The 115,343-nt window shown below is 35.9% G+C and carries 111 protein-coding genes, 6 tRNA genes, 1 pseudogene and 1 riboswitch (2 of these 119 running past the window's edge); of the genes and pseudogenes, 95 read left to right on the top strand and 23 right to left on the bottom strand.

Features of this window, described 5'->3' with window-relative positions:
- From spoIIP to B2C77_RS10300, 37 genes are all read left to right on the top strand, one after another.
- A protein-coding gene (gene spoIIP / locus B2C77_RS10120) for a stage II sporulation protein P (RefSeq protein WP_077703498.1) crosses the window boundary here: on the top strand, positions 1–1,107 show its 3' portion. It extends 57 nt beyond the left edge of the window; 1,107 of the gene's 1,164 nt are visible here — the last part of the coding sequence; its start codon lies off the left edge, out of view; it ends in the stop codon at positions 1,105–1,107.
- Between the two features lie 13 nt (positions 1,108–1,120).
- Positions 1,121–1,432, top strand: coding sequence for a hypothetical protein (locus B2C77_RS10125; protein ID WP_077703499.1), 312 nt, complete (start codon positions 1,121–1,123; stop codon positions 1,430–1,432).
- Between the two features lie 451 nt (positions 1,433–1,883).
- Positions 1,884–3,692, top strand: a complete 1,809-nt coding sequence (gene lepA, locus B2C77_RS10130; RefSeq protein WP_077703500.1) for a translation elongation factor 4 — start codon at positions 1,884–1,886, stop codon at positions 3,690–3,692.
- A gap of 187 nt (positions 3,693–3,879) precedes the next feature.
- Entirely contained in the window at positions 3,880–5,031 is a 1,152-nt protein-coding gene (hemW, locus tag B2C77_RS10135; protein WP_077703501.1) for a radical SAM family heme chaperone HemW, read from the top strand.
- A gap of 293 nt (positions 5,032–5,324) precedes the next feature.
- Positions 5,325–6,356, top strand: a complete 1,032-nt coding sequence (hrcA, locus tag B2C77_RS10140; RefSeq protein ID WP_077703502.1) for a heat-inducible transcriptional repressor HrcA — start codon at positions 5,325–5,327, stop codon at positions 6,354–6,356.
- 178 nt (positions 6,357–6,534) lie between these two features.
- Complete coding sequence (grpE, locus tag B2C77_RS10145; protein ID WP_077703503.1) at positions 6,535–7,146, top strand: nucleotide exchange factor GrpE; 612 nt, start codon at positions 6,535–6,537, stop codon at positions 7,144–7,146.
- A gap of 29 nt (positions 7,147–7,175) precedes the next feature.
- Positions 7,176–9,017, top strand: a complete 1,842-nt coding sequence (gene dnaK, locus B2C77_RS10150; RefSeq protein ID WP_077703504.1) for a molecular chaperone DnaK — start codon at positions 7,176–7,178, stop codon at positions 9,015–9,017.
- A gap of 192 nt (positions 9,018–9,209) precedes the next feature.
- Positions 9,210–10,337 carry a molecular chaperone DnaJ gene (gene dnaJ, locus B2C77_RS10155; protein WP_077703505.1) on the top strand — a complete coding sequence of 376 codons (1,128 nt, stop codon included), beginning with the start codon at positions 9,210–9,212 and terminating at the stop codon, positions 10,335–10,337.
- 294 nt (positions 10,338–10,631) lie between these two features.
- Positions 10,632–11,579 (top strand): 50S ribosomal protein L11 methyltransferase, encoded by a 948-nt coding sequence (gene prmA / locus B2C77_RS10160; protein ID WP_077703506.1) that lies wholly within the window; start codon positions 10,632–10,634, stop codon positions 11,577–11,579.
- Between the two features lie 15 nt (positions 11,580–11,594).
- A complete protein-coding gene (locus tag B2C77_RS10165; RefSeq protein WP_077703507.1) occupies positions 11,595–12,353 on the top strand; it encodes a 16S rRNA (uracil(1498)-N(3))-methyltransferase in 759 nt (252 codons plus the stop codon).
- Positions 12,353–13,705 carry a tRNA (N(6)-L-threonylcarbamoyladenosine(37)-C(2))-methylthiotransferase MtaB gene (gene mtaB / locus B2C77_RS10170; RefSeq protein WP_077703508.1) on the top strand — a complete coding sequence of 451 codons (1,353 nt, stop codon included), beginning with the start codon at positions 12,353–12,355 and terminating at the stop codon, positions 13,703–13,705. Before B2C77_RS10165 ends, mtaB begins: the two co-directional genes overlap by 1 nt.
- Positions 13,706–13,944: 239 nt before the next feature.
- Entirely contained in the window at positions 13,945–14,613 is a 669-nt protein-coding gene (gene deoC, locus B2C77_RS10175) for a deoxyribose-phosphate aldolase (protein ID WP_077703509.1), read from the top strand.
- A 136-nt stretch (positions 14,614–14,749) separates the two neighbouring features.
- Positions 14,750–14,926, top strand: coding sequence for a 30S ribosomal protein S21 (gene rpsU, locus B2C77_RS10180; RefSeq protein WP_019377991.1), 177 nt, complete (start codon positions 14,750–14,752; stop codon positions 14,924–14,926).
- A gap of 14 nt (positions 14,927–14,940) precedes the next feature.
- Positions 14,941–15,390: a GatB/YqeY domain-containing protein gene (locus B2C77_RS10185; protein WP_077703510.1), complete on the top strand. Its 450-nt coding sequence runs from the start codon at positions 14,941–14,943 to the stop codon at positions 15,388–15,390.
- Positions 15,391–15,800: 410 nt separating this feature from the next.
- Positions 15,801–17,135: an NfeD family protein gene (locus tag B2C77_RS10190; protein ID WP_077703511.1), complete on the top strand. Its 1,335-nt coding sequence runs from the start codon at positions 15,801–15,803 to the stop codon at positions 17,133–17,135.
- An 83-nt stretch (positions 17,136–17,218) separates the two neighbouring features.
- Entirely contained in the window at positions 17,219–18,214 is a 996-nt protein-coding gene (floA, locus tag B2C77_RS10195) for a flotillin-like protein FloA (protein WP_073004480.1), read from the top strand.
- A 28-nt stretch (positions 18,215–18,242) separates the two neighbouring features.
- Entirely contained in the window at positions 18,243–18,776 is a 534-nt protein-coding gene (locus B2C77_RS10200) for a YqfB family membrane protein (protein WP_077703512.1), read from the top strand.
- A 510-nt stretch (positions 18,777–19,286) separates the two neighbouring features.
- Complete coding sequence (gene yqfC, locus B2C77_RS10205; RefSeq protein WP_176087314.1) at positions 19,287–19,595, top strand: sporulation protein YqfC; 309 nt, start codon at positions 19,287–19,289, stop codon at positions 19,593–19,595.
- Entirely contained in the window at positions 19,579–20,790 is a 1,212-nt protein-coding gene (gene yqfD, locus B2C77_RS10210) for a sporulation protein YqfD (RefSeq protein WP_077703513.1), read from the top strand. Before yqfC ends, yqfD begins: the two co-directional genes overlap by 17 nt.
- 2 nt (positions 20,791–20,792) lie before the next feature.
- Positions 20,793–21,767 carry a PhoH family protein gene (locus B2C77_RS10215; RefSeq protein ID WP_077703514.1) on the top strand — a complete coding sequence of 325 codons (975 nt, stop codon included), beginning with the start codon at positions 20,793–20,795 and terminating at the stop codon, positions 21,765–21,767.
- Positions 21,768–22,039: 272 nt separating this feature from the next.
- On the top strand, positions 22,040–24,187 hold the full coding sequence (locus B2C77_RS10220) for an HD family phosphohydrolase (RefSeq protein WP_331805301.1): 2,148 nt from the start codon (positions 22,040–22,042) through the stop codon (positions 24,185–24,187).
- Positions 24,188–24,658: an rRNA maturation RNase YbeY gene (gene ybeY, locus B2C77_RS10225; RefSeq protein WP_077703515.1), complete on the top strand. Its 471-nt coding sequence runs from the start codon at positions 24,188–24,190 to the stop codon at positions 24,656–24,658.
- Entirely contained in the window at positions 24,648–25,010 is a 363-nt protein-coding gene (locus tag B2C77_RS10230) for a diacylglycerol kinase family protein (RefSeq protein WP_217697385.1), read from the top strand. Before ybeY ends, B2C77_RS10230 begins: the two co-directional genes overlap by 11 nt.
- A gap of 377 nt (positions 25,011–25,387) precedes the next feature.
- Entirely contained in the window at positions 25,388–26,290 is a 903-nt protein-coding gene (era, locus tag B2C77_RS10235; RefSeq protein ID WP_077703517.1) for a GTPase Era, read from the top strand.
- Between the two features lie 167 nt (positions 26,291–26,457).
- A complete protein-coding gene (locus tag B2C77_RS10240) occupies positions 26,458–26,601 on the top strand; it encodes a YqzL family protein (protein ID WP_077703518.1) in 144 nt (47 codons plus the stop codon).
- A gap of 39 nt (positions 26,602–26,640) precedes the next feature.
- On the top strand, positions 26,641–27,384 hold the full coding sequence (gene recO / locus B2C77_RS10245) for a DNA repair protein RecO (RefSeq protein WP_077703519.1): 744 nt from the start codon (positions 26,641–26,643) through the stop codon (positions 27,382–27,384).
- Between the two features lie 286 nt (positions 27,385–27,670).
- A complete protein-coding gene (gene glyQ, locus B2C77_RS10250; protein ID WP_077703520.1) occupies positions 27,671–28,549 on the top strand; it encodes a glycine--tRNA ligase subunit alpha in 879 nt (292 codons plus the stop codon).
- A 1-nt stretch (position 28,550) separates the two neighbouring features.
- Positions 28,551–30,632, top strand: a complete 2,082-nt coding sequence (gene glyS, locus B2C77_RS10255; protein ID WP_077703521.1) for a glycine--tRNA ligase subunit beta — start codon at positions 28,551–28,553, stop codon at positions 30,630–30,632.
- Between the two features lie 150 nt (positions 30,633–30,782).
- Positions 30,783–31,412 (top strand): transcriptional regulator CcpN, encoded by a 630-nt coding sequence (ccpN, locus tag B2C77_RS10260; protein WP_077703522.1) that lies wholly within the window; start codon positions 30,783–30,785, stop codon positions 31,410–31,412.
- Between the two features lie 23 nt (positions 31,413–31,435).
- Entirely contained in the window at positions 31,436–32,236 is an 801-nt protein-coding gene (locus B2C77_RS10265) for a pyruvate, water dikinase regulatory protein (protein WP_077703523.1), read from the top strand.
- 1,006 nt (positions 32,237–33,242) lie between these two features.
- Positions 33,243–35,060, top strand: coding sequence for a DNA primase (dnaG, locus tag B2C77_RS10270; RefSeq protein ID WP_077703524.1), 1,818 nt, complete (start codon positions 33,243–33,245; stop codon positions 35,058–35,060).
- Between the two features lie 31 nt (positions 35,061–35,091).
- Complete coding sequence (gene rpoD / locus B2C77_RS10275; protein WP_077703525.1) at positions 35,092–36,216, top strand: RNA polymerase sigma factor RpoD; 1,125 nt, start codon at positions 35,092–35,094, stop codon at positions 36,214–36,216.
- 581 nt (positions 36,217–36,797) lie between these two features.
- Positions 36,798–37,175 (top strand): cytochrome c550, encoded by a 378-nt coding sequence (cccA, locus tag B2C77_RS10280; protein ID WP_077703526.1) that lies wholly within the window; start codon positions 36,798–36,800, stop codon positions 37,173–37,175.
- A 230-nt stretch (positions 37,176–37,405) separates the two neighbouring features.
- Positions 37,406–38,125, top strand: coding sequence for a tRNA (adenine(22)-N(1))-methyltransferase (locus tag B2C77_RS10285; protein WP_077703527.1), 720 nt, complete (start codon positions 37,406–37,408; stop codon positions 38,123–38,125).
- Positions 38,100–39,215, top strand: coding sequence for a Nif3-like dinuclear metal center hexameric protein (locus tag B2C77_RS10290; RefSeq protein ID WP_077703528.1), 1,116 nt, complete (start codon positions 38,100–38,102; stop codon positions 39,213–39,215). The genes B2C77_RS10285 and B2C77_RS10290 overlap by 26 nt, the downstream gene beginning before the upstream one ends.
- A gap of 32 nt (positions 39,216–39,247) precedes the next feature.
- The gene (locus tag B2C77_RS10295) at positions 39,248–40,558 is read left to right on the top strand and encodes a DEAD/DEAH box helicase (protein ID WP_077703529.1); all 1,311 of its coding nucleotides are present in this window, start codon (positions 39,248–39,250) and stop codon (positions 40,556–40,558) included.
- Between the two features lie 25 nt (positions 40,559–40,583).
- Positions 40,584–41,477, top strand: a complete 894-nt coding sequence (locus B2C77_RS10300; RefSeq protein WP_077703530.1) for a deoxyribonuclease IV — start codon at positions 40,584–40,586, stop codon at positions 41,475–41,477.
- 411 nt (positions 41,478–41,888) lie between these two features.
- On the opposite strand, the gene B2C77_RS10305 is transcribed toward B2C77_RS10300, so the two are convergent.
- Positions 41,889–42,173 carry a DUF2624 domain-containing protein gene (locus B2C77_RS10305; RefSeq protein WP_077703531.1) on the bottom strand — a complete coding sequence of 95 codons (285 nt, stop codon included), beginning with the start codon at positions 42,171–42,173 and terminating at the stop codon, positions 41,889–41,891.
- Positions 42,174–42,350: 177 nt separating this feature from the next.
- On the opposite strand from B2C77_RS10305, the gene B2C77_RS10310 reads away from it, so the two are divergent.
- Complete coding sequence (locus tag B2C77_RS10310; protein WP_077703532.1) at positions 42,351–42,731, top strand: hypothetical protein; 381 nt, start codon at positions 42,351–42,353, stop codon at positions 42,729–42,731.
- A gap of 42 nt (positions 42,732–42,773) precedes the next feature.
- On the opposite strand, the gene yqfZ is transcribed toward B2C77_RS10310, so the two are convergent.
- On the bottom strand, positions 42,774–43,121 hold the full coding sequence (gene yqfZ, locus B2C77_RS10315) for a protein YqfZ (protein WP_077703533.1): 348 nt from the start codon (positions 43,119–43,121) through the stop codon (positions 42,774–42,776).
- Positions 43,122–43,200: 79 nt separating this feature from the next.
- On the opposite strand from yqfZ, the gene B2C77_RS10320 reads away from it, so the two are divergent.
- On the top strand, positions 43,201–43,830 hold the full coding sequence (locus tag B2C77_RS10320) for an NfeD family protein (protein WP_077703534.1): 630 nt from the start codon (positions 43,201–43,203) through the stop codon (positions 43,828–43,830).
- Between the two features lie 516 nt (positions 43,831–44,346).
- Here B2C77_RS10320 and B2C77_RS10325 read toward each other — a convergent pair.
- Positions 44,347–45,630, bottom strand: a complete 1,284-nt coding sequence (locus B2C77_RS10325; RefSeq protein WP_077703535.1) for an IS110 family RNA-guided transposase — start codon at positions 45,628–45,630, stop codon at positions 44,347–44,349.
- 486 nt (positions 45,631–46,116) lie between these two features.
- Here B2C77_RS10325 and B2C77_RS10330 point away from each other — a divergent pair, with 486 nt between their 5' ends.
- From B2C77_RS10330 to B2C77_RS10385, 12 genes are all read left to right on the top strand, one after another.
- Positions 46,117–47,742, top strand: a complete 1,626-nt coding sequence (locus B2C77_RS10330; RefSeq protein WP_077703536.1) for a Na/Pi cotransporter family protein — start codon at positions 46,117–46,119, stop codon at positions 47,740–47,742.
- Positions 47,743–48,184: 442 nt separating this feature from the next.
- Positions 48,185–48,259, top strand: a tRNA-Asn gene (locus B2C77_RS10335).
- A 4-nt stretch (positions 48,260–48,263) separates the two neighbouring features.
- A tRNA-Met gene (locus B2C77_RS10340) sits at positions 48,264–48,337 on the top strand.
- A 20-nt stretch (positions 48,338–48,357) separates the two neighbouring features.
- A tRNA-His gene (locus B2C77_RS10345) sits at positions 48,358–48,433 on the top strand.
- A 13-nt stretch (positions 48,434–48,446) separates the two neighbouring features.
- Positions 48,447–48,523 (top strand) — tRNA-Ile (locus B2C77_RS10350).
- A 14-nt stretch (positions 48,524–48,537) separates the two neighbouring features.
- Positions 48,538–48,630: transfer RNA gene (locus B2C77_RS10355), tRNA-Ser, on the top strand.
- A gap of 37 nt (positions 48,631–48,667) precedes the next feature.
- Positions 48,668–48,743: transfer RNA gene (locus B2C77_RS10360), tRNA-Phe, on the top strand.
- A 237-nt stretch (positions 48,744–48,980) separates the two neighbouring features.
- The gene (locus B2C77_RS10365; RefSeq protein WP_077703537.1) at positions 48,981–49,592 is read left to right on the top strand and encodes a superoxide dismutase; all 612 of its coding nucleotides are present in this window, start codon (positions 48,981–48,983) and stop codon (positions 49,590–49,592) included.
- 557 nt (positions 49,593–50,149) lie between these two features.
- The gene (locus B2C77_RS10370) at positions 50,150–51,421 is read left to right on the top strand and encodes an MFS transporter (RefSeq protein WP_077703538.1); all 1,272 of its coding nucleotides are present in this window, start codon (positions 50,150–50,152) and stop codon (positions 51,419–51,421) included.
- A 176-nt stretch (positions 51,422–51,597) separates the two neighbouring features.
- Positions 51,598–53,664 (top strand): peptidoglycan D,D-transpeptidase FtsI family protein, encoded by a 2,067-nt coding sequence (locus tag B2C77_RS10375; protein ID WP_077703539.1) that lies wholly within the window; start codon positions 51,598–51,600, stop codon positions 53,662–53,664.
- 405 nt (positions 53,665–54,069) lie between these two features.
- On the top strand, positions 54,070–54,726 hold the full coding sequence (gene phoU, locus B2C77_RS10380) for a phosphate signaling complex protein PhoU (RefSeq protein ID WP_077703540.1): 657 nt from the start codon (positions 54,070–54,072) through the stop codon (positions 54,724–54,726).
- 441 nt (positions 54,727–55,167) lie between these two features.
- Positions 55,168–56,528 (top strand): IS3 family transposase gene (locus B2C77_RS10385; protein ID WP_101933566.1). Its coding sequence is split into 2 segments (ribosomal slippage): positions 55,168–55,624 and positions 55,624–56,528, totalling 1,362 coding nucleotides; the frame shifts between segments, so codons are not numbered across the junction.
- Between the two features lie 150 nt (positions 56,529–56,678).
- On the opposite strand, the pseudogene tnpA reads toward B2C77_RS10385, so the two are convergent.
- From tnpA to B2C77_RS10400, 3 genes and pseudogenes are all read right to left on the bottom strand, one after another.
- A pseudogene (tnpA, locus tag B2C77_RS10390) lies at positions 56,679–57,148 on the bottom strand (IS200/IS605 family transposase).
- Positions 57,149–57,323: 175 nt separating this feature from the next.
- Positions 57,324–57,905: an endolytic transglycosylase MltG gene (locus B2C77_RS10395; RefSeq protein ID WP_077703541.1), complete on the bottom strand. Its 582-nt coding sequence runs from the start codon at positions 57,903–57,905 to the stop codon at positions 57,324–57,326.
- 15 nt (positions 57,906–57,920) lie between these two features.
- A complete protein-coding gene (locus tag B2C77_RS10400; RefSeq protein WP_077703542.1) occupies positions 57,921–58,139 on the bottom strand; it encodes a hypothetical protein in 219 nt (72 codons plus the stop codon).
- A gap of 269 nt (positions 58,140–58,408) precedes the next feature.
- Between B2C77_RS10400 and rpmG the strand changes: the two genes are divergently transcribed.
- The 4 genes from rpmG to B2C77_RS10420 all read left to right on the top strand — a co-directional run bounded on the left by rpmG (position 58,409) and on the right by B2C77_RS10420 (position 61,408).
- Positions 58,409–58,558 carry a 50S ribosomal protein L33 gene (gene rpmG, locus B2C77_RS10405; protein ID WP_010530995.1) on the top strand — a complete coding sequence of 50 codons (150 nt, stop codon included), beginning with the start codon at positions 58,409–58,411 and terminating at the stop codon, positions 58,556–58,558.
- A gap of 74 nt (positions 58,559–58,632) precedes the next feature.
- Positions 58,633–59,190, top strand: coding sequence for a 5-formyltetrahydrofolate cyclo-ligase (locus tag B2C77_RS10410; RefSeq protein WP_077703543.1), 558 nt, complete (start codon positions 58,633–58,635; stop codon positions 59,188–59,190).
- Positions 59,191–59,426: 236 nt separating this feature from the next.
- A complete protein-coding gene (yqgO, locus tag B2C77_RS10415) occupies positions 59,427–59,606 on the top strand; it encodes a protein YqgO (protein ID WP_077703544.1) in 180 nt (59 codons plus the stop codon).
- 242 nt (positions 59,607–59,848) lie between these two features.
- Positions 59,849–61,408: a rhomboid family intramembrane serine protease gene (locus tag B2C77_RS10420; protein ID WP_077703545.1), complete on the top strand. Its 1,560-nt coding sequence runs from the start codon at positions 59,849–59,851 to the stop codon at positions 61,406–61,408.
- Positions 61,409–61,530: 122 nt separating this feature from the next.
- On the opposite strand, the gene B2C77_RS10425 is transcribed toward B2C77_RS10420, so the two are convergent.
- Positions 61,531–62,391 carry a hypothetical protein gene (locus tag B2C77_RS10425; RefSeq protein ID WP_077703546.1) on the bottom strand — a complete coding sequence of 287 codons (861 nt, stop codon included), beginning with the start codon at positions 62,389–62,391 and terminating at the stop codon, positions 61,531–61,533.
- A 141-nt stretch (positions 62,392–62,532) separates the two neighbouring features.
- Between B2C77_RS10425 and B2C77_RS10430 the strand changes: the two genes are divergently transcribed.
- The 5 genes from B2C77_RS10430 (at position 62,533) to B2C77_RS10450 (ending at position 69,189) form a co-directional block, all read left to right on the top strand.
- On the top strand, positions 62,533–63,990 hold the full coding sequence (locus B2C77_RS10430) for a spore germination protein (protein WP_077703547.1): 1,458 nt from the start codon (positions 62,533–62,535) through the stop codon (positions 63,988–63,990).
- Positions 63,991–64,140: 150 nt separating this feature from the next.
- A complete protein-coding gene (locus B2C77_RS10435) occupies positions 64,141–64,353 on the top strand; it encodes a YqgQ family protein (protein WP_077703548.1) in 213 nt (70 codons plus the stop codon).
- A 2-nt stretch (positions 64,354–64,355) separates the two neighbouring features.
- Positions 64,356–65,339: an ROK family glucokinase gene (locus tag B2C77_RS10440; RefSeq protein WP_077703549.1), complete on the top strand. Its 984-nt coding sequence runs from the start codon at positions 64,356–64,358 to the stop codon at positions 65,337–65,339.
- Positions 65,340–65,884: 545 nt separating this feature from the next.
- Entirely contained in the window at positions 65,885–67,786 is a 1,902-nt protein-coding gene (locus tag B2C77_RS10445; RefSeq protein WP_077703550.1) for an LTA synthase family protein, read from the top strand.
- A gap of 191 nt (positions 67,787–67,977) precedes the next feature.
- On the top strand, positions 67,978–69,189 hold the full coding sequence (locus B2C77_RS10450; RefSeq protein WP_497012657.1) for an IS1182 family transposase: 1,212 nt from the start codon (positions 67,978–67,980) through the stop codon (positions 69,187–69,189).
- Between the two features lie 410 nt (positions 69,190–69,599).
- Here B2C77_RS10450 and B2C77_RS10455 read toward each other — a convergent pair whose 3' ends face one another.
- On the bottom strand, positions 69,600–69,770 hold the full coding sequence (locus tag B2C77_RS10455) for a DUF2759 family protein (protein ID WP_077703552.1): 171 nt from the start codon (positions 69,768–69,770) through the stop codon (positions 69,600–69,602).
- Between the two features lie 390 nt (positions 69,771–70,160).
- Here B2C77_RS10455 and B2C77_RS10460 point away from each other — a divergent pair, with 390 nt between their 5' ends.
- The gene (locus B2C77_RS10460; protein WP_077703553.1) at positions 70,161–70,784 is read left to right on the top strand and encodes an MBL fold metallo-hydrolase; all 624 of its coding nucleotides are present in this window, start codon (positions 70,161–70,163) and stop codon (positions 70,782–70,784) included.
- A gap of 126 nt (positions 70,785–70,910) precedes the next feature.
- Here B2C77_RS10460 and B2C77_RS10465 read toward each other — a convergent pair whose 3' ends face one another.
- The 9 genes from B2C77_RS10465 to B2C77_RS10505 all read right to left on the bottom strand — a co-directional run bounded on the left by B2C77_RS10465 (position 70,911) and on the right by B2C77_RS10505 (position 76,326).
- Complete coding sequence (locus tag B2C77_RS10465) at positions 70,911–71,153, bottom strand: DUF2626 domain-containing protein (protein ID WP_073004399.1); 243 nt, start codon at positions 71,151–71,153, stop codon at positions 70,911–70,913.
- Between the two features lie 226 nt (positions 71,154–71,379).
- Positions 71,380–71,751: a competence type IV pilus minor pilin ComGG gene (locus tag B2C77_RS10470; RefSeq protein ID WP_077703554.1), complete on the bottom strand. Its 372-nt coding sequence runs from the start codon at positions 71,749–71,751 to the stop codon at positions 71,380–71,382.
- On the bottom strand, positions 71,723–72,169 hold the full coding sequence (locus tag B2C77_RS10475) for a competence type IV pilus minor pilin ComGF (RefSeq protein WP_077703555.1): 447 nt from the start codon (positions 72,167–72,169) through the stop codon (positions 71,723–71,725). Before B2C77_RS10475 ends, B2C77_RS10470 begins: the two co-directional genes overlap by 29 nt.
- Positions 72,120–72,455, bottom strand: coding sequence for a prepilin-type N-terminal cleavage/methylation domain-containing protein (locus tag B2C77_RS10480; RefSeq protein WP_077703556.1), 336 nt, complete (start codon positions 72,453–72,455; stop codon positions 72,120–72,122). Before B2C77_RS10480 ends, B2C77_RS10475 begins: the two co-directional genes overlap by 50 nt.
- Positions 72,442–72,900: a competence type IV pilus minor pilin ComGD gene (comGD, locus tag B2C77_RS10485; RefSeq protein ID WP_077703557.1), complete on the bottom strand. Its 459-nt coding sequence runs from the start codon at positions 72,898–72,900 to the stop codon at positions 72,442–72,444. Before comGD ends, B2C77_RS10480 begins: the two co-directional genes overlap by 14 nt.
- Complete coding sequence (comGC, locus tag B2C77_RS10490; protein ID WP_077703558.1) at positions 72,869–73,168, bottom strand: competence type IV pilus major pilin ComGC; 300 nt, start codon at positions 73,166–73,168, stop codon at positions 72,869–72,871. Before comGC ends, comGD begins: the two co-directional genes overlap by 32 nt.
- Positions 73,169–73,212: 44 nt before the next feature.
- Positions 73,213–74,262, bottom strand: coding sequence for a competence type IV pilus assembly protein ComGB (gene comGB / locus B2C77_RS10495; protein WP_176087315.1), 1,050 nt, complete (start codon positions 74,260–74,262; stop codon positions 73,213–73,215).
- On the bottom strand, positions 74,222–75,235 hold the full coding sequence (gene comGA / locus B2C77_RS10500; protein WP_077703560.1) for a competence type IV pilus ATPase ComGA: 1,014 nt from the start codon (positions 75,233–75,235) through the stop codon (positions 74,222–74,224). Before comGA ends, comGB begins: the two co-directional genes overlap by 41 nt.
- A gap of 119 nt (positions 75,236–75,354) precedes the next feature.
- The gene (locus B2C77_RS10505; RefSeq protein WP_077702006.1) at positions 75,355–76,326 is read right to left on the bottom strand and encodes an IS30 family transposase; all 972 of its coding nucleotides are present in this window, start codon (positions 76,324–76,326) and stop codon (positions 75,355–75,357) included.
- Between the two features lie 406 nt (positions 76,327–76,732).
- On the opposite strand from B2C77_RS10505, the gene B2C77_RS10510 reads away from it, so the two are divergent.
- Positions 76,733–76,924, top strand: coding sequence for a YqzE family protein (locus B2C77_RS10510; RefSeq protein ID WP_077703561.1), 192 nt, complete (start codon positions 76,733–76,735; stop codon positions 76,922–76,924).
- A 32-nt stretch (positions 76,925–76,956) separates the two neighbouring features.
- On the opposite strand, the gene B2C77_RS10515 is transcribed toward B2C77_RS10510, so the two are convergent.
- Positions 76,957–77,736, bottom strand: coding sequence for a YqhG family protein (locus B2C77_RS10515; RefSeq protein WP_077703562.1), 780 nt, complete (start codon positions 77,734–77,736; stop codon positions 76,957–76,959).
- Entirely contained in the window at positions 77,723–79,381 is a 1,659-nt protein-coding gene (locus tag B2C77_RS10520; protein ID WP_077703563.1) for a DEAD/DEAH box helicase, read from the bottom strand. Before B2C77_RS10520 ends, B2C77_RS10515 begins: the two co-directional genes overlap by 14 nt.
- Positions 79,382–79,521: 140 nt before the next feature.
- A riboswitch (glycine riboswitch) is annotated at positions 79,522–79,635 on the top strand.
- A gap of 167 nt (positions 79,636–79,802) precedes the next feature.
- Between B2C77_RS10520 and gcvT the strand changes: the two genes are divergently transcribed.
- The 4 genes from gcvT (at position 79,803) to B2C77_RS10540 (ending at position 85,454) form a co-directional block, all read left to right on the top strand.
- Positions 79,803–80,918, top strand: coding sequence for a glycine cleavage system aminomethyltransferase GcvT (gene gcvT / locus B2C77_RS10525; protein WP_077703564.1), 1,116 nt, complete (start codon positions 79,803–79,805; stop codon positions 80,916–80,918).
- 12 nt (positions 80,919–80,930) lie between these two features.
- A complete protein-coding gene (gcvPA, locus tag B2C77_RS10530) occupies positions 80,931–82,280 on the top strand; it encodes an aminomethyl-transferring glycine dehydrogenase subunit GcvPA (RefSeq protein WP_077703565.1) in 1,350 nt (449 codons plus the stop codon).
- Complete coding sequence (gcvPB, locus tag B2C77_RS10535; protein WP_077703566.1) at positions 82,273–83,730, top strand: aminomethyl-transferring glycine dehydrogenase subunit GcvPB; 1,458 nt, start codon at positions 82,273–82,275, stop codon at positions 83,728–83,730. Before gcvPA ends, gcvPB begins: the two co-directional genes overlap by 8 nt.
- Positions 83,731–84,224: 494 nt before the next feature.
- Positions 84,225–85,454: an IS4 family transposase gene (locus B2C77_RS10540; RefSeq protein ID WP_077703567.1), complete on the top strand. Its 1,230-nt coding sequence runs from the start codon at positions 84,225–84,227 to the stop codon at positions 85,452–85,454.
- 576 nt (positions 85,455–86,030) lie between these two features.
- On the opposite strand, the gene B2C77_RS10545 is transcribed toward B2C77_RS10540, so the two are convergent.
- Positions 86,031–86,402, bottom strand: coding sequence for a rhodanese-like domain-containing protein (locus B2C77_RS10545; RefSeq protein WP_077703568.1), 372 nt, complete (start codon positions 86,400–86,402; stop codon positions 86,031–86,033).
- 228 nt (positions 86,403–86,630) lie between these two features.
- Between B2C77_RS10545 and mntR the strand changes: the two genes are divergently transcribed.
- Positions 86,631–87,062: a transcriptional regulator MntR gene (gene mntR / locus B2C77_RS10550; RefSeq protein ID WP_077703569.1), complete on the top strand. Its 432-nt coding sequence runs from the start codon at positions 86,631–86,633 to the stop codon at positions 87,060–87,062.
- Between the two features lie 366 nt (positions 87,063–87,428).
- Entirely contained in the window at positions 87,429–88,322 is an 894-nt protein-coding gene (locus B2C77_RS10555) for a patatin-like phospholipase family protein (RefSeq protein WP_077703570.1), read from the top strand.
- Positions 88,323–88,400: 78 nt separating this feature from the next.
- Here B2C77_RS10555 and B2C77_RS10560 read toward each other — a convergent pair whose 3' ends face one another.
- Complete coding sequence (locus tag B2C77_RS10560; RefSeq protein ID WP_077703571.1) at positions 88,401–88,781, bottom strand: SA1362 family protein; 381 nt, start codon at positions 88,779–88,781, stop codon at positions 88,401–88,403.
- Between the two features lie 438 nt (positions 88,782–89,219).
- On the opposite strand from B2C77_RS10560, the gene B2C77_RS10565 reads away from it, so the two are divergent.
- From B2C77_RS10565 to spo0A, 25 genes are all read left to right on the top strand, one after another.
- Positions 89,220–89,747, top strand: coding sequence for a YqhR family membrane protein (locus B2C77_RS10565; protein WP_077703572.1), 528 nt, complete (start codon positions 89,220–89,222; stop codon positions 89,745–89,747).
- 103 nt (positions 89,748–89,850) lie between these two features.
- Positions 89,851–90,912, top strand: a complete 1,062-nt coding sequence (locus tag B2C77_RS10570) for a M24 family metallopeptidase (protein WP_077703573.1) — start codon at positions 89,851–89,853, stop codon at positions 90,910–90,912.
- A gap of 13 nt (positions 90,913–90,925) precedes the next feature.
- Entirely contained in the window at positions 90,926–91,483 is a 558-nt protein-coding gene (gene efp / locus B2C77_RS10575) for an elongation factor P (RefSeq protein WP_073004364.1), read from the top strand.
- 514 nt (positions 91,484–91,997) lie between these two features.
- A complete protein-coding gene (gene spoIIIAA / locus B2C77_RS10580) occupies positions 91,998–92,927 on the top strand; it encodes a stage III sporulation protein AA (RefSeq protein WP_101933876.1) in 930 nt (309 codons plus the stop codon).
- Complete coding sequence (gene spoIIIAB / locus B2C77_RS10585; RefSeq protein ID WP_077703574.1) at positions 92,924–93,436, top strand: stage III sporulation protein SpoIIIAB; 513 nt, start codon at positions 92,924–92,926, stop codon at positions 93,434–93,436. Before spoIIIAA ends, spoIIIAB begins: the two co-directional genes overlap by 4 nt.
- Before the next feature lie 20 nt (positions 93,437–93,456).
- A complete protein-coding gene (spoIIIAC, locus tag B2C77_RS10590) occupies positions 93,457–93,663 on the top strand; it encodes a stage III sporulation protein AC (RefSeq protein WP_021291150.1) in 207 nt (68 codons plus the stop codon).
- A gap of 6 nt (positions 93,664–93,669) precedes the next feature.
- Positions 93,670–94,062, top strand: a complete 393-nt coding sequence (gene spoIIIAD, locus B2C77_RS10595; protein WP_077703575.1) for a stage III sporulation protein AD — start codon at positions 93,670–93,672, stop codon at positions 94,060–94,062.
- A gap of 49 nt (positions 94,063–94,111) precedes the next feature.
- The gene (gene spoIIIAE / locus B2C77_RS10600; RefSeq protein ID WP_077703576.1) at positions 94,112–95,296 is read left to right on the top strand and encodes a stage III sporulation protein AE; all 1,185 of its coding nucleotides are present in this window, start codon (positions 94,112–94,114) and stop codon (positions 95,294–95,296) included.
- A gap of 16 nt (positions 95,297–95,312) precedes the next feature.
- Positions 95,313–95,933 carry a stage III sporulation protein AF gene (gene spoIIIAF / locus B2C77_RS10605; RefSeq protein WP_077703577.1) on the top strand — a complete coding sequence of 207 codons (621 nt, stop codon included), beginning with the start codon at positions 95,313–95,315 and terminating at the stop codon, positions 95,931–95,933.
- Positions 95,930–96,559 carry a stage III sporulation protein AG gene (spoIIIAG, locus tag B2C77_RS10610; protein WP_077703578.1) on the top strand — a complete coding sequence of 210 codons (630 nt, stop codon included), beginning with the start codon at positions 95,930–95,932 and terminating at the stop codon, positions 96,557–96,559. Before spoIIIAF ends, spoIIIAG begins: the two co-directional genes overlap by 4 nt.
- Before the next feature lie 13 nt (positions 96,560–96,572).
- Positions 96,573–97,154, top strand: coding sequence for a SpoIIIAH-like family protein (locus tag B2C77_RS10615; RefSeq protein ID WP_077703579.1), 582 nt, complete (start codon positions 96,573–96,575; stop codon positions 97,152–97,154).
- A 381-nt stretch (positions 97,155–97,535) separates the two neighbouring features.
- Positions 97,536–98,021, top strand: coding sequence for an acetyl-CoA carboxylase biotin carboxyl carrier protein (gene accB / locus B2C77_RS10620; protein ID WP_077703580.1), 486 nt, complete (start codon positions 97,536–97,538; stop codon positions 98,019–98,021).
- 13 nt (positions 98,022–98,034) lie between these two features.
- Positions 98,035–99,396, top strand: coding sequence for an acetyl-CoA carboxylase biotin carboxylase subunit (gene accC, locus B2C77_RS10625; RefSeq protein ID WP_077703581.1), 1,362 nt, complete (start codon positions 98,035–98,037; stop codon positions 99,394–99,396).
- 13 nt (positions 99,397–99,409) lie between these two features.
- On the top strand, positions 99,410–99,808 hold the full coding sequence (locus B2C77_RS10630) for an Asp23/Gls24 family envelope stress response protein (protein ID WP_077703582.1): 399 nt from the start codon (positions 99,410–99,412) through the stop codon (positions 99,806–99,808).
- 413 nt (positions 99,809–100,221) lie between these two features.
- Positions 100,222–100,602, top strand: coding sequence for a transcription antitermination factor NusB (gene nusB / locus B2C77_RS10635; protein ID WP_077703583.1), 381 nt, complete (start codon positions 100,222–100,224; stop codon positions 100,600–100,602).
- Between the two features lie 144 nt (positions 100,603–100,746).
- Entirely contained in the window at positions 100,747–101,607 is an 861-nt protein-coding gene (gene folD, locus B2C77_RS10640) for a bifunctional methylenetetrahydrofolate dehydrogenase/methenyltetrahydrofolate cyclohydrolase FolD (protein WP_077703584.1), read from the top strand.
- Positions 101,597–102,949 (top strand): exodeoxyribonuclease VII large subunit, encoded by a 1,353-nt coding sequence (xseA, locus tag B2C77_RS10645; protein WP_077703585.1) that lies wholly within the window; start codon positions 101,597–101,599, stop codon positions 102,947–102,949. Before folD ends, xseA begins: the two co-directional genes overlap by 11 nt.
- Positions 102,942–103,172, top strand: a complete 231-nt coding sequence (locus B2C77_RS10650) for an exodeoxyribonuclease VII small subunit (RefSeq protein ID WP_073004335.1) — start codon at positions 102,942–102,944, stop codon at positions 103,170–103,172. The genes xseA and B2C77_RS10650 overlap by 8 nt, the downstream gene beginning before the upstream one ends.
- A gap of 2 nt (positions 103,173–103,174) precedes the next feature.
- A complete protein-coding gene (locus tag B2C77_RS10655) occupies positions 103,175–104,059 on the top strand; it encodes a polyprenyl synthetase family protein (RefSeq protein WP_414930306.1) in 885 nt (294 codons plus the stop codon).
- Positions 104,060–104,756: 697 nt separating this feature from the next.
- Positions 104,757–105,332, top strand: a complete 576-nt coding sequence (locus B2C77_RS10660; protein ID WP_077703586.1) for a hypothetical protein — start codon at positions 104,757–104,759, stop codon at positions 105,330–105,332.
- 19 nt (positions 105,333–105,351) lie between these two features.
- The gene (locus B2C77_RS10665) at positions 105,352–106,188 is read left to right on the top strand and encodes a TlyA family RNA methyltransferase (protein ID WP_077703587.1); all 837 of its coding nucleotides are present in this window, start codon (positions 105,352–105,354) and stop codon (positions 106,186–106,188) included.
- Between the two features lie 96 nt (positions 106,189–106,284).
- The gene (ahrC, locus tag B2C77_RS10670) at positions 106,285–106,734 is read left to right on the top strand and encodes a transcriptional regulator AhrC/ArgR (protein ID WP_073004330.1); all 450 of its coding nucleotides are present in this window, start codon (positions 106,285–106,287) and stop codon (positions 106,732–106,734) included.
- Positions 106,735–106,756: 22 nt separating this feature from the next.
- Positions 106,757–108,478 carry a DNA repair protein RecN gene (gene recN / locus B2C77_RS10675; protein ID WP_077703588.1) on the top strand — a complete coding sequence of 574 codons (1,722 nt, stop codon included), beginning with the start codon at positions 106,757–106,759 and terminating at the stop codon, positions 108,476–108,478.
- Positions 108,479–108,758: 280 nt separating this feature from the next.
- Entirely contained in the window at positions 108,759–109,955 is a 1,197-nt protein-coding gene (spoIVB, locus tag B2C77_RS10680) for a SpoIVB peptidase (protein ID WP_077703589.1), read from the top strand.
- 393 nt (positions 109,956–110,348) lie between these two features.
- Positions 110,349–111,125, top strand: coding sequence for a sporulation transcription factor Spo0A (gene spo0A / locus B2C77_RS10685; RefSeq protein WP_077703590.1), 777 nt, complete (start codon positions 110,349–110,351; stop codon positions 111,123–111,125).
- 71 nt (positions 111,126–111,196) lie between these two features.
- On the opposite strand, the gene B2C77_RS10690 is transcribed toward spo0A, so the two are convergent.
- A complete protein-coding gene (locus B2C77_RS10690) occupies positions 111,197–112,546 on the bottom strand; it encodes an aspartate kinase (protein ID WP_077703591.1) in 1,350 nt (449 codons plus the stop codon).
- Positions 112,547–112,700: 154 nt separating this feature from the next.
- Entirely contained in the window at positions 112,701–112,952 is a 252-nt protein-coding gene (locus B2C77_RS10695; protein WP_077703592.1) for a DUF2627 domain-containing protein, read from the bottom strand.
- A 174-nt stretch (positions 112,953–113,126) separates the two neighbouring features.
- On the opposite strand from B2C77_RS10695, the gene B2C77_RS10700 reads away from it, so the two are divergent.
- Together B2C77_RS10700 and yqiS are read left to right on the top strand one after the other, a co-directional pair.
- On the top strand, positions 113,127–115,193 hold the full coding sequence (locus tag B2C77_RS10700; protein ID WP_077703593.1) for a sigma 54-interacting transcriptional regulator: 2,067 nt from the start codon (positions 113,127–113,129) through the stop codon (positions 115,191–115,193).
- Between the two features lie 118 nt (positions 115,194–115,311).
- Positions 115,312–115,343, top strand: partial view of a phosphate butyryltransferase gene (yqiS, locus tag B2C77_RS10705; protein WP_077703594.1) — the 5' end (the start) only. 895 nt of this gene lie beyond the right edge of the window; the window shows 32 of its 927 coding nt (coding positions 1–32); the start codon lies at positions 115,312–115,314; its stop codon lies off the right edge, out of view.

A 115,343-nucleotide genomic window follows, 5' to 3' on the forward strand; every position in this document is an offset into this window, starting at 1 on the left:
TTTATATTTCTATTTTTATTTATTGCAGCGATGACAGCGATAAAACCCGCTTACAGGTTATCATCAGAAATGATAACAGAATGGACAAGTGATTTAGATAGCTCTTTCTTTTATTATTTACTGAGCAAAGAAAATCGTGCATTTGATGAAGGTTTTCCTGCTGGGAAAGGGGAGCCTGATGTAATCAATACCTTATTTCAAATGGTGACTAGTTTAAAGCCGAATGATCCGAGAAGTCTATTAAGAAATGAAGTACCGGGTTTTTCTCATTTTGATAATCGAATGGTTGTAGCTGGTCAAGGGACTGACTTTACAAATTTCCCTATAGAATCATCGCCTCCTTTGAAAGAAGTTTTAAAAGAAAGGCAAGCCATAATAGAGGGTAGTGAAGAAGAGGAAAAGGAAGAAGCGAAAAAAAATCAAGAGCGTAGTGAAGCTACACCGTCAACTGGGGATAGACAAGTGGTTTACGTATACAATTCACATAACAGGGAATCGTTTTTACCGCATTTACCTGGTGTGGAAGATCCAAATGAAGCACACCATAAAGAAGTAAATATAACAAAAGTGAGCAATTACCTAGCAAAATCACTAGAAGAAAACGGCATTGGGACGATAGTCGAAAACAAGGACATTATGAATGAATTAAACGAAAAAGGGTGGGGTTACGGAAAATCGTATCAAGCCTCTAGACAAGTTGTAGAGGAAGCAATAGCAAATAATAAGGACATTCAATATGCATTTGATTTACATCGGGATTCCATTGGTAGAGATAAAACGACTGCAAAAATAAATGGAAAACCTTATGCCCGTCTTATGATAGTAATTGGCGCAGAACATGCTGATTATGAAAAAAATCAGAAGCTAGCAACAAAGTTACACTATTTATTAGAAGAACGTTACCCAGGGTTAAGCAGAGGAGTGTATACCAAGAAGGGTGCAGGTACAAATGGGGTTTTCAATCAGGATTTATCGAATAATGCACTATTATTTGAATTTGGTGGCGTTGAGAATAACTTGGGCGAGCTTTATCGTTCAGCTGATGCACTCGCCGATGTATTTAGTGAAATGTTTTGGGACGCAGAGAAGGTAGATACTTCATCCTAGGAGGTGTGAAAAAATGGCTCGTGCTATTATTGTACTACTTTTATTAGCAGTTTGCTTTTTAGCAGGTGTTGTTTACGGGAATAATGGGGTTGATCAGGAAAAAGCAGATTCTATTTTTCAGGCGCAGGATGTAATAGGTTCAGATGAACTAGATAATGAAAAAGATATAAAGTCAGTTGCGGAAAGAAATCCTGAGCAACAAGTCCAACCTGATGTGCCAGCGCCATCTACCGAAAAAACGGCTTCTGTTTTAGAAGCTAGTATTACTGGCTTTTTTGAAGCAGTAGTAACAATATTGTATCAAATAGCAGAGTTGTTTTTTTAGCACTACTAGGAAAGTATGTTGCTATTATAACTACTACAATTAAATGGGGGACGCAATCAGTTGTTACATTTTTTGTAGAATTTTACGGTTTATTGTAAAACAAAACGGAGACTTTTGCCATAAAGACTTGGCGATAAGCTTCGTTTTGAATACAAATACTTCGGAAAAGGGAATATCCTGGCATTTTTTACTCGAAGTGAAATAGAAATAAGGTGTTCCTTTTTGAACTAGTAAAAAGCTATGTTTATTATTACATCTAAAAAATATGGTTTATTTTGTAAGAGTTGCAAAATTGGGAGGACCTTTGGTAATTAGTTAATAGCTTAAGCACATCATTGTTCTTGAATATCATTGTTTCTATTGCTATAATCTAACCTAGTCATTCTCGTCGATAATTAAGGTTTTCTACAAGTAAAGAGGCTGGTAGAAAAAGTAGGAGTGAACATCATTAATGGCAGAAATTCAAAGAAATGTGCGTAATTTTTCAATTATCGCTCATATTGACCATGGAAAGTCAACGTTAGCTGACCGTATTTTAGAGCGTACAAAAGCTATTACGCAACGAGAAATGAAAGATCAGCTTTTAGATGCAATGGATTTAGAGAGAGAACGTGGTATTACCATTAAATTAAATGCTGTACAACTGAATTATCAAAGTAATGCTGGAGAAGAATACCTTTTTCATTTAATTGACACACCTGGTCATGTTGATTTTACATATGAAGTATCCAGAAGTCTTGCTGCTTGTGAAGGTGCTATTCTAGTTGTGGATGCAGCGCAAGGAATTGAAGCACAAACACTAGCTAACGTATATTTGGCGTTGGATAACGATTTGGAAATCATACCCGTAATTAATAAAATTGATTTACCAAGCGCAGATCCAGAAAGGGTGAAACAAGAGCTTGAAGATGTTATAGGTATTGATAAAGATGATGTTATTTTAGCTTCTGCGAAAGCGAATATAGGAATTGATGAAATTTTAGAACGTGTTATTGAGGCAATCCCTGCACCTGAAGGCGATCCAGAAGAACCACTTAAAGCATTGATTTTTGATTCTATGTATGACCCGTATCGGGGAGTTATAGCGTATGTTTGTATTAAAGAAGGCTCTTTGAAGGTTGGCGATAAAATCAAGATGATGGCCACTGGAAAGGAATTCGAAGTGAATGAATTAGGTGTTTTTAGACCAAAACCAGTAAATAAAGACGAATTGATTGTTGGAGATGTAGGATACTTAACTGCTTCCATAAAAAATGTAGGGGATTCACGAGTTGGTGATACGGTTACATTAGTAGATCGCCCAGCTAAAGAACCATTGCCTGGATATAAACGCTTAAATCCAATGGTCTTTTGTGGATTGTACCCTGTAGATTCCAAGAACTATAATGACTTACGAGAAGCGTTAGAACGTTTAGAATTAAACGACTCGTCCCTGCAATATGAAGCTGAAACATCGCAAGCACTAGGTTTTGGTTTTCGTTGCGGATTTTTAGGGCTATTGCATATGGAAATCATTCAAGAGCGCATTGAAAGAGAATTTAACATTAGTCTAATTACTACGGCTCCAAGTGTTATTTATGAAGTGGAGCAAACGGATGGGACAACAATTAACGTTGATAATCCAGCGTTTATGCCGGACCCACAACAAATTAAAGAAGTAAGAGAGCCATATGTGAAAGCAACGATAATGGTTCCAAACGAATATGTCGGTTCTGTTATGGAAATTGCTCAAAAAAAGCGCGGTCAATTTATGGATATGGAATATTTAGATGATATTCGTGTTAATGTTATTTACCATATTCCGTTATCAGAGATTGTGTATGATTTCTTTGACCAATTAAAATCGCAAACGAAAGGCTATGCTTCATTTGATTATGACTTAATTGGTTATCAGGCATCCAAGCTAGTTAAAATGGATATTTTATTAAATGGGGATACGATTGATGCACTATCGTTTATTGTTCACAGGGACTTTGCTTATGAACGCGGTAAGCATATTGTAGACAAATTAAAAGATCTTATCCCTAGACAGCAATTTGAAGTCCCGGTACAAGCGGCAATTGGTAACAAAATCATTGCTAGATCTACCATTAAAGCAATGCGGAAAAATGTCTTATCCAAGTGTTATGGCGGGGATATTTCCAGAAAGAGGAAACTATTGGAGAAACAAAAAGAAGGAAAAAGACGGATGAAGATGGTTGGTTCTGTTGAAGTACCTCAAGAAGCATTTATGGCTGTTTTGGAAATGGATGATAATTAAATAAATTTACGTTCTACTGCTGTATTGTAATTATTGTGAAGCGTTGGCGGTAGAACGTTTTTTATCGTTTTTATTGCTAGTTCGATTGAAGAATTCGCACTATGTTAGAAATAAAATCATAGTAACGCATATTTAGCTCAATTTTCATGTAAGCAATGCTATTTTGATTTTAAAGAAGGAGCATTTTATGATACCGATACATTCTGTCTATATCCATATCCCATTTTGCCAACAAATATGTCATTACTGTGATTTTACGAAGTTTTTTTATAATGAACAATTGGCAAATGATTATGTTGATGCGTTAAAAAAAGAAATGTCTACCTACGTTCCTGAAAAAGAAAAGAAAGTAAAGACGATTTTTATCGGAGGTGGAACTCCTACTGCTTTAACCGTTCCACAGTTAGAGGCTGTTCTCCGTCATATTGCAGAAACATTCGATCTTCATGAATGTGAAGAGTTTACCATTGAAGCAAACCCTGGAGATTTCAGCAAGGAGAAGGTTGCTTTGCTAAGTACCTATGGGGTGAATCGAGTTTCACTTGGTGTCCAAGTGTTTGATAATGAGATGTTAAAGACACTTGGAAGAATTCACACTGTAAAAGATGTGTACGATACCGTCTCATTATTACAAGATTATGGAATTCATAACATCAGTACTGACTTGATATATGCACTTCCGAATCAAACAGTTGCCCATTTTAAAGACTCATTAACAAAGGCCATGAACTTAGATTTGCCACATCTTTCAACATATGCTTTGCAAATTGAACCTAAAACGGTTTTTTATCAGCGTTATAAAAAAGGCAATCTCCCTCGACCACCTCAAGAAGACGAGGTAAAAATGTATGATATTTTAAAAACAACTGCGGCGAAAAACGGCTTATACCAGTATGAAATTAGTAATTTTGCTAAACAAGGTTTTGAAAGCAAACATAATTTGACATATTGGAATAATAACTTTTATTATGGGTTTGGGGCAGGAGCATACGGTTATCTACCTGGCAAGCGATATGGTAATATTCGACCTTTACCGGCTTACATTAAACAAGTTAACAATGATGGGAAACCTGTTTTACATGTAGATAAAATTGGGAAAAAAGAGCAAATAGAAGAAGAAATGTTTCTCGGTCTACGTAGAATGGAAGGGGTAAGCAAACGTCAGTTTACAGATAAATTTGGTGTATCTATGGATAAAATATATCGTCCATCTATTGAAGAACTTGTACAACGTGGATGGTTACTAGAGCGAGAAGACCAAATAGCATTATCAGAAGAAGGTAAAATAGTAGCTAATGAAGTATTTGAAAGATTTTTGTTAGACGATCTGGTTATTTGAATAGATACAAAATAGCCTGTGTAGTAAATGTATATACACAGGCTATTTATGATGAAAATGATAAGATGAAGCAAAGTTGAAGATATGTTATAGCTAAAATAATGCGTTGTATATTGGCACTGTTGTTTGTATGAGTAGTAGAAAGAGAATAATTTCCTATCTAAACATGGTTGCTTCATTAAAAAGATTTCTAATTCCTTTCATGCCATTTTATTGACAAAAAAATGTGGATTTGATAATTTATTATTAGCATTAGCACTCGAAAGCAATGAGTGCTAACAGAGGTGATCATCATGTTAACAGAAAGGCAGTTATTAATTTTACAAGTCATAATTGATGATTTCATCGAGTCGGCACATCCAGTTGGCTCACGTGCTATTGCCAAGAAAGAAGTGATTCCATATAGTGCTGCGACCATTCGTAATGAAATGGCAGATTTAGAAGATCTGGGATTTCTTGAGAAAACTCATTCTTCATCAGGACGCATTCCTTCTGAAAAAGGATATCGTTATTATGTGGACCATCTCATTTCACCAAATATCCTACATCAAGAAGGCAATGTAATTAAACACATGATTCAGGATGGTTTTTTTGAATTTGAACAAATTGTACAAATGTCTGCAGAAGTATTATCAAAGTTGACCAACTATACTTCCATCATACTGGGGCCTGAAATCTTTGAAACAAAACTGAAACAAATTCAAATTATTTCTTTGTCAGTCAATACCGCCGTAGCGATACTCGTTACAAATACAGGTCATGTAGAACATCGTGCATTTTCAATTCCAGAAGAAATAGATAGTTCAGATCTAGAGAAAATGGTAAATATTTTAAATGATCAGTTGCATGGTGTTCCAATTTTGCAGTTGGCTGAAAAATTTAATGCGGAAATTGCTGCGATGATGCAGAAGTATGTTTCCGATTTAAATAACTCCTATCAACATTTAAAGGGAGCATTCTTACAAGATCATCCTGTCAAATTATATATAGGCGGAAAATCTAATATGTTAATGCAGCCAGAGTTTAATGATGTTGATAAGATACGAGCTTTTTACTCCATGATTGAAAATGAAGATGAGATAGTGAATTTATTAAAGCAATCTAGCGAAGGCATTAAAGTATCTATCGGAAAAGAAAATGATGTTGCAGCGATAAAAGATTTAAGTTTAATTACGGCCGCTTATCATTTAGGAGAAGGGCAAATGGGGACAATCGCATTACTTGGGCCAACGAGAATGGAATATCGCAAAGTAATTTCATTATTAAGTATCCTTTCGAATGAAATGACAGACGTATTGTATACGAGGTATAAAGATGAAGATTAACTTACACGTTAGGAAGCTGTGATGGCTCTGCGTCCTTTGTATCAGTTTTTTCGCCATCAATCATTGGTGATAAGCTAAGTTGTACTAATAAAGCGTCGTCAGGAAAGAAAAAATAATGAGCCCCTATTGTTTCGTTCTAAGTCTAGAACGTGTTATAGTGTATGATGGTTAGTTTAAAATGGAGGTGTCAGGCGTGGAGGAACAGGAAAAAAATACAAATACCGCTACTGAAAATGATGATAAACAGGAAGAAGTAGTGGAAGAAGAAGCAGTGGAATCTGTAGAAGTATTAGATAAAGATGATACAGACGAAGCGAATGACAGTGACGCAGATGCAGAACTACAATCAAAATTAAAAGCACTTCAAGCAGAAAAAGAGGAACTTTATCAAAAGTTACTTCGTGTTCAAGCTGAATATGATAATTTCAAAAAGCGCACGGTCAAAGAGCGTGAAGCAGCTCGTAAATATCAATCACAGGATTTAATTCAAGAATTACTACCTGCTTTAGATAACTTCGAGCGTGCCTTACAAGTTGAAAAAACAGAAGACACTGCAAGTATAATTGATGGTATATCGATGGTTTATAAGCAAATAAAAGATGCACTAGCTTCACAAGGCGCTGAAGAAATTACAGCTGTTGGGGAAGAATTTGATCCAAATGTACATCATGCTGTTATGCAAATAGAAGCTGAAGATAAGCCATCAAATATCGTTGTAGAAGAATTGCAAAAAGGCTATAAATTAAAAGATCGTGTTATTCGACCAGCAATGGTAAAAGTAAATAAATAATCGTCTTGCTAGCTAAGGAGGAAATGACAATGAGTAAAATAATTGGTATTGACTTAGGTACAACAAACTCTTGTGTCGCAGTAATGGAAGGTGGCGAATCTGTTGTTATCCCAAACCCTGAAGGGAACCGGACAACGCCTTCTGTTGTAGCGTTTAAAAATGGGGAGAGACAAGTTGGGGAAGTTGCAAAGCGTCAGGCAATTACCAACCCAAATACTATCCAATCTATTAAACGTCATATGGGCACAGATTACAAGGTAAAAATTGAAGATAAAGAATATACACCACAAGAAGTTTCAGCTATTGTACTTCAACACCTTAAGTCTTATGCAGAAGATTATATTGGAGAAAAAGTAGAAAAGGCTGTTATTACAGTTCCAGCATACTTTAATGATGCAGAACGTCAAGCTACTAAAGATGCCGGTAAGATTGCAGGTTTGGAAGTTGAGCGGATTATTAACGAACCTACAGCAGCAGCTTTAGCATATGGAATTGATAAAGAAAATGAAGATCAAACAATTTTAGTATATGATCTAGGTGGAGGAACATTTGACGTTTCTATTTTAGATATTGGTGACGGTACATTTGAAGTTGTTTCTACAGCTGGAGATAATCGTCTAGGTGGTGACGATTTTGACCAAGTTATCATTGACCATATGGTACAAGAATTTAAGAAAGAAAATGGCATTGATTTATCCAAGGATAAAATGGCTACACAACGTTTGAAAGATGCCGCTGAAAAAGCGAAAAAAGAACTATCTGGAGTATCACAAACACAAATCTCTTTACCGTTTATTACAGCGGGTGAGGCTGGACCTCTACACTTAGAAATGACTTTAACAAGAGCGAAATTTGAAGAACTCTCTTCTGATCTTGTTGAGCGTACGATGGTTCCTACTCGCAAAGCTTTATCAGATGCAGATTACACAGCTAATGATATTGACAAAGTTATTTTAGTTGGTGGTTCTACAAGAATTCCAGCTGTTCAAGAAGCTATTAAACGTGTCATTGGTAAAGAACCATCTAAAGGGGTAAACCCAGATGAAGTTGTTGCGCTTGGTGCAGCTATTCAAGGTGGCGTTCTGCAAGGTGATGTAAAAGATGTTGTATTATTAGACGTAACGCCACTTTCTTTAGGTATTGAAACAATGGGTGGTGTAACAACTAAACTTATTGAACGAAATACAACCATTCCGACAAGTCACTCACAAGTTTTTTCAACAGCAGCTGATAACCAAACAGCCGTTGATATTCATGTATTGCAAGGTGAACGTGAGATGGCAGCTGATAACAAGACGTTGGGTCGTTTCCAATTAACTGACATTCCACCAGCACCACGTGGAGTTCCACAAATAGAAGTAACTTTTGATATTGATGCAAATGGTATTGTTAACGTCCGCGCTAAAGATTTAGGTACAAATAAAGAACAGTCTATTACCATTAAATCTTCTTCTGGTCTTTCTGATGAAGAAGTAGATAAAATGGTAAAAGAAGCGGAAGAAAATGCAGAAGAAGATAAGAAACGTCGTGAAGAAATTGAATTGCGTAATGAAGCTGATCAACTAATCTTTACAACGGATAAAACAATTAAAGATCTTGGTGATAAAGTCTCTGAGGAAGAAAAACAAAAAGCAGAAGCTGCTAAAGAAGAGTTGAAATCTGCACTTGAAGCTGATGATATGGATAAGATCAAAGAAAAGAAAGAAGCTTTACAAGAACAAGTGCAACAGCTTTCTGTTAAATTGTATGAGCAAATGGCACAAGAACAACAAGCTCAACAAGGTTCACAAGAGTCAAATAGTGGCGATGATGATGTTGTGGATGCAGAATACCAAGAAGTAGACGATGAAGAAGACAAAGATAAAAAATAAGTACGAAGAACGGAAAAATGAATGAGAGAGTAGATGTTAGCTCTACATCTATTTGGTACTATAAAAGTCAAAGTCAGGATTCTCTTGGCTTTGACTTTTTACACGTTTATCTATATGCGTATATTTGCACACGCATATAGATGATGGTAAGATAAAAGTTATGCAAAAGTGTGTAACGGGGAGAGTGATCAAGTGAGTAAACGAGACTATTATGAAATCCTTGGAGTTGAAAAAGGAGCGTCTAAGGATGAGATAAAAAAAGCGTATCGTAAATTAGCAAGAAAATACCATCCAGATGTAAATAAAGAAGCAGACGCTGCGGATAAATTTAAAGAAGCAAAAGAAGCTTATGAAGTATTAAGTGATGACCAAAAAAGATCTCAATATGATCAATTTGGTCATGCCGGACCACAAAGCCAAGGTTTTGGTGGTTTTGGCGGTGCGCAAGATTTCGGTGGTGGTTTTGGTGATATATTTGATATGTTTTTCGGTGGTGGAGGTCGAAGAAGAGACCCAAATGCCCCTCAACAAGGCGCCGATTTGCAATATACGATGCAATTAGATTTTGAAGAAGCTATTTTTGGAAAAGAAGCAGATATCACCATTCCAAAAGAGGAAACATGCGATACTTGTACAGGTACAGGAGCTAAGCCTGGAACAAAGGCAAAAACTTGTTCACATTGTAATGGATCAGGTCAATTGAATATGGAACAGAATACGCCGTTCGGTAAGGTAGTTAATCGTAGAGTGTGTCATCATTGCAATGGATCAGGTAAAATTATTCCAGACAAGTGTACTACATGTGGCGGTGCTGGAAGAGTCAAGAAACGTCGTACCATTCATATTTCAATACCAGCTGGAATAGATGAGGGGCAACAAATTCGCGTGTCAGGAAAAGGAGAAGCGGGAGTTAATGGTGGCCCTCCAGGCGATTTATTTGTTGTTGTACAAATTAAACCACATGATTTCTTCAGCAGAGAAGGCGACGATATATATTGCGAGCTACCTTTAACTTTTGCACAAGCTGCTCTTGGTGATGAAGTAGAAGTGCCAACTGTGCATGGAAAAGTGAAGCTTAAGATACCTGCTGGAACCCAATCGGGCAAAATTTTTCGTTTAAAAGGCAAAGGTGCACCAAATGTGAGGGGTTACGGTCATGGAGATCAGCATATTAAAGTGAAAATAATAACACCTACGAAATTGACAGATCGTCAAAAGGAATTATTGCGTGAATTTAATCAAATCGGTGGTAATGAAGCGGCAGATGAACAAGATAGTTCTTTATTTGAACGTTTTAAAAAGGCATTTAAAAGTGAATAGCTGTTTGCTTCCACACACTATATGTAATATAGATATGTTACATTGTAGCAGTGAAATAGTTCAAATGATGCCCAATTTATAATCAAGAAAAATACTATCATAAATGGGTAGCAAAAGGGTTAGGCAATACTGTTATTTTCAATAGGAAACGAGGCAAAAGCCTAGTTTCCTTTTAACACTATAGAAAAGTATAAATTTTTCAGGGGTATAGTATAAGCAAAACGACGGCAGTTTATCGACATAAAGACTTGATGACGAGCCTTCGTTTTTCTAATAAGAAAAGGGTGTATCCATATGAAGTGGTCAGAGCTTTGTATCCATACTACAAATGAAGCAATTGAACCAATATCGAACATTTTACATGAAAACGGAGCTAGTGGTCTGGTGATTGAAGATGCGATGGATTTAGTAAGGGAGCACACCTCCACATTTGGAGAAGTATATGAATTAGACCCAGAACAATATCCTGATGAAGGGGTTTATATAAAAGCTTATCTTCCTATGAATAGTTTTCTCGGTGAGACGGTAGAAGAAATTAAACAGGCCATAAATAATTTAATGTTATACGATATTGATTTAGGCAGAAATCAAATCACATTAAGTGAAGTTCATGAAGAAGAATGGGCAACTGCTTGGAAAAAGTATTATAAGCCTGTGAAAATATCAAAACGAATTACGATAAAACCAACGTGGGAAGCATATCAACCTGTAGATACAGATGAAATGATTATTGAATTGGATCCAGGTATGGCTTTTGGTACAGGAACCCATCCGACAACAGTACTAAGTATTCAAGCGTTGGAACAGTTCCTAAAGGAAAATGATACAGTAATAGATGTCGGTTCAGGGTCAGGTGTCTTAAGTATTACAGCTGCTTTATTAGGTGCTAACCATGTCTATGCGTATGATCTAGATGATGTTGCCGTAAATAGTACGATGTTAAACGCTAAATTAAACAATTTAGCAATGAAAATTACTGCTAAACAAAAAAATTTATTAGACCATGTTACAGTAGAAGCAGATCTGATCGTTTCTAATATCTTAGCGGAAGTAATAGTACGATTTGTTGAAAAAGCATGGAGCCAACTAAAACCTGGAGGTCATTTCATTACCTCGGGTATTACGCAGGCTAAAAAACAATTCGTCAAGGATCATTTGGAGCAGCAAGGGTTTGAAATAATTCAAACCAATGAATTAGAAGATTGGGTTTCGCTTGTTGCACGTAAACCTAGTTATGAGTAGAAGAAGGTGAAACTATTGCAGCGATATTTTGTACCTGCACATACATGGGCTGATAAAACCATTAAGATTACTGGGGATGATGCGCATCATATTATGCGTGTTATGCGATTTCAAACAGGAGATGAAATTATTTGCAATCATCCTGATGGACAAGCTGCTATTTGTAAGATTACAATCTTAGATAATCAGGTAGTATATGCTGACATTGTCAGTTGGTTAAATGATCATACGGAATTACCAGTAAATGTCGCAATTGCTCAAGCATTGCCAAAAAGTGATAAATTGGAATGGGTTTTGCAAAAAGGGACGGAACTAGGGGCAAATTGTTTTTTGCCTTTTCAAGCAGCTCGTTCCATTGTAAAATGGGATGAGAAGCGGAAAGATAAGAAATTAAAGCGATGGCATAAAATTGTTAAAGAGGCAAGTGAACAAAGTCACCGGAACAAGATCCCTGGTGTGGAACCTTGTAAGGGACTTAACGAAGTAATTGAAGTTGGAAAGAAGTTTGATGTCATGTTATTTGCTTATGAAGAAGAGGCTAAGTCTGATCGCTATCAATCCTTAGGGTCTGTGTTGCAAAGAATTCAAAATAGGCAAAGTATACTTATTTGCATTGGTCCTGAAGGTGGTTTTTCAAATGAAGAAGCGGATATACTAAAAGAAAATAAATTTAAACCAGTACGACTTGGACCAAGAATTTTAAGAGCAGAAACTGCTGCTTTATATACATTAGCGAGTATTTCGTACCACTTTGAAGAAATGAGGTGTTCATGATGCCAACCGTAGCTTTTCATACATTGGGTTGCAAAGTAAACCATTATGAAACAGAAGGTATATGGAACATGTTTAAGGAACAGGGTTATGAGAGAGTTGATTTTGATCGTAATTCTGATGTATATGTGATTAATACATGCACGGTTACAAATACAGGGGATAAGAAAAGTAGACAGATTATACGTAGAGCTATTCGAAAAAACCCAGACGCTGTTGTTTGTGTTACTGGTTGTTATGCACAAACTTCTCCAGGAGAAATAATGGAAATTCCCGGGGTAGATGTAGTTGTGGGTACACAGGATCGGAAACATATGATCCATTATATTGAACAACATAAAAAGTCAAAAGAACCAGTAAATGGCGTTTCTAATATAATGAAGAATAGAGTCTTTGAAGAAATGGATGTACCTGACTTTTCCGATCGTACTAGAGCTTCCTTGAAAATACAAGAAGGATGTAATAACTTCTGTACTTTCTGTATTATTCCCTGGTCACGTGGGCTCTTACGCTCAAGGGATCCACAAAATGTCCTTGAACAAGCGCAAAAGCTTGTAAATGCAGGATATAAAGAAATTGTATTAACTGGTATTCATACGGCAGGATATGGAGAAGATATGAAAGACTATAATTTTGCCATGCTCCTACGTGATTTAGAAACAAAAGTTAATGGATTAAAACGAATTCGTATTTCATCCATTGAAGCTAGTCAAATCACGGATGAAGTGATAGAAGTGTTGGATAAATCTGAGAAAGTCGTTAGCCATTTGCATATCCCATTACAATCAGGCTCGGACTCTGTTTTAGAAAGAATGCGTAGAAAATATTCAAGTTCTTACTATAAAGAAAAAGTCATGAATTTGAAGAAGGCGCTGCCTGGTTTAGCGATAACGTCGGATGTTATTGTCGGCTTTCCAGGGGAAACAAATGAAGAATTTCAAGAAACATATGATTTTATTAAAGAAATTGGTTTTTCCGAATTGCATGTTTTTCCTTACTCTCGAAGAACAGGGACACCAGCTGCAAGAATGGAAAATCAAGTTGATGATGAAGTAAAAAACAACCGCGTTCATCAATTAATCGAATTATCGGAGCAGTTAGCTAAAGCATATGCGGAAAATTATGAAAATGAAGTGCTAGAAGTAATACCGGAAGAACATTCACATGATGAGGAACATCCAAATCAATTAATCGGCTATACAGATAACTATTTAAAAGTCGCTTTTTCTGGTACACCAGATATGATTGGAAAACTTGTGCGTGTGAAAATTACAAAAGCAGGTTACCCGCTCAATCAGGCAACATTTGTCAAAGTGTTAGATGAAACTGCATATGATGAAGTAGTCTCACATTAATTGCAACATTCCAGCAACAAGAACAAAACCTTGAAAGTTTTTGCTCTTGTTGCTGATTTTTGTTTTACTCATAAACTTTTCTATTTAATAAATGCTTAGGAATAAAGTATGTAACATATTAAATATAACAAAAATATGAAAAGAGAAAGCAGTTTCAAGTCATTAATAGATTTCTTGCACAAATAATGCTATATTAGTGAAGAGGTACGTACAACTAAGAAAAGAAGGGAAGAATATAATTGAAAAATTTAGCAAAGTACATTGATCATACGCAATTAAAGCCTGAGACTACAAAAGAAAAAATAGCTCAAATTGTAAAAGAAGCGAAGGAGCATCATTTTGCATCTGTCTGTGTAAATCCATATTGGGTTGCTTACTGTTATAATGAGTTAAAAGCAACTCAAGTAAAAGTTTGCACCGTTATTGGCTTCCCATTAGGAGCAACTACAACATCTTGTAAAGTGGCAGAGACAAATAAAGCCATTGAAGATGGAGCTACAGAAGTAGACATGGTTATTAATATTGGTGCTTTAAAATCGGGAGACAAGCAAACAGTTTTAAATGACATTGAAGCAGTTGTACAAGCAGCAAATGGCAAAGCCCTTACGAAGGTTATTATTGAATCATCTTTGTTAAAAGATGACGAAAAGGTAATTGCTTGTCAACTAGCAAAACAAGCAAAGGCTGACTTTGTTAAAACATCGACAGGTTTTTCCGGTGGCGGAGCAACTGTGGAAGATATTCGATTAATGCGAGAAACTGTAGGCCCAGATATGGGAGTAAAGGCTTCTGGTGGAGTTCGCGATTTAGCAACAACGAAAGCAATGATAGAAGCAGGTGCAACAAGAATTGGTGCAAGCGCTGGTGTAGCTATTTTAAACGATGAACAAGGAGATAGCACATATTAATATGTATAAATTAATGGTTATTTGGAAACAATCAGTTGACCAAAATAAAGGATTATATTATACTTTAAAAAGCATGTGAATTGAAAGTCATATGCTAGTACAATCTGTTTTGTGCTTCGGAGGGGGGGAAATTAGCATGTCAAATACAACTCGCGTTCGTAAAAACGAGTCTCTTGAAGATGCTCTTCGTCGCTTTAAGCGTAGTGTATCCAAAAGTGGTACATTGCAAGAATATCGTAAGCGTGAACACTACGAAAAACCAAGTGTGCGTCGCAAAAAGAAATCTGAAGCTGCTAGAAAGCGTAAATTCTAAAGAGGGTGTAATCAGTGACATTACTCGAAACATTAAACCAAGATATGAAGCAGGCGATGAAGAACAAAGATAAACAAACCCTGAGTGTGATTCGCATGGTAAAAGCTTCTATTCAAAATGAAACCATTAAACTTGGAAAAGACTCATTATCAGAAGACGAAGAAATTTCGATCTTGTCGAGAGAAGTAAAGCAAAGAAAAGATTCCCTCCAAGAATTCAAATCAGCGAGTCGCGATGATCTTGTTCAACAAGTTGAATTAGAATTAGATATTCTGCAAACATATATGCCAAAACAGTTTACGGATGAAGAGCTGGAGGCAATAGTTAAATTAACGATTGAAGAAGTGAACGCAACTTCCAAAAAAGATATGGGAAAAGTAATGAGTGCAATTATGCCAAAGGTTAAAGGTAAAGCAGATGGTTCACAAATTAACAAACTTGTACAAAAACAGTTAAGTAACTAAAAAAGAGACCCTAGTCAAAAGTTTGATTAGGGTCTTTTCTTACTACAACAGCCTATTTTAATTGAAAACGTAATGAAATAGCGATGTGCTTTTAGCTCATGACCTACCTCTCACCTTCCTTTTGTAATAATTTAGAAAAAGACTTCTTTTCATCATATAAGTATTGGTTTATACTTGTGCAAATTTAACGCTTATTCCTGTTATTATCCACTAGCTTTGTAATATGATTTTTCAATTTTTGCGCGCATTGTCTCCTTTATAGACAATTCGTTTGGAATAGTAATGGAGTTTCACTTACATAATAGATAGTGTAAATTGTTTATTTATGATATATTTTAATAAATTTAGGTGAATTGAAACCTTTGCACTTAAAATTCCGTATAGCATGACATTGAAGGAGGTGAACGCACATGACTGCTAAAAAAGTGTATACATATATTTTTGTTTTATGCGTGTTTTTAGTCACTATATTCAATGTTGGTGCTGGCGTAGATGCTAATAGCACCAGTCATAAAACAGTCCATATTATTCCAATAGAAAAAGAAGTAGAAAGAGGACTGCAAGCATTTTTAGATAGAGCGACCGAAGAAGCAATAGAAGAAGGCACTGATCATATTATTTTTGAAATTAATACACCAGGAGGAAGAGTAGACTCGGCTGGAGAAATTGCCACAATTTTACAGGACCTAGATGTTCCCACTACTTCATTTATTGTGAATCGTGCTTTATCAGCGGGCTCTTACATTGCTTTAAATACAGATACAATATATATGCGCCCCCAAGCAACTATGGGAGCTAGTGGTGTCATCACGTCAGATGGTAATGCAGCAAATAAAAAAGCCCAATCTGCTTGGATAGCTTCCATGAAGAGTGCGGCTGAATCAAAAGGAAGGGATCCGCAATATGCCATGGCGATGGCTGATGAGTCTATTGATCTTCCAGAACTAGATGCAGGGGAGGGTAAGTTTCTAACTTTAGGTCCATCACAGGCATTAGAAGTGGGGTATTCAGAAGGTACTGTTGAAAATAGGGAAGAGTTATTGCAACAATTGAGTTTAGAAAACGCAACAGTTATGGAAAAAGAACCAACATTAGCAGAAGAAGTAGCTAGATTTTTAACAAATCCCGTAGTTATCCCAATTTTACTATCTATTGCTAGTTTAGGGCTTGTTGTAGAACTGTATTCACCCGGATTCGGTGTAGCAGGAATTATGGGACTTATTTCGCTTGTATTATTTTTCTATGGACATATTGTGGCTGGTTTAGCTGGTATGGAGGCAGTTATCTTACTTATATTAGGCATCGGGCTCATTATTGCAGAGTTTTTTGTGCCTGGTGGCGTATTAGGTTTAATTGGTGCAGGTGCGATTATTGGCTCGTTGTTTATGTCAGGATATGATATAGGTCATATGTCGTTAAGCATAGGAATTGCATTCTTATTATCATTAATTGTTTCTATTATTCTTTTCAGAAGAATGGGTATGGATAAAGGGATTTTCAGACATATTATACTTAAAGATCAAACAACAACGGAGCAAGGATACGTATCTTCAGTAAATCGCTTAGAATTAATCGGTTTAGAAGGCATTACCGTTACTCCACTTCGTCCTGCTGGTACAGCTGTATTTGATCAAGAACGCTTGGATGTAATTTCAGAAGGTCGGTTTATTGATGAAAATAAAAAGGTTAAAGTTGTAAAAGTAGAAGGTGTACGTATAGTAGTACGCGAAATAAAGGAGGTTTAACTTCTATTCGTGTGGAAAGAAAGATTCAGGCGAATGGTTAGTTTAACTATATAATTTAATTATAGTAATGAGGAGGAAAATACATGGATTTAGAGAGCTTAATGCCGTTAATAATTATCGCGGTTATTTTAATTGCAGTAGCTATTTTATTTACTTTTATTCCAGTTATGCTATGGATTAGTGCTTTAGCAGCAGGAGTGAAAGTAGGTATCTTTCAATTAGTTGGAATGAGACTTCGTCGCGTAGTTCCAAATCGAGTGATTAATCCACTTATTAAAGCACATAAGGCCGGGTTAAATGTTAAAACAAATCAACTGGAGAGCCATTATTTAGCTGGTGGTAATGTCGATAGAGTGGTAAATGCATTGATCGCAGCGCATCGTGCGAACATTGAACTGCCATTTGAACGAGGAGCAGCGATTGATTTAGCGGGACGTGATGTATTAGAAGCAGTTCAAATGAGTGTTAATCCAAAGGTAATTGAAACCCCGTTTATTGCTGGTATTGCTATGGATGGGATTGAAGTGAAAGCAAAAGCTAGAATAACCGTTCGTGCTAATATAGATCGCTTAGTAGGTGGTGCTGGTGAGGAAACGGTAATAGCTCGTGTAGGAGAAGGTGTTGTAAGCACCATTGGTAGCTCACATGCTCATACCGAAGTATTAGAAAACCCAGATTCCATTTCACATAATGTACTAAATCGAGGCTTAGATGCTGGTACGGCTTTTGAAATACTATCCATTGATATTGCAGATGTTGATATTGGTAAGAACATCGGTGCAATTTTACAAACGGATCAAGCTGAAGCGGATAAAAACATTGCCCAAGCAAAAGCCGAAGAGCGTCGAGCAATGGCAGTTGCTCAAGAACAAGAAATGCTTGCTCGAGTGCAAGAGATGCGTGCAAAAGTAGTTGAAGCAGAAGCAGATGTACCACTTGCTTTAGCTGAAGCTTTACGTTCAGGTAACCTTGGTGTGATGGATTATATGAACTATAAGAACATTGATGCTGACACAGATATGCGTGATTCTATTGGCAAGTTATCTGAAAATGGAAACGATGATCATGAGCAAAATTAATTGCAAGCAGTAAAGGAGGAGTTACTATATGGAAGGGCTCTTCGAAGCTATTTTTAGCAATGGATTTATCATTTTGGCAGCAATCGCTGGGATCATTGGTTTTTTTAAAGATTCCTTTAGTAAAGATACAGATACGGAAAATGAACGAAGAAAGAAACCGAATAAGCCTGCTCCTCCTTTCGGTGGAGGAGCTACAAAGCCAGCTAGTCAACCTACTAAACGTCCTGAACGAGTAGGAGGGTCTATATCAACAGCATCAGCTTCTGAGCAAAAACAGCAACAAATGGAGCAATTAGCTGAGCAAATGGGAGCTGATTTGCAAGAGCCGCTAGAAGACCTTGCCCAACAAGTACAATCTGTTCAAAGCCAGAGACAAGCGACAGAAGGACATTTGCAGAAGCAAAAAATGAAGCGGCAAGTTGCAAATAACTTTACACGAGAAGGCTTAATTAATGGCATTATTATGTCCGAAGTACTAGGGAAACCTAGAGGAAAAAAACCATATCGTAGTGCTGTTTCGGAGCAAATAAAAATGAAGCAGATAAATGAATTAAAACGATAAATGAATGTAGTAAGTCCAAATACATCATAACAAGATAAAAATGTAGACGTAACATTACGTTTTGCAATGATAAGAGCCAATTGTACTTTTAAATAAGTGCAATTGGTTTTTCTATTATAGGAAAGTATAAAAGTTTAAAGGTTTATAGTATAAGAAAAATTACAGCTTTCGCCATAAGACTTGGCGACAGGCCAAGTTTTTCTAACACTTACTTTAAAATAGAGGTACACGATGGCTTTTTACATAAATTAACCTAAATAGAACTTAAATACATTGAAAATGAAGCATCTATTCTCAATCAGATGTATGTTTGTTGTCGCTTTCCCCTTTCCCTATCTATTCCATTCTCAAGCTCATTTTGATGTTCACGGAGATGAGTTTTGAGTAGCTAGGTTGTGTATGCTACTGACTCTTGCGTAAGTGAGACCATCTTGTTTTTAAAAGGTTTCCTTTCCATGTTCTTAAACAAACGCAAGAAACATAAATATATAGGTGAGAGGGGGCTGCATTGTGAAAAAATGGCAACAACAAATTAGACCATGGTTAACGAAGTATTTTGCACTTCCTTCAGATGTGTTATTGGAACTACCAAGAATTACAGTAGTTGGACAATTGCATGTTTATATTGAGAATCATAAAGGTTTGGAAACCTATTCGGATACAGAGTTAAAACTAAAGTCGAATAAAGGATATGTTCGCATTTCGGGTTCAGATTTTGTTTTAAAAAGAATGCTACCCGAAGAAATTTTGCTAGAAGGTATGATTAGAGATATAACCTTTATTCCAGATGGAGGTACAGGATATGACGCAAAAGAATAAATTACATATAGCTGGTGCTGTTAGTATCATTGTAACAGGCGATAGACCGGAATTGTTTTTTCAGCATTGTACTAGTTATGGCATTCAGGTATGGGACGTAGTAAAATTAAATCATCAGTCATGCAAGGGTATGATAGGTCTTAAGGACGTTAATTATATAAAAAAATTACGGAAGGATACGAATTATAAAATTAAATTTATCGACCGTAAAGGATTTCCATTTTTCATTCGCCGCTATTTAAGGAAAAAAGAATTAATACTTGCATTTATTCTAAGTGTCTTGTTTCTCTTTACACTGTCTAATATTATATGGGATGTGGAAATAACTGGTGTACCTAAAGATATTGAAGAAAAGATAGATGGACAATTAGAACAATATGGTATCCACCCAGGATCATGGATATTTTCTATTGACTCTCCAAAACATATACAACAACAATTATTGCATGATGTACCTGAATTACTATGGGTTGGTATAGATCAAAAGGGGACAACCTTTCACTTAGAAGGTGTAGAAAAAATAGTTGTGAAAGAAGAAGAAAATCCAGAACCAAGAAACTTAATTGCTGCTAAAAAAGGAATTATTAAGAAAATGTATGTTTCCAAAGGGGTTCCAAAAGTAGATGTTCATGATTATGTGGAGAAAGGCGACCTATTAGTATCGGGGAAAATGGATGACGGAGAAGAAGCAGAGGAAGAAGAAGGGAAAAAAGAAGTAAAACATGTAGCAGCGGATGGAGAGATCACCGCGTTAACTTGGTATGAGGTTAAAGTAAGTGTGCCATTAAAGGCAAATACAGAACAATTAACAGGAGAACAAGATAATAAATACCATCTAAGTTTTGGGGATTTCAAACTGCCAATTTGGGGCTTTGGATCATCGGACTTTGAAAATACGCAACAGGAACAGGAAGAATCAAAACTTCGCTTTTTAAAGTGGGAATTGCCTATAAAAATAATTGAAACCAATATCCATGAAAAAACGTATAAAACAGTGGAGAGAACAAAAAAAGAAGCAATTGAGGTAGGTATTAAACAAGCGAAAGAACAATTAAAACTAGAACTAGGAGAAGCGGAGATCTTATCTGAAAAAATTTTGCAACAATCTACAGAGAATGGTAAAGTTAAACTAAACTTATATATGAGTGTTGAAGAAAATATTATTGATACACAACCTTTACGTCAAGGAGATTGAATATGCCGGATAATTTAACAGCAGTCGATTTACAATTAAATAGTCCAAAAGAAGCTTTAGCACTATTTGGTAATAACGATAAATACTTGCATCAATTAGAAGAAATGCTTCAAGTTTCTATTATAACGAGAGGAGAGCAGATTCATGTATCTGGTGATCCAGATACGCTTAACCTCGTTCAGGATGTCTTACAAGCTCTGCTCTCCATTATTCGTAAAGGGTTGACCATTACAGAAAGAGATGTCGTTTATGCGGTTGAACTTGGAAAGAAAGGAAAAATAAACCAATTTGAAACTTTATTTGAAGATGAAATTACGAAAAATGTAAAAGGAAAGTCCATTCGTGTTAAAACATTAGGGCAAAAAAAATATATCTCTGCAATTAAAGCAAATGATCTCGTCTTCGGGATCGGCCCAGCAGGTACGGGAAAAACGTATTTAGCTGTCGTAATGGCTGTTCATGCACTTAAGAATGGCTATGTGAAAAGGATTATATTAACTAGACCAGCTGTAGAAGCGGGAGAAAGTTTGGGTTTTCTTCCTGGTGATTTAAAAGAAAAGGTAGATCCTTATTTGCGACCGCTATATGATGCTTTGCATGATGTTTTAGGGGCAGAGCATACGATGCGCCTGATTGAAAGGGAAACGATTGAAATAGCCCCGTTGGCCTATATGCGAGGGAGAACGCTCGATGATGCCTTTGTTATTTTGGACGAAGCACAAAATACGACCCCTGAGCAAATGAAAATGTTTTTAACGAGACTTGGTTTTGGATCAAAAATGGTGATTACTGGGGACATAACGCAGATTGACTTACCAAAAGGTGTACAGTCAGGTTTAAGGGTTGCAAGTCATTTATTAAATGGGATAAAAGGAATGGATTTTGTTTATTTAGAGCAAACAGACGTCGTTCGACATCCGCTTGTGCAACGAATCATTGATGCGTATGATAAAAATAGCCAGCATCGTAGTGAATAAGAAAATGCTAATATCTTCACTTAGGAAATTACAAAGTGAATCTTCAATTAGTTAGGGGTTATCTCATACTGATTGTTTAGTAACCCGAGGTATGATCTAAAGGATCTCTTAAGAAAGCTGTGACCTCCCACTTCCAATTCTTGAAGTGGGAGTCTTACAGCACCTTTTATCTTGTATAAAAAGTCAAATTTTTAATGGCTACGATAAATTTGGTAGATAGCAAAGCATATAGGCGTTTTTAAATTTTGTCCTTTAGAAAGGAAGAGAGAGCAGTGGATAAGAACAAATTCAATCCGCGTACTTGGTTTTCATTTACAAAACGTTTCAATAAATGGGGCATGATGATAGCTGCTTCTCTTTTACTAAGTGTGTTTTTCTTTCTAATCATGATTGACAATATACAGACGGAAACCTATGAGATAGAGAGATTTAGTAGAGCTAAAGAAACGATCCGTTCTCCAGTTACGATAGAAAATGAGCAAGAAACAGAGCGTAAAATACGAGAAACGGTTCAAGCTGTAGAGGATAGATACAATATTGACCAAGAAATTACGGATGAGCGTATGGCGTATACGAAAGAAATTTTTGACGCAATCACTAAATTGGAAGAAGAACTTAAAGACACGCAACAAAATAAGGGAGGCTCCGATACGGCTCCTATCTCTGAGCAAGAAAAAGTGCAACAATTAAAGCAAATTCTGTCTGAAGAAATACAAAAAGGAGTCAGTGATGACTCGCTGTCTCAGCTTATTCAAGTACCTAAAGAGGAACGGGAAAAAGGTGAGAAATTTTTCTTGGGAATTTTGTCTAAAACGTTGAATAATGGTGTGCGAACAGAAAATACACAAAGCGCTATTTCAAATATCCAACAAGAGATTAAGTATTCAGATTTAGATGCTGACATGAAAGAAGTTCTGACCCGGTTAAGTGAGTTTGCGGTGGTCGAAAATTCATTTTTTGATGTGGATAAAACATCTGCTGCTCGAAAGGAAGCAGCTAGCAATGTTGAACCTGTTGTAATTAGAGCGGGAGAAATCATCGTTCGCGAAGGACAAACGATTACGAATGAAGTATATAAAAAACTAGAATTGGTTGGAGTTCTTGATAAAGAGCGAAATTTCTTTCCAGGAATTGGATTGGCTATACTTGTCTTGCTACTAGGAAGTGCAATAGCTCATGAAATGAATTGGCTTGCCAGAAAAGAGCGTTTAAATAATGCTAAAGTTACTGCAATTGTTGTTATTAGTATCATGACAGTTGCTTTAATGAAAATAGTAAGTATTTATACAACGCAAATAAACCAACTCTTTTACGTAATGCCTATAGCTACGGGGGCTTTGCTACTAAAACAATTAACACATGAACGTTCTGCGATCATTTTCAGTACGCTGTTCGCGATTTTAGGAAGTGTTATCTTCAATCATCAAATTCCTGGTTCTTTAAATGTGGAAGCAGGTATATACTTTTTGCTCTCCCAGTTGGCAGCCGTTTTCTTCCTGAGAAATGTCAAAGATAGACTTGCAGTTATGAAGGCTGGATTAGGAATTGCGGTTATTAATATCATGGTTGTATTATTATTTATATTTCTCTCTTTTGAGAAATATGCATGGGGAGATATGTTACTACAATCATCTTTTGCAACAGCATCTGCATTCCTGTCAGCTGTACTTACAATTGGACTGTTACCATATTTTGAGGCTGCTTTAGGGATTTTATCAGATATTAAGTTACTACAGTTATCAAGCCCAAATCATCCATTACTAAAGAAATTATTAACGGAAGCTCCTGGTACATATCACCACTCTGTGATGGTGGCTAACTTAAGTGAAGCTGCTTGCGAAGCAGTTGGAGCAAATGGGTTACTGGCAAGGGTTGGTGCTTATTATCATGACTTAGGTAAGACGGTACAACCTCATTTTTTTATTGAAAATCAATTGGCAATTAAAAACCCTCATGACTTTATTGAGCCAAATGAAAGTGCTAGAATAATAATTAGTCATCCTTATGATGGAGCTGAGATGTTGAAAAAACATCGACTACCACAAGAAATTATTGATATTGCTAAACAGCATCATGGCACTTCTTTACTGAAGTATTTTTATTACAAAGATAAAGAACAAAATAAGGAAGTGGAAGAGGCAATTTATCGTTATCCTGGGCCTAAGCCACAAATGAAAGAAGCGGCTATTGTTAGTATATGTGATTCAGTAGAAGCCGCAGTCCGTTCACTACAAGAACCTACAGAACAAAAAATAGAAGAAATTGTTACATCTATTATTCAAGATAAGTTAGTAGACGGACAGTTCGATGAATGTCCGATTACTTTACAAGAGCTAAATAAGATTCAACAAACAACTTGTAGCACATTGAAAGGGATATTCCATTCGCGTATTCAATATCCCGTGGAGGAGGCAAAATAAGTGTATATTGACTTTCATGATGAAACAAATTCAGTGGAAAGTGATTATATTGATTTAATTCAACGGTTAATTGCATTTGCTGCTAAAGAAGAAGGTGTAACGCCACAAGGTGAAGTATCCATTAATTTCGTTACGAATAAAGAAATTCAAGAACTAAATCGAAACTATAGGCAAAAGAATAGTCCTACAGATGTCCTGTCGTTTCCTATGCAAGAACTTGGAGAAGGGGAAGAAGAAATAAATATATTAGACGAAAATCTCCCCGTGCTGTTAGGCGACATTGTGATATCTGTGGATAGAGCAAAAGAACAGGCAAAAGAGTACGACCATTCTTTGGAGAGAGAATTAGCCTTTCTAGCGTTACATGGCTTCCTTCACTTATTGGGATATGATCATGTAGCGAAAGTAGATGAAAAGGAAATGTTTGCGAAACAAGAAAAAATCTTAGGTGCGTTTGGAATTGAAAGATAAAAAACGACTGGTTGGTTTTTCTTTTGCATGGCAAGGTATACAGTTTGTTGTCAAAAATGAACGTAATTTTCGAGTGCATTTATGTGCTGCAATTGTAGTGATATTGGCTGGTATTATCTTAAACATAAACATCACGGAGTGGAGTATTATCTTACTTTTGATTGGGAATGTGTTTATAACAGAAATGCTAAATACTGTCGCAGAAAGAATAATTGATTACGTAAAACCAGATGTTCATCCTGCTGCAAAACAAATAAAAGATGTGGCTGCTGGAGCGGTTCTTATAGCAGCCACCATTGCTGTAATAATAGGTTGTTTTATTTTCATTCCAAAAGTAGCCGGACTTATGTGAAATATTTTGGAGTTTACAAAGGAGAAAAGTTTGCGTCGGCTTTTTGATTGTCACATTCTATTCTTGTCGGGATAGTAGACGAATATAATGTTCATGCTTGTTGCCACAGTTTAGCTGTGGCTCTTCTTGTTTTAGCAAGTTTATAGATGTTTTAATAAATGAATGTTTATTTTATTTCCTACATGCTATAGGATACCCTCGTTTTTTTGATGATTAACCTAAAAATCCTTCCACTTTTACATAACGGTTTTAAAAAGATTGTCAAAAACAAAAAAATGACATAAAAAAAATTAAAGCTTTTGTCGAATACCATGAAACTAAAGTTGTTTTATAGTATGATATGAATAAAATATGTATGATTTTTCGGAGGCAACCAGATGGAAAAACAATTTAAATCAGGTTTTATAGCTATTATCGGTAGACCAAATGTTGGAAAATCCACGTTTATGAATCAGGTGATCGGGCAAAAAATAGCTATTATGAGTGATAAACCACAAACAACGAGAAACAAAATTCAAGGTGTACTGACATTGCCAGACGCGCAAATGATATTTATAGACACACCAGGCATCCATAAACCGAAACATCAGCTCGGCGATTTTATGGTGAAAACCGCTATAAATACATTAAATGAGGTCGATGCCATTTTATTTATGATTAATGCAGAGGAAGGGTATGGAAAAGGAGATCAATACATTTTAGATAGACTGCAAAAGGTAGATAAGCCTGTTTATTTAATTGTAAATAAAATTGATCTTGTACACCCTGATAAACTACTCCCATTAATTGATCAATATAAAGATAAACATGATTTTACAGAAATTATTCCTATTTCCGCTTTGCAGGGGAATAATGTAAAACATCTGTTAGAAGTGCTAAAAGATCAATTGGCAGAGGGCCCGCAGTATTATCCAGAGGATCAAATTACAGATCACCCTGAACGTTTTATTATCAGTGAGTTAATTCGTGAAAAAGTACTACAATTTACGAAAGAAGAAGTTCCTCATTCGATAGCAGTTGTTATTGAGAATATGGAACAACGCAATCATGGTAAAGTTCTTATTCAAGCAACTATTGTAACAGAAAGAAAAACACAAAAAGGCATTCTTATTGGGAAACAGGGAACGATGCTTAAAAACATTGGGAAAGCAGCCCGTAAAGATATTGAAAATCTGCTTGGTACAAGCGTGTACCTAGAACTATGGGTAAAAGTTAAAAAAGATTGGAGAAACAAGCAAAGCCAACTGCAAGAATATGGTTTCAGCAGAGATGATTATTAAAAAAATTTGTTTCAGTACTCTTTTGCTGTAATTTTGCTAAAAGATAATTTGGAGTTATTTATAACTCCTCATACATGGTAAATATTTATACTCATTTGTTTTGCTCTTGTGGTCATTCTAAGTAGTAAGTTACATTTTCAACATTTAAAAGAAAGGTGGGGTTTCTTGTGATCGATCTATCCTGGAAATTATTTAGTCAAACGGGAAACATTGAAACCTATTTAATCATGAAAGAGTTAGAAAATGAACAAAACCTTCAAGAATTAGGACAACAAGATGAGAAAAATGAAACTCCGATAGAAACGAAATGATAAGTGAATGCAGTTCTTTAGAGAAAGGTGACGCTCTAATTGTTAGAAAAAATACAAGGTGTCGTATTGAAAACACGTGACTATGGAGAGAGTCATAAAATCGTTACAATATTTAGTGGAAAATTAGGGAAGCTCTCTGCGATTGCTAAAGGAGCAAAAAAACCAAAAAGTAGAATGGCTGCTGTAACGCAGCCGTTCATCTATGCGGAATTTCTTATGTATGTGAATAAAGGGTTAAGTACAATACAACAAGCAGAAATTATTGACTCTTTTCGCCCCATACGTGAAGACATTGTAAAAACAACTTACGCAGCATATCTTGCTGAACTTACAGATAAATTAGTCGAGGATAAACAGCCAGATGGATTTATTTATGAACAGTTTTTTCAAACAATGGAGTGGATTAATAGCAAAGAAGAGGCTGATATCCCCTTAATGATGTATGAATTGAAATTATATAAAAAAGGGGGATTTGCACCCACGGTAGATTGTTGTAGTAGCTGTCATAGTGTAACGCCTCCGTTTGTGTTTTCTATTCAAGAAGCTGGTTTACTGTGTACATCATGTAGAAGTATGGACGAGCGAGCTATTGAATTACCAAAAGGAGTAGTTAAATTATTATTCATCTTTGCAACGGTCGATTTACAACGCGTGTCAAACATTTCAGTAAAGGAACAAAATAAACAGTTGCTTAGGGAATTGTTAGACCATTATTATGATTATTATGGTGGGTATCTTCTTAAATCAAGAAAGCTATTAAAACAAATGGATCTATTGAAATGAGTTGACAGCAATGAATGTTTCGCTTATTATTCATACATAGATGATTATATATGGAATAAATACAAGGATGAAGAAGAGTACTTTTGCACGCTTTCCATAGCGAGCTCAGGATGGTGAAAGCTGAGCGATAGGGGTAAGAGGAAAGGAACTTCGGAGTATTTGTAATAAAGGTGGCTTTCATAAGCAAATAGGGTGGAACCGCGGCTTAACACCCCGTCCCTATGTCTTGACTATAGACATAGGGACGGGGATTTTATATTGTACTACTGTATATGGAGGAAAGATGATGAATATTCAAGAGATGATCTTAACTTTGCAAAATTATTGGTCACAGCAAAATTGCATTCTTATGCAAGCCTATGACGTGGAAAAAGGAGCGGGTACTATGTCACCAATGACATTGCTACGTAGTCTTGGACCTGAACCATGGAACGTTGCTTATGTAGAACCATCAAGACGCCCTGCGGATGGCCGTTATGGTGATAATCCAAACAGGTTATACCAACATCACCAATTTCAAGTCATTATGAAACCTTCTCCAGATAATATCCAGGAGTTATACTTAGGTTCTCTAAGAAAATTAGGGATTAATCCGCTTGTTCATGATATACGATTTGTAGAAGACAACTGGGAAAACCCAACCTTAGGTGCAGCTGGTCTTGGCTGGGAAGTTTGGCTTGACGGGATGGAAATTACACAATTTACGTACTTTCAGCAAATCGGAGGATTAGAAGCAAATCCTGTTGCTGTAGAACTAACGTATGGAATTGAGCGTCTCGCTTCGTATATTCAAGATAAAGATAATGTATTTGATTTAGAATGGACAAATGGCGTGACAGTCAAAGACATCTTTTTTCAACCAGAATATGAACATTCCATGTATACATTTGAAACATCTAATACGGAAATGTTATTTGAGCTTTTTACCAAATATGAGCAAGAAGCTAAAGATACGATGGAAAAAGGGTTAGTATTTCCTGCTTATGATTACGTTCTTAAATGTTCTCATACATTTAATTTGTTGGATGCCAAAGGTGTCATCTCTGTAACAGAACGTACCGGTTATATTACAAGAATTCGTAACTTAGCAAGAGGTATTGCTAAAGCGTATGTTGCTGAAAGAGAACGACTTGGCTTTCCGATGTTAAAAAAGGAGGAACAATAATATGGTGACAGATGCTCTATTTGAAATTGGACTGGAAGAAATGCCGGCTCGTTTCATTGATGATGCAGAAAAACAATTAAATGACAAAACAGTAGCATGGCTAAAAAGCTTGCGCATTCCTTATAAAAATTTAGCGACCTTTTCCACACCAAGACGTTTGGCAGTTTTTATTGAAGGGCTTAGTGAACAACAAACAACGATTAAAGAAGAAGTGAAAGGCCCGGCAGAAAAAATTGCTAAAGATGAATCTGGTAATTGGACAAAAGCAGCGATTGGCTTTACAAAAGGGCAAGGCAAGACAACAAATGATATTTATACAAAACCTGTCAATGGCACTACATATATTTTTGTGCAAAAGCATATTGAAGGAAACAATACATTCGACCTCCTGCCAGGTTTTAAAGACATCATTCTGTCCATTAACTTTGGCAAGAATATGCGCTGGGGAGCACAAACAATGCGTTATGCTAGGCCGATACGTTGGCTGGTCGGCTTATGCGGTTCAACGGTGGTTCCTTTTGAAGTTGCTCATGTAAAAAGCAGTAATATGACATATGGCCATCGTTTTTTAGGAACGAAAATAGCCATTAATAACCCAAAGCAATATGAAGAAAAATTACTACAGCAATTTGTAATAGCAGATGCAAAAAAGCGCGAAGCAGCTATATTACAAGGAATTCATCAATTAGAGCAAGAGCATTCGGTGCATATTCCTATTGATCATGAACTATTGCATGAAGTTCGTAATTTAGTGGAATATCCTCAAGCTTTTTTAGGCTCATTTGAACATGCATTTTTATCCATACCTGAGGAAGTATTAATTATCTCCATGAAAGAGCATCAACGCTATTTCCCTGTTCGTACGAATACTGGAGGGGAGTTATTACCTCATTTCGTTGGCATACGTAACGGAGACGACACTTCATTAGAGACAGTAATAAAAGGAAATGAAAAAGTATTACATGCTCGCTTATCTGATGCTGCTTTTTTCTACGAGGAAGATCGTAAGCGTTCTTTGAGCGATTTTTTAACAAAGCTAGAACGAGTTGTATTTCAAGAAGATTTAGGGACCATTTATGAAAAAGTAGAACGTGTCATTATATTAACTCGTTTAATTAGTCAGCATCTTGAACTACCTGAGTCAGATATTAATCGTGCTGTTCGTGCTGCTGAATTAAGTAAATTTGATTTAACCACTAGTATGGTAAATGAATTTACTGAATTGCAAGGGGTTATGGGAGAAAAATATGCTGTTTTTTATGGCGAAGACGCAATTGTTGCTCAAGCAATTAGAGAACATTACTTACCAAAATCCGCCAACGGCGTTTTGCCTGAAACTATCACAGGAACAATTGTTAGTATGGCAGATAAATTAGATACGATAGCAGGTTGTATTTCTGTAGGATTATTACCGACAGGATCTCATGATCCTTATGGGTTACGTCGTCAAGCAATTGGTGTATTACGGATGTTACTTACAAATAAATGGAACATAACCGTAGAAAAGCTTATTGAGCTTACCTTGCAAGTATATGCTACATCCAAAGTAAAGCTAGAAAATCAAAGTGAAGCTGCTACTATCATTAACGACTTCTTTTTACATCGTGCTACTTATATCTTTAAAGAAGCGGGAATTGAGCCAGATATCATTCACGCTGTATTACATCAGGATATTGGCAACTTTACGCACAGTTTAGCAAAAGCAGAATTATTATCAGTCAAACGAAATGATGATAAATTCAAATTATCACAGGAAGCTTTTGTGCGTGTATTAAATTTAGCTCAAAAAGCATCATCTAAATTAATTGATCCAGATGTATTGCACACAGAATCTGAAAAAGCGTTATACGATAAATATTGTCATATCCAGGAAGGGTTTCGGAATTCAAGTGGAGAAGCTGGAGAAGAATTAAAACTTTTGGAGCAATTGACGGATCCGATTCACCAATTTTTTGAACAAAATATGGTAATGGTAGATGATGAAGAAATCCGTAATAATCGGTTGGCGCTTTTGTACCAAATCGGTCAGCTTATTTATAACTATGCTGATGTAACAAAAATTGAATGGAAACAAAGCTTTTAATAAAAGGATACAGTGAATTTCTTCTCTGGTGTTGTTTTTGGGCGCAGTATTGTAATTCCTTTCGCTTGATAAGTATCGGATTTATTTCTCATTCTGTATCGATTCAACTATAATGGACATAGGTTTACATCGTCTTTAGGTGGTGAAGTCATGGAATTATCAAGTAGACAAGAAGAAATAATTGAAATTGTAAAAGAAAACGGCCCGATAACGGGGGAGAATATCGCTGAGCGTCTTCACTTAACAAGGGCTACATTACGTCCAGACTTGGCAATTTTAACAATGGCAGGTTTTTTAGATGCAAGACCCCGTGTGGGGTATTTTTATACTGGTAAAACAGGAAATGAATTATTAACAGAGCAGATTAAAAAAATTAGAGTATATGAATATCAACATGTCCCTATTGTTGTAAAAGAGAGCGTTTCGGTATACGATGCGATCTCAACGATGTTCTTAGAAGATGTAGGGACCCTTTTCGTAGTTGATGATCAGTCGTGTTTAACAGGCGTACTATCGCGAAAAGATTTACTTCGCGCAAGCATTGGAAAACAAGATTTAAATGCTTTACCTGTACATATCATTATGACACGAATGCCTAATATAACAGTATGTCAAAAAGATGATTTGTTGGTAGAAGTTGCTCAAAACTTGATTAGTAAACAAATTGATGGTATACCTGTCGTGAAAAAAACAAAGTCTGGATTGGAAGTTGTTGGAAGAGTTACAAAAACAACAATTACAAAAGCTTTTGTTGAATTGGTTATGGAAGACCACATTTAAAAGGGTGAGAGAGGAGTATTTTGATGTTTATGCAACCTGTATATGTTTTATCCGATTCTGTAGGGGAGACAGCTGAGTTAGTCATTAAGGCAGGCTTAAGTCAGTTTAATCACGGAACATATAAAATTCAACGTATACCCTATGTAGAAGACAAAAAAACAATCGATGAAGCTTTACAACTCGCTGTAGAAAGTAAAGGGCTCATTGGTTTTACACTTGTTGATCCTATTCTAAGGAACTATGTAAATGAACGTGCCAAACAAATGAACCTTGAAGCTATTGACATCATGGGCCCGGTGTTAAAATCCATGGAACGTGTTTTTGAACATGCACCGCGAATGGAAGCAGGGCTAGTCCATAAGCTTGATGAAGACTATTTTAAGCGGGTAGAGGCAATTGAATTTGCGGTAAAGTATGACGATGGGCGTGATTCGAGAGGAATTGCTAGAGCAGACATTGTTCTAATCGGGGTATCTAGAACATCTAAAACTCCTCTATCACAATATTTGGCTCATAAACGCTTAAAAGTTGCCAACGTACCGATTGTACCAGAAGTCGATCCTCCAGAAGAATTGTTTGAAGTGGATGCTTCAAAATGTATCGGATTACGTATAAGCGCTGATAAGCTGTATGAAATACGTAAAGAAAGGCTTCGTGCTTTAGGTTTAGGAGATCAGGCAACATATGCGAATATGGAACGTATTCATAAAGAACTGGCGTATTTTGATAAAATTGTTGATAAAATTGGTTGTAAAGTCATCGATGTATCAAATAAAGCTGTTGAGGAAACGGCTAACAGTATTAGACAAATCGTAAAAAAATAACGGAGAAAGTACATACTCTCCTTTTTTTGTTTTAACAGATCAAAATGAATGAACATCCTAGCCTTCCATGAACAAGCGCATTTTCTGTATTCTGTGGCAACCTAAGGTGCTTACGTATTTTACTACAACGAAATTTTAAATTGCAGAGTTGCGCAAACAAAAGCTTAAAATTTTTCTTGCCTAAAGGCGCATAATCACCTTTCTTCATAGGGTCTTCTGCGGTTTCTACTGATTATGATTACTACAGTTGGGACTATCATAGTTTGACATCACGTTTCAAATATTGATTTCTTTTGTAAGAGTAAAAAACAAAATTAAGACATATATGATTAAGAAGTACTTGGAATGGAAAGAATTAAATTTTAGAAGTGTTTTGCTGGCATTAATTAGTGGTATATATTATAATAATGTTTTGTGTTATAGGTATATAGTGTTTTTTGTACTATTGGAAAGTATACAATTTCTAGGCTTTATCGTATAAGCAAAACGATGGCGTTTTATCGCCAGAAAGACTTGGCGATAGCCAAGTTTTTCTAATGCATGTTCCTTAAAGGGGACAATAATCTCTTGCGCATAAAGTTTTTGAAAACTCTTGAACATACAAAATCAGTTTTCCCTATGTATTCATAGAGGTTGATGGTCGACAAAATATAACATGTTTAGTGTTTTTTATTTAAAACAGACAATTCAAGTTGGGTTGGTTTTTGAGAATTTTGTATGACGAGATAAGTTATATTTTGATTCGAATGTACTAAAATTATCTCCTTAAAAGCAGGAATTCATAACTTAAATATAGAATAGTTTAGTGAAGAGCAAAAGCATATTTTAAATTCGTAGATGTTGTCCATAACAGAACTGATGGCTACCTTTCTATGGGAAATGTGTATTAATGTGTTTTTAAATATTGCTTGTATAGGTGAATTTTTTAAGAAAAGAAAAAAATATATGTCGAAATAAAAGGATTTTTATCATGAAAAGCGAATATGTAATAGCATGGTGATATTTTATGGCTAATCAAATTCCTGAAGCATTAATTGAAGAGATTCGTAAGGCGAATGATATTGTTGATATAATAGGCGATTATGTCCAGCTAAAAAAACAAGGAAGAAACTATTTTGGATTATGCCCATTTCATGGTGAAAAGACGCCATCTTTTTCTGTGACGCAAGACAAGCAAATTTTTCACTGTTTTGGCTGTGGTAAAGGTGGCAATGTAGTCACTTTTTTAATGGAGATAGAGAGCTTTTCTTTTTACGAAGCTATCCAGTTTTTAGCTGAACGTAGCGAAATTTCATTGCCTCAAAGTATTCAAAGTCAAAAGGATACTAATTTATCTAAAGAAACGCAAGATATGCTATCTGCACATGAATGGTTGACGAAATTATATCATCATTTATTACGCTTTACAAAAGAAGGAAAGGAAGGTTATGCGTATTTAAAAGATAGAGGGATAGATGAGGAAGCAGCAGATATTTTCCAGCTAGGCTTTAGCCCCATTGCCGATCATCTAACAGTCGAGTTCTTGAAAAAGAAAGGTTTTCATGAACAATTACTTGTAAAAGCAGGCTTGCTTCAGATGAATGAAGCTGGGCATGCCTCCGATCGTTTTCGTGGTAGAATTATTTTTCCTATTCGAAATCATTTAGGAAAGACAGTTGCCTTTGGAGGACGTGCAGTTGGCGATTATAAACCTAAATATATAAATAGTCCTGAAAGTGAATTGTTCCACAAAGGAAAATTATTATATAATTTTGACCTGGCAAAAAGGTACATTCGTAAAGAAGACGAAGTGGTTTTATTAGAAGGCCAAATGGATGTCATAGCTGCCCATCAAGCGGGGGTTCGTAATGCGGTAGCTACGCTTGGCACAGCCTTAACAGAATTCCAAGCTAAGCTGTTAAAACGTTATGTAAACAACGTCATTATTTGCTACGATGGAGATCGTGCTGGGCTAGATGCTGCTTATAAAGCTGCTGTCATATTACGCCAATGTGGATGCGAAGTAAGAGTTGCATACCTACAAGCAAATATGGATCCTGACAGTTTTATTCGCATGCATGGAGGACAAGCTTTTATTGATGAGGTCATTAAAGCTAGCGATACATTTATAACTTTTTATATGCGATTTTTAAAAAAGGATTATCAACTAAATCTAGAAGCTGACCGTATACAATATGTTGAGAAAGTCCTAAAGCAGATTGCAACGATTGACAGCTCTATAGAACGGGAATATTACCTAAAAGAGTTGAGTAATGAATTTGAAATATCTATGGAAGCTCTCATGGATGAAATTTCAGGTTATCAAGAAATGTTTGCTATAAATAAGGATAATCAACAAAAGAACAGATATACTAGTAGTACAGTATGGAATAAGGTGAGATCGAAATTATTGCCAGCATTTCATAATGCAGAACGGCAATTAATTGCATATATGTTACAAGACGTAAGTATAGCTGAAAAGGTACAAGAAAAAATTGGAGCAAGTTTTCATATAGATGCACATAAAATTATTGCTACCTATTTATATGCTTTTTATGAAGAAGGAAATGCCCCTAATGTCAGTTTGTTTTTAGAAAGGATAACAGATACAAATTTGCAACAGGAAATAACAGAGATAGCAATGTTACCATTACAAGAAAATATAAGTGACAAACAACTTAATGATTACGTCCATACGATTATAGCTAAGCAAACGGATAAAGTGACGATACAATCATTACGAGAGCAACAAAAGGAAGCAGAAAAACAGAATGACCCAATAAAGGCAGCGCAAATTGCCAAACAAATTATTGAATTGAATCATCAGTTGAAGCATACAAATTGATTTTATTGTAACTCTGGAAGGAGGGGGACTCATGGCTGAAAATAAACCTTCGCAAACGAAGGAAAGTGAACTTGAGCAAACTTTAGAACAAGCAAAGGATCAACTGGTTGAAATTGGTAAAAAACGTGGTGTTCTTGCTTACGAAGAAATAGCCGATAAATTATCTAATTTCACAATAGAGTCTGATCATATGGATGAATTTTATGAGTACCTAGGAGATCAGGGGGTCGAAGTAATTGGTGAATCAGAAGAAGACCCTACGATGCAACAAATTGCAAAAGAAGAAGAATTCAATCTAAACGACCTTAGTGTACCACTAGGTATTAAAATAAATGATCCTGTACGTATGTATTTGAAAGAAATTGGGCGTGTTGATTTATTGTCAGCAGCTGAAGAAATTGATTTGGCAACAAGGATAGAACAAGGAGACGAAGAAGCTAAACGCCGTCTTGCTGAAGCGAATCTTCGTTTAGTTGTCAGCATCGCAAAACGTTACGTAGGACGCGGTATGTTGTTTTTAGACTTAATTCAAGAAGGAAACATGGGACTTATTAAAGCTGTGGAAAAATTTGATCACCGAAAAGGATTTAAATTTAGTACCTATGCTACATGGTGGATAAGGCAAGCAATTACAAGAGCGATAGCTGATCAAGCTAGAACTATTCGAATTCCAGTGCATATGGTTGAGACAATCAACAAATTAATTCGCGTCCAAAGACAATTGTTACAAGACCTAGGTAGAGAGCCAACACCTGAAGAGATTGGAGAAGAAATGGAACTTTCTCCGGATAAAGTACGAGATATTTTAAAAATTGCTCAGGAACCAGTCTCATTAGAAACCCCTATTGGCGAGGAAGATGACTCACATTTAGGTGATTTTATTGAAGATCAAGAGGCTGTCTCACCTTCTGATCATGCGTCCTATGAACTGCTCAAAGAACAACTTGAAGATGTACTAGATACGCTAACAGACCGCGAAGAAAATGTTCTTAGGTTACGCTTCGGTTTAGATGACGGTCGTACTAGAACTTTAGAAGAAGTTGGCAAAGTTTTTGGGGTAACCCGTGAAAGAATTCGTCAAATTGAAGCAAAAGCTTTACGTAAATTAAGACACCCTAGCAGAAGCAAGCGATTAAAAGATTTTCTAGACCAATAAAGTATTGTCATTAGGCAATGATCTCCGTTGCCTAATGACGTGCTATATTATTAGCTGATTACGCTACCCGCTGAATATTTTGACTTCTTATTATTGTTGTACATCTAAAAATGTTGAACTAAACGTATAAAATAATGTATTATGTTACCGTTTTCGGTTCTTGTATTTTATTGTACGCAATTTCAGATATTTTTGCAACTGGCACTTTTGTTTCCTTTTTTAAAAGTATTTATTAGCTAGCAATTATAACCAAGAAAAGCTTTGTTCATTTCTTATTAACTAGTCTTTTTATCAATATTTTCTTATAAATTATTTTTGGTTGCTATCATCAGATATTATAGAAAATTCTATGGGTAAGCAGATTCTATTTCATCCTTTATTAGAAATGGCTTCGCTTTTCTTCTCATTTTTACTCATTAATATATCATTTTATAAAATTTCATAGCGAAACACTTTAAAGAAATGCATTTTTCAAGTAAAATGAATATAGTCTTTAAGTGTTACTATGCAGTCGTTCAAAAAGGATAATCTTTTTTGAGCAAAACCAATAACAAATGGGGATTACATAAGGAGGAAGCGCAATGAAAAGGAACCCTGTTATCCCTTTTGCTTTAATTGCAATAATAGGGATACTGACAATCATTGTGATATCATTTGTAGGGATAGGCCAACGAGATGATATCCAACAAGCCGAAGAAGGCGGTGGGGAACAGGCTGAGGAAAGCCAAGAAGGGGAAACAACGGATGACCCTGAAGCAATTTATGAAGCAAATTGTGCAAATTGTCATGGTGGTGACTTATCTGGGGGAATGGGGCCAGACTTAACCCAGGTAGGTAGCAAATTATCAAAAGATGAGATTCAAAATATAATTATTAACGGAAAAGGGCAAATGCCTCCAGGTTTAGCCACAGAATCTGAAGCACAAGTGTTAGCAGAGTGGTTAGCTGAAAAGAAATAGCCTTTGATAAAATGAGCTAGGGAAAAGCTTTCTGGTTTAACACAGAAAGCTTTTCTTTATCTATTTTTAAAGTGAATATACTTGTGTAAAATGAAGTATATGTACTGTCTATGTTTTAAAAGAAGTCATAGGAATTCATTGTATTTAAGAGTTGCAGTATAAGAAAAACGATTTTAAAGACTATGTTTTCTAATCTGTAGTATTACATGGAAATTGGAGGGTAGAACGACGTGAAGGCTAAGATTTCAAAACGCCTAAAGTTAGTAGCTTCTTTTCTGTCTACAGGAGCAAAATTTGCAGATATCGGATCTGATCATGCCTATTTGCCGTGCTATGTCTGTCAAAAAGACCCCACAGCAACTGCTGTTGCTGGAGAAGTGAATGTAGGCCCATTTCAAAGGGCTATAGAAACCGTAAAGGCATACGGCTTAGAACAACAAATTGATGTTCGACTTGGTAATGGGCTGGAGGTTTTTGAAGCCGAAGAAGTAAACCAACTGGTGATTGCTGGTATGGGAGGTTCATTAATTCATGATATTTTGGAGAGTGGAAAAACGAAGCTCACCTCGGTGGAGCAGATTATTGCTCAACCAAATGTAGATGCAAGAGCTGTTCGGAAATGGATGATTCATCATGGATTTACGATTACTGATGAAGATATAATAGAAGAGAACAGGCATTGTTATGAGATTATTAATGCAAAGCGGTTAGATACTCCAGATAATAATCAATTAGATGAAAAAGATTTATTGTTTGGCCCCATATTATTGCGTAGTAAACCACCTGCATTTTATAAAAAGTGGAACGAAGAAGCTCGTAAGTTAGAATACGTGTTACAGCAGTTAAAACAAGCGAAGCAAGTAGACCAAAAGAAGTATGAGCAATTTACAAAAGAGTGGAGATGGATGAAGGAGGTATTAAGTAATGAAGCAGGAACTTACTACTCGTGATGTGTTTCAGGTGATAGAGCAACTGGCTCCAAAGACGTTCGCATATGACTGGGATCCAGTTGGTTTGCAAGTTGGAAGTTACAACAAATCAGTAAGTAAAGTAATGGTTACGCTAGATGTGGTGGAAGCAGTTGTTGATGAGGCAATTGAAAAAAACGTAGATGTTATTGTTGCTCATCACCCTTTATTATTTAAAGCCGTACAGAAAATTAATACAAACACATCAATAGGGCGTATTTTACAGAAATTATTGACCAATGATATTACCGTATATGCAGCACATACTAATTTAGATATAGCAAAAAATGGCGTTAACGATGTATTATGTAAAATAATTGGAATAGAAAATACTCATGTTCTAGTTGAGAAAGAAACAGAACAATTGCTCAAGCTGGTTGTTTATGTACCTAAAACCCATATTGAAGAAGTAAGAAATGCAATTAGTGATGCTGGTGTAGGGTATATTGGTAATTACAGTCATTGTACTTTTCAAACAGAAGGACAAGGAACATTCAAGCCTTTAGACGGAACAAATCCATATATTGGAAATGTGAACGAATTAGAAAAGGTGGAGGAAGTGAAGCTAGAATCTATTATGGAAGAAAGCAAGCTGTCTTCTGCATTAACTGCAATTCGTCAATCTCATCCATACGAAGAGCCAGCATACGATGTATATCCATTAAGAAATAAAGGGGAAGTATATGGTCTTGGAAGGATAGGCGAACTAGTAAATCCTACGCAATTATCCGATTTTTGTGAGCAAGTAAAAACAACTTTAGAAGTGGATTGCGTACGCGTTACGGGAAAAATGGATAAGCAAGTGAAAACTGTAGCAGTTCTTGGCGGAAGTGGGGAGAAGTTTATTCATCAAGCTAAGAAAAAAGGGGCAGATGTTTTTATAACAGGTGACGTGACATTTCATCAAGCGCAAGACGCTCAGGAAATGGGGTTAGCAATAATAGATGTTGGTCACTATGCGGAAAGCGTGATGAAAGCTTCTGTACAAGAATACTTGGCAACTAGCCTTAATGGGGATAATGTTGAAATTATAGTATCAACAACGAATACAGATCCATTTCACTATGCATAAGATCATATTTAGAAATGGAAAGGAGTATATGCATGAATTATACATTTCAAGACTTTTCTTTTGCTCCAGTTATGGAGCAAGTAATTAAACAATTAGATTTTCACGAACCAACAGCAATTCAAAAACAGGTTATTCCAGCAGTTTTAGAGGGTAAGAGTGTAGTTGGCCAATCAAAAACAGGTTCAGGAAAAACGCATGCGTTTCTATTGCCGTTGCTAAATGCAATCGATGAGAATAAACAGCAGGTGCAAGTTGTGATAACAGCTCCAACGAGGGAGCTTGCAACACAGTTATATAATGAAGTAAAACAAATCACTCGCTATGCGGATAAAAACGAAATTTGGACAGCAAAGCTATTGGTTGGCGGTACTGATAAACAAAAAATGATGGAAAAATTAAAGCAACCTCCTAAAATTGTTGTCGGAACACCTGGAAGAATATTAGATATGATAAAGGAGAACGCAATATCTATTTACACTGCGAATAGTTTTGTTATCGATGAAGCGGATTTAATGTTGGATTTAGGTTTTATTCAAGAAGTGGATCAGTTACTCGTTCGCTCTCATCCTAAGGTTCAAATTTTGGTTTTTTCCGCAACAATCCCACAACCATTGTATTATTTTTTAAAGAAATATTTACAACAGCCAGTACATGTAAAAATTTCCGATGACATTTATCCAGAAAAGATGGAGCATCGACTAATTTATTTAAAACATAGAAATGAAGCGTCAATTATTGCTGAGATTTCAAAGGTTATTCAGCCATATTTAGCGATTATTTTTACAAATGGAAAAGAAAAAGCGAATGAGTTAGCAGCCTCTCTGCAAGAGAAGGGAATGGAAGTGGGGCTCATTCATGGCGGTTTATCTCCTCGTGAACGTAAGCGTGTATTAAAAGAAATTCAAAACTTACGCTACCAATATATTGTAGCTACGGATCTCGCTGCCCGCGGTATTGACATTAAAGGAGTTAGTCACGTAATTAATGCACAGCTACCGAAAGAAGAGGATTTTTATATTCATCGGGTCGGCAGAACTGCACGTGCGGGTATGGAAGGAACAGCAATCAGCATTTACCAATTTGATGATTTGTCGCTCATTGAAAAGCTAGAAGAAAAAGGTTTAGCTTTTATGTATGTAGATGTTCGCAATGGGGAGTGGCAGGATGCAAAACCTTGGAATCAACGTGTGCTTCGTACAAAACAGGGCACTGATATGGATAAAGAAGCGTGGAAAAGAGTAAAAAAGGCACAGAAAGTAAAGCCTGGATATAAGAAAAAAATGAAACGGGAAAAAGAGATAATTAAAAAACGGTTATCTAAAACCAAGCATAAAAAGAAATAGTTTTAATTTAGGAGAGGTGAATGTCATGTTGAAAATAGGGTCACATGTATCCATGAGCGGAAAGAAAATGTTGCAAGGCTCTTCAGAAGAAGCGGTTTCTTATGGGGCTAATACATTTATGATTTATACCGGCGCACCGCAAAATACGCGAAGAAAGCCAATTGAAGAATTGAATATTGAAGCTGGGAAGGCTCATATGAAAGAGCATGGTATAGAAGAAATTGTAGTTCATGCTCCATACATTATTAATATAGGCAATTCTACAAAACCACAAACATTTCAGTTAGGTGTAGATTTTTTAAGAAGTGAAATCGATCGAACAGATGCAATCGGAGCGAAACAAATTGTCCTTCATCCTGGAGCCCATGTTGGAGCGGGTCCTAAGACAGGTATTAAGCAAATAATTAAAGGGTTGAATGAAGTTCTAGAAAAGGATAAGAATGTACAAATAGCTCTTGAAACAATGGCAGGTAAGGGATCTGAAATAGGAAGAAGTTTTGATGAATTAGCTCAAATTATCGATGGAGTTACTCATAATGAAAAATTATCTGTTTGCTTTGATACTTGTCACGTACATGATGCTGGATATGACATTGTAAATGATTTTGATGGTGTATTACATCAATTTGATAAAATAATCGGGGTCAACCGTATAAAAGTTATTCATATAAATGATAGTAAAAATGAAGTGGGTGCGCATAAAGATAGGCATGAGAACATTGGTTTTGGCTATATTGGCTTTGATGCTTTATCATCTATTATTCATCATCCGCAATTAATGGACTTGCCTAAAATTTTAGAGACACCATATGTAGGAGAAGACAAAAAAAATAAGAAGTCTCCGTATCGTTTGGAGATAGAAATGATCAAATCCAGCCAATTTGACAGTAAACTAAAAGAAAAAATTATCGCACAATAAAATATATCTTGTACTAGTGAGAAACTCTTACTGCCTTTGATTGTTAGCAGCCTTAGAAAGAGACTTGGCGTATCAGCAAGTCCCCCAAAAAACCTTCCCTTTGTTTATAAGATAAGATTAAATATTATGCTTTTCTATAGTGTGAAAAAAGGAAAAAACAAAGTTGGCTTCTAAGAACAGCGCTTTTGCCTAGCTTGTACTGTTTAAGTAGAATTTTCTTATCAGGAACTTCACCTTTATTACAAAAAGTCCTGTGCAGCGAATGCTTTAATGCGCTGTGTTGCTGGAAAAACACTCGCTTGCTACAGGACTTTAGAATTGTGACAAGGAATTTGTGCGCTGCTTTTATATCCTTGTCACACTTAGAATGAGACCTGTGTTGACATGTCACTTTCTTTCAACCAAAACTCCTTATTCAAATAAGTAGCCTAACCCATAAGAGTGAATTAACTCATTAAATAATTTTTGTGCTTTTTTTGCTGTTGCAGGGTCAGTGATGCGTGCTAGTTGTTGAAACATTTGCTTTCGTCCTTCTGCATCAAATGGATCTACAGGATGTTGCTTTAAGTATGCCATTATCATTTCGGCTTCTTGTTGCGTTAGTGAAAACCCGTATTGTTTTCCGTAATGAATTAATTCTTGAGCAGATATTTGTTTTAATTTTTTTTGAACCATATCTTTAATAAAATTTACCATTCTACTATCTCCTTTTACAATATGTTCTACCGTACTATATGTTTTACCTCTTTTAAACTCAACTCGTCCATGCAAATTCTTTTCATCATACGTTTCCAGTTAATAACATCTGTAAAATTGCAGAAAAATCATAAGCTAAGCGTGTACCTCAAATGTACAAAAAGGAGGTCTCGTGTAATGGATCAATATCCCAATCGAGGAATGAAGGATGTTGAAGAACCCCCAAATTATGGTGAGCAGCGTAAAAACCAAGATTTTGTTGGTATAGAACCAGATAGCTCAAGAGATGAGGAATTTGCTGCTGAGATGACTGCAGATGATGCCGATGATACCGATACAGAAATAGCTGGAGATATGGATGAAAATACTACCTTTGGATGGGTCGGTATTGCCTTATCCATTATTTCTTTCTTTATCTGGCCAATTATCTTTGGTGTAGCTGGCATTGTTCTTGGGTTTATGTCAAGAAGTAGGGGAGCTGATGCATTAGGAAATATTGCTATTGCAGCTGGCGCAGTTTCCATTCTTATCACTTTGTTCATTTTACCATTTGTTTAAAAGGAAGGGTTGCCCCTTCCTTTCATCTATGTAAAATAATAATTAACGATCATATAATAATGTTTTACTATATTTTGGGAAATAATATATTTTACCTGTAGTAAGGGAAAAAGGGTCCGCGTTAGGATTACTCAATTTAAAATCGTTTAAAATACGCTTAACATTCAACTCATTTTGTATATTAGGGTTAATTTGTTCTACAATAGAAAGGACCGTATCATTTGGTTCCACCTTAACGGGGACGACATGAAACATCGTTGGAGAAATCATATCACTATGCTTTTCAAGCTCTATTCTAGAATGGGGGCTTTCTTGTGTGATATCCTGATATATGATATATATAGCCATTATACAAATAAATAAGGAAAATAATTTTTTGGGAAAATCCATCGTATGAACTCCTTATCATGAAACCATTATTTACTCCTAAACGTATACATATATAAGTACTGGAGAGGAGGATACGTTTTTGACTGTATTCGAGATGGAATGGATTGGAATTCTCATTACTGGTTTTGCTACTTTATTCCTTATTGGTGAAGTGTTAGTTAATATGCGAGGACTTTTCGGTCTATTAGGAATAGGGTTTATTACTGTATATTTTGGAGCATATGTTGAAACAAGTTCAATTATTATTATGCTTATTATTTACTTTGTTGGATTATTACTTATTATTATTGATGGGAAATTATTAAATGATGGGACACTTGCAACAATTGGTTTAGCAAGTATGCTTACAGCTGTTGCGCTTCCTTCACCAAGTTTCACATCAGGGTTATATGCTGTATTAGGAGTATTACTAGGTGGTGGGTCGTCACTTTTATTCTTAAAAGTTTTTAAACGTAGAGAAATGTGGAACAAAATCACTTTAAAAGACCAATTAACAAAGGAAGCTGGTTATAATTCCATGAATGAAACTTATGAGGGATTGGTAGGTGAAGAAGGCATTACACTTACTGATTTGCGCCCTGTTGGTACAATTCGAATTCATCGTAAAGATTACAGTGCGATATCAAATGGGCAATGGATCGAAAAAGATACAGCCATTAAAGTTGTTCAAGTTGATGGTACCCGTATTCTAGTAGAAAAAATAAATTAATTCATAGTACTCTTGTGTGATAGACTTGGCTTGTTGCCAAGTCTTATGGTGAAATTCTAAATTCTTTGTTTTTCTTATACTATAAACCAAAAAATCTTATACTCCCTCTATATACTAACGTTTTCTCTTGTTTTCTTTGTTTTTCTTAGAATTTCATTTTATTTTTTACTCATTAACGATATTTAAGACCGTGTAAGCATAATTTTTAATGTAGAAGGGTGCACTTAATAAGCCATCCTTCTCTTTTTGAAAAAAATGGGAATTTTCACTGCTATGATCGCACCTTCTCATCCCACAATACTCATGGTGACAAACCCTCCCACATCTCACAGCGTCTTCGCGCATACATTCCTTCGTTCGGTCTATCCATGAAGTGGGGCCGGCGTTGCTTTCCTACAGGGTCATTGCCCGATTGTATAAAAATTGCCGGCTGCTCCGTGCTTCCATTGTTACCTCGTATTTGTATAAAATGAACTTCTTAAAAAACGTCTAAACGGAGGTTTCGTTATTACTTAGTTAAGCTGCACTCTGTAAGCGAAAATGCGGAATATCACGTAACATTTTTTCTGGACTAAAGGCTACTTGTTGTTTACCTACTTTAAATAATATTCGAATTAATTTACAACACAGTGCTATTAATGATTGTTTCTTCTTCAGCGGGTTTTCTTTCCTTGTTGTAAAATACGCATGCATTGCTTTAAATGCAGGATTGTGATTTACCAATGGCAGGATCACTTTAAACAACAGAGCGCGTAGCTTTGGTCGGCCCCTCTTGGTAATGACCGTTTTTCCTTGCCACTTTCCTGATGTTGCTAGTTTGAGATTTAAACCTGCTAATTTAATAATTTGCTCCGGATGGCTATAATTATGGAGATCGCCGACTTCTGCCAGAAATGCAGCGATTGTGACGTCACCTACGCCTTTTATAGCTGCCATTTCCTGTACACAAAGAATCCTACTCGTAAGCCCCTCTATCATTCCCCACAATTCATTTATCTTTTCATGAAGGAGCGTATACTGATCCATTAATGTTTGAATCTTTAGTTTCGCCATGGTTTTTCCTTCTTGGATACCAATGGAATGGCGAGCAGCTTCTTTCAATTGTCTTACTTTTTTTAAGCCAACTCCTCTTTTTACCTCTTTTCGAATTTCTGACAGGATTTCCATTTCATCTTTTTGAGAGATTTCATCTGGAAACAAACCCATTTTTAAAACCTGTAAAGAAGATTGCCCTTCCCAGTTCGCAAAGACAGTCGTGTATTCTGGAAAATACCTGTCTATCCATTGGTGGACGCGTCCTTGTACTGCCTGCAGGTCTTTTCGTAATTGGTCATACATATTCATGCCTTCTCGGAGATCTGCATAGATCCCTTCTGGTAGATGCGGTTCAGAATAACGTCCATCTTGAATTAAGCGTGAAATGACTCTGGCATCTTTTACATCATTTTTTGTTGGGGAATTGTCATCCAGCTCTTTTGATTTTTTTACATGTGCTGGATTTACTACGACTACTTTCAGTTGCTTTTCCATTAGCCAATAGGCCAAAGGAAGCCAATAGTGCCCCGTTGGCTCCATACCAATAATAAAATCGGATTTCTCTTGTTGTATGGCTAATTCATCCATCCAATGAATGAACGTTTGGAAGCCTTCCAACGCGTTTTCAAAGTATAGCGGCTTTCCAAATTGAACCCCGCGGAAATCTTGTGCGCGAGCAACATGTTTATTCTTGGCGATGTCGACCCCAATAATTAAAGATTTGTCTGTCAGTTGTAATATCTTCTCATTTTGTTTATAATTCATGTTAGTCCTCCTTGGTTCATTTTAAGGGTCCAGTTTTGCTCAACAGCATTGGACACCTCGTATCATACCAAGGGGGCATTTTTTGTTCAATCCTCATTTTGCTTTATTACAGGAATGCTTCCCTATAATGCAAAAAAACAGTGTCTAAAAGCGCTGGCTCCCCATTAATAATTAAAATTATCGTTAATTCAACGCATATATGAAAACAAAAATCATTTCCATCTATATCATTTAACATTTAGGTCGATTAAATTTCCTCAGCCTTATTTCTACAAATTATTCCATTAAACCCAAATTTTAAGTATGTATTATTTGTTACTATAAACAGTTCGCTTTTTCTAGTATACAGGTTGGAAAAACAGTGCTTAGTCCCAATTGTAAATTTACTGTTAAGAATACTTATAACACCTTTACAAAAACTTTATATATAATTAATATTGGTATGGTGCGACAAGATTCAACAAGATGGAAGGGTAGGTATAGATTTTGGAAATTGATATTCAAAAACTTATATTTGAATTTATCGGTGGGCTAGGTATTTTCCTTTTAGGTATTAAATATATGGGAGAAGGGCTTCAAAAATCTGCTGGTGATCGGTTGCGAGATATTTTGGATAAATTTACCAGCAATCCGTTTATGGGGGTCCTCGCTGGAATTATCGTTACTATTTTAATACAGAGTAGCTCAGGCACGACTGTCTTAACGGTAGGTCTTGTAAATGCTGGCTTTATGACGTTAAGACAAGCTATTGGCGTCATAATGGGTGCCAATATTGGTACCACGGTGACGGCCTTCATTATTGGAATTGACATAGGGGCCTATGCTTTACCAATCATTGCAGTTGGTTGTTTTCTTATATTTTTCTTTAAAAACCAAAAAACAAACGCGGTTGGACAAGCTGTGTTTGGCTTTGGTGCTTTGTTCTTTGGTTTAGAGCTAATGAGTAATGGAATGAAACCTTTACGCAGCTTAGAGGCCTTTCAAGAATTAACATTAAGTATGAGTGATACCCCAATTCTAGGAGTTGTTATTGGTACTGTATTTACTTTAATTGTTCAAAGCTCTAGTGCAACTATTGGAATATTACAAGGCTTATTCTCTGAAGGAGCAATGGATTTAAAGGCTGCTATACCTGTATTGTTTGGAGATAATTTAGGTACAACAATTACTGCTATCTTAGCTTCACTAGGAGCAACAGTTGCAGCAAAGCGTGCTGCGTTAACACATGTTATTTTTAACCTTATTGGAGCGACCGTTTTTCTAATTATTCTTGATTTGTTTACAGTCTTTGCTGGATTTTTACAGGATCAATTTGCACTAAGTCCAGAAATGACCATAGCGTTTGCTCATGGAAGCTTTAATATAACGAATACCATTATGCAATTTCCGTTTATTGGTGCTTTGGCTTGGATAGTAACGAAAATGGTTCCTGGTGAAGACTCCATCATTGAATATAAACCACAACATTTGGATCCCATTTTTATACAGCAATCTTCTTCATTAGCATTAGATCAAGCAAAATCAGAGCTTGTGCGCATGGGAGAGTATGCTTATAAAGGTTTGGAAGAAACCAATAAATATTTAAATACACATTTAATAAAACATGCTGAAATGGCGATGCAAATTGAAGGCGCCCTTAATAATTTAGATCGAAAAATAACCAATTATTTGATAAGTTTGTCGAAAGAATCGCTTTCAGAGTTGGAAAGTGCTAAACATTCAACATTATTGGATTCCGTACGAGATGTGGAACGAATTGGGGATCATTTTGAAAACATTGTTGAACTTATCGACTATAAAATTTCCAATAAAGTACACCTAACAGATGGTGCAAAAGAAGATTTAAATGAAATGTTTGAATTAACTATATCTACCGTAAAACAAGCGATTGAATCATTGGAAAATATGAATCGAGAAGAAGCCCTTTCTGTAATACAAAAAGAAGATCAAATAGATAAGATGGAAAGGAATTTCCGCAAACGCCATATTATACGTATGAATGAAGGTACCTGTAGCGGATCTGGTGGTATTGTGTTTGTAGATATCCTTAGTAATTTAGAACGAATTGGGGATCATGCAGTTAATATAGCAGAAGACGTTTTAGGAGAATAGCTTTTTTAAACAGCCTCGACCTTAGTTAAGATCGAGGCTGTTTATGCGCATCCCTGGTCTAAACGCTACTGATGTTGTGATTTAAAGGTCCTTAAATGATTAACGCTTATTGTCTAGGCGTTTCCTATAGCTAAAAACATAGGTCGAATTTTCTGAAGTGAGGGGCTTGCAGTGCTTTAGATGTCGTATAAATGGAATGTTTTATCCATAGTGTATATATTTCTATATAGGAAAATAGAATATTTGAACTTTAATTTTAGTATTGCATTTATATCCAAATAATGCTATAGTTAATATTGTCGTTTTAAGAGATGTCATTAATACATATACATAGTTTTTAATAGGAATAAAATTTCTTTAAAAAAAAGATTGACAAAACTTGTCGAAAGTGGTAAATTATATCTTGTCGCTATAATAAGTAACAACGTTATAGCCTTTCTGTTCCACAGTAGCTCAGTGGTAGAGCAATCGGCTGTTAACCGATCGGTCGTAGGTTCGAATCCTACCTGTGGAGCCAATTTGGCGGTGTAGCTCAGCTGGCGAGAGCGTACGGTTCATACCCGTGAGGTCGGGGGTTCGATCCCCTCCGCCGCCACTTTTGTTTAAATACGTACGGCGGTCGTGGCGAAGTGGTAAACGCACCGGATTGTGGCTCCGGCATACGTGGGTTCGATCCCCACCGGTCGCCCCATAATGAAAGAATTGGACCCTTAGCTCAGTTGGTTAGAGCTATCGGCTCATAACCGATCGGTCGCAGGTTCGAGTCCTGCAGGGTCCACCATTATTTATTGGTTTGGAGGTATACCCAAGTCTGGCTGAAGGGATCGGTCTTGAAAACCGACAGGGGTGTAACAGCCCGCGGGGGTTCGAATCCCTCTACCTCCTCCATATATAACAATAGGAAAGCAAAACAATTTAATATGTTGGCTCGGTAGCTCAGTCGGTAGAGCAAGGGACTGAAAATCCCTGTGTCGGCGGTTCGATTCCGTCCCGAGCCACCATCTTAGAACAAGCACTGGCTTGTTTTTTTGTGTTTTTATTTTATACGATAGGAAAAGATTTTTTTATTATATAGTATGAGTAAGACAAGCTTTTGTCATGCCAGGTTTTTTTAATGATGTTCATATGGTAAATAAATGCATATAATTTGCAACTAATTAAAAGCTTTGATACCCTTTGAATTAAAGGGTGAATATTCGATCCTTTTAAAACAAAATGGATATGAGGAGGAAGTATTAATGGCTACATTTGAATTACCTGAACTACCATATGCTTACGATGCACTTGAGCCTACGATTGACAAGGAGACTATGAACATTCACCATACGAAGCATCATAACACGTATGTTACTAAATTAAATAGTGCTTTGGAAGGGCATGCTGAGCTTCAAAACAAATCACTACAAGATTTGATTAGCAATTTAGATGCTGTACCAGAAAACATTCGTACAGCAGTTAGAAATAATGGTGGTGGACATGCTAACCACAGTCTTTTTTGGAAGGTTCTTTCACCAAACGGTGGCGGCGAACCAACTGGTGAACTTGCTACAAAAATAGATGAAGCGTTTGGTAGCTTTGATAAGTTCAAAGAGCAATTTGAAAGCGCGGCAGCTGGCCGCTTTGGATCAGGTTGGGCTTGGTTAGTACTTCATAACGGAAATCTTGAAATTATGAGTACTCCTAACCAAGACTCTCCATTAATGGAAGGTAAAACGCCAATTTTTGGTGTAGATGTTTGGGAACATGCATATTACCTAAAATATCAAAACAGACGTCCTGAATATCTTTCATCCATTTGGAATGTTGTTAATTGGGATGAAGTAGCTAAAAACTATAACGAGGCTAAGTAAAAATAGTTTAAAAAAGCATGTGTGAATTCACATGCTTTTTTAATATCTAGAAAATATAAAATGATGTGCTTGTGGGGAACGAAATAACCGAATAGTCACGTCCAGCTTTATCGCGCAGCAATAAGTCATCATTGGTCGGGTTCGTCACCTCACGTGATTCCTTTATCTTCGTTGCTTTGTTCCATTCGTTACGTTGCTATATGGATATGGGGAATTGCGCCTTTGTTTTACTGTAGGAAAGTATATACGAGTTTAAAGGTTTATAGCAGCTCGTCATAAGACTGGACGACAGCCACATTTTTCTAATTGCACTTATAGAAATTTATCCTATGGCATGAGCTTTTTAAAAAATGGGGGAGGAAACCTTATAACCACCGTTAGCGACCGCTAGTAAGATCACATCATAATTAGCCACGTTTAACGTCAACGAATTCTTTCCAATAGAATGATTACTTCTATTCTTCTTGTTAGGCTGCTATTTTTGTAATCCATGGGTATTTGTATATCTGTTCCTTATTTGCTCAAACTAGTAGTAAGAATAAAAAGGGGAATCAGACATGCAGAAAAGCCGCTTTTTTTATTTTGGTAATACAAATATGAATAAGGATTTTATCTTTTTGCTTGTTATTGGCGGTTTATATTCATTAGGGCTATTTTTGTCCAATACGTTTGTAAACATTTACCTATGGAAGCAGTCGGGAGATTATGTAACAATCGCTGTATATAATTTAGCTATTTACATTTTTCAACCAATTACCTTTATTATTGCTGGTAGATTAGCTAAAAAAGTGGACAGAGTAATTGTGTTACGACTAGGAGTAACTTTTCTATCGTTATTCTTTCTAAATGTTCTTTTAATAGGTGATAAAGCTTCCTATTTTAACTTTCTTTTAGGTGGTTTGCTCGGTATAGGGTATGGGTTCTATTGGCTAGCGTTTAATGTATTGACTTTTGAAATTACTGAACCAGATACAAGAGATTTTTTTAATGGTTTTTTAGGAGTGTTACAATCATTTAGTGGTATGGTAGGTCCTTTATTAGCAGGTTTTATTATCGCTAGAATGGAAGCGAATATTGGCTATACCATTATATTTACTATTTCTTTTATCATGTTCATTTGTGCTGTAGTCATTAGTTTTTTTTTAAAGCCGCGAAAAGCAGAAGGCGATTTTTATTTTCGTCGTGTGCTAACAGAACGTTCCCATAATAAAAACTGGAAAAGAATTCAAAATGCCCACATCTTTCAAGGGCTTCGCGAAGGAATATTTGCGTTTATTATTGCGATTTGGGTGTTTTTAATTACCCAAAGTGAGTTTGCTTTAGGGATGTTTAATTTAGTTTTTTCTGGTCTTTCACTCGTGTTTTATTTTATTGGAACAAAATTTATTAAGCCCTCTATGCGAAAAAAATCAATCTTACTTGGCAGTCTAATCTTATACTTTGCCATTGCTTTAATTATTTTTGACATTAGCTACGCACAATTGTTAATTTATGCTGTATTTATTGGGATTGCCTATCCTATTATTATGATTCCATATGTTTCCTTAACATATGATGTTATTGGGAAAGCTTGGAAGGCGAAGGAATATCGTGTGGAATACATTGTTGTACGTGAGTTATTCGTGAATATTGGTCGGGTTACATCCATTTCTGTTTTTTTACTAGCGATTACCTTTTTACAAGCTGAGATAATAATTCCCTATTTATTGGCTCTTTTTGGCGCAGGGCATATTTTCATCTATTTGTTTGTGAAAAAAATTTACTTGGAAAGTAATATGGAAAAACAAGTTTTTATAAAAGATCAGTTTACAAATGAAAAAAATCGTTAGTAAATTGGATTGTGCTTAAAATGTAATTTTTTTACTTTCAACACGGTTGTTAAGTAAGACAAATTTTCTAATATTGGATGAGTGACTTTAAAAATTGAAAAATAGGTGAAATATATAGCATGAAAATGATATAATGAATACTGCTTAATAAACATGTAGATCTTGGGGGAGAAACAATGAACAAAAAGAAGAAAAAAGCGCAACTTCCCTTTCGTATAAACCTATTGTTTTTTATCATTTTTCTAATGTTTGCAGGGCTAATATTGCAGTTAGGAGTTGTGCAAATATTAAACGGAGAGGAATTTCAAGAAGAAATTGAGCGTACTGTAAAAGATACAACGAAGGTTCCTGTCCCTAGGGGAAAGATTTATGATAGCAAACATCAAGTCATTGTCGATAATAAACCACTCTATTCCATTACGTACACCCCGCCCAAAGGGGTACAAGCTGAAGATCGCTTAGAAGTAGCAGAAAAACTTGCCAAGTATATTTCTATGGATAGTGATGGTGTAACAGAGCGCAATAAAAAGGAATATTGGTACTTGAAAAATAAAGAAATGGCAGATAAACGTTTAAAAGAAGAAGAAGCTGCTGAATTAGACAATGCGGAACAATACAACACTATTTTGGACAGAATTACGGAAGAGGAAATATCTGGTTTTTCTAAACAAGAATTAGAAGTAATTGCAATTAAAACGGAGTTAGATAAAGCTTATTCACTAACGCCGCAAATTGTAAAAAACGAAGATGTCACTGCGGAAGAATATGCTCAAGTTTCTGAGCATTTAGCGGAACTTCCTGGTATTAATGCGACTACAGATTGGAATAGAGACTACCCATTTAATGATACAATGAGAAGTTTGCTTGGATCGATAACATCGCAAGAACAAGGGATACCTGCGGATAAAGAAGAGAACTTTCTAACGAAAGGATACAGCAGGAATGATCGTGTAGGTAAAAGCGGTTTAGAAGAATATTATGAAGATGTACTTCGTGGTCGTAAAGAACAAATTCAATATACAACCACAAAGTCTGGGGATGTAGTGGATAGCAATACCGTAGTGGAAGGTAGACGTGGAAAAGATCTAGTGTTAACTATGGATATCGATTTCCAAGAAAAAGTCGATAAAATTGTACGAGAAGAGTTGAAAACTGCAGTTCAAAAACATCCTTATGAGAACAGGTATTTAAAAGATGCGCTAGCAGTAGTAATGAATCCTAAAACGGGCGAAATATTAGCTGTAAGCGGTCAAACAAGAGATGGTAATGACTATAAGGATGCAACGATTAAAACACTTTATGATGCACATCGTCCAGGGTCAGTTGTAAAAGGGGCAACGGTACTAGCTGGTTTAGAGTCAGGTGTCATATCTCCGGGGCAGCGTTTTAATGATTCACCGTTAAAAATTAAAGGGACACCACAAAAGGGGTCTTATAGAAGTTTAGGTTCAGTCAATGATATCGATGCGTTGAAAAAATCATCCAACGTATATATGTTTTACATTGGGTTAAAAATGGGAGGCGAAAATCGATATCCTTTCCCAAACAACTCAAAAGCAGCATTTGATCCAGCAGCTTGGCAAGAAATGCGCAATTACTTTCAACAGTTTGGACTAGGAGTCAGAACGGGTATTGATTTTCCATATGAAAGTATCGGGTATGAAGGACCTAAAATGTCTAACGCAGGGCTTTTAATGGACCAAGCTATTGGACAGTATGATACGTATACAACGATGCAGCTGGCGCAGTATGTCTCCACAATTGCTAATAATGGTTACCGGACACAGCCGCATTTCTTAAAGGAAATACGGGAACCGAGTAGATCGGATAAGCAATTAGGGGGTGTATATCGTAGTGAAAATACAAAAGTGTTAAACCAAATTCAAATGGACCAATCCTATATTGAGCGCGTTCAAGAAGGATTTCGTCAAGCTTTTCAAGAACAAGGGGGAACAGTATATTCTTTCGGTAGTTCCAAGGATTACAAACCGGCGGGAAAATCTGGTACAGCACAAAATGAGATTTATGAAGATGGTGAGTTGGTTGCTGAAACAGAGAACCTCTCCTTAATAGGTTATGCACCTTATGATGATCCAGAAATTGCTCTTGCGGTAATGGTTCCCAATACAGGGCTAGGCAATGGTTATCGGATTAACTATGAGATTGGTTTTAAAATAATGGATGCATATTTTAATGCGCAGAAAGATAACAACAAAGATGACAAAGAACAAGAAGATGAATAGAAAAATAGCGTACAGATATATTTCTGTACGTTTTTTTTGTGAGCTAAAAAAGGCTCGTATTTAGTAGAGTGGCGTTATCTACTTGTGCAAAAGGTGTTTTATATCGAATATAAAGTACTGTTAGATTCTTCCACTTTATGAATAAGAGATGTGGTCTGAACAATTCGGGAGATAACAGCACCTAAATCCCAATTTGTTCAGAGGACTCTAGTTCATACCCTTGGGCTACTAACAATAAGTGGAGAATAAAGAATACCCCCCCGCTAATTATAAATTCACTTTATATGGAATGATTGATGAAGGTCATGTATTAACATAAAATTTACAAAAAATTAACGGTGCATCAATATTAAGTACATACTGTTTTGCTATGATGGTAGCACGTGAATAAAAAGGAGGTATTTTATGCAGACGAGAGGGCAGTTTGACCAAGAACTGAAAGAAATAGATCAAGAAATTGTTGAATTAGCTAATTTAACAGAGAAAGCATTGGATAATGCTGTTCGGGCGTTATTCAATCAAGATATTGGCTTGGCAGAACAAGTTATTGAAGGCGATAAAGTAATTGATAAAAAAGACTTAGAAATTAATGATAAAGTAGTGCTGTTAATAGCTAAACAAAACCCTGTTGCAACAGATTTGCGTCGTTTAATAACAGCCATTAAAATTGTCGCTGATTTAGAGCGAATGGCAGATAATGCAAGAAATATTGCGAGGTCTACAATCAGGTTAGGGGAAAGTAGGGAAGTATCTATTCCAACCCGTTTAAACGCTATGCAAGATACATTAGTAAACATGTTACACACAGCCATAACAGCTTTTACAGAAGAAGATGGTAAACTCGCTGGACAATTAGCAGAAATGGATGACGCTGTAGATAAAGAAAATAAGCTTATTTTAAGTGAATTATTAGGCGAGACGGCAACAAACCCAGATAAGATCCAATACATTATGCAAATTTCTCTATGCTCCAGATATTTGGAGCGATTTGGTGATCATATAACCAATATCGGAGAAAGTATTTTATACTTGATTAAAGGGGAAAATTATAATTTAAACTAATAAGCATGTTTTACTATGAACAAAGGCGTAAAAGCCTGTTTAGCAACTTAGCGAATGGGACGAATCAATGGAGATAAAGTGGGGAACCGGGCCACATTTGATTATTTCGATCTCCACAAGCACATCTTTTATATTTTCCTGTACAAGAACAAAGGCGCAAGCGCCCAGTTAGCAACGTAGCGAGTGGAACGAAACGACTGAGATAAAGGAATCATGGTGAGACGGTGTTTGATGACTTATCGTAAGGCGATTCGTGAAGTCGCCTAGTTGCTGGGCGCTGGAGCCGGACGTGGCTAAATAACTTAGTTAGTTTATCCACAGCTGCAAAAGTTTATGCAACGCTAGTGATAATTTCCTAGACAACAAATCAAAACCACCAGTGTGAATGAACTGCACCCCAATTTTTAGACACAACTCTAATAAATGGAGGTGCAGTTTTTTATGGCTAAATTCACCAATGTTGAAAAAATACAAGCAGTCATTCGCTATCAAAGTGGTGCAGAAGGCGTAAAGTCAATGGCTAAATCCATAGGAGTTGACCATTCAGTCCTCTTAAATTGGATTAAACAATATGAATATCACGGAGAAAAAGCTTTTGAAAAATGCTATACATCTTACACATTGCAGTATAAACTAGATGTACTTAATTATATGAACGAACAAGGGACATCTATCCGGGAAACAGCAGCGATCTTTAATATTTCTACACATTCCACGCTTTTACAATGGAAAAAGCAATTGGAAGCAGAAGGAATAGATGCCCTAGAACCAAAGAAAAAGGGGCGTCCATCCATGAAAAAAAGTTCTGATCATACATCTAAAAAGCAAAAGCCGGATGAAGGGACTCCGGAAGCATTACAAGCAGAAATAGATCGTTTACGCATGGAGAATGCCTATTTAAAAAAGTTGAATGCCTTAGTTCAAAACAAGGAGAAATTACCAAACAGGACAAAGCGCAAGTAGTCTATGAACTAAGGCATGAATTCCCTGTGAAGGCACTTCTGCAGCTGGCAGAGATTCCACGTAGCACGTACTACTATATAGTAAGTAAATTCGGACTTCCGGATAAAGATGTGGAGTTGAAAAAGCTGATTCAAGCTATCTACGATGAGCATCAAGGACGTTATGGATACCGCCGTATCCGGGACGAGCTATGGAATCGAGGGCATAAGGTAAACCATAAAAAAGTCCAACGCATCATGAAAGAATTAGGTTTAAAAAGCCTAGTTCGAATGAAAAAATATCGCTCTTACAAAGGAAAGGTTGGCAATATCGCACCAAATATTTTAGATCGGAACTTTAATGCCGAAAAGCCAAATCAAAAATGGGTAACGGATATTACAGAGTTTAAATTATTTGGGGAGAAACTCTATCTTTCACCTATACTGGATTTATATAATGGGGAAATCATTGCCTATACAATCGACTCTAGACCTACTTATTCACTTGTATCGGAAATGTTGGAGAAATCATTTAAACGGTTATCAGAGGAAGATGCACTGCTTATTCATTCGGATCAAGGCTGGCATTATCAAATGAAACAATATCAGCACGCCTTGAGAGAAAGATTGATTACGCAAAGTATGTCACGTAAAGGCAACTGTTATGATAATGCCGTTATTGAAAACTTCTTTGGCATTATGAAATCAGAATTTCTTTATTTAAATGAATTCGAAAGTATAGAGCATTTTAAGCAAGAGCTAGAAAAATATATAGAATACTATAACAACAAACGAATCAAGGCAAAACTAAAAGGCCTGAGCCCGGTACAATACCGAATTCAGACTTTAATAGCTGCTTAGTAAAATTATCTGTCTAACTTTATGGGGTCACTTCAGAACTGGTGGTTTGCTCTGCGGCTGGAAACCTCTGTTGCCGGCCTCGGCCTAAAAGGCCCACTGAATGGTTTTCCCTTCTGCACCACACTCACTCGCTGATTCTAAAAGAATCTCTTATTTCTTTTTATTTTTCTTCCCGGTGAACGGATCAAATTCTTCAAATAAAGTTAACTGATCACTCATGTAGTCCTCTTTAAGCTGATTTCGTATATATTCTTGGATTTGATTTTTATTTCTTCCCACCGTATCTACAAAGTAGCCTCGACACCAGAACTTTCGATTTCCATATCTATACTTTAAGTTGGCGTGACGGTCAAAGATCATTAAACTACTTTTCCCTTTTAAGTAACCCATGAATTGAGATACACTCAGTTTTGGTGGTATACTCACCAACATATGGATGTGGTCCCTGCATGCATTTGCTTCGTGTATTTCAACATCTTTTCTGTCGCAGAGTTCTCTGATTATTTTTCCTATACTTTTTTTTATTTTCCATAGATAATTTGCCTTCTATATTTTGGTGCAAAAACTAAATGATACTTACATCTCCACTGCGTATGTGCTAAACTATTCTTGTCCTTCATTGGACATGCCTCCTTCTGTGGTGAGATTTGGTGGTCGGGAAACCAACCTTATCTTACCATGAAGAGAGGCTTTTTTTGACACCACTCTAGAAGCTTTCTGGAACCCCCGGCATAGCCAGGGGTTTTTTAAGACCATAATAAAAAAACGAAGAAGCAGATTTACCTGCTTCTTCGTTTATCTTGTAATGGCTTCAGCGATTTCGTACAGACTCATATCGCTAGATACTTTAAATTCTCCAAGTTGTACCTTTTTACTGTAATCATTATCTTCTAGATAGTCATTGAATTTCGATGCGTCATCGATAATTCCATTCTTTTCTAGTTTTTCACTTATATCGGAAGAAGGCTTTCCCTCTTCAATTTTTAATGTGTATGTTTTCTTATCCTTTTCTTTCTTTTCATCTCTCTTTTGCTTATCCTTTTCTTCCTTTTGACCTTCATCTTTTTTCGAATCTTGGTCACTTTTCGGTTTGTCGCTTTCTTCCTTATTTTTGGAATCTTCTTCTGCAGATTTAGCTTTTGTTTCTGGTTGTTCTTCATTTTTTGCAGCAGTTGTTTTAGCTTCATCCACAGAAACGGCAACATATTCTGAATTTGTTAGCACATGATAACCTTTATCCTCTACTAAAGCTACTAGCTCCTTGTCGGATAAGCTATCTGCTGTTTGAGTGCTCCCATTTGTAATAAAATAAACCCCTAACATAATTATTCCAGCTGTTAGGAGACCAATACCAAAAAGACGTATAGGTTGTTTCATCTTGTCCTCCTCCCTTTAAGATTTATTTTCTATACGATTGTCTGTGAAGTCCTCCGTTAATAGTTCCTCTTCCAGAATCTTAATTTTCTTTTTCATTTGATATGTATCTTGCATCGTTGTAATGGAGAATTGTTCTAATTGACTTTCAACCTGCTCGATTCGATCATTCATGAAAAAGGAAATAGCAAGTAAAACGATTCCGACTGCAATAATGGTAATAATTGCATATATCATCTGCTCCCCTCCTTCTACTCACTACTAGTTATAACATAAAATACTGTCGAAATGCCATTACAATTTGATTATTTTTTTGACATTGGAGAAATACAACATATATGAAACCATATAACCATTGGCCAAATCTGATTCGATTAAAAATGACAAATTGATGCTTATGTATTTAAATTCTTGCTAGAACGGCTAACATTTGGTATTATAAATAAGTCTGAAATGAAATTATTGCTAACGAGGCAACAATTTGGTAAAGTTTGGAGGGATAAATGATGCGCGTAAACATTACTTTAGCTTGTACAGAAACAGGAGATCGTAATTACATTTCTACTAAAAATAAACGTACTAATCCTGAGCGTTTAGAGCTTATGAAATACAGCCCACGTCTAAAAAAACACACTCTACATCGTGAAACAAAATAACGATAATAATAGAACCTTTATCTTGTAGATAAAGGTTCTATTATTATTATTTATTTGAAAAGGGGGCGAGCTTCTTGAAAAAAGACCAACTCCGAAATGCCACTATTTATGCTTTAAAACAACTAACCCCAGAGCAAAAAGGAGATATTAACCACCAATTGCATCGACACCTAATGACCTCGACACTTTGGAAAAACGCTATTACAATCGGTATTACTATCTCGAAAGGATTTGAATGGGATACTTATGAATTAATTAACCAAGCTTGGCGGCAAGGTAAAAAGATATGTGCCCCAAAGTGTGACCCAAAATTTAAAACGATGGATTTTTATAAGTTTCAAACCTTCAAACAACTAGATGAAGTATACTATCATCTTTTAGAGCCTATTCCAAGTGAAACCGAGTATATTGCTCCGGAAACCATTGATTTGTTGCTTGTGCCAGGTATTGTTTTTGATCCAGATGGTTATCGTATAGGATTTGGTGGCGGCTATTATGACCGTTTTTTAGCAGGGTTTCTCAATCAAACTGTTTCTATATTACACAGTAGCCAACTTGTACCATCGATACCGAAAAACACATTTGATTTACCTGTTCAGCATTTAATAACAGAAGAAGGTTTAGTACGTTAAGTCAGCTAAAGTGCTTTATTTTTTCTATATAAGCTTCCTAATGGACTGGTATAATATAAATATTTTATGTGAAGTTTATTTTGTACCTTAGGAAAATAAAAAAGTTTAAAGGAATATAGTATAAGAAGCACTAATGATTTACCCGTATTTGGCGACAAGCCAAGTTTTCTAATCCTTGCATAAAAATATCCAGTGAGGATCATAACTAAGAACATCAATCATAAAGAGGTGTTCACATGCGTACTATTGTTTTAATTATAGGTCTTGTTGCTGCGTCTGCTTTCGTTTATAAATGGCGCTATCGCATTTTGAATATGGTTCTAGCAATTGGATTTTTACGCAAGATTGCTGTACAGTTATCTATGAGTTCTCCTTCCATCCGTAGTCTTTTTACGCAAACAAATACGAATGTATAATAGTGCCTTTACAGCTTTTAACATTATTGGGGGCTGAAGAATATGACTTGCAGCCCCATATGTTCATTTTACAATTAGAGATGATAAAATTTTTTAGAAAAACTTGGACTATCGCCAAGCGTTTATGGCGATAAAATGCCGTCGTTTAGCTTATACACTATAATTCATAAAAATAATATACTTTCCTATTGTGTAAGATAGAAAGTGTTATAGAAATATATAAAACAAGGGGAGATGTGATAATGTATTTAGACGAACAGTATACGATGTACAATATGGCTTATCAAATTGTTTCTCGTGAAGCGTATAATGTTCTTTATGTAAACGAACAAGGAAATGAGATATGGTTAGAAAAGAAAGTTGGGAAAAATTCAAAAGTATTACGTTTTATCAATCAAGGCTTTGACTGGAAAAACTATTTAAAAAAAGATATAGCTGTCGTATTTCAAAAAGTAAAAGCCATGAAAAAGCTTTTAAGAGCTAAAACCATTCAAATACATAATATATACATATCAGAATTTACTCCTGTAGACTCATGGGAGTTTTTAAAGCAACCAATGAAATTAAATGAAAAACAAGCAATTATGATGAAAATATATTATCTCTCTAATTCGCAATTTGAAGAAGAAAAAGACAGGTTAGAAAAAGAGGCAGAGATTTCGGCTCTAGAAATGTATGATAGTCTTGAGGAAACAGTAAAAGAAGAGAAAATAGCTACTTATAAGCACTATTTAAGGCAACGAATTTTGGATGATCAGGAAGAAAAGAAAGAGTTATTTTCTTTTGGAAAACCAAAGCTGACATATATCATTTTAATTCTATGCGTTAGTTTATTTCTGCTGTTAGAATTGAACGGTGGGAGCGAAAATATCGAAACACTAAAACAATTTGGTGCTAAATTTAATCCAGCTATTATTGAAAATGGGGAATGGTGGAGAATTATTAGCTCCATGTTTTTACATATTGGTTTGCTACATTTAGTAATGAATATGATTGCTGTTTATTATTTAGGTACATTAGTAGAACGTATTTACGGTTCCATTCGATTTTTAATTATTTATTTTCTGGCTGGAATAGGAGGTGGAATAGCAAGCTTTGCTTTTTCAGCCAATATTGCCGCAGGTGCATCCGGTGCTCTATTTGGATTATTTGGAGCGTTATTATTTTTTGGGCTTCATCATAGGAGGGTTTTCTTTCAAACTATTGGAAGTAATGTATTGTTGTTAATTGGAATAAATATTGTGTTTGGTTTTTCTATTCCAGCTATTGACAATGGTGCTCACCTTGGTGGTCTAGTAGCAGGTTTTATTGCTTCTGGGATTGTTCACTTGCCGAAACAAAAAGAAAGATGGAAGCAGCTTAGTGCAGTGCTTGTCTACTTAGCGCTTGCATATGGAATTATACAATACGGCATAACAAACAACATGAACTCTCCAATGTATTATGTCATGCACATTGAAGAATTAGTTCAAGAAGAAAAATATGAACAAGTTGTTACAGAGGCCAGTAAAGCAATACGCAATACTGAAGGGGAGGAGCAATGGAAAGCAGCTATTTTATTCCATCGTTCCTATGCGTATATTGAATTAAATCAGCAAAATTTAGCTATGGATGATTTGAAACAGAGTGTTCAACTGGACAATAGTTTTCCAGAAGCACATTATAACCTTGCTTTACTATATTACCAGCAAGGTAATATAGAGGAAGCAAAAGAATTCATCAAAAGAGCTTATCAATTAGACTCTAATAACACAGATTTTCAAGAAATGTATGAGCAGATTACAGGCGAAAAACCGAAGTAAACATGAAAAGTAGGAATTCATCTTTGATATAAGGTGCCGTAAGTTTTTTATTATATAGGAATGTAAGTCATACTAGAAAGTTTAGCAAACGGCGCCTTATCAGATAATCTTTCTTGGATACCTTATTCTGAAAAAGAATACTGCTGTATGAGTTTTTCTTTTTTACCATTCATCTCAAAAAGCACGAGTAAATGTTTGTTTTTTTTGTCGAATAAAATAATGGGAACATAGCTATTGACTGCTTTTTCCGCATTCACAATTGGTAAGAGATAGTTTTTGTACAATCCTTCCCATAATTGTCCCATAACTTTATCTGTTTGCGCTTGTGTTAAGCCAGCTATCGGTTGTGTCGCAAACTTATCTAAATCGGTTAAAGGCACAGTTGTATAAGTTTCCTTATTAATATCGAAATATTCATACAATGTATTCCAATGATAGGTTAGCTGCTGCATGGAGGCACGATCAAGTAGTGTTTTCCATTCTTTTTCGTATGTTGTAGAAGGTGTTTTAAATGAATCTAATTTTGCTGCTGGTGAGTCGATGACATATAAATGATCACTTGACATTTGTTGCATGCTCTTTATTTGGCTGTTTTTTTCATGAATTTCCCCATGATGAAAGGAAATCGCTTCATACAAACTACTATCCTCTAAAGTGAGCATTCTTTTTAAATGAATTGTATCAGTATCTTGCACCCACTTCGACAAAGCTCCTCTTAGCCTTCCATTGTCAAATAGTAAAGAAACATCTTGCCTTAAGTAGACAGGAATTTCTGTTGCAGAAGATGCTTTCCAGATAATTTCATAATCGTCTATTCCTTTATCAGTAAAAAGTTGTATATCGGTTTCTGCTGTTGTAAATGCAAAATTTTTATCAAGAGGAAAATACGTAATTGCTGGTTTAGATTGTAAACCAACGATATAGATAATGGTAATAAAACTAGTTATGGCAACAACGATGGTGATGACAGACCATTTTTTCATTAAACCACGTCCTTTTTGACAGACTTGTCTTATGCATTTTATGTTTTCGCTAAACGAGGTATGCTAATTTTGGAATAATGTATAATATAGCCTCTGTTGTTGAAAGCTAACCATAAGATTTTGAATAGGTCAGGTGAGTAAATGCAAACGGAAAGGCAGCCACTATTTTCATCATTTGAAAAAAACCGAGACTATATGCATGAGCGATTAGCAGTCGATCAAAGCTTTGATATGATTCAACGTGACTTGGAGTATGCAGGTATAAAGATGGCTTTGTTTGTTATTGATGGATTTGGCAAAGATGAAATATTACTTTATATCATGCAGCTTTTTGCTGAACTAGAGACGGAAGATTTAGAACCAAATGTATTAAAAAAATTACTTGAAAGATATATTCCTTACATTGAAGTAGATGAAGCGAATGATTTAAATGAAGCAAGCGACCTTGTCCTCGGCGGCCCAGCTGCATTAGTTGTAGAAGGCGCAAATAAAGTCATTATTATTGATGCAAGAACTTATCCTGCTCGCTCGCCAGAGGAACCCGATTTAGAGCGTGTTGTTCGAGGTTCTAGAGATGGATATGTGGAAACAATTGTCTTTAATACAGCTTTAACGAGAAGAAGGGTTCGAGATCGTTCTTTACGAATGCAGTATTTGCAAATTGGGAGAAGATCAAAAACAGATATTTGTATTTGTTATATTGAAGATATAGCTGATAAACATAGGGTAGAGAGCTTAAAAAAAAAGTTAGAAATGATTGATACAGATGGTTTGCCTATGGCTGAGAAAACTATTGAAGAGTATATTAGTGGGAGGCACTGGAATCCATATCCAACAGTAAGATATACAGAACGCCCAGATACAGCCGCTTCGCATCTTTATGAAGGCCATGTTCTCATTATTATTGATGGTTCACCTAGTGTAATGATAACTCCTGCAACATATGCTCATCATCTACAGCATGCAGAAGAATATAGACAAAAGCCATTAATCGGTGCCTATTTACGATTTGTACGATTTTTTGCTGTTATAGCTTCTATTTTCATCCTGCCATTATACTACTTATTTGCAAAACACGCTGATTATTTGCCAGCCAATTTGCAATATATAGGTCCTGATGAAGCTGGTGTTGTTCCGTTATTTGTCCAATTTCTACTAGCGGAAATCGGAATAGATATTCTACGTATGGCAGCCATTCATACACCTTCTTCGTTAGCCACTGCACTTGGTTTAGTTGCAGCTATTATGATCGGTGAGGTTTCTGTACAAGTAGGGTGGTTTTCCCATGAAGTTGTATTATATTTAGCGGTAGCAGCTATTGGTACATATGCAACACCAAGTTATGAGCTAAGCTTGGCTAATCGCTTAGTTCGTATCTTTCTTTTATTTGCTGTTGCTTTGTTTGGTGCTATTGGTTATATTGTTAGCATAACTCTTTGGATTTTGTATTTGGTTAGAATGAAATCGTTTAACGTTGCTTATTTTTGGCCGTTCATTCCCTTTTCCTATCGTCCGTTTCGAGATGTATTTTTGCGCTCGCCAATTCCGTTGAAAAATCGCAGACCTGCTTTCTTACACCCAAGAGACCCTGATCGATAACAGATAGAAGAGAGGACTTAGCAAAACTTAGCACTTTTGCTAAGTTTTTTAATTCGAAATTTTTTTGTCCATTACATGAAAATATGTTCAGTATTTCTCATAGTATTTTTCTTTCTGAAAAGGATTTAGTATAATTAAACTGGTGATTGTATGAAAACGATGTATGATATACAGCAATTCTTAAGAAAGTATGGTACATTTATTTATACGGGAAATCGTTTAGGTGATTTACAAATGATGGAATTAGAAATAAATGAACTGTATGAGCTTGGCTTTATAGAAAATAAAACGTATATGGAAGCAAAAATGATACTAAAAAAAGAAATTACATCTACGCTGAAGCAGAAGAAAGGAAGTCATTAGTAATGGAGCAAATAATTATTGGTATGGATATTGGAGGAACTACAGCCAAATTAGGATTAATTAGTAATGATGGAGAAATTATAAGAAAATGGGAAATTCCTACAAACAAAAATGATGGTGGTAAGCATATTGTAGATGATATCTGGAATTCAGTTCGCCAAAAATTAAAGCATTTGCATTATAAAGAAGAGCAAGTTCTCGGGATAGGTGTTGGCGCTCCAGGATTTATTGAAGATGAAACAGGATTTATTTATGAAGCGGTAAATATTGGGTGGAAAAATTACCCTCTAGGTGAATTACTAAGTAGTCAATCCAAACTTCCAGTATTTGTAGAAAACGATGCAAATGTAGCAGCCTTAGGAGAAAACTGGCGTGGAGCTGGTAATCAAGTAGCTAATCTAATTGCAGTTACACTTGGTACTGGTGTAGGTGGTGGCATTATTGCAAACGGTAGAGTAGTAAATGGAGAAGCCGGTATAGGTGGGGAAATTGGTCATATTATTATGGATACAAATGGTTCCGTATGTAATTGTGGTAGAAAAGGATGTTTAGAAACCATTGCTTCTGCTACCGGTATTGTGCGACAAGCGTTCGAATTAGCCGAGATTTTACCAGATAGTAAATTAGCTAAACATGTAAATATAAAAGGAACTATCACTGCAAAAGACGTCTTCCAATTAGCGAATGAAGGGAATGTAGAAGCAAAACAAATTGTCGCGCATACAACCGATATTTTAGGGTTGGCAATTGCAAACATGTGCGTTACTATTAGTCCAGCGAAAGTATTAATTGGAGGTGGTGTCTCGAAAGCTGGACAACCTTTGTTAACGGCTATAGAAGAAGCGTTTAACCGTTACGCTCTTCCAAAAGTACAACAAAGCTGTGAGTTAAAGTTTGCCCAATTAGGTAATGATGCAGGTATTATAGGCGCTGCTTTTTTAGTAAAGCAAAAGCTAGAGAAAAAAGTATTTGGTGAAAAAATCTAATAATATATGAAACTTTTTAACATGTAAAACGTCTTAGTAGTATAGCCTTCTACTATGGGCTATAGAGTGATATAATTATAGCATTACAATGGTTTAAACAGAATCGAAATGGGGTATACGATTTTAAATTTTTACTATAGGAAAGTATAAAGGTTTCTAGGGTTTATAGTATAAGCAAAACGACGGCGTTCTTCCGCCATAAAACTTGAGCTACAAGTTTAGTTTTTCTAAGCGTTGTAACTATAAATTCAAAATATGCATATAACAAATCTATATGCTTCCATTCTGCTGTTTAAGGGTTGGATAATATCCTTTTTGATTGTGTTTCGAATTTTAGTTCTCACTTGGTTTAAAAGCCTTAGACCAAAACATCAACGTATTTAACTAGGGGATAAAAACGAGAAAACGATATATTGAAGTTCACTATAGTTTTTCCACTATGAGTTTACATGTAAAAATTCGTCTAACAAGAAGGGGATTTTTATTAAACGCATAAAAAGCGTTGTAAAAATGAAGAGAGGGGAAAATAAATAGGAGGAAGTTGTATGAAACAGAAAATAAATAAGGTACCGTTATTTATACTAGCAACCATTTTATTTGGAATAAAAACATATCTTGTATACCGGTTTATGTTCTCGATTGATTTGGAAAATATGATGCAAGAGATTATATTACTTATTAATCCATTTGTATCTGGATTTTTAATATTTGCATTAAGTGTATGGATTAAAAAACCGCAAAGACAAATGAAATATTTACGTTATACGATTTTAATAGGCACGTTGATTATATTTGCGAATCTTGTTTTTTATCGATCGTTTACTGATTTTATTACGATACCGCAACTTTTTCAAGCGAGTAACGCTGCTGATTTGGGTTCAAGTATTTTAACATTGATTAAACCATATGATATTTTACTATTTGTAGACGTTGTTATAATCTGGTTTATTAGCCGAAAACAATCCGTTCAAGTTGCCGCGCAATACCCTAAAAGTGGGAAGGTCTTTGCGCTTGCTATGTCATTTGTTTTATTAGCGGGAAACTTCTTCTTAGCGGAAATGGAACGTCCACAATTGTTTACGCGTGCGTTTGATCGTGAGTATTTAGTAAAAAACATTGGTTTGTTTAATTATCATATCTATGATATTGCAACTCAAGCAAAAGCAAAGACGCAACGAGTGTTTGCGGATGGGAATGAGCTTCCGGAAATCCAAGAATATATGGACGAGAACATGGCTAGAAATACTACTTCCGAGTTGTTTGGGGTAGCAGAAGGTAAGAATGTAATCTTTATTAATGCGGAATCAATTCAAAGTTTTGTCATTAATAATGATGTTAACGGGGAGCCAATCACACCATTTTTGAATGCTTTAACGAAGGATAAAGATACTTTCTATTTTGAAAATTTTTATCACCAAACGGAGCAAGGAAAAACTTCTGATTCGGAGTTTCTTGTTGAAAATTCGTTATATCCGCTATCACGTGGCGCTGTTTTCTTTACCCACGGTCAAAATGAATATAATGCAATGCCGGAAATATTGGGTGAGAATGGATATTATTCTAGTGTCTTGCACGCGAATAATAAGAGTTTTTGGAATAGAGATCAAATGTATCAAAGTTTAGGGTTTGACCATTATTATGGGGAAGAATCTTTTGAAATAACAGAAGAAAGTTCGGTTGGCTGGGGATTAAAAGATAAACCGTTTTTTGAACAATCGACCGATATTCTACAGCAAATGGAGAAACCTTTTTATACGAAATTGATAACATTAACGAACCATTTTCCATTTGAGTTAGATGAAGAAGATCGATCTATTGAACCGTATGATTCCAATTCTAATACTTTAAATAATTTCTTTCCAACCGTTAGATATATGGATGAGTCCATTGAACTGTTCTTCGATGAATTAAAACGTTCTGGGTTATATGAAGACTCTATTATTGTTATTATGGGTGACCATTATGGAATTAGTGCAAATCACAATAAGGCAATGAGTCAGTATTTAGGAAAAGAAGAGATTACTCCTTACGATCACATTCAATTGCAACGTGTACCACTATTTATCCATATACCTGGTTTTGGAAAAGGGGAAATTAAATCTGAAATTGCTGGACAGATTGATATGAAACCTACATTGTTAAACTTACTAGGTATAAAAAATAAACAGGATATTCAATTTGGCAATGATTTGTTTAGTAAACAACGTAAAGATTTTGTAGCTTTACGAAATGGAAGCTTTATAACAGATGAGTATATTTATACAAATGATACGTGTTACAATAAGAAAACTGGAGACCCAGTTGAAGAAAATCAAGAGAAGGGCGATTCTAACGAAACTCCGAGTGCATGCGACTTGACTCGCGAGCAAGTAGAAAGAGAATTAGACTATTCCGATGATTTAATTTACGGTGACTTATTTCGTTTTATCGATTTCAATAAAAAATAAATAGAAAGGGGCTGTTGCACAATCAGGTAATTGATTGTGTAACAGCTTTTTTGTGTATACACAAAAAAACAGACCACAAAGGGCCTGTTCTCATGTATTATTAATTTATGACCAATAAACAAATAACACAAACCCAGTATAAGCAAACTGCAGCAAATTATCAATTATATTTACCGATGGATGTAGAAGAAATGATTCCTATGGATGATTCGGTCCGGCTCCACTGCCTCTTATGTGAAAGGATGGATTATAGAGAACTACTACAGGCATACGCTTCCAAAGGGAGAAAACCAGCAGTCGATCCAGTCATCCTATTTAAGGTCATTACCTACGCAGCCTCGCAAAAAATCTACTCTTCCCGGGGGATAGAAAAAGCATGTCGTCGGGATATCAATTTCCGTTGGCTTCTTCAAGGGTATGCAGCTCCTGATCATTCTACTATCAGTCGTTTCAAGCAAAAATATCTGACCGATATGGTGATGGAACAGCTCTTCTTTCAACAAGTCGTGTGGCTTTATCAACAAGAAGCGATTACCGGTGAAACCATCTATATCGATGGCACCAAAATCGAAGCGTATGCCAATCGGTATTCTTTCGTATGGAAAAAGGCAATCACCAAACATGAAGCCAAGATGTATACCAAATGGCAAGCCCTGCTGGAACAGATCAATACAACATACTGTCAGATTTTCACCAGTCCTTACGAGACCTTTTTAGAAGATTTGAAAAAAGTGCTTGTTTTCCTGGAGAAAGTAAAAGCGAAAGAAAACATCACGTTCGTTTATGGAAAGGGGAAAAGAAAAACGGTCCTTCAACGTTATCATGAACAAGTAAAGGAAATGCTTCAACGTAAAGAACACTACGATACTTCCAATCAGATTATGGGAGAGAAACGAAACAGTTATTCTAAAACAGACCATAATGCCACGTTTATGCGAATGAAAGATGATCCTATGAGGAATGGTCAACTCAAACCAGCTTATAATGTCCAAGCTGCCGTGGATGCGGAATTTATCGTTGGGATCAATGCGTTTTCCGATCGAAACGACACAACAACATTAATTCCAATGCTTCAATACGTAAAGGAACATCTTCCCTTTACCTATCGCAACATCGTCGCAGATTCTGGATATGAAAGTGAAGAAAATTACGTGTATTTAAAGAAGCAAAAACAGACGGCCTATATCAAGCCGCAAAATCATGAACGCAAGAAAAAAGCTTCTTTCAAAAAGGACATCAGACACCGAGAAAACATGGCTTATGATAAAAGCACAGATACCTATACCTGTGCCAATAACCAGCAGCTGCATGCCATTAGAAACTACACGCGAACCTCGCAGACTGGCTATCAATCTCAGGTAACCGTCTACGAATGTGAAGATTGTNCCAAGCTAATCGTCTAAACCTCTATTATCATCCATTAAAGACAGCTTAAAAAAATAAAAAAAGGCGAGGCTTATTTAAGTGCGTCAAAAACCGATTAAAATTCCTTTTACCACCATAAATAAAATAATGCATCTTAAAACGAGCAATCTCATATATAAAAAGGAGCTGTCAGCAAATGCATAATATGCATTTTGCGACAGCTCCTTTCTTAGTCTAGGAAATTATAAAACTTTGCAGCTGTGGATAATCTAACTAAGTTATTTAGCCACGTCCGGCTCCAGCGCCCAGCAACTAGGCGACTTCACGAATCGCCCTACGATAAAGTCATCATTGGTTCGTGCAACACCGCCTCACCATGATTCCTAAAACTTTAGTTGCTTCGTGCCACTCGCTACGTTGCTAACCGGGCGCTTGCGCCTTTGTTCATTTAACTACCTAATTCGGAAATAATGGTTGCCACAGCAAAGAATCCAAACGCTAGCGCTGTAATTGCAGAAAAACCAATAGCAAAAATATTTTTGTATTTTAGTTGACGTATGATCGATACAACTGCAAGAATAGCTACTAATAAAAACAAAACCCCTAATACGATATGCATGAAATTCTTCCTCCTTATAGCTTCTCATTTCCTATTATTGGTATAGAAAATGTATTTGTATTATTATGTAACTAGTGCGGTTATATCCATTATTCTATAGTATTATTTAATGTTTGTCGAGACTTTGCATTAAATTCAGTTGTTTTTCAGGCTGAGCGGAAAGAAAGGAGTCTACTTCGGTAAATTCCGAAGATGGTTGGATCAAGGTAGTTCAACTATTAGACGGTCTCTATTCAAGAAAGGGAAAAAGAATACAGAAGAAAACTTAGTGAGAAATAGTAATTCCTAAACGCTACGTCCTTCATCTAAGCAACTATGACTTTTATCTTATTTCTTTTGTAAGAATTTGGAATAAGCGATACAGGATTCACATTGAAAGGAGAAATATACATGCATATACACGCAATGTCTTTAGGTCCATTAGGGACAAATTGTTATATTGTATACGATCAAGAAGAAGCGTTAATTATTGATCCAGGTGGTGATGCGGAGAAAGTTACGCAATTTTTACAAGATCATCACGTAACACCAATTGCTATTTTATTAACACATGCTCATTTTGACCATATTGGAGCAGTAGATGGATTACGAAAAGCATATCATATCGATGTTTATCTGCACGAATTGGAAGCCAACTGGCTTGAAGATGCTAGTAAGAATGGTTCACTGTTATTTACACAGAAAAAAGTAGAAACAGAAAGGCCGGATCAATTTTTATATCCAAGGAAGATGGCGCTTGGGGACTTTTCTTTTCATGTATTACATACGCCAGGTCATTCTCCTGGCAGTGTTACTTTCGTTTTTACAACAGAAAAATTCATTATTAGCGGAGATGTTTTATTTCAACAAGGAATTGGCCGTACAGATTTACCAGGAGGAGATTTTCAGCAACTAGAAAAGTCTATAAAAGAATCCATATATACGTTGGATGACGCTTTTATCGTTTATCCAGGTCATGGGCCAAAAACGAATATCCAATTTGAAAAGCAATATAACCCGTTCTTCACAGTGTGAGGAATAAGTAAAATAATTGCTCGGTCTGAATGGAGTTTTACTGTAATACTTCATCTTCTTTCAAACCATTGTGCAAAAAACAAAAAACCCTGCCTTACAGTATGTAGCAGGGTTTTTTGTTGCCTCTTAGTGTCCGAAACCAGGTACAAGTATAAATTCTGAATACCATGTAAAGCCAATAAAGAATATGGTACAGTATGCCCCGAATAAATACATATACATGCGTTCAGAAAGTTTCAAATAACTTAATGTTAGGAAAAAGGCCGTTTGAACGAGAAAAAGTAATGCGGTTTTTTGCATATCTCCCACGAAAAACATTACAGTAAAAATTCCTGTCCAAAAGGCTAACACACGAAACATTCGATCCATGCCAATCCCCCTCCTTTTGGTAACCTTATCATAGTCATTATAAACGACCAGTATGAACTTGTAAATGATAGTCATGGAATTGCTGTTCTATTCATAGCAATGTTTGTACTAAAAAGTCGCCAAATGTTTTGCTCTGTCTATTTCTATTTATTCTTAAAGGTAATTCGATTAATTCAAAAACGAAAGAATACGGAACCTTTAAACCTATTTTCTGTAGATTGTATTTCTATAAAGAGGGTTTAAGAAACCCTCTCAGTTGGATTGTGGATTGATTGTCCGTTGTGATGGTGAAAAGCAATGTATACTTATTAGAAGGTATAGCGTTTATACGTAAAGAAACGTCACCATAAGGAAATGAAAAATCCATTTGTTCTTTTAGCTCTCCATTTTGAATGAGTTCTTGCTTGACTTTTTTTCGTGACATTTGCACCATTGTCTCTATTTTTAATTGTTCGATTTGATTCTTTGTCATAACTATATTGTTTTGATAGTGATAGGCAGTAGCTGTTATAATCATTAACACGAGAACTGTAATAAATAGTACAAACGGGAACATAAACCCAGCGTTATTAAGGGTAATAGATGATTTTTTTATCATACTTTTCCCCCTTCATGGTAGTAATGATAATGTGAAATCCGTAAGAAAGAGGGGAGAATGTAATGTCTTTTATATCCCGTAAATATATTTCATGACCGGTACCATCAACTTGTCTTCTTATAAGGTTACCATACTTTTCAAATGTAGCTTCATCTCCATTATGCATAGACAGTTTTAATTGATGAGGATATATTTTTATCTCTTCCGCTTGCATAACTTCATTACGCATAAATATAAAAAACTGTCCAACGGATAAATCATTCATTGCATGGTCTACGGAAACTTGGCGTAATAGATAACTAACAAATGGAATACTAAAAACTAAAACTACAATGGAAATGGATGTTGTAACAAATGTAAAACCATATTCAAGATGGCTCGGCATAAAGACAGACTTCTTCGTTTGTTTGTTTCGCATTTTTCCAATATGCACATCCCTTCAAGTAGTTGTGCTCATTATCAATTTCTATCGTTACGGTTTGTTTATTGACAAGTAAATGATAATTTGTCCTAAAATTATCGTTTTCCCAAATGATTGGCTGCATTTCGTCGTGAAGTTTATAGGCAATTGCTAGCCGGTCATGTAATACTGTTTGTTCTACATGAAGAATAGAAAAAGCAGGTACTAAAACTAACATTAACGAAAACAATAAACTCGATGCAATAATAACTTCAATGAGAGTAAATCCATTAACTTTTTTCAACACGAAACCGTCCTTTACCAAACGGGAAGATTATTTTATATTTTGTCGTGGGCGAGTATAGAAAGAATGTTCGAGGTTGTTTAATACTGCCACCCTTATGAAACTCTAAAAAATGCTTTCCATTTTGATTAAACCAGAATCCTTCTGGGAGGGAAACTTGCTTTAAAACTTTAGTTGATTTTAATATGACATATTTATCTCTGTATAGTTGAATCCTAACCGTTCCATTTGTAGTAGCATGCATATGCTGTATAGTCATAACGTCCGAAGCTAGTTTATCAATAACGTGATCACTTTCCATTTTATTTACATTTGCAGAAAGTGGAGGTAACAGCAGCCCCAACATAATGAACATAATACTCATAACAAACACCATTTCGATCAGCGTAAAACCATTGGTTTGCTTTATGCGTTTAGTTGCGAACTTTTCCGGTATTACTTTCATAGCTTAGTTCCTTGTCGTTACAGGATTTCTGATCTTCATGAATGTACTCTGGCACTAGTGCGTCTAAATTAGTCGGGAACTGATGATGTTCAGCATAATATGCATCGACCTGAGCTTGAACAACTGCTACCAATGCTTCACAACCTTTGCTGTTTACTTCTTGGCTGCGTTTCCCTAAATTAGGAACGATCAGAATAATTAACACGGAAATAATCATTAGAACAATTAGCATTTCAATTAAAGTAAAAGCGTTATTTTTCTTCCACATGTACATAATCCTCCTCATGTATCCATTAATTTTTACATTGCAACTTAAATCGTTTTGATAAGTTGGAACATAGGCCACATTAGTGTTATATAGATAAATAAAACAAAGCAGCCAATTATGATAAAAAACATAGGTTGAATATAGGTGATGAGTTTGAGCATATTTGTTTCCATTTCTTCCATTAACCCTTCTGCATAAACATGTAAGTCCATTTTCAAAGTTGCTGTATTGCTATCCTTTTGGAAAATATTAGAAATTGGCTTATCTAAAAAATCAAACTGACTTAGCAAAGTTGGAAGTTGTCGCCCTTCTCTCAATTGTGTTGTCATAAGCTTGGCATAGTGAGCAATAAGCGGGTGTTTCTTTTGATACATCATTTGTTGAAGAATTGCTTTAAAGGAAAGGCCTGTTTGAATTAAAGTACTAAATTGAGTAGCAAATAAAAAAGAAGTTTGTGTGGTTAAAAAAGCTCTGTAAATCGGAATGCGAGTATATAATCTAATTTGTCTCTTTATTGATATGGAACGTTTCATACGTTGCCAGCTAAGTGCGAGGATACAAACTGTAATGAATGTAATGATGCATAATAGGAGTAACCAATCAATGAGGGAAATGGCTATAACTAAAATTGTCGAAGATCCTGGTATTCCTTGGTATAGTTCAATAAAAGAGGGAAGCACTAGTTGCTTGAGCAGAATCAGTATAGGCAAGAAAATCGTTAACAAAAGAATGGGATAGCGGATAGCTTGTTTAAACTTGCTACTGTATTTCAGTTTTTGCTCAAACATTTTGTAGCAACGCTGTATATTTCCTTGTAAATTTTCATTGGACATTGAAAAGGAGAGGTAATTCGTAATAGATGGATGAAAAGCGCTTTTTTGTAAAGCTTGATCAAATGAAGCGCCATTTTTTAATTCAAATATAATTTTTTTAGACAAATTACTAAACGGTTTTGTCCAAGCTATACTATTTAATGCTTCAATAAGAGGGTATCCATTGGTTAAAAGATGGTTTAAGCGTTTTAAAAACCGCAATTGTTGTTGATTTGACAGTTTAATATGTTTCTTCAAAGGATGTTTTAGAAATATATCCATAAGCAAATGCCTTCTTTCGTAAGTGGGTAAATGAATGATATGAATTGATAGTCCATTGCGCATCATTTTGAAAGTATTGAATTAATTGAGACGGTTCAAGTAATTCTAAGATGGCTGCTCTTCGTTTTCCATACTTTCTTATCTCAAATGGAAGTAATTGAATGGATGCAATAGCAATTAGCGATTGTTTTAAATCGTCCATCTTTAAACCGAGGCTTTTTAAGCGGTACAAGGTGCCTAATCCATTAGTAGCGTGGATAGTACTTAAAACAAGGTGACCAGATAGAGAAGCCTCGACAGCAAATGCAGCCGTAGCGGAGTCTCTAATTTCGCCTACCAAAATGATGTCAGGATCATGACGTAATGCTGCTTTGAAACCTGCTTGGTATGTTATTCCAGCTTTTTCGTTAATTTGTACTTGGAGTATTGTCTCTATGTCTTTTTCGATTGGATCTTCTAACGTGATGGCTTGTAATGTGTGTTGCCTACACATCTCCTCTACAATCGCATATAAGGTAGTCGTTTTTCCACTTCCTGTCGGCCCATTAATAAGAATTAGACCAGAACGATTTTTCAACCAACCTAATAAAATTTTTAATTGCTGTGGAAAAAGAAATAACTGTTGAAGCGGAAGGGATTCTTGCTGAGGTAGAATCCGAATAGCTAGGCTTTCATTGTGTTTCACAGGTAATGTGGATAGACGCAGATCATAAGCTTGACCTTTTAATTGGAAAGCAATCGTTCCATTTTGTGGTTTCCTTGTTTCACCAATATCCATAGCAGATGTAAACTTATAGTACGTAAGCAAGAGCTGGTATGATGAAGTCGGGATGCTTTTGTGGAAAACGCGTTGACTTTGAATTCGAAGGTAGATATCCGTTTTAGTTGGGAGAGGGGAGAAGTGAATGTCGGAAGCATCGCGCTCAATTGCTTCCAATAGTAAACGGGTAGATTTTACTTCTGCAGGGTTCAATAATTTATTCACCTCCTTATACAACTATATTTCGACAAAAGACATCAAACTCCTTCTTTTTTAATTTTTTTATTTCTATAGGAAAGTGTAAAATTTAAAGGTTTATAGTATTTGATTTGTCAAATTAAGCGAGACAACATGCTTTTATCAAAATCCTGACCGACATAATCTATGAAACACTCCATTGGTGTTTTGTATTTCAATGATTTCCTTGGTATGTTATTCCGTCGGAGTGCAACCTCAGAAATATACTCTTGTGACACAGGATTAAAGTCCATTTCTTTTGGTAGCCCATTCTTTCTCAGAAGACCGTTGGAATGCTCATTTAGCCCCCTTTGGGATGGCGTTCCAGGATCTGCAAAATAAATATCAACATCTTGTTCATTGCTGATGGATTTCCAATTGGAAAACTCTTTCCCGCAGTCAAAGATAATGGACTTAAATAAGTGTTTTGGTAATCGCTCAAACCATTGATTGAGCGATGTTTCAATATTGGTTGCCTGTCTACCAGCTGGTTTAATTGCGATGATGCATTTTGTTAAACGCTCAACAAGCGTGATAACAGCGCTCTTGTGATGACGTCCCACAATGGTATCTCCTTCTAGATGACCAAATTCTTTCTTGTAATTTGGGTGATCGTGATCACGATCAAGGATGGTGCGGCGAAATTTTTGTTTTCCTCTTCTTTCCTGGTGACCATTTGGTTTGCGTTTGCCTTGCATAGGTAAATCATTTTGGTTAAATTCGCCTGATGAAAACTTTCGATAAAGCGTGCGCATGCTGCAGGAGATAGTCTTTTCGTTTCGTCCGATTATTACATCAGGCGTCCAGCCATCGCGGACTTTTTCATGAATATAGGCTTTTTCGTTAGGTGTTAATTGAATCTTTTTACGACCACATGTCGCTTTATTCGCTTGATATTGTAGATAAACGTCTATCGCAGTAAGTCCTTCTTTCAGTTGTCTAATAACACGATAAACAGCTTCATGGCCGCGCTTTAATTTATTGGCAATTTTTCGACCAGAAAGGCCGAATTCATGATATTCCTCTATGAATACCAGTTCTGTTTTGGTAAGATGGGTGTAGGACATGTCAGATACACTCTCCTTAACTTTGGTTGGTTATTCGTTGAGTATATCATGACATGTCTTTTTTGGTGTCTCGCTTAATTTTACAATCTAGGGTATAAGAAAAATTACAGCTTTAGCCATAAGACTTGGTGACAACAGTCTTTCTAATAAAAGTACATCTAAGCAAAGGGAAAACAGCAATCAGATTACGGAGAGAGGTCCCATCTTAACTTCTAGCGCTTTATGCCTTTGAGCACGTTTTCTTTCATGAACAGCGGAAAATTGTCTGACCTCTTATTGGGATAAAGTATTTACATTTGGAAAAACTATAAGTAGTTCATTTTTTACACTATAGAGAGTGAAAAATTTTTGGTTTATAGTAATACGTAGTGATATGTCAAATTTTTCTAAAATAGGAGGGGAAATTATGTCGGCAAAGGATTACCTGCAATTTGTAACTGAACAAGTTGTCACTTATTTAGATATGCCTAAGGAAAAGAGAAGACAACGTAAAGAAACCAAAAAAAGACAAGAGCGTTTGATGACAAACAAATGGTTTGGTGTCATCCCTCTAGCTTTAAAAATGCTGCGTGACACGTCGAATAAGCAGGCGAAATAAACGCCTGCTCGAGATTGTTTGTATGTTAAAGGTTAGGATGTTTCCGTTGCTAAATAAAATAAACCACCATTAATCACTTGATATAATATTTTGGGCTGAAACCGTTCTTGAATTTCTTGTAATTCCCTTTTCATCATCTCATCTTCCATATCCTCTGTGTAAAAATGATGTAATAGCTTTGTTTCTTCTTCTAAAGCTTGTAAAGAATCAACTGCCCATTGATGTTCCTGGTTTTCTATATATTGATCTAATACGGACTCAATACGTTTAAAACCACTTTCCATTTTAATCATTGGTGACAACGTGTAACAATAATCCGCAATGGTTTTTTCAAGCGAAATAGTATTTAATACATCCATCATTTTTGCATGCATTACACCATTTATTAAATTCAAGCCAATTGAAAACAACTCGTCTCGCTTATGCTTTCCTTGGTAGCTTATTTTTATATTCGTTACAAGCCATGGATATAGAGGCGTATTTTTATTTGGAGATAACTGCTGAAAGAGCTTGGTATATTTTTTAGTATCTTGTAAATAGCGAATGATTTGTTGCAAACGAGGGCTACCAAAATGAATCCACTCCCCTTTTTCCTGACGCTTATCTGGGTTCGTTATTAATGTAAGCTTCATGGGATCGCCGGTGTAGCCCATTTTTTTCATATAATGCCAATAAAATGGCCTATTCATAAGTACCTTATCCAATTCTTCTGTTAGTTGAATGCTTAATACGCCATTGTCATTGGACAGTATTTGGCAGTGGTGTGCTTTAAAAAAAGCATGTAGAAATGCATTCAAATCATGTATCACCATATTGCTTTTCCTCCAAGTTTGATTGTTGTTCTGCCTCAATAATAGCCGATAAATTTTGTAATTTAATTTTTGCTTCACCGGCTGTTTCTGATTCTGTGTAGATTTGTTCAATTTCCTGTTCCATATTTTGAATCGAAAGCTCACTTAAAATGGCATCTAAATCTCCAATGACGTTTTCGAATAAATGAATTTTTTCATATAATAATTTCATAATGTGCTCTTCCACTGTATTTCTAATGGCGAAATTGTAGATAAACACATCTTTTTCCTGACCATAGCGATGAATACGGCCAATACGTTGCTCTAAACGCATGGGGTTCCATGGCAAGTCATAGTTGATCATATAATTACAAAACTGCAAATTTATCCCTTCACCTCCAGCCTCTGTTGCAATCAACACTTGGGCGTGATCTTTAAAAAGTTGACGCATCCAATCCTTTTTCCCACGTTTAAAACCGCCTCGAAACGGTACAGAACTGATACCGTGCTGTTTCAAGTAATATTGTAAGTAAAATTGCGTAGCTCGATACTCTGTAAAGATGATTACTTTCTCATTTCCTATGCTGTTTATTAATTCAACCACTTTACCTGCTTTTTGGTGATGAGGTAATTGCTCAATTTTTTCTATTACACCTTGAACAGATTCAAGTTCTGGGTTTTCTTCGAGCAATTTTTTAAGTGATAAATAACATGCTTCCCTTGATGAACATAATTCTCGCAAAAAGGTAATTTTAGAAAAAGAAGGAAGTAGCATAGTACTTTCTTCTAATGCTTGATAAACTTCAGCTTCCTCACGAGGGAACTCTGTCCAGATGGTTTCTATATGACGCTTAATTTGATTTAAACCAGTATCTTTTCTAGTGTTTCTAACCATTACTTTTTGAACTAATTGTTTTAGGTATAGATCTTGTTTCATCGTTTTTCGATCATTCCCGTAACTTGCTTTAAAAGAATCATAGCTACCTAAATGCCCTGGTTTTAAGATAGATACAAGATTAAAAATTTCTAGAAGTTCATTCTGTACAGGTGTAGCTGTTAATAATAGACAATATTTCTTTTTTAATGAGCGCACAAACTGGTAATTCTTTGTTTTATGATTTTTTAATTTATGTGCTTCATCAACAAGTACGAAATCATAGTCTAAATCAAGAATAGTATCTTGGTGTTGTACCCTTTTCGCTGTATCTAAAGAAGAGATGATAATGTTACCCTGCTCCCAGCTCATGTTTTTCCTGTAAGCTACAGCTGGAAGATAAAACTTTTCATTCAACTCTTTTTCCCATTGGTTTACTAAAGATGCAGGTACGAGAAGGAGTGCTTTTTTAACTAAGCCACGAATCATATATTCTTTTAATACAAGCCCTGCTTCAATGGTTTTTCCTAAACCAACTTCATCGGCTAGAATAGCTCTACCATTCATTTGCTCAACAACTCGTTCAGCTGTTTGAATTTGATGATCTAAAAAGGTAACATGTGGTAAAAATTCAAGGGCTCTTAAGCCTGTAAAGTTAGGTACCATGGTAGTTTGTTCTGCAGCATAAGCCATGGAAAATAATTCCCAAGAAGAAAGTTGCGTATTTTTTTTAAGTTTATCTTCAAGTTCGTTTATGAAGTTATCATCTTTATCTATATAGATTGATTTCATGGTAACCTTCCTTTTCTATATAATAACTGTTTCTCTATTTTATCTTTCTATATATGTGATATAATAATACACAATAAATGGATGTTTCATTGATGAATTAGTACATAGTATAACCAAAACTACATTTTTCATAAAAGCGAATGAATACAAGGGGAGAGTTTACATAGATGGCTTGTTTTTAAAGTGTTAAACTATGTAACGCCGAAGGAGCAAGTGAAAGCGAATCTCTCAGGCAAACAGACTCTTGTAGGACGCAACTCTGGAGAGTGTTTACGGCGGTTAGCTGTAGACCACCCACGAAGCAAGTACCGATTATTAGTGTTATCGGTATGCAACTTTCTGGTAGCAGGACAGAGATTTCATGAAAAACAATGAAATCTCTGTTTTTTGTACTATAGAAAGATTTAAGGGAGTGATCGGGATGAACGAGTTAAAGCAAACGCCTTTATATCCTATTTATGAAGAATATGGGGCTAAAGTTATTGATTTTGGCGGTTGGAACTTACCTGTTCAGTTTAAAGGCATTAAACATGAACATGAGGTGACGAGGACGAAAGCTGGTCTATTTGATGTATCCCATATGGGGGAAATTGAAGTTAAAGGGCCGAAAAGTTTAGAATTTTTGCAACGAATGGTTACGAATGATGTGGCAAAACTAACGCCGAACCGGGCACAATATACGTTTATGTGTTATGAAGATGGCGGAACCGTTGATGATTTTTTAATTTATAAGCTAAAAGAAGACGACTACTTGCTTGTTGTAAATGCAGCAAACACAGATAAAGACTATCAATGGCTTCTTGACAATAATGATTATGTAGCGGAAGAGCTTGCTATTGAGAATGTTTCCAATTGTTATGCTCAGCTTGCCTTACAAGGTCCTCTTGCAGAAGAAGTATTGCAATCGCTCACATCAGCAGATTTATCGGCAATCCGCTTCTTTAGATTTGAGACAGATATCGCGTTTACAGGGGTAGAAGAGCGAGCACTCGTATCCCGTACAGGGTATACAGGAGAAGACGGATTTGAAATCTATATACCTACAGCGAGTGGAATTGCGCTATGGAAAGCAATTTTAGACGCTGGTAAAGAAAAAGGCGTGGAACCAATCGGGTTAGGCGCTAGAGATACATTACGATTTGAAGCGGGTTTACCTTTATATGGTCAAGAATTATCTCCGGAGATTACGCCGATAGAAGCTGGATTATCATTTGCAGTAAAGGTAAATAAAGCAAATGACTTCATTGGTAAACAAGTATTACAGCAACAAATGGAACAAGGTGCAAAGAGACAACTTGTTGGTTTAGAAATGCTAGATAAAGGCATTCCAAGAACGAGTTACGAAGTTTATGATGGCGAAACAAAAGTAGGATCAATTACTTCAGGAACGCAATCACCAACATTTCAAAAGAATTTGGGTCTTGCTTTAGTAAGCACTGCTTCTGCAGAACTTGGAACGGTGCTTTTCGTCCAAGTAAGAAAGCGCCAATTAAAAGCAAAAATAGTAGAAACACCTTTTTATAAACGAGAAAGGTAGGGGGATAAATCAATGGAATTTCGCTATTTACCTATGACGGAAGAGGATAAACAAGCCATGTTAGCTAGTATTGGTGTCAAAGACTCAGAGGAGCTTTTTTCCGATATACCAAGCAATGTACGTCTAAATCGACCAATGGATTTAAAAAAACCTGCTAATGAAGTGGATTTGAAAAAAGAATTGGCACAACTAGCAAGTAAAAATGCAAATTTAAAGCAATACACAAGCTTTTTAGGCGCTGGTGTTTATGATCACTTTATTCCATCTGTTGTCGATCATGTTATTTCCAGATCAGAATTTTATACAGCATATACACCCTACCAACCAGAAATTTCGCAGGGGGAGCTACAAGCCATCTTTGAATTTCAAACGATGATTTGTGAACTAACAGGTATGGATGTGGCTAATTCCTCCATGTATGATGGTGGAACTGCTCTGGCGGAAGCTGTTAATTTAAGTGCTGCACAAACAAAGCGTAAAAAGATATTAGTTTCTACTGCTGTACACCCTCAGTATCGTATGGTGATTGAAACGTATGCAAAAGGTCCAAACTTGGAGATCGTCTACATTGATACAAAGGAGGGAAAAACAGACGTAGAACAATTAAAAACAGCGTTGGATGAAGAAACAGCAAGTGTCGTTATGCAGTATCCGAACTTTTTGGGTCAATTAGAACCGATGGAAGAAGTGCAACAGTTGCTTGAAAACCAAAAGAAAACGATGCTTATAACATCAAGTAATCCATTGGCTTTGGGCTATTTAACACCGCCTGCTGCATTCGGTGCAGATATTGTAGTAGGGGATACACAAGTTTTCGGTATTCCTGCGCAATTTGGTGGGCCGCATTGTGGTTATTTTGCAACTACAAAAAAGCTTATGCGAAAAGTTCCGGGTAGACTAGTAGGACAAACTACGGACGAGGATGGCGTTAGAGGGTTCGTTCTTACATTACAGGCAAGAGAGCAGCATATTCGTAGAGATAAGGCTACCTCTAATATTTGTTCCAATCAAGCATTAAATGCGCTTGCGAGTGCAGTTGCGATGAGTTCCATTGGAAAACATGGACTAAAAAAAATGGCAACTTTGAACATGAAAAAAGCACGTTATGCGATGAAAAAACTGGAGGAATCAGGATTTTCAACGGTTAAAAATGGTGCATTTTTTAACGAGTTTATTATTCAATTGGATAAGCCTATTGCAGAAATTAATGAGAAATTACTTACAAAAGGGATCATTGGAGGATATGATCTGGCAAAAGATTATCCTGACATGAACGGACATATGCTTATAGCTGTTACGGAAAACAGAAGTATGGAAGAAATAAATCAATTTGTTAAAGAATTGAGGGATATTCATGGCTAATCGAGACTTTCCATTAATTTTTGAACGTAGTAAAACTGGCAGAACAGGGTATAGTTTGCCAGAGTTAGATGTACCTGATATGGATTTAGAAGCAGAATTGCCAAAATCGTATATTCGAACAGAAGCACCAGATCTCCCTGAAATTAGCGAACTCGATTTAATGCGTCATTATACAGCTCTATCGAATAGAAATTATGGTGTAGATTCTGGTTTTTATCCATTAGGATCTTGCACGATGAAGTATAACCCTAAAATCAACGAAGACGTTGCACGGATGGATGGCTTTAGTCATATTCACCCAAATCAACCTGAAAGCAGTGTGCAAGGGGCAATGGAAATGATGTATGACTTGCAAACTGCGTTGTCAGAGATAACTGGAATGGATGAAGTTTCTTTACAATCTGCTGCAGGTGCTCAAGGCGAATGGACCGCTTTAATGATGATTCGTGCTTTCCATGAAGCAAATGGCGATTTCCATCGCACAAAAGTGATTGTTCCTGACTCAGCTCACGGTACGAACCCAGCTTCAGCAACGGTTGCCGGATTTGAATCGGTAACAGTGAAATCTAATGACAAAGGGCTTGTTGATTTAGAAGATTTGAAAAGAGTAGTCGGCCCTGATACTGCTGCATTAATGCTAACAAACCCAAACACATTAGGCTTATTTGAAACAGAAATTGAAGCAATGGCGCAAATTGTTCATGAAGCTGGTGGAAAGTTATACTATGATGGAGCAAATTTAAATGCCATTATGGGTTATGCGCGTCCAGGTGATATGGGATTTGATGCTGTCCACTTAAATCTTCATAAGACATTTACAGGTCCTCATGGTGGCGGAGGCCCAGGATCTGGTCCAGTTGGCGTGACAGAAGAGCTAAAACCATTTTTACCAAAACCAATATTGGAAAAACGAGGAGCAGCTTATCGATTTAATCATGATCTCCCTCAATCAATCGGGCGGGTAAAGCCTTATTACGGTAATTTTGGGATTTATTTACGTGCTTATACGTATATTCGTACAATGGGTGCAGAAGGTTTGAAGAAAGCAAGCGAGTATGCGGTAATAAATGCAAATTACTTAATGAGGCAATTACAAGAAGAGTATGATTTACCGTTCGATCAACATTGTAAGCATGAATTTGTCCTCTCTGGTAGACGCCAGAAAAAACAGGGTGTACGTACATTGGATATTGCTAAACGGTTGTTAGACTATGGCTATCATCCACCTACCATTTACTTCCCTCTAAATGTGGAAGAAGCTTTAATGATGGAGCCAACAGAAACAGAAGCAAAAGAAACGTTAGATGGATTTATTAAGGCAATGAAGCAAATTGCTGCTGAAGTAAGAGACGAACCTGAGTTAGTACAAGAAGCGCCTCATGAAACAATTGTTAAACGGATGGATGAAACAACCGCTGCTAGAAAACCGATTTTACGGTATGAAAAATAGGAAAACTTAAGTGATAACTTTCTAAAGGTATTCAAAGGTTTGCTTAAATACTCCCCTTAAGGAAGAGAAGATTAAAACTTTCGCTATCTATGGGGAGTATTTATACCGAGTATGAAGTGCTGTGAAATTTCCATCAAGAATGAATGGATGTGTGCTGGACAAGCTTAAACAGGAGATAACTAAACTAAACTCTTTTCAAACGTTGTCTTTAGATCATCCTCTTGCATGAAAGAAAAATATAAGATTTTAAGGATTATAATATAAGTAAAACGACTTCGCTCAACTGGCATAAAGACTTGGCAACAAGCCAGGTTTTTCTAATTGTCTAGGAAATTATCACTAGCGTTGCATAAACTTTTTATAAAGTAGTCAAGAAAAAACAACTTGTGTCAATACTAAGAATAATAGGAATTATCAATACAAAAACGCATAAAAAAACCTTATAATTAGGGTATGGTAGTCCTGTCCAAATCCCAAATTATAAGGAGTCTTTCATGGACAATCATACCATAAAAATGGTATTCAAGGAATACATTCATCCATTAGATACAAAAGTTATTCAAAAAATGATTGATATGGAAGGGGTAGACAAGTATGTGAAAAAGCTAGATACCATTGCCTATATTCGCTTATTTATTTACGCACAACTTAAAAAATCAGAAAATCTTGCAGTAATCAGTCAGTCTGTTTCACGCAAAAAAACGGTGCAGCGATTAGTAGGTATAGACAGTATCAGTAAGTCACAACTCTCGCGTAAGAATAGACAAATCCCACATGAAATACCAGAAGCTATTCTTCGTCATCTCATTCAAAAGGTACAGTATACACTAGGACCTGTGAAAGCAGGAAAGGCATTGCTTCAGCTGCATTTGATTGATTCATCGACTATTTCCATGTGTCTTAGTGGCTATGAATGGGCTGATTTTCGAGAAACAAAAGCCGGGATTAAAATGCACACTTCAATTAGGTTGTGCAATGATACGCTCTCGCTAGATAAGATGATTCTAACGCCAGCCCGACCAGCGGATGAGACACAGCTGGATGAATTAATTGTTTATCAGTTAGATGTGCTTCATGTATTCGATCGCGGGTACTTCAACTTTGCGAAGTTCGATGCCTATTCGGAAAAAGGAATAAAATTTGCAACGCGTATCAAAGCCAATACAGTGGTACACGTCGTGGAAGAGTTACTCGTGGATCCATCTTCTCCCATCACACGCCATGCCATGGTGACAATCGGAAACATGAAACATCCATTACAATTGATAGAGACAACAGATAGTAATGGCAAGCCTATTCGGATTGTGTGTAACGACGCCAAGCGCAGTGCGCAAGAAATCAGCGATATCTACCGAAACCGCTGGAAAATAGAGTTGTTTTTCAAATGGATCAAGCAACACTTGGTCATTACAACATTATATGGTAAGAGTGAAAATGCCGTTTATAATCAAGTCTATCTTGCAATGATTACCTTTTGCCTGATCATCCTAATGAAAAATAAAATAGGTTTCAAAGGAACCTTGCTGGAAATGTTGCGTTGGATAAAGGATGGTTACGATCAATCCATGGCAACCTTTATTTTGAAAGTACGTAAAGAACCAGAGCGAGAGTCCAGTGGACGACGAAGGTGGGACAATGAGCGAATTTTTGCAGAGACCCTAGCACAATATGAGACAGGAGACGTGTTACACTTAGATGATTTAACATACGATCCATTCGTTTAAAAGTATATACTATTCAAAAAATGGATGAAGGGCTACCTCTCATGCCTGTTGTCTTTTTTTCATTGTGTACAAATAACATATATCAGAAAATTCTGTTACCTATGTCTCAAATGGAAAATTAACGCTTGACTTAAAGCATTACTTTTTATGCAACGCTAGTGGGAAATTATCAAATTTTGCAGCTGTGGATAAACTTACTAAGTTATTTAGCCACGTCCGGCTCCAGCGCCAGCAACTAGGCGACTTCACTCCATTGCCCTAAGCTAAGTCATCATCGGTTCGTTCTAAATAGGAAGGCCGACTAAAGACGGGCTTGACGGAGGGCGCCAGCATACTCCTGTTGCAGGAGCATGATTCCTAAAACTTTCGTTGATTCGTTCCAGTCGCTACGTTGCTGAAGCGCTTGCGCCTTTTGCTAAATCCAAAGAAATAAATAGGCCATTTTATGTTGAGAAATAACTAATAAAACGGCTTTAACTCTATCGTCCATAGAGCTAAAGCCGTTTAATAGATGCTATTCTTTCTTTTTGCTTAAAGAGAAAGCAGTTTTATTGTATCGTGGGTCTTGCTAGAGAGTTAAGATTGCTTAATCTTTCCTGTCCATTTTTTAAAACCGCCTTTTAACACGTTAATGTTTTTATACCCTTTTTTATGCAAAAGCTGCGCAGCTCTAGCAGCTCTTGAACCACCTTGACAATACAGGTAAACAGGCTTGTCTGTACGCAATTCCACTAGTCTTTGTTTCATTTGCGTAACTGGTATATTCCTTGCTCCTAGAATATGTCCACGTTTAAATTCTTGTGGCTCTCGTACATCAATTAACTGCGCTTTACGATAACCTTCACGAAATTGATCTTCAGTTAATGTTGTTAAATACATACGTTGTCTGAAAAACCGAAATATAAGAAAGGCTGCAAGAACAACGATGAGTATTGCTAAAAATTCCATTATTTTTTCCCCCGTCTTTCACATTTGTGCAGTTTCTATTATAGGTGGTTTAGAGCTATTTTTCAAAAGTTATACGAAGGCTTGGATTTGAAATGGGTTGGAAGGTGAAAATAAATACAATATATGATAAGTTATTATAGCTTGTTTCCTATTCATAAATCATGTATTCTTATAATAGAAACAATTTTGCCTTTGATAAAAACTTATTCTTGAAACGGAGGAACTTATATGCCTACACCAAGTATGGAAGATTATATAGAGCAGATTTATAACTTAATGGAATCAAAAGGATATGCACGTGTTTCTGATATTGCAGAAGCATTAGAAGTACACCCATCTTCAGTAACGAAAATGGTACAAAAATTAGACCGCGATAATTACTTAAATTATGAGAAATATCGAGGCTTTATTTTAACAACTAAAGGAAAAAAAGTTGGAGAGAGATTGGTTTTCCGTCATGACCTACTAGAAGAATTTTTGCAAATTATAGGAGTAGATCATGAAAATATTTACAATGATGTAGAGGGGATTGAACACCATTTGAGCTGGAATTCCATTGATCGAATTGGTGATGTGGTCAATTATTTTAAAGAAGATAAAGCTCGAGTAGAAGAATTAAAGCGCACGCATCATGAAGCAGAATTGGAAAGCAATTCATAATTCGTTTTTTACTTACAAATGGAAGGCCTTTATAAAAAATAATCTTTAAGAGGTTCTATTTTTGCACTTCACTGCTTATTTATAAGACTAAAAGCGTGTGTTCATAAACGAGGTTAGAAAAGTATAAAATTTTTAGGGTTTATAGTATAAGAAAAAATCTACAGCTTCCGCCATAAGACTTGACGACAAGCCAGGTTTTTCTATCAAGTGAGTATGAAGATCGTTCGTGAAGATGTACATCTGCATCAGTGGTTAAAGAATACCTTCACGAATTTTCGTAAAAACCATCTATGGAAAAATGTGTGACGTTTAATTACCTTTTTTGAACCACCGCTTATAAAAAGTATTGAAGGGGAGATTGCGCGTATGCAAATAGATGGTGTTTTTTCTGGTGGTGGAGTGAAGGCTTACGCTTTTATTGGTGCAGTGAAGAAAATTGAAGAAAAAGGTCTTACGATGGAGCGTGTTGCAGGTACTTCAGCGGGAGCGATCATTGCTTCTTTATTAGTGGCAGAGTACAAGCATAAAGAGATAGAAGCTTTTATGGAAGAGTTGGATTTAAATGATTTCTTAGACCCCCCAAAATTGGCTAAATGGCTTCCTTTTACAAAATGGTTGCTTTTATATTTTCAATTAGGAATTAATAAAGGAAATAAATTAGAAAAATGGATCGCAGAAAAATTAGCAGCAAAGCAAATTTGTACATTTCAAGATATTAAAGCCGGTTATTTAAAAGTCGTTGTTAGCGATATATCTTTAGGTAAGCTTGTTGTTATCCCTGATGATTTAGAAAGAATATATGGTATACCTCCAGAGGAATTTCCTGTAGCTAAAGCTATTCGAATGAGTGCAGGCTTTCCATATTTTTTCATGCCCCAGAAATTGAAAGGCAGTAAACAAGAGAAAAGCTTGATTATTGATGGAGGTCTTTTAAGTAATTTTCCCCTTTGGATATTTGAAAAAAACCCTCATAAACGAACACGCCCAATTATCGGTGTCAAATTAACTACTACCTCAACCCAAGAATTAAAACCTCGTAAAATAAAAAATGCATTACACATGTTTCATGCTTTGTTTCTTACAATGAAAGAAGCACATGATGCGCGATATATTTCTACATCGGAAGCAAAAAACATTGTTTTTATTTCTGTGGAAAATATTGAAAGTACTGATTTTTATATTAATAAAGCCACCAAAGAATCACTTATTCAAGCGGGGTATGCGTATACAGAAAAGTTTCTTGACCGTTGGCCTAAGTAGATTCGAGTTCCTTATAAATATTATTACCAACTGTGAACAATAAAAAGGTGAACTGGGAAAAAGGAAAGATCGTGCGTTTTAAAAAGACGCACGATCTTTCCTTTTATGTTTGTTACCTTCAATAACTCGTAAATGAGCTGCCCGCTTATGTTTTTTCTTTCGGAGTGTAGGGCTGGTCGGTTGTTGCTTTGTAGCGTTTGCTTTGTAAGCTGGTTTCTGTTGGTGGTATTTTGCTTTAGACTGCTTGACAGCTTGTTTATATTTCTTCATTTCATTCGAAGAGCTCTTTTTTCGAATAAACACAAAATAGATAATCGCAAATAGAACGACCCCAAATCCGATGGAAATGAACATGTTATTGATCAAGTTCGCAGGTTTTGTAAATAGTTGTGTTAATAGTCCAATAGTAGCTAAACCGATAATCATATACACAGCAATGGAAATAGATTTTCGCTTCATTACGCGTCCTCCTATCTATGTTTATCATACAACTTCGCACGTCTTTATCCCTAGCGACAATTCTAAAAAAGCTTCTGAATGTAGGCTTCCTTATTCGTCACACTGGAAGTGAAAGGTATGACATTTTATTTACACTATAATAAAATATAAATTTTTTAGGGTTATAGTATAAGTAAAACAAAGGCTTGGTGATGAGCCACGTATTTACACTGTCTGCTCATTAATCAAATAAGTCTGTCATGTATAGCCTTTCCTTCTTTTTAATATAATATTCATTTATTTTAAATAAAACGAACTAAAAATGTAATTATATCTATACTTTTATTTTACTGCATTAACAAGGAAATAACTAGAGAAAAATAGGTTAATTAGATGACCATATATTTCAGGGATGGCTTTACTTTGTTTCGGTAATACTACATATAGGAGGTGTTCAAATTGAATAAACAAGATAAACATTTAGAGCAAAATAAACATGAAACGCCAATGACTATATTGTCTAGGTCCTTGTTAACAGGCTTTATTGGAGGTTTAATTTGGAGTACGTTTGCGACAATATTATATTACTTTAACTTTTCTAAAATAGTTCCAAAATCATTTATATTGAGCTCATGGCTACAAGTGGAATGGATTGACACATGGCTGGGCACGCTCATGACTATTTTCGCAATAGGCGTCATTTCAATAGCAGTAGCGTTCGTTTATTATTTATTGTTTCGAAAAGTGAATTCGCTTTGGATGGGAGTGACATTTGGGGGGGTACTATGGGGAGTTATTTTTATCATCATGAACCCCATATTTTCAAGCGTACCATCTGTACAAAAATTGAATCTAGACACTATCGTCTCCACTCTTTGTGTCTATGTGCTTTATGGAACATTTATTGGCTATTCCATATCCTATGATTATCAAGATCTGCAACGTGCTAAAGATGACACAACGCAAACAGAAATGACGCAGAAATAGGCTTGGTTATCAGCAGGTTATATTATTCAAATGGTGTTGTTTATGATAAACTGTATACAGTCGATTTTCCTGTGAAAAATATAGAAGATGAAGGGATGAGAAAATGAGTAAGCTTACCAAATTAAGACAGGCGCTAGAAGCGAAAGAATTAGATGGCATCTTGATTTCGAGTGGAATAAACCGTCGCTACATGACTGGTTTTACTGGTACTGCGGGTGTTGCTTTAGTTAGCTTAACAGATGCTCGGTTTATTACTGATTTTCGTTATACAAATCAAGCAAATGAACAAATCGCTGATTTTACAGTAGTGGAACATAAGCAGGGATTAAAAGAAGAAATAAAACATCAGCTAAAAAGTATGGGCATAAAAAAACTGGGTTTTGAACAAGATCATGTTACATATAGTGAGTACACAACGTTTAAGGACACATTTGAAGTGGAACTAACCCCTGTAAATAATATGGTTGAATCTTTACGCCTCTTTAAAACAAACGATGAATTAGGCATCATGAAAAAAGCTGCTAAAATAGCAGATGATGCATTTGACCATATTCAATCTTATATTAAGCCTGGAGTAAGAGAAATAGATATTTCTAATGAATTGGAGTTTTTTATGCGTAAGCAAGGTGCGACTTCATCAAGCTTCGATATTATCGTAGCTTCTGGATATCGTTCTGCCTTACCACATGGTGTTGCCTCGGATAAAAAAATCCAATCTGGCGAACTAGTGACAATGGATTATGGTGCATTATATCAAGGCTATTGTTCTGATATTACTCGTACAGTAGCAGTAGGGGAAATTAATGACCAATTACATTCCATTTACCATATTGTATTAGAGGCTCAATTACGTGGAGTAACCGCTATTAAACCTGGGGTTACTGGTAAAGAAGCAGATGCAGCAACGAGGGATTATATAAAAGAAAACGGATATGGAGAATTTTTCGGTCATTCAACTGGACATGGACTAGGTATGGAAGTTCATGAAGCCCCTTCGTTGTCATTTAAATCTGAAAAGCCCTTAGAAAAGGGGATGGTTGTTACTGTAGAACCAGGTATATACATCCCAGAAGTCGGTGGATGCCGCATTGAAGATGATGTAGTCTTAACTGAAACAGGAAATGAACGACTAACTTTGGCACCAAAAGAATTAATTCAGTTATAACAGGAGGCAGACAATGATTTCAGTGAACGATTTTAAAACAGGATTAACAATAGAAGTAGACAATGGTGTTTGGCAAGTAATGGAATTTCAACATGTAAAGCCTGGTAAAGGAGCTGCCTTTGTTCGTTCTAAACTTCGAAACCTGCGTAATGGTAATATACAAGAAAGAACATTTCGGGCAGGAGAAAAAGTAAGTAAAGCGCATATTGAAACGAAGAAGATGCAATACTTATATGCTTCTGGTGATGCGCATGCTTTTATGGATACGAATACGTATGAACAGATAGAGCTTTCCAGCAGCCAAATTGAACATGAATTAAAATTTATGAAAGAAAATATGGAAGTTTCTATTGTAACTTATGAGGGTGAAGTACTAGGTGTGCAGCTTCCAAATAACGTGGAATTAGAAGTTGTGGAAACAGAACCAGGTATTAAAGGTGATACAGCAAGTGGGGGCTCAAAGCCAGCTACTTTAGAAACAGGACATACAGTACAAGTACCTTTCTTTATTAATCAAGGAGACGTATTGGTTATTAATACATCAGACGGAAAATATGTATCAAGAGCGTAAAAAAACAGCCTGTGGTAGGCTGTTTTTTTACGCTAGAGGCAGATTCAAAGGCGTGGGGGGTGAAAAAACCTCCGCGCCTTGTTTCGTATACCTTTTAGGTACTAGGATGGCAGTTTAAACTTGTTTAGCTCACATCTTCTAACTCTTGAGGTAGCAGATTCTCAGCATTTCTCATGTAGGATGACAATAATATAAGCGAATTAGTTCTAACAGTTTAGAAAGCCATTAACGCTTAGGTAACGTGCTCCAACATCTATCAGAAAATAATTCTTGTCTGAAGATAGAACAAATAAAATAATTTTACCCTATTAAAATAAATATAGTCTTAGCAGAACTTGCTGTTAAGCAAAGTTGTCGTAAGTCGTTCCTCATACGTTATTAATTATCTTATAATTCCATATTTTTTAAAATTAAAATATTTACTCTATCTTATCATTTACAATGAAGTCATATTTCATCTATTTGCGCATACATTTACTAATAAATGAAATTCAAAAAGTGAGGGAAGAGGCTAATGATTGAAATAAGCAGACTTTTTCCTGAACGATTACAAAAAGAGATAGAATGCGCACTTACGAATAGATGGGAAACATTGCAAGAAATTAGACTAAGGTTACAGCAACCAATTGAACTTATTTTTAATCATTCCTATGAGCACCTTTCTTCTCTAGTTCCGGACAAGCGTGATTTTGTGCATATTATTCAGCAGTTAAGTGACTACTCTTTATATCGAATGGAAGAAGAATTACGAGAAGGATATATGACTATTGAAGGAGGACATCGAGTAGGTCTGGCAGGGAGAGTAAACACTTTAAACGGATCTGTAAAGGCGATCCAGTATATTACGTTTTTAAATATTCGAATTGCTAAACAAAAGCTTGGGGCTGCTAATAAACTCATGCCGCACCTATATCATAATGGGTATATGAATACGTTAATTATTGGTGCCCCACAAACTGGAAAAACTACGCTTATTCGCGATATAACAAGGATCATCTCCAGTGGATGGAAGCATATTTCACCATCCAAAGTTGGAGTTATCGATGAACGTTCCGAAATTGCTGCTTCTATTAAAGGAATACCGCAACACAATTTAGGATTGCGAACAGATGTAATGGATGCTTGTCCAAAAGCAGAAGGAATGATGATGATGATTCGATCTATGTCACCTGAAGTTTTAATTGTCGACGAAATTGGTGGTAAAAAAGATGTTGAGGCATTGTTAGAAGCACTTCATGCAGGTGTTGTTGTGATATGTTCCGTACATGGCTACTCATTAGAAGAATTGAAACGTCGCCCTGGCGTGCAAGCATTACTTGAGAAAGGAATTTTTAACCGCTTTGTTCTTCTTCATCAAAAGTCTCCGTTGCATTACACATATACAATTTTTGATTCGAATCATAGGAATTTATCGTATGCAAAAATGGAGGGGTACGCAACATGATGTGGGTAGGAGCGATGTTATTTATTGCTACAACAACGTGGATTGGGTTTGAATGGAGTAATCGACTCGCTAATCGTCCTAAGCATATAAGGCAGGTGAAAAATGCCTTACAAATACTTGAGGCTGAAATGATGTATAGCCATTTACCACTTCAAGATGCTTTTTACACAATCCAAAAGCAGACACCATTTCCAATCCACGCATTTTTTGACCGCTTGTATAAAAACATGAACTATGAGAGTAAAGATTTTCAAGTTGTCTGGGAGAATAGTTTAGAAACATTTATGGATATATCGTGTCTTGGAAAAAACGAGAAAGAAATATTGCTTCAATTTGGACAAACACTTGGAAAACATGATTTTCTCCAACAGCAAAAGCATATTCAGCTGGCAGCCAGTCATTTGGAAAGGGAGCTGGAAGCCGCTAATGAACAGTATCAAAGATACGGGAAAATGACAAAAAGTTTAGGTATATTATGTGGTGTGTTTATCGTATTGTTGCTTTTATAGTGTGAAAGGAGTTCTTCCCTATGTTTACAGACGCGACGATTTTATTTCAAATTGCTGGAATTGGCATTATTGTTGCTTTAATCCACACCATTTTAAAGCAGATGGGTAAGGAAGAAATCGCCCAGTTTGCCACATTAATTGGCTTTATTATTGTTCTTGTATTAGTCATTGATGGACTATCAGATCTCTTTCAGCAGATTAAATCTGTTTTTCTTTATCAAGGGTAGTGTGCAATGGATATTTTACAAATTGTAACATTGGGTCTAGTAGCTAGCTTGCTTTATATCATTTTAAAAAATGTTAATCAGACATTTGCATTTTTTGTTGTATTACTTACAGGGGTAGTTATTTTCCTGTCCATCATACAACAAATCAATCATATATTTCAGTTGATTCAAGCATTAGGTGCAAAAGCACAAGTAGATGGGATGTATTTGGAAACCATTTTAAAAATAATTGGCATCGCTTATATTGCTGAATTGGGAGCGAATATTACAAAAGATGCAGGACTAACTTCCGTAGCCAATAAAATTGAACTTGCAGGAAAATTATTTATTTTGTTATTGGCTATACCAATAATCACTGCAGTAATAGAAGCGATTTTACAATTTATACCTACTGTATGAAAAGTATTGTAGTACGAGAAATAAACCTAGGAAGGAGTTTTTATCGTGCATGAATGGTAAACAAATAGGGATCATTCTTATATGTACTTTTGTTATTTGCCTTCTGGGTTATGAAAAAGCTATAGCAGAAACGACATCTAATGAATCAGATACTGTACAAAATAACATGCTAGAAGAAATTTCTTTGGAGGGGGTACAAGCATACTGGGGTAAATTAGTAAATGAATATGGTGGATATTTACCAGAACTCGAAAAAACAAGTGTATATGAATTTATTAAAAATCAAGATTCTTTGTCACCTCAATCTATCATTATTGGTATTTTAGAATTCTTATTTCATGAACTGATTTTAAATGGGAAGTTATTAGGCTCTCTTTTAATGTTAACTTTATTTTCGGCAATGCTACAGACGATGCACAATGCGTTTGAGACAAGTACCGTAAGTAAAGTCGCTTACTTTGTTGTATATATCGTGCTCATTTTTTTGGCATTAAATAGCTTCTATTCAGCGGTGACCTACACCAAAGATGCGATTGACGCGATGAGTAGTTTTATGATTGCTCTCTTACCTTTAGTCTTAGGGTTAATGGCTTCATTTGGGAATATTGTGGCGGTTTCTTTTTTTCATCCGATTATTATCTTTCTTATTCATGCAGGTGGTCTCATCGTTGCTAATTTTATTTTGCCGCTCTTGTTTTTATCGGCTTTGTTAGTGATAGTCAGTAGCTTAACAGAGCACTATAAGGTAACGCATTTAGCGAATCTATTTAAATCCATTGCAGTTGGCACCTTAGGTGTATTCTTTACCATTTTTCTAAGCATCATGTCAGTACAAGGAACAGCAAGTGCCATTCAAGATGGGGTAGTGATGAAAACAACAAAATTTATAACCGGAAACTTTATACCAGTTGTGGGTCGTACGATGACAGATGCCGCAGATACGATATTAAGCGCATCCCTATTGTTAAAAAACGCAATTGGAATTGTAGGGTTAATTATTATACTGTTTATCGCTTTGTTTCCGGCATTAAAAATCTTTGCAATTGCAGTAATTTATAAAGTTGCTGCCGCAATCTTACAGCCGATTGCGGATGGGCCAGTTATTACTACATTGAATACAATTAGTAAATATATTGTTTTTATTCTTGCGTGTTTATTAGCAGTATCATTTATGTTTTTTTTGGCAATTGTCATCATTATTGCAGCTAGTAATGTAACTTTGCTCTTAAGATAGGGGGGGCGAGCTTGAATTGCAAATAGTTATTGACTGGGTCACACAAATTATTCTATTTATCTTGTTAGCTACGGTCATTGATTTAGTTATTCCAGCTAATTCCATGAAAAAATACATGAAGCTCGTTGTCGGACTTATCCTTATATTAATTTTGTTAAAGCCTATATTTTATATTTTTCAAATCGACGTCCAACGTGCAGTGGAAAGCTCTCTATCAGGTGTTTTTGAAGAAATGAATCAAAACAATTCTCTAGATAATTCCATTAAAACACAAAAAAATGAAATAGAAGCTACACAAGATGCATATATTTTAGAACAAATGGCTGTCCAATTAAAAGAAATAGCAGAAGATCCACTTCATGAAGCGTTTCAAACAGAAATTACAGATATCCAATTTCAGTTTGTAAATGGGAAAGATAAGACATATGAAAATTTGGACAAAGTCATTGTGTATGTGAATGAATTAAAAAATGGGGAGGGAGCAGTGCGAAACGTTGATGATGTAGTAATTTATTCAGACAGCCCAGATGTATCTAAAGAAAATAACGAATTGAAGGACATAGAAAATAAGCTATCCGATCTATGGGAAATGGAGCAAAAAAATCTAATTTTACAATGGGAGGGAGGGGCACCTTGATAGAGAAATTAAAAGAATTTTTTCAAAAAGACGGAAAAAAACCACCTAAAAAATTGAGCTACATGATCATTTTAGCCTTAGTCAGTGTAATGTTGTTAATTATTGGTAATATCTTTTCAACTTCATCAGAAACAGATATGGAAGAGCCGATCCAACAGCCAACGGAACAGGCAAGTGAACCGAATTCAAAAGAAACAGCATCTCCAAAGGAGGCAACAACGTCAAATATCGAAGAGCTGGAATCTGTTTATACAAAGGACTTACAAACATTGATAAATAAAATCCAAGGCGTTAGTGAAGCTGAAGTCATGGTCAATTTGGAATCTACAAGTATTAAAGTATATGAGAAAAACTTAATTAAAGGGCAACAGACTACAGAGGAAACGGATACGAATGGGGGAACGCGAGAAATTGAAGATGGAACGGAAGAAACACAAACAGTGTTAGTAAGGCAAGGTGAAAAGGAAGTCCCTTTACTCATTCAAACGAAAAAGCCGGAAGTTAGAGGTGTATTTGTTGTAGCTAAGGGAGCTGATCATGCCACAGTAAAAAAATGGATTGTTGAAGCTGTTTCCCGTGTCTTAGATGTGCCAACCCATCGAGTGTCTGTAATGCCAAAGAATTAGGGGAGGAATTTAAATGTTAAAAAAACAAACAGTGTGGCTATTAACTATGTTAAGTTTAATGATTTTATTAAGCGTCTATTATATGACTTCACCTGATAGTGAAGATTTAGCTTATATCAATGATGGACAAGAAAATGCGCAGGAAGAAAAAGCGGTTCCTACTGATTCAGAAGCCAATGATGATGCCGAAGTAGAGGAGATTTCTAATGTAGGGCAAGATGAATTGTTTACGACAATTCGTATGGAGTTACAAGATAAACGTAACATGGAAAAAGAGAGATTAACCGACATCGTTGCTTCAAGCTCCGCTAGTTCTGCTGAAAAAGATGAAGCTTTACAAGAAATTGATGCAATTGAAGACTTGGCATCAAAAGAAAAGATTTTGGAAGAAACCATTGTAGCTTCTGCCAACTACAAAGATGTACTTGTTCGATCTGAAGATGATAGTGTAACCGTACAAGTGAAGGTTGAAGAAAATCTTCCAAAATCAGAAGCTGTTTCCATTATTCAAATGGTCAAAGATGAATTAGGAGATAAAAAAGTAAATGTATCGTTTCTGCCTTCTCAAGGAGAAACGGAAAAAGATACAGAATAGATGGTTGAAATCCGGGGGAGCCCGGATTTTTTTATGCTATAAAATGAAGGGTCATAGTTATATGAAAGCTACAGTCACTAAAGTACCCACATTTTCTTATTACTAATTGTGTCTTCTATTAATAAGGAGCAAATTCAATATAAAAACGTTCTGTTAAGGTAGTTGCACTAGTAGTGAGTCCATCCTAGGGAGTAGGAATCGAACTGACGCGCGCTTTTCATTCGCTTTCCATTTTCAGTTTGTTATAATAAAAATACAAGCTATTTGTATGACATCTCTTCATAATATATCTTGAAGTTTGTTTATCATTTATCGTAAAATATTAACAGGAGTTATTAGTACCTAATAATAAGCTAGAAAATGAAGGGGTGCCTTGAATATATGTTAAATGTACAAGAAATCCAGGAATTAATAAGGTTAATTGATCAAACGTCTATTGAAGAATTTAAGTATGAAACAAGCGGAGCTTCTATTTCATTAAAAAAATCTTCTACAACTGGACAAGTACAACCTAAAAATATACCTGAAAAAAATGTATCTGAAACAGTAGCACAGATAGAATCAGAAAAAGCGAGTGCAGAAAATACACAAGATGCATCTTCCCAAAAAGAAAGCACAGTAGATTATGATCATGAAATTGTTTCACCTATGGTAGGAACATTTTATGCAGCTCCATCCCCAGAGAGAGAAAACTTTGTTTCAATAGGTAGTAAAGTTGATAAGTCAAGCGTTGTTTGTATTGTTGAAGCAATGAAATTATTTAATGAAATTGAAGCAGAAGTTGAAGGTGAGATTGTCGAAATATTAGTAGAAAATGGTGAGTTGGTAGAATATGGTCAGCCGCTATTTCGAGTTAGTACAAAGTAAGGGGATGTAAAGTGTGATAAAAAAACTGCTGATCGCAAATAGAGGGGAAATTGCTGTTCGAATTATTCGAGCTTGTAAAGAGATGGGTATTGAAACAGTAGCTGTATTCTCCCAGGCTGATAGTGAAGCTCTTCATGTGCAAATGGCTGATGAAGCTTATTGTATTGGGCCAACTCAAAGCAAGGATAGCTACTTAAATTTTACCAATATCATGAGTATAGCAACGCTGACAGGTGTAGATGCTATTCATCCAGGCTATGGCTTTTTAGCAGAGAATGCCGATTTCGCTGAAATATGCCGTGCATGTAATATTACTTTTGTTGGTCCTACGCCTGAGGCCATTCAAAAAATGGGAATAAAAGACGTAGCTAGGCAAACAATGGAAGCCGCTAATGTTCCTATTGTTCCAGGTTCAGATGGAATCATTCATGATGTAGAAGAAGCAAAAGAAATTGCTAATCAGATCGGTTATCCAATCATCATTAAAGCAACTGCTGGCGGTGGCGGGAAAGGAATACGAGTAGCGCGAACCGAGGAAGAATTAACGAAAGGGGTAGAGATAACTCAAAAAGAAGCAGAGACTTCTTTTGGTAATGCGGGTGTTTATCTCGAAAAGTATATTGAGGATTTCCGACATGTGGAAATCCAAGTTTTAGCTGATAAACATGGGAATGTTATCCATCTTGGTGAACGAGATTGTTCCATTCAACGTAGGTTGCAAAAACTTGTAGAAGAAGCGCCATCTCCAGCAATCACTCCAGAAATCCGGGAAAAAATGGGAGAAGCTTCCGTCAAAGCTGCAAAAGCTGTAGGCTATGAAGGCGCTGGAACTATTGAATATATTTTTGATCGTAAAACACATCAATTTTATTTCATGGAGATGAATACACGTATACAAGTCGAGCACCCTGTGACAGAATTAATTACTGGTATTGATTTAATAAAAGAACAGATCAAGATTGCTGATAACGAAGTATTAGCATATTCTCAGTCTGACATTTCTTTTAACGGATGGGCTATAGAATGTCGTATTAATGCTGAAAATCCCTTTAAGAATTTTATGCCTTCAGCTGGAAAGGTTGATATGTATTTGCCACCTGGAGGTCTAGGGGTCCGAGTAGATGCTGCTGTTTACCCAGAGTATCGAATACCTCCTTATTATGATTCAATGATTGCGAAACTGATAACGTACGGTAAAACTAGAGAAGAAGCAATTCATCGAATGAAAAGAGCTTTGGATGAGTTTATTGTTGAAGGCGTGCATACGACAATACCATTTCACCATAAAATTATGGAGCATCCCGTTTTTATAAATGGTGACTTTAATACAAAATTTCTTGAAGAAAACCCTATAACGCAAGACGAAGATGAATAAAGGAGTTGAGTGTATGAGTGAACAACCGTTATTAAACGTAAGTGATGACAGTTTAGGTAAGGTCGAGATTGCGCCAGAAGTCATTGAAGTTATTACTGGTTTAGCTGCTTCAGAAATAGACGGACTTTACGCAATGCGAGGAAATTTTGCCTCTGGCGTAGCTGAGCGGTTTGGTAAAAAGGCGCATAGTAAAGGGGTAAAAGTAGAATTAACAGAGAACGGAATTGTCATTGATCTGTATGTCATTTTACAATTTGGTGTATCTATTCCACATGTGGCACAGTTGTTACAAACAAATATTAGACAAACTTTGAAAAATATGACTGCGTTAGAAATTGATGAAATCAATGTTCACGTTGTTGGCATTCAAATGGATTATCCAGAAGAAGCAACAGAAAAAACGAACAGTTAAATCTTTTTTGTAGCAATAATTTTATTAAAACGCCCTTCATGAAAAAATATGTTCTCATGAAGGGCGTTTTTCTTCTGCTATAGGAAAGTATAAAATTTAAAAGGTTTATAGTATAATTTCGCCAGAAAAACTTGGCGATACTCCAAGATATTTCTAATCGTAGTGTTCCAATATTTGGTTCGTAAAAAATAAAATCTTTAAAAAATAATATAGTTAAGAAGTGACGTAATCCTGTTTTTCGCAAGAAGATGGATTAATTACTTTCAGACAAATGTTTGACAATATTTTAGCTCTTCCAATAGAGTTTTGTTGTATGATTCATTTTGGATGTAGCAATTAAAGGTTGATTGTAGCGTTGCTATTGGAATCGTGTTATGATTTTGGGAGAGATGAACTAAAGGAGTTAGTAAGGAATGAATAGACATGAAGCTAGAAAGAAGGCATTGCAAATCATATTTTCTATTGACATTCATGAAATGCAATCCATTCATGAAATGGAACATTTGGATGAACAAGTAAGAAAGGATGCCTTTTTAAATCTACTTGTAAACGGAGTAATAAACTATAAGGTAGAAATCGATCAAATCATTAGTGAGAAACTAGAGAATTGGAGCTTAGAAAGGATTGCGTCTGTTGAAAAAGCAATTTTGCGGATTGCAGTTTTTGAAATACGCTACGTAGAAGATATTCCTGTAAGTGTTTCTATTAATGAAGCCATTGAGTTAGCAAATACGTTTGGAGATGAAAAATCTGGTAAATTTATTAATGGTGTATTATCACGCATTAGTGATTAATGATCACCAAGTATTATAAACACCCAAAATTAGGTCAGTATTTGTTATAGTAGGAAAATGGTTCAGATGATTCGTAAATTTATTCTTGTTTGATCAGTAATAAAGCGGTTTTTATGAAAGTTTAAATTGAAGGGGGTACTTGCATTGTCTGCAGAAATTATTAACGGGAAAAATTTGTCATTAGCTTTAAAGGAAGAAATGAAAAAGGAAGTAGATGCGTTGAAGATAGATGGTATTCATCCTCAACTCACTGTTATCCTTGTTGGAGATCACCCTGCATCTAGATCCTATGTGAATGGAAAGGAAAAAGCTTGTGGTGAAACGGGAATAGGCTCACATATTATTGAATTACCAAAAACAGTTAGCGAATCAGATCTTTTGAAGGGAATACATAGGCTAAACGATGATGCAAATGTACATGGGATACTTGTTCAGTTACCATTACCGGTTCATATCAATGAACAAAAGGTGATTGAAACTATATCTCCTGAAAAAGATGTAGATGGCTTTCATCCAATTAACATTGGTAGAATGATGACAGGAATGGATACATATTTGTCATGTACACCATACGGAATTATAACGATGCTTCGCTCAAAAAATATTTCTATAGCAGGAAAACACGCGGTTGTTATAGGAAGGAGTAATATTGTTGGAAAGCCAGTGGCACAACTGTTGATAAACGAAAACGCCACAGTAACTACTTGTCATTCTAAAACAGAAAACCTGAAGCAATTTACACGAATCGCTGATATCCTTGTTGTTGCTGTAGGAAAAGCGAATATTATTGATGCTAGTTATGTTAAAGAAGGGGCTACCGTGATTGATGTAGGGATGAATCGTTTAGAGAACGGAAAATTAACCGGTGATGTAGATTTTGACTCTGTACAAGAAAAGGCATCATTTATAACTCCTGTTCCTCGTGGAGTAGGTCCTATGACGATCACTATGCTTTTAAAGAACACGATTAAAGCAGCAAGAAGGTTGGAGAACCGTGAAGGATAATTATCTAACTGTTACGGCATTAACTAGATATATTAAACGCAAGATGGATGTGGATCCTCATTTACGCCAAGTATGGCTTCGAGGTGAGATTTCGAACTTTAAACATCATTCTAGAGGACATATGTATTTAACAATTAAAGATGATCGATCACGAATTCAAGCAGTAATGTTTGCAGGCAATAATCGCTCGTTAAAATTCCAACCTGAAAATGGAATGAATGTTTTAATTAAGGGAGAAATTAGTGTTTTTGAAGCATATGGGCAATATCAACTATATATTCAACAAATGGAACCAGACGGCATTGGCGCGCTGTATGTTGCTTTTGAGCAATTAAAAGAGAAGTTGGAGAAACAAGGATACTTTGATCATTATGTCAAAAAAAATATCCCGCCATTACCAAAAAATATTGGTATTATTACGTCGCCAACAGGAGCAGCTGTAAGGGATATTATTACAACCATTAAACGACGCTATCCTATTGTTGAGTTAACGGTCATTCCAGCATTAGTTCAAGGAGAAGCAGCTGCTCGATCCATTAAACAGGCCATTGAAATTGCCAATCAAAAGGGAGACTTTGACCTGTTAATTGTTGGAAGAGGCGGCGGATCGATTGAAGAGCTTTGGAGTTTTAATGAAGAAATAGTGGCGAAAGCTATTTTTCATTCTAACATTCCTATCATTTCTGCGGTTGGGCACGAGACGGATACGACAATAAGTGATTTTGTAGCTGATTTACGAGCCCCAACCCCTACGGCTGCTGCAGAAATTGCTGTACCGTCGAGTCAAGATCTTAAAGATAAGATTGCTACACTAAAACGCATGGCGACGAAAGATATGCAAGAAAAATGGAAACAACAGCAAAAACACCTTTTTAGACTTAAACAGTCATATGCTTTTCGCTACCCTTATCAGTTGCTGAAACAAAAAGAACAAGAATTAGATGGGAAAATAGAGCAATTACAAAAAGCGATGTTACATACGAAGGAAGCAAGTAATAAGTCCTACGAGCACTTATGGGCTCGGTTCACCGTTCAACATCCTGGAAAACAAGTAGAAAGAGGAAAACAACAGCTTCAACAATTAGTGAAACAACAATATATGGTGATGAAACAACTACATACAGACAAGGTAAAAAAACTTCATAATGAAATGGATAAATTAAGCTTGCTTAATCCATTAGCAATAATGAAGAGGGGATTTTCTATTCCTTATACAAGTGCAGGACAGATTATTAAGTCTGTGCATGCTGTTGAACGGGAGGATGCGATTTCTTTACGTTTAGCAGATGGACTTTTAAAGTGTAAAGTTATAGAAACAAAGGAGGAGAGTCAAAATGACTGAGGAAGAATTATCATTTGAAGAAGCGATGCAACAGTTAGAGGAAGTTGTAGAAAAGCTGGAAACAGGAGACGTTCCATTAGAAAAGGCAATCAGCTACTATCAAGATGGCATGAAGCTGTCGAAACTTTGTACGGATAAGTTAAACCAAGTAGAAGAAAAAATGACCAAAATTATGAACGAACAGGGAGAATTAGAAGGATTCCCACTTCAGGAGGAAGAATAAACGTGGAACGAAAAATGGAGATGTATTTAGAGGAAAAAAAACAATTCATAGACAGTGCTTTAAAAAAGTATATGCAAGCTTTACAAGTTCCTCCTGCATTAAAGCAGTCAATGACTTATTCAGTAGAAGCTGGCGGTAAACGATTAAGACCAATATTATTACTTGCAAGCTATGAAGCGTTTCAAAAGGATATAACTGTAGCTTTAAGTTCCGCTGCAGCACTGGAAATGATTCATACTTATTCATTAATTCATGACGATTTACCCGCAATGGATGATGATGATTATCGTAGAGGTAAACTAACCAATCATAAAGCTTTTAGTGAAGCTACAGCTGTATTAGCTGGAGATGCTTTGTTGACTTACAGCTTTGAAATAATAAGTAAAGATGACAAACTTACAGCTGCCCAAAAAGCAGAATTAATAGCGCTATTAGCTGAAGCAAGTGGCCCAAAAGGGATGGTCGCTGGACAGATTTTAGATATGGAAGCAGAAGATCGAGCGATTACTTTACAAGAGCTTGAACGTGTACATACTTTAAAAACAGGTGAGTTACTTCGCTACGCTGTCCATGCAGGAGCATACCTAGGAGGGGCTACAGAGAAGCAATTGCACGAATTACAACTTTTTGCTTCTTATTTAGGACTTATTTTTCAAGTTCAAGATGATATATTGGATGTTACTGGTGATGAAGTAAAGCTAGGTAAACCGGTAGGTAGTGATGCGCTTAATTTAAAGAGTACGTATCCAAAATTGCTTGGTATAAATGGTGCTATTGAGAAAAAAGAACAATATCTTCTTAAAGCAAAAGAATCTCTGCAAGCTGCAGGCGTAGAAAATTCTAATCTGATGGATTTAGCCATTTATTTTGGCCAAAGAGATTATTAACCCATAGTTTTTTTCTAAAATATATGATATAATTTATGTAGAATAAGGAATGGTGCAGTATTCTAGTCAGTTCTCCGCACCTGAAGGCGAGCCTAAAAATTCGCCAAAGGGCACATCGATGAAGTTCCTTGTGCAGGCTTGAGGCGCCCAGCTTTGGGTCTGTGCTGGGAGTTAAGGTTATCGGGCGATCCACAAAGGCATGTGGGCGTTGACCCGATTTCCGCGGAGGCCCATCTCTGTAGTAACAGCTAAGCCTAGTTGTCATTATGGAATGGGGTATGAACCTGCAGTAGACGGTAAGGGACACCTGATATGCAGCGTAGCCTGCCTTGAGTGGTGACTGAGGGGATTAGGGCAATAAAACATGAAATTAGGTGGCCACTAATTTTATGTTGTAATCTCTATGAAATCAGCACTGCAAAAGAGGCTAGGGGACGGTTAAGAACTGCTGAGGAAATCTCCTAGACTGTTCATTCGACATTTAAAAGGGATTATAGTGTGGACTAAGTGGTAATCCAGTCTAGCTCTTGGTGACAAAGCTAAGATGGTTTTAAAGGGGAACCGCCTTTGTGGCAACACGGGGTAACCATTTGGGAAAACCTACTGGACCTAAGCCGCAGTTTTTACCTTTTAAATGACCATTCCTGTTATACATAGTATAAAATAATGTACAAGTATTAAAATAATGAGGTATGAAATGAAATCACATGTAAAACGATCGATTAATTTTAGTTTAACTATTGCCGTTATCACTTTTGTGTTAGCGGCTATTTTTTCAGTTATATCTTCTTCAATATTAAGTGGTGTTGCCTGGTTTATCGGACTTTTTATTGTATTTGTTATCGTTTTCGTTGGTGTTGTTTTTGATATGTTAGGTATAGCATCGACAGCAGCTAATGAGGCTCCATTCCATGCAATGGCTTCAGAAAAAGTAACTGGGGCAAAAGAAGCAGTGATTATTATTAGAAATGCCGATCGATTCGCCAGTTTTTGTAATGATGTTATTGGTGATATTTCTGGAATTGTAAGTGGAACTGCTTCAGCAATTGTAGTACTGCAAATGGCTAATCTTTTAGGTCATGGCGAGGGTTCTTCCGTTCAAATTATCATTTCTGTAGTGCTAACAAGTATTGTCGCAGCCCTTACAGTTGGTGGAAAAGCAATGGGCAAATTTTTTGCCATTAATGCTTCAACAAAAATCATTTTTTTTGCAGGAAAAGTCATTTCCATTATGGAAAATAAACTTAAAATAAGTGTACTACCTAAAAATTAATAAAAGGGAATTTGCCTGTATGAGTAAAAAAAGACTTGATGTGTTATTAGTAGAAAAATCACTTGCCGCTACAAGGGAAAAAGCAAAGCGTTTAATTATGGCTGGTCTCGTGTTTGCTGATCAACAAAGATTAGACAAGCCAGGAATGCAAGTAGATGAATCAATAAATTTGACGGTAAAAGGAAAATTATTACCTTATGTTGGACGTGGAGGTTTAAAGCTCGAAAAAGCGCTAAAGACTTTTTCACTTACAGTAACGGATAAAATTGTAATGGACATAGGTTCATCTACTGGTGGCTTTACAGATTGTGCATTGCAGAATGGTGCATCCTTATGTTATGCCATTGATGTTGGTTATAATCAGCTTGATTGGAAACTGAGAAATGATGACCGAGTTATTGTAATGGAACGAACGAATTTTCGTTATGTTACGGTGGGCATGCTGGAAAACGGTCAACCAAATTTTGCTTCTATTGATGTTTCGTTTATTTCACTACGCTTACTTTTGCCAGTCTTAAAGCATTTATTGGAAAATAACAGTGATGTTGTAGCACTAGTTAAACCACAATTTGAAGCAGGAAAAGAACAAGTAGGCAAAAAAGGAGTTGTTCGAGACAGCCGTGTGCACCAAGCTGTTTTGAGACAGATTATTGACTTTGCAGCGCAAGAAAAATTTCAGATATTAGATTTAACTTTTTCTCCTATAACTGGAGGAGATGGAAATATTGAGTTTTTGTTGCATTTAGGCTGGGAAAAACATAAACCAGCGACTAAAGATTTTTCTGATCACGAAATTGAAAGCTTAGTCTCTGAAGCACATGAAGCATTAGCTCGAAAAAAACAAAACAATAAGTAATCTTAAAAATTTTAGCACAGTGTAAGAGCATGTTTGCTATAATGCTTAAGATTGCATACTTTCTTATCGTGTAATTTTAAGAAATGGAGGCACCTGATGAGCAAAATACAACGACATATAAAGATAAGGGAATTAATTACGGATAATGAAATTGAAACGCAAGATGAACTTGTAGATCGATTAAAAAACTTAGGCTATAATGTAACACAAGCAACGGTTTCCAGAGATATTAAAGAATTACACTTGGTAAAAGTAGCAACAGCAAATGGAACATATAAATACAGTTTGCCTGCAGACCAACGCTTTAATCCATTAGATAAATTAAAGCGTTTAGTCATGGACGCATTTGTTAAAATTGATTATGCAAGCCATTTTATCGTACTCAAAACACTCCCGGGAAATGCTCACGCTGTTGGTGCTTTAATTGACCAGCTGGATTGGGAAGAAATAATGGGGACTATTTGTGGTGATGATACTTGTTTAATTATATGCAGAACAGAGGCAGACGCTTTAACGATAAAAGAACGTTTTATCGAGATGTTGTAAAACGAAAGTGGGGAATTATGTCGTGCTTACGGAATTGTCCATTCAGGATTTTGCGATAATCAACAAGCTTTCCGTTACTTTTAATGAAGGATTAACCGTTTTAACAGGTGAAACGGGAGCTGGTAAATCAATTATTATTGATGCGGTTCAATTGCTCGCTGGAGGTAGAGGTTCTGTTGAATTTGTCCGTCATGGTGCTAAAAAGGCAGATATTGAAGGTTTATTTATTATTGATCATGATTCACATCCTGTGTATACTATTTGCGAGCAGTATGGCATTGAAAGTGAAGACCAGCAACTTGTACTTAGACGTACCATAACAGCAAATGGGAAAAGTATTTGTCGTGTTAATAGCAAATTAGTAACTTTAGCTGTCCTACGCGAATTTGGAAGGACATTAATTGATATTCATAGTCAGCACGAAACACAGTCCCTTATGAATCCTGAGCATCATTTAGATTTGTTGGATTTATACCAGCCTGAATTAATTAATAAGGCGAAAAAAGAATACTTGAAATTATATGACCAATTATCTAAATTAAAAAATCGTTATCGTAAATTGAGTGAAAATGAACAAGAAACAGCTCAACGATTAGATTTGTTGCAATTCCAGTTGCGGGAATTAGAAGAAGCCCAATTACAACCTAATGAAGACAAGCAATTGGAAGAAGAAAGGAATACTTTAGCTAATTTTGAGCGTATTTATTCATCCTTACAACTTGCTTACAATTCTCTTTATGGCGAACAGAAAGGGCTTGATTGGGTCAATCAGGCGCAAATAGCGTTGCAAGATAATAGTAACTATGACGCTTCCCTAGCACAAAAAGCAGAAGATATTGCAAATTATTACTATGGGTTAGAAGAATTGACCTATGACTTAGGAAATCAAATTGAAACGTTGCAATTTGACCCAGAACGCCTAAATGAAATTGAAGCTCGTTTAAACGAAATTAATCGGTTAAAAAGAAAATATGGTCCTACTGTTTCGGATATGTTAACTTATATGGCAAAGATAGAAGAAGAAGTAGAAGAAATAAGCAATAAAGATTCTCATATATCCAAACTCGAACAACAAATAAAAGAAAAAGCCAAGGATGCTTTTTTGGAAGCTCAAGAATTGCGTGATATCCGAATAAAAGCTGCAGAGGCTTTGACAAAGGAAATTCATGAAGAATTAAAAGACCTTTACTTAGGAAAGACGGAATTTAAGGTCGATTTTGCTAAGAATATCGAACCACAAAAAGAACTAGATAAGCATTTGCATAAAAATGGAATGGATGATGTGACATTTTTGATCTCCACAAATCCAGGTGAACCTCCTAAACCCTTAAATAAAGTAGCTTCTGGAGGAGAGCTATCTAGGATTATGTTAAGTTTGAAGAAAATATTTGCAAGACATCAAGGTGTTACAAGTGTCATTTTTGATGAAGTAGATACTGGAGTAAGTGGTAGAGTGGCGCAAGCGATTGCTGAAAAGATATATCACATCTCACAGAAGTCACAAGTTTTATGCATTACACATCTTCCGCAAGTGGCGGCTATGGCTGATACACATAAATTAATTGAAAAAGAAGTAATGAATCAACGGACATCTACAACTGTCCATGAATTAAGCCAAAAATTGCAAATCAATGAACTTGCTCGAATGATTACAGGAACAAAGCTTACAGATACAGCGGTGGATCATGCTAGAGAAATGTTAGAAATGGCGATCCAATTTAAAGGAAAAGAGCATAATTTATAGTAAAAAGCCAGAAAATAAACTATCTGGCTTTTTCTTTTGTCAAAAATGACTAAGAATAAATTCGCCAAATTAGGTTGTGTCGTAGTTGAGAAGTTAATATCAATGTGAAAAAGATGAAAAATTAGTTTTGTTTTCTCAAAAACAATATACATAACAAATAAAAAAGCTGTAGGTAATGTTAGGCAAGCTTGCTTATCTTTCACCAGTTTAAATCATCGACAAAAAGCTTAAATTAAAGGTACAGATAAAAGGTGGTTTGGGTATGAAAAGAGGAGAGTGAATGAATTTGCGAACAAAGCACAACAAAATATTACGTTTCGGTATATGCTTTATGACAATGCTTGCCTTACTTGCGCTTCCTGTTATTACAAGCCTATTTAAAGCGGAAAGTCGAATTACACAAGCAGCTACTACAGCAACTAGCATGAGTCCAGAAGATACTTCTACACTTCATCAATTTACTGGATTACCTATTCAACAAACAAAAGCACAATCAAAGGAAGAAATAAAAATTATACCCGGTGGACAATCCATTGGGGTTCAGTTACAAACCAAGGGTGTACTCGTTGTTGGTCATCATTTAGTAAAGGGAAAAACGGGCAGAGTTTCACCTGGGGAAAAAGCAGATATTCAAGTCGGCGATGTTATTTTAGAAATTGATGGAAAAGAAGTTAAAAAGATGAAAGATGTAAAACCGTTTGTAAAACAAGCCGGACAATCAAAAAATGTGTTGGATATAAAATTAAAGCGAGGAAAGAAAACAATTTCTACCGAATTAGAGCCAGCTTTGGATGAAAAAGAAAATAATTATCAAATCGGATTATATATAAGAGACTCTGCTGCAGGAATAGGCACGATGACCTTTTATGATCCAAATTCCAAGAAATATGGAGCTTTAGGTCACGTCATTTCCGACATGGATACCCAAAAGCCTATAGAAATTAATAATGGCTCTATCGTACGATCTTCTGTGACCTCCATTGAAAAAGGAAATAATGGTATACCAGGAGAAAAACAAGCAACTTTTTCAGCAGCTGAAGATAAAATTGGATCTATTACAAAAAATACCGCATTTGGTATTTTTGGAAAGTTAAATCAAAATTTAGAGGAACTAAAAAAACCATTACCTGTAGCTCTACCTAACGAGGTGAAAGAAGGACCTGCAAAAATTTTGACAGTACTTGCCGGTGAGGAGATAAAAGAATACGATGTCGAAGTTGTTAGCAGTGTACCTCAGAAAAATGCAGCAACAAAAGGAATGGTTATTCAAATAAAAGATAAGGAATTGCTCAATAAAACAGGAGGAATTGTACAAGGGATGAGTGGAAGTCCTATTATACAAAATGGAAAAATTATTGGGGCGGTCACTCACGTATTTGTAAATGATCCTACATCAGGGTATGGCGTCCACATTAAGTTTATGCTAGAGGAAGCTGGTATTAATACAGCTACTTCATCACCAAAAAAAGTAAGTTAAATGAAAGGCTTGGTTGGATTTTTTCCAATTCAAGTCTTTTTTACGATGTGAGAAAAGTTAAATTGGACAAAGCTAAGAATTTGAAGTAATTGTGGTATACTTATTTAAAGTAAAAAAAGTTTTCTCTGAGAGGCATATGCTGAAAAGCGATTGACGATTTCATGTACTGTTTCTATAGCGCTTTTAACCTTATTTCTGTAAAATCTACAAATATTATTCGACAAATATCTATCTTTATTTATCGAATGTAGTCGTTTATTTTAGAAATATTGAGTAAAATAAAGCAAATCTCAAAAAAACCAATGTTTTTTAAATAAAAAAAGGATAATTTACATTTATGTAGAATATGTAGAATAAAGAGAAGTAATGTACTACATAAAAGGAGGAGCTTTTGTGGAAAAGATTGAAATTTGTTTAGTAGATGATAATCGGGAATTGATTAAGCTTATGGAAGATTATTTTGAAGAACAATCGGATATTGAAGTTATTGGTACGGCGTTTAATGGAAGAGATTGCTTGACCATGCTGGATGATTTAGAACCAGATGTCTTAATTCTAGATATCATTATGCCACATGTGGATGGGCTTGCTGTTCTAAATACACTACGTTCTTCGAAAGAGAATCCTCCACACGTCATTATGCTTACAGCTTTTGGGCAAGAAGAAGTGATGAAAAAAGCAGTAGATCTAGGTGCCGCTTATTTTATTTTGAAGCCTTTTGATTTAGATAACTTAGCTGAGCAAATAAGGCAAGTACAGGGCAGTTCCTCTTACTCTGTTGGTGTTTCAAAAGTTCAGCGAAAAGAAAGGAAAAAACAAGATTTAGAAGCAAGTATCACCAACATTATTCATGAAATAGGAGTTCCTGCGCATATTAAAGGTTATATGTATTTACGAGAAGCCATTACGATGGTATTTAATGATATTGAGCTGCTTGGTTCTATCACAAAGGTTTTATATCCAGATATAGCTAAGAAATACAATACTACTGCTTCACGTGTTGAACGTGCCATTCGTCATGCTATTGAAGTAGCGTGGAGTAGAGGGAATATTGATTCTATTTCTGCTTTATTTGGATATACAATCAGCATTTCAAAAGCAAAACCAACAAATTCAGAATTCATTGCGATGGTGGCTGACCATTTACGGTTAGAGCATAAAGCGAGTTGAAAAGTTTTCAAATAAAAAACATATCCCTCAAAAATATAAGGGATATGTTTTTTATTTGAATGAAAAAGATTTTAATTGACAAAAAAAGCATTGTATAATGATTGAACAGCTTTTTCTAGATCGTCAGCTATAATGCCAAACATCATAGAAACTTCTGATGACCCCTGATTAATCATTTCAATATTTACATTCGCACTAGAAATGGCGGACGTTGCTTTTTGAGCGACGCCAATTGTACGCACAAGTCCTTCTCCCACAATCATAATCATAGCGAGATTACGATGAATAGAGATTAAATCAGGGCATAACACCTTTTGAATACGTTTTAAAACTTGCTTTTCTTTTTCTAGGGGTAAATGTTTTTCCCGAATAATAATTGATAAATCATCAATACCTGAAGGAGCATGTTCAAAGGAAATACCTTCCTCTTCTAAAATAGAGAGCACTTTACGTCCAAAACCAATTTCTCTGTTCATCAAGTATTTACTAATATAGATACTACAAAAACCAGTGTCACTGGCAATGCCAACAACACATTTTTCGCTTGGTTTTTTCTCAGAAACAATGAATGTGCCAGTTGCTTGCGGATTATTTGTATTTTTAATGCATACTGGTATTTTTTCACGATATGCAGGAATTAATGCTTCATCATGAAACACGGAAAATCCTGCATAAGACAATTCACGCATCTCTTTATACGTAAGTGTTGTTATTTTTTTAGGGTTGTCTACGATGGAAGGATTAACTGCGTAAACAGAGTCAACGTCTGTATAATTTTCATATAGATCCGCTTTAACTCCAGCGGCTATAATGGATCCGGTAATATCAGAACCACCACGTGAAAATGTAATTAATTTTCCAGCATTTGTATATCCAAAAAAACCAGGAATAACTGAAATACCTTTTGTAGAGCGTAAATTATATATCATCTCAAAACTTTCTGGCAATATTTTTCCATTACCTGGTTCATCACTGACCATTATACCAGCTTCGCGAGGGTTTACGTAACGTGCTTCTAAACCAATTGAAGTAAGATAAGCGCTAAGAATTTTAGCTGAACTATCCTCACCAATTGCTTTTAAAGCATCTAATTTGCTAATGGGTGCTTCCTCCATATGTAATAGCTTATTAATGGACTCTTTAATTTCCCCCACAATAATGAAAGACAAGCCTAACTGTTCTACAATTTCAGTAAATCTTTTAATGATTGGATCAATATATGGCTCTAAAGAAGTTTCCTGTTGGCTTGCTTTCCATAATTGAATGAACATGTCCGTCATTTTTTGGTCTGATTTATGTTGTTTACCTGGAGCAGAAACGACAATAAATTTTTTTTGGAGGTCCTTCTTTATAATGTTGGCAACTTTCTTTATTTGTTCGGCACTAGCTACAGAGCTCCCTCCAAATTTTGCAACTTTCACGTGTGAATTCCTCCCGCTGATTTTTTATTTTTCATCATATCATAAATTCTGTTTATTTTCACATTATAAAGAATAAAAATGAATGTACTTACTTTAAGTGAAGGGAAGCATGTAGAAGGTAATGTTGAATGTCTACAATTAAAAAAATGGAGACTTAGTCCCCATTTGTATAACAATTCCTTTTTTGTTGCTGATTTTTTTGTCGTTTTCGATCACGGTGTATAATGAAACCACCTATGAAAGCAAGTCCAGCCAAGAATAGTATAAGCCCAATAATGAACTGAATACTACTATGTAAAAATATTGGATAGAAAGTAGCAAATAATGTGTCTCTCATTAACTTAATGCCAATAGCAGCTATTAAACCCGGGATAAACATAATAAGTATGGCTATGATTCGGATCATTGAAAATTCTCCTTCATTATTGTCAAGTATAGTATAGCAAAAAAGGATAGAAAAAGGAATAAAGGAAAACACCACTTCAAGATTGACTATAGAAATAAATGAAATACACATATTGCATTACTTTGCAGACTAACGTAAGATAAAAGTATGCAAAAAAATGCAAGGTGGGATGGAATGAAACGCGTTCTTATTGTTGGTGCTGGTAAAGGTGGGAGTGCAATATTAAAAATTCTCCATGCTACTCAAACTATGAAAGTCGTAGCTATCGTGGACACGAATACGTCTGCTCCCGGTCTAGTAGCGGCAGAAAAATGGGACATTCCTATAGGGCGTTCGTGGAAAAAATGGATTGATGAAAATATTGATATTATCATTGAAGCAACTGGTAATGAATTTGTATTAGAAGCACTATTACAGCGACGTAATCGAAGGACAGTAATTATTCCAGGGACAGTTGCTTATATCATTTCTGAGCTATTTGATGAAAAACAAGAGCTGTTAGAAGAAATAGAACTACAAATGCTAAATCAAGAGTTGATATTAAACAATATACGTGATGGCATGATTGTCGTCGATACTAATGGGTTTATCACTTTTGTTAATAAAAGTGCAGAAAAGATTATTAATACCTCAAAGCACAGACTACTTGAAGGAGAACATATAGAAAAAGTCATTTATCGTACACGTCTTACTGAAGTGTTAAAAAACCGTAGAAAGGAAATTAATCAAAAATTAACTTTAGAAAACGGGAAACAGATTATTGCAACAAGGATTCCAATTATACGGTCAGACAATAGTCTACTAGGTGCGTTTGCTGTTTTTAAAGATATTACGGAAGTCGTACATTTAGCAGAAGAAAACACAGACTTAAAAGAGATTAAAACGATGCTAGAAGCAATTATTCATTCTTCTGATGAAGCAATCAGTGTTGTAGACGAACAAGGTCTTGGGTTAATGATAAATCCTGCCTATACTAAAATCACTGGATTAGCTGCCTCTGATGTAATTGGCAAACCAGCAACTACGGATATTTCTGAGGGAGAGAGTGTACATATGAGGGTCTTACAAACGAGAAGACCCATAAGAGGAGTATTAATGAAAGTTGGCCCAAATAAGAAAGAAGTATATGTCAACGTTGCTCCTGTAATTGTAGATGGTAAATTAAAAGGCAGTGTCGGTGTACTTCACGACATTTCCGAAGTGCAGTCATTAACCAATGAACTAAAGCGTGCAAGACAGATTATACGTAATTTGGAAGCAAAGTATACATTTAAGGATATTATTGGTACTTCTCCAGAAATGAAAATTGCTTTAGAGCAAGCGAAAGTAGGCGCGAGGACACCTGCTACTGTTTTGCTTCGAGGCGCATCTGGTACTGGAAAAGAATTATTTGCTCACGCCATTCATAATGAAAGTGACCGTAAACACTATAAATTTATAAGGGTTAATTGCGCAGCTATTGCTGAAACGATATTAGAAAGTGAGTTGTTTGGCTATGAAGAAGGAGCTTTTTCTGGTGCTAAAAGAGGTGGAAAAAAAGGTTTCTTTGAAGAAGCAAATAACGGGAGTATATTTTTAGATGAGATTGGTGAATTGTCTTTACACATGCAAGCAAAATTATTACGAGTGTTACAAGAAAATGAAATTGTACGTGTTGGAGGAACGACGCCAATTACGATTGATGTGCGTGTGATTGCAGCAACCAATGTAAATCTCGAAAAAGCAATTATGGCAAAAACATTTCGTGAAGACCTATACTATCGATTGAACCGTTTACCTATATTTATTCCATCTTTAAAGGAGAGACTTTCTGACCTTCCATTACTTACGAAGCATATCATTACAAAAATTAATCAAGATTACGGAAGAGACGTGCAAAAAATTTCTGAGGATGCTATAACTCATTTAAATTATTATCATTGGCCAGGAAACATTCGTGAACTAGAAAATGTGATAGGAAGAGCTATGATTTATATGGGGATACAAGAAAAAACAATACAACAATCCCATCTGCCTCATTTAGGAAATCAGGAATGGAAGTCAAGTTTTTCACCAGCACTTCAAACAAGCTCTCCATCTTTACCACAGGCAATGGAAGAATATGAAAGAAATTATATTACTCAAGTATATGAGCAAAATGACTATAATAAAACAAAAACGGCCAAGTCGTTGCAAATTTCAATTCGAAACCTTTACTATAAAATGGAAAAACATCAAATTGCAAAGCCTGACCTGCAATAGATTGCAGGTGTGCGCAACAAATTGCAGGTGAGTAGTATTTAAGTGAAGCGCTTACAACGATTATTCTTTTGGCATAGTATTTGCAGAATAACTATGGCAGAGAAGATAGGAGGGAAATATGGGCAGTTTAAACCAATTAAAAATCGCAGC

Source organism: Virgibacillus dokdonensis (assembly GCF_900166595.1).
Classification (GTDB): Bacteria; Bacillota; Bacilli; order Bacillales; family Amphibacillaceae; genus Virgibacillus; species Virgibacillus dokdonensis.

Excerpts from the sequence above, each read along its gene's own strand:
- grpE (WP_077703503.1), top strand. The coding sequence starts at position 6,535 with ATGGAGGTGTCAGGCGTGGAGGAACAGGAAAAAAATACAAATACCGCT.
- B2C77_RS10700 (WP_077703593.1), top strand. The coding sequence starts at position 113,127 with ATGAAACGCGTTCTTATTGTTGGTGCTGGTAAAGGTGGGAGTGCAATA.
- yqgO (WP_077703544.1), top strand. The coding sequence starts at position 59,427 with ATGCGTACTATTGTTTTAATTATAGGTCTTGTTGCTGCGTCTGCTTTC.
- phoU (WP_077703540.1), top strand. The coding sequence starts at position 54,070 with ATGCAGACGAGAGGGCAGTTTGACCAAGAACTGAAAGAAATAGATCAA.
- B2C77_RS10555 (WP_077703570.1), top strand. The coding sequence starts at position 87,429 with ATGCAAATAGATGGTGTTTTTTCTGGTGGTGGAGTGAAGGCTTACGCT.
- B2C77_RS10200 (WP_077703512.1), top strand. The coding sequence starts at position 18,243 with ATGGAAGGGCTCTTCGAAGCTATTTTTAGCAATGGATTTATCATTTTG.
- cccA (WP_077703526.1), top strand. The coding sequence starts at position 36,798 with ATGAAAAGGAACCCTGTTATCCCTTTTGCTTTAATTGCAATAATAGGG.
- B2C77_RS10460 (WP_077703553.1), top strand. The coding sequence starts at position 70,161 with ATGCATATACACGCAATGTCTTTAGGTCCATTAGGGACAAATTGTTAT.
- B2C77_RS10395 (WP_077703541.1), bottom strand. The coding sequence starts at position 57,905 with ATGAAACAACCTATACGTCTTTTTGGTATTGGTCTCCTAACAGCTGGA.
- prmA (WP_077703506.1), top strand. The coding sequence starts at position 10,632 with ATGAAGTGGTCAGAGCTTTGTATCCATACTACAAATGAAGCAATTGAA.
- glyS (WP_077703521.1), top strand. The coding sequence starts at position 28,551 with ATGGTGACAGATGCTCTATTTGAAATTGGACTGGAAGAAATGCCGGCT.
- lepA (WP_077703500.1), top strand. The coding sequence starts at position 1,884 with ATGGCAGAAATTCAAAGAAATGTGCGTAATTTTTCAATTATCGCTCAT.
- gcvPB (WP_077703566.1), top strand. The coding sequence starts at position 82,273 with ATGGCTAATCGAGACTTTCCATTAATTTTTGAACGTAGTAAAACTGGC.
- spoIIIAB (WP_077703574.1), top strand. The coding sequence starts at position 92,924 with ATGATGTGGGTAGGAGCGATGTTATTTATTGCTACAACAACGTGGATT.
- spoIVB (WP_077703589.1), top strand. The coding sequence starts at position 108,759 with ATGAATTTGCGAACAAAGCACAACAAAATATTACGTTTCGGTATATGC.
- B2C77_RS10475 (WP_077703555.1), bottom strand. The coding sequence starts at position 72,169 with ATGCGAAACAAACAAACGAAGAAGTCTGTCTTTATGCCGAGCCATCTT.
- B2C77_RS10435 (WP_077703548.1), top strand. The coding sequence starts at position 64,141 with ATGAAAACGATGTATGATATACAGCAATTCTTAAGAAAGTATGGTACA.
- spoIIIAA (WP_101933876.1), top strand. The coding sequence starts at position 91,998 with ATGATTGAAATAAGCAGACTTTTTCCTGAACGATTACAAAAAGAGATA.
- B2C77_RS10510 (WP_077703561.1), top strand. The coding sequence starts at position 76,733 with ATGTCGGCAAAGGATTACCTGCAATTTGTAACTGAACAAGTTGTCACT.
- glyQ (WP_077703520.1), top strand. The coding sequence starts at position 27,671 with ATGAATATTCAAGAGATGATCTTAACTTTGCAAAATTATTGGTCACAG.
- B2C77_RS10190 (WP_077703511.1), top strand. The coding sequence starts at position 15,801 with ATGACTGCTAAAAAAGTGTATACATATATTTTTGTTTTATGCGTGTTT.
- B2C77_RS10545 (WP_077703568.1), bottom strand. The coding sequence starts at position 86,402 with ATGGAATTTTTAGCAATACTCATCGTTGTTCTTGCAGCCTTTCTTATA.
- B2C77_RS10300 (WP_077703530.1), top strand. The coding sequence starts at position 40,584 with ATGTTGAAAATAGGGTCACATGTATCCATGAGCGGAAAGAAAATGTTG.
- B2C77_RS10695 (WP_077703592.1), bottom strand. The coding sequence starts at position 112,952 with ATGATCCGAATCATAGCCATACTTATTATGTTTATCCCGGGTTTAATA.
- B2C77_RS10425 (WP_077703546.1), bottom strand. The coding sequence starts at position 62,391 with ATGAAAAAATGGTCTGTCATCACCATCGTTGTTGCCATAACTAGTTTT.
- ahrC (WP_073004330.1), top strand. The coding sequence starts at position 106,285 with ATGAGCAAAATACAACGACATATAAAGATAAGGGAATTAATTACGGAT.
- B2C77_RS10650 (WP_073004335.1), top strand. The coding sequence starts at position 102,942 with ATGACTGAGGAAGAATTATCATTTGAAGAAGCGATGCAACAGTTAGAG.
- gcvPA (WP_077703565.1), top strand. The coding sequence starts at position 80,931 with ATGGAATTTCGCTATTTACCTATGACGGAAGAGGATAAACAAGCCATG.
- B2C77_RS10310 (WP_077703532.1), top strand. The coding sequence starts at position 42,351 with ATGGATCAATATCCCAATCGAGGAATGAAGGATGTTGAAGAACCCCCA.
- accB (WP_077703580.1), top strand. The coding sequence starts at position 97,536 with ATGTTAAATGTACAAGAAATCCAGGAATTAATAAGGTTAATTGATCAA.
- B2C77_RS10465 (WP_073004399.1), bottom strand. The coding sequence starts at position 71,153 with ATGGATCGAATGTTTCGTGTGTTAGCCTTTTGGACAGGAATTTTTACT.
- B2C77_RS10125 (WP_077703499.1), top strand. The coding sequence starts at position 1,121 with ATGGCTCGTGCTATTATTGTACTACTTTTATTAGCAGTTTGCTTTTTA.
- B2C77_RS10515 (WP_077703562.1), bottom strand. The coding sequence starts at position 77,736 with ATGGTGATACATGATTTGAATGCATTTCTACATGCTTTTTTTAAAGCA.
- B2C77_RS10440 (WP_077703549.1), top strand. The coding sequence starts at position 64,356 with ATGGAGCAAATAATTATTGGTATGGATATTGGAGGAACTACAGCCAAA.
- efp (WP_073004364.1), top strand. The coding sequence starts at position 90,926 with ATGATTTCAGTGAACGATTTTAAAACAGGATTAACAATAGAAGTAGAC.
- B2C77_RS10370 (WP_077703538.1), top strand. The coding sequence starts at position 50,150 with ATGCAGAAAAGCCGCTTTTTTTATTTTGGTAATACAAATATGAATAAG.
- B2C77_RS10305 (WP_077703531.1), bottom strand. The coding sequence starts at position 42,173 with ATGGTAAATTTTATTAAAGATATGGTTCAAAAAAAATTAAAACAAATA.
- B2C77_RS10420 (WP_077703545.1), top strand. The coding sequence starts at position 59,849 with ATGTATTTAGACGAACAGTATACGATGTACAATATGGCTTATCAAATT.
- B2C77_RS10375 (WP_077703539.1), top strand. The coding sequence starts at position 51,598 with ATGAACAAAAAGAAGAAAAAAGCGCAACTTCCCTTTCGTATAAACCTA.
- B2C77_RS10520 (WP_077703563.1), bottom strand. The coding sequence starts at position 79,381 with ATGAAATCAATCTATATAGATAAAGATGATAACTTCATAAACGAACTT.
- B2C77_RS10665 (WP_077703587.1), top strand. The coding sequence starts at position 105,352 with ATGAGTAAAAAAAGACTTGATGTGTTATTAGTAGAAAAATCACTTGCC.
- B2C77_RS10470 (WP_077703554.1), bottom strand. The coding sequence starts at position 71,751 with ATGATAAAAAAATCATCTATTACCCTTAATAACGCTGGGTTTATGTTC.
- B2C77_RS10445 (WP_077703550.1), top strand. The coding sequence starts at position 65,885 with ATGAAACAGAAAATAAATAAGGTACCGTTATTTATACTAGCAACCATT.
- hemW (WP_077703501.1), top strand. The coding sequence starts at position 3,880 with ATGATACCGATACATTCTGTCTATATCCATATCCCATTTTGCCAACAA.
- rpmG (WP_010530995.1), top strand. The coding sequence starts at position 58,409 with ATGCGCGTAAACATTACTTTAGCTTGTACAGAAACAGGAGATCGTAAT.
- B2C77_RS10660 (WP_077703586.1), top strand. The coding sequence starts at position 104,757 with ATGAAATCACATGTAAAACGATCGATTAATTTTAGTTTAACTATTGCC.
- B2C77_RS10455 (WP_077703552.1), bottom strand. The coding sequence starts at position 69,770 with ATGCATATCGTATTAGGGGTTTTGTTTTTATTAGTAGCTATTCTTGCA.
- comGC (WP_077703558.1), bottom strand. The coding sequence starts at position 73,168 with ATGTGGAAGAAAAATAACGCTTTTACTTTAATTGAAATGCTAATTGTT.
- rpoD (WP_077703525.1), top strand. The coding sequence starts at position 35,092 with ATGGCTGAAAATAAACCTTCGCAAACGAAGGAAAGTGAACTTGAGCAA.
- dnaK (WP_077703504.1), top strand. The coding sequence starts at position 7,176 with ATGAGTAAAATAATTGGTATTGACTTAGGTACAACAAACTCTTGTGTC.
- B2C77_RS10540 (WP_077703567.1), top strand. The coding sequence starts at position 84,225 with ATGGACAATCATACCATAAAAATGGTATTCAAGGAATACATTCATCCA.
- mtaB (WP_077703508.1), top strand. The coding sequence starts at position 12,353 with ATGCCAACCGTAGCTTTTCATACATTGGGTTGCAAAGTAAACCATTAT.
- B2C77_RS10615 (WP_077703579.1), top strand. The coding sequence starts at position 96,573 with ATGTTAAAAAAACAAACAGTGTGGCTATTAACTATGTTAAGTTTAATG.
- B2C77_RS10215 (WP_077703514.1), top strand. The coding sequence starts at position 20,793 with ATGCCGGATAATTTAACAGCAGTCGATTTACAATTAAATAGTCCAAAA.
- B2C77_RS10570 (WP_077703573.1), top strand. The coding sequence starts at position 89,851 with ATGAGTAAGCTTACCAAATTAAGACAGGCGCTAGAAGCGAAAGAATTA.
- comGD (WP_077703557.1), bottom strand. The coding sequence starts at position 72,900 with ATGAAAGTAATACCGGAAAAGTTCGCAACTAAACGCATAAAGCAAACC.
- spoIIIAE (WP_077703576.1), top strand. The coding sequence starts at position 94,112 with ATGAATGGTAAACAAATAGGGATCATTCTTATATGTACTTTTGTTATT.
- B2C77_RS10265 (WP_077703523.1), top strand. The coding sequence starts at position 31,436 with ATGTTTATGCAACCTGTATATGTTTTATCCGATTCTGTAGGGGAGACA.
- dnaG (WP_077703524.1), top strand. The coding sequence starts at position 33,243 with ATGGCTAATCAAATTCCTGAAGCATTAATTGAAGAGATTCGTAAGGCG.
- mntR (WP_077703569.1), top strand. The coding sequence starts at position 86,631 with ATGCCTACACCAAGTATGGAAGATTATATAGAGCAGATTTATAACTTA.
- B2C77_RS10325 (WP_077703535.1), bottom strand. The coding sequence starts at position 45,630 with ATGAATTATAAACAAAATGAGAAGATATTACAACTGACAGACAAATCT.
- hrcA (WP_077703502.1), top strand. The coding sequence starts at position 5,325 with ATGTTAACAGAAAGGCAGTTATTAATTTTACAAGTCATAATTGATGAT.
- spoIIIAD (WP_077703575.1), top strand. The coding sequence starts at position 93,670 with ATGGATATTTTACAAATTGTAACATTGGGTCTAGTAGCTAGCTTGCTT.
- floA (WP_073004480.1), top strand. The coding sequence starts at position 17,219 with ATGGATTTAGAGAGCTTAATGCCGTTAATAATTATCGCGGTTATTTTA.
- spoIIIAC (WP_021291150.1), top strand. The coding sequence starts at position 93,457 with ATGTTTACAGACGCGACGATTTTATTTCAAATTGCTGGAATTGGCATT.
- yqfD (WP_077703513.1), top strand. The coding sequence starts at position 19,579 with ATGACGCAAAAGAATAAATTACATATAGCTGGTGCTGTTAGTATCATT.
- comGB (WP_176087315.1), bottom strand. The coding sequence starts at position 74,262 with ATGGATATATTTCTAAAACATCCTTTGAAGAAACATATTAAACTGTCA.
- B2C77_RS10365 (WP_077703537.1), top strand. The coding sequence starts at position 48,981 with ATGGCTACATTTGAATTACCTGAACTACCATATGCTTACGATGCACTT.
- B2C77_RS10295 (WP_077703529.1), top strand. The coding sequence starts at position 39,248 with ATGAATTATACATTTCAAGACTTTTCTTTTGCTCCAGTTATGGAGCAA.
- yqfZ (WP_077703533.1), bottom strand. The coding sequence starts at position 43,121 with ATGGATTTTCCCAAAAAATTATTTTCCTTATTTATTTGTATAATGGCT.
- B2C77_RS10630 (WP_077703582.1), top strand. The coding sequence starts at position 99,410 with ATGAGTGAACAACCGTTATTAAACGTAAGTGATGACAGTTTAGGTAAG.
- nusB (WP_077703583.1), top strand. The coding sequence starts at position 100,222 with ATGAATAGACATGAAGCTAGAAAGAAGGCATTGCAAATCATATTTTCT.
- B2C77_RS10290 (WP_077703528.1), top strand. The coding sequence starts at position 38,100 with ATGAAGCAGGAACTTACTACTCGTGATGTGTTTCAGGTGATAGAGCAA.
- gcvT (WP_077703564.1), top strand. The coding sequence starts at position 79,803 with ATGAACGAGTTAAAGCAAACGCCTTTATATCCTATTTATGAAGAATAT.
- B2C77_RS10560 (WP_077703571.1), bottom strand. The coding sequence starts at position 88,781 with ATGAAGCGAAAATCTATTTCCATTGCTGTGTATATGATTATCGGTTTA.
- ccpN (WP_077703522.1), top strand. The coding sequence starts at position 30,783 with ATGGAATTATCAAGTAGACAAGAAGAAATAATTGAAATTGTAAAAGAA.
- era (WP_077703517.1), top strand. The coding sequence starts at position 25,388 with ATGGAAAAACAATTTAAATCAGGTTTTATAGCTATTATCGGTAGACCA.
- rpsU (WP_019377991.1), top strand. The coding sequence starts at position 14,750 with ATGTCAAATACAACTCGCGTTCGTAAAAACGAGTCTCTTGAAGATGCT.
- B2C77_RS10430 (WP_077703547.1), top strand. The coding sequence starts at position 62,533 with ATGCAAACGGAAAGGCAGCCACTATTTTCATCATTTGAAAAAAACCGA.
- B2C77_RS10400 (WP_077703542.1), bottom strand. The coding sequence starts at position 58,139 with ATGATATATGCAATTATTACCATTATTGCAGTCGGAATCGTTTTACTT.
- B2C77_RS10505 (WP_077702006.1), bottom strand. The coding sequence starts at position 76,326 with ATGTCCTACACCCATCTTACCAAAACAGAACTGGTATTCATAGAGGAA.